Here is a 115,343-nt window from a genome sequence, read left to right as displayed (position 1 = left end):
GTATGCCGCGCGACTCGGACAGAATGGGAATGAGGGCAACGTCCGGGTGGTTCTGCGTCAGATCGGGCAACTCCAGGGGCAGGCCTGCGCCCATCACAATCGCGTGTGCGCCCGATTCGCATGCCTGGCGTACCAGCGCCGCATAGTCATTGACTGCCTTCATCACATTGACTGCGATCATGCCCTGGTCCCCGGCTTCGTATAACGCCTTTTTGATTTCCCGATCCAGCGCGATACGGTTGAGCTGATCGTAGTTGGCTTGTTCCGGGCGGGCTTTGGATTGCGCCAGAAGGTCGGGATGCAAATGCCGCAAATCAATACTGGCGATGGTGCCCATTGCATTTTCACGTGCCACCGCAGAGGATAGACGGCTGGCGGAAATGCCCACGCCCATGCCGCCCTGTACGATGGGCAAGAGCTTGCGGTTTCTGATCTGCAGGGAAGGGAAGGCGTGCATGAAATAATCCAGGGTTGATGTGAGCCTTGCGCATGACGCCAATGACGGCAGTGCAGCGAGTGAATAAGTATGGCGCGAATGCAGGCAGGCAAGACTGGTATTGTGCGGGTTTCAGGAGCAAATGCCGTTGATAAAAATCAAGTGCAGTCGAATTAGCCCCGGCATTGGGCTTCGGAAAGCCCGGGCTTCAGGCCCGAAAACGGGTTTTGTAATGGGGTGAAATTTGACAGGGGCGTTATGGAAACCGGGCGAAATCCCAGTCATATTTGGTAATGGTATTTGGGTTGGGCACCGGGTTAAGATCAAACCGTGCTGTTCAAAACAGACTGCCGGCCGGTGATTACTGAACCGGTCAATATAAAGGAGTACGAAATGATTACCGTCAAAAAACTGCTTGCCGTTGTACTGACTACCCTGTCAATGGGGCTGGCGACATCCGCCGTTGCAAGCGACCATCATCACGAATCGCGGTATGGCGTCCATCCTTACGCAATGCAGATCGATCATCGCCACCACGGCGACCGTCGCTATTATCGTGATCATCATCGTCGCTACAGCCATAAGCATGGCTGGCACAGAAAGCATCATTATTCCGATCGTCATCACAGATACAATCGGTATGATCGCTGGGACCGTCGATATGACGCTCGTCATCGTTATGACCGCTCCCGCTACGTATGGTAATATTTGAACCGTAGTATCTCTTATTAAATTAAATCGTGAATATCAGCAGTGTCCGATTTCAGTTGAATTAAGGATCAGAATACTCAACCGTGATGCAGTGCGGACCTGCTGTTTTATCATTAATAATCAATGACTCAGCAGGAGAAGCCTATGTTACATTACGCCGTTGTCTTTTTTATTATTGCGATTATTGCCGCCGTCCTTGGGTTTGGTGGCATTGCGGCTGGCGCGGCATCCATCGCAAAAATTCTATTCGTCGTCTTTATCGTGCTGGCCATCCTGTCGCTGGTGTTTGGCGGTCGTTTCAAGTAGATCGCCGGCATCCAAGTGGCAGCCGCTTCAGGCTGCCTGTGACCGGGACGTTCTGCGCATTTGCCTGAACAATAATACTGCCGCAAGGAGCATGACAGCCCCGGTCATGACAAATACCGCAGCATAACCGGCCTGGTTGGCAACGAAACCACCCGCCAGCGGTCCCAGTACCAGCCCCGCATATTGCGTTGAGGTGGCATAGCCCAATACACCGCCAGCCGCGCCGGCCGGTACATTGTGCCGGATCATTGCCGTCAGTGCAGGCATAATACCGCAGAGGGTCATGCCCATCAGAAAACGCAGAACAATAAATTGCCAGTCTGCTCGTGCCAGACCCTGCAGGAACAGCAAAATTGCAGTTGAAATAAAACAAATAACCAGAAGTTTTATATGACCATGCTGGTCACCCCAGCGTCCTGCCCTGGATGAAAACAGCATGCTGCCAAAAGCCGTGGCTGACATGGCGATACCGGCAAGCAGCGGTATCTGGTCGGTCAGGGTTTGCAGCGAGCCCAGATAAAGCGTGATGATCGGCTCGACCGACATATTGGCAAACATTAGCAGCGTACCCGACAGCAGCATGAGCAACACCAGGTTGCGCTGTCGGCCCGCCTTCCAGAATGCGTAGGGTGTGGTGTTGTCGGAGGCGGGTGTGCGTGGTCTGTGGGTTTCCCTGATCATGAATGTGGTACAGAAAAAGGCGATCAGAATAATGGCGCCGGCCGCAAAAAACGTCAGCCGGATTCCCAGGAATGCAGGAACAATGCCGCCCACCAGCGGCCCCAGCAGATTGCCGGCCAGCGTGCCCGACGCCAGCATGCCGACCGCCCAGCCGGTGTGTTCACGAGGCGTTTGGGTGGCGACCAGAATGGTGGCACCGGACGCGTAACCGCCCAGCAGTCCCACCAGCAGGCGCAGCCAGAACAATTGCCACACGGTTTGCGCGCATCCGATCAGGGCGATACCAATCGCCATGCCAAGACTGGCGCGGATCAGAATGATTTTTCTGCCGTAGCGGTCAGCAAAGCGGCCCCAGACGGGGGCCATAAGGCCGGCAGCCAGAAAGGTAATGCTGAATACCCAGCCGGACCAGCTGACGATTTCTTCGGGGTCGGTCACGCCCAGGTTGCGGATGTAGACAGGCAGGATCGGCAGGATCAGCGTCATGGCCAGAATGGTGGTGAAGGAACCAAACAGGCACACATACAGATTCTGCTTCCAGGCCGTCTGAAGAGTGTCATTATCACGATCGTGTTGCTGGGCGGTCATAGATCAAGGGGCATCAGGCGCTGCCATCACAAGACAAAAGCGGACTCGGGTGGCCGGGCAGGTCGAAAAAATAGGCGGATCCGACGGCTCGCCTTAAGGGAGTCGTGGCAGAACGCGGGACTCCCACTTTAAACATAATTGCCATCGAGTGGCTTAAAACAGCCTGAAATCCAACAATTACTGCAGACAGAGGTGTTGATTCGAACGCGCAACCGCGTCGATTTGTCTTATTTTTACGACGCGGGGCAGTATTGAAATGCAGCGACACAAACAAGAGGGCGTTTTCTCTTACAATCGATGCTCGCCAGCGTTGCCCGGCTGCACCACGCTATTGCGCGAGGTCGAGATCCGGGCGTCGACTTCTCTCTCATGATCATTTTGTTCATATGCTGACCGTGTTTCCATCGTCTCTGCCTGCCGGGTGGCTGTGCCGGATTGTTCTGGTGGCACTGATCAGTCTGCCGCTTACCATGCCGACCGCAAAGGCGGTTGAAGCAAACGCATCCGGGGCAGCATCGGCAGCCAAGCGCAGCCCGGCAGCCGTGGCGATACCTGCCGTAAAACTCAAGGCAGAGTCGCCGTCAGCCGTTGAGCACGCTCAGACATCGTCGCCGGCGCCCGCAATCAAATTCAGGGCGGCGGTCGCACCGGCGGACAAAAACAAAACACAGACCCAATGCCATGGCAGGCGTGATCAGATCTTTGTCGCACACGAAGACGACGATCTGCTTTTCATGAATCCGGATATTCACGATACCATTCGCGCGGGCGGGTGTGTCCAGGTGGTGTATCTGACCGCGGGAGAGCGGGGTGAGGGCGTGGGGTATATGTCGCAGCGCGAGAATGGGGTGCGCGCGGCTTATGCGCTGATGGCGGGCGCAGCCAATACCTGGGTGCCATCAGCGCTGCTGGTCAACAAGGTGCAAATCGCCCAGTATTCCTTATGGAAAAACCCGCGCGTCTCGCTGGTCTTCATGAGAATCCGGGACCCCTGGCTGGACAAAGGGTGGGGCGACCTGACGCCGCTGTCCCGCCTGGATATTCAGCCGGAACAAAGGGCCCAGTCTTTGGGGGATTATTTTGAAACCTACTCGCGCGATTCGCTGGTCAAGACCTTGTCGGCGCTGATTCTGCGCTTCGAGCCGGGCAAGATCCGGCTGATGGACGATAGCGTGGAAACGCCGTACAGCAAACTGTGCTGGCGCTGCGTGGGGCACGATCATCCGGACCATATTGCCTCCGCACGGCTGGTGCGCGATGCCATGGCGATCACAACGGGAAACTACGAAGCGGTTTCCTACGTCAATTATCCCAACCAGGAGCGCCCTCTGACCCTGACGCTGCGACAGCTCTCCGAAAAATCACGTATTTTCAATTTATATGCGCAGTATGACTATCGCTATTGCAGCGTGCCGCTAAATTGCAAAGAGCCGTTGGGCCCTGCCGCGCTTTGGGCCGAGCGCATGTACTATGCCGGCCAGTCCGATGCGCCGGTAGCCCCTTTTTATACCGGAGCGACAGGATTGAATTTGTTTGCCCGTGGTGAATACAGCGACGCCGTGGTGTACTGGAATGATAGCCAGCAACGCTGGACGGTGCTGGGTGGGCTGGTATTTACGTCGGTGAAACCGTTTGCCGATCCTGCAGGCCGCCCGGCCGTCTTTGCCCGTGACGGGCAGGGGCAACTTTATTTCCGGCATGCAACGTCCCGGGTTCCCAACGGCCCCGCTTCGTGGACGGCCTGGTATCGCCTGCCGCTACTGCTCACCACCCAGCCCCAGGTGCTAGCGGGAAAACGGCAGATCGAGGCGGTGGCATTGGGCGCCGATGGCTACTATTATCATCTGCGCTCTTCCGATATGCTCATCTGGCGCAAAACGCGCTTGCCTGTATTGAAAACAGCAAGCCAGACCTTTGCATACCTTGCCAACGGGACGCAACAGTTTGTGCTGGCGCAAACGCTCAAGGGCGAGTTCGAGCTTAGTGCGCGTGATGAAAAAGGGGGCTGGAGCCCCTGGAGGCCTGTAAACGGGCCAGACGGTCAGGGCGGGCTCACCGCGTTGATCATGGACCACAACACCTTGCTCGCCTATTACCGCAACCGGCCGGACGGACGTTTGTATCTGGCCACCGGCACGCTGGGTGGAACGAGCCAGAAGCCCACCCTGAACTGGACTTCAATTGAGGACGAGGGGCCCGAATTCCAGGGGGCGCCGGCCTTGCTGAAAACCGCAGCGGGCCAGTTGGTGGTGGCGACCATGAGCCGGACGGGCAAATCGATCTGGACGCAAATCGATGCAGCCGAACAGCGGATCAAGGGACCGTTTGCCTCGGTCCCCGCACTGGTCGAAACCGCTGAAGGTGTGATGCTGTACGCGCGAAAGGCCGGCGACAACCGCTGGATCCAGCAATATGCGGCCTTGCGTCTGAATGGCAGCCAGTGGCAGGACGCGGCTACGGTGATTGCGCCACCTTTCTACGGTGGGCACTCCTTCGATGGATCGACCGATATTCCTGAACAGGAACAGGCGCAACAGCAGCTGCAGCAACAGCAACAGCAACAGCAACAGCAACAGCAACAGCAACAGCAACAACAGCCATCTGGCAATTCCCAACCTGCGCAGGAACGGCCTGTCCCGGGGCTGCCGGTTCAATCGGGCAACCTTCTGGAGCGATTGGGGCAATAATTGGTACAATGGGCGCTCTGTGCAACCGCCCCGTCCTGCATGTCAGGTCCATACCATGAACGAGACTGTCCAAAGCTGGGCCGACGCCATCGGCTCCGAAAAAGAGAAACCCTATTTTGGTGCTTTGCGTGCACGTGTTCGGCAGGCCCGGGAAAACGGACAGACCATTTATCCGTCGGAGGCCGACACATTCAGTGCGTTTCGCCTGACGCCGCTGGAACAGGTGAGGGTGGTCATTCTGGGGCAGGATCCCTACCACGGGCCGAATCAGGCGCACGGGCTGGCGTTTTCGGTCAAGCCATCGGTGCGGATTCCGCCTTCCCTGCTGAACATCTACAAAGAACTCAGAACCGATATTCCGGGATTTACGATGCCCGATCATGGCTATCTGGAAAAATGGGCCACACAGGGGGTTCTTCTGTTAAACACGGTTTTGACGGTTCAGGCGGGCCAGGCCCATTCACATGCTGCATGGGGATGGGAAACCTTTACCGATCAGGTCATCCGGGCGCTCAACGATAAACGGGAACATCTTGTGTTCATGTTGTGGGGCAACTACGCCAAAAAGAAAGGGGAATTCATCGACCGGAAACGGCATCTGGTACTGACCGGCGTTCACCCCTCACCCCTGTCCGCAAGCCGCGGATTCTTTGGCTGTGGCCATTTTTCCAAAGCCAATCTCTATCTCGAAAAGCACGGTTTCCCCCCCATTGATTGGCAGGTTTAAGCGACATTTAATCGGAATCATGCAGTCAAATTGATTTGTATCAAGATGTTTTTTTCAGAATGCTTTCACAATAGCGCTAATTCGTCAAATAAGGATTCAGCGTATGGATGGAGGCAGCTTATCTGTTCAGGAGTTTCTGGGGCGTCTGCCTTTTTTTGAAGGCCTGTCATCGACAGGCATGAAAATCATCACCCGATCGGTCACACAACGTTTTTTTCAAAAAGGGGCACTGGTTCAGGACATCATTGAAAAGGGCGCACCCCGTGAAGGTTTCCATGTGGTGGTCAACGGCACAGTCAAATTACTGTGCGTCGCGCAAAATGGGGGCGAAAAAGTCATTCGTGCATTGGGGCCGGGCGACAGCTTCGGCGAAGAAAAGCTGTTTCTGGACAAAATAGATACGCTTGTCACGACACAGGCCACCAGCCACGTCTTTTTATTGCACGTTTCCAGGGATAGTGTGCTTGCGGTTCTGCAGCGGGATCCGGCCTTTGCCATGCGCATGCTCAGTCATATCAGCAGTCGGGTGTATCTTTTGTTGAAGGATATCGAAGCCTACACCCTTAAATCAGCCACGCAACGCGTGGTCGACTATTTTCTCAAGAACGCGGAGCGGGAAGAGGGCAACCAATACCGCTTCACGACCAACAAATCGCTGATTGCATCGCTGCTGAATATTACGCCGGAACATTTTTCGCGCATCATGCGCGAATTAGCCGCGGAACAACTAATCCTGATCGACGGCAGGGCCGTGACCATTCCCGACCCTGAACGGCTCAGGACTTACGATAGTTGACGGTCAGTTCGGCGCGGGCATCCGGCGGCAAGCCGACTTCAAATACGTTCAGCGTCATGGAAATGAGTGTGTAGTATCCGGCAAGTCCGACCAGATCGACCACGTTATCCTGGCCAAGCACGGCGATTGCCGTGTCGTAAAGCGATTGGGGCACATTGCGTGTATTGACCAACGTATTTACAAATTCATAGACGACCCGTTCGTCTTCGCGCTCAAAGGGAATGGACTGGTCACCGGTCATCAGGGCATCGATCACGTGTGCGGACACGCCTGCTTTCAGGGCAATGGGCTTGTGTGCCCACCATTCGAATTCAGCCTGCCAGAACACGGCCATGGTCAGGATCGCCAGTTCAGACAGGCGGGTAGACAGGCTGGAGTCGTAACGGCAATATTGTCCCAGAGCCTGTGCGTGTTCCGCCAGGCCGGGTCGGTTCAGCCAGATGGCCAGCGGTCCGCGTACCTGCCCGCGCGGTCCGGCCGCAATGGCGGTATAGACGCGCTGCTGATGTTCGTTCAGGGTAGCCGGATCCGGCGCTGTGAGGCGTGTCATCGTATTCCTTCATCGATAATGGTAAACATGGTGCGTTTGGTATTGCGAAAGTGCGGGCGCACGCGGCTGCTCCAGTCGGTTGCGCGTACGGCCAGCCATGGGGCAGAGCCGAAGGTCTCCCTGTTTTGCAGCAGATATAGCGCGTGGTACCGGGGCGCGCCATCACGCTTGAACAGGCGCATGGTGCGGATGGTGCCGGGCACGGCGGCCAGCCCAGGCATATGCTCTTGCGTATACCAATGATTGAAGTCGTTCTCGGCTTCGGCATCCACATCGGTTTCAACAACATAATGCCAGGCGGGCGTGTGCCCCTGGGCCTGGCCAGCCAAATCCAGCGTGACATCCATCAGGTCAGCGCAGGCGTCGGGGTAGTGGCGCAAGACGTGCGTGGCGAGCCGGTCTGTCGATTCATTCGCAGAGCCGGCCTGGGGCGTATCCGGGGCTATTGCTTGACCGAGAGAGTCAGACAAATAAATATAGGTCTCTTCTGTCTCGGCGCCGTGACACAGATGAAGACGGTTGTGCCGGGCATCGATGACAGGACGCAGCAGTGTTTCACATTGCTGCCGGTCCAGGTGTTTGTTGGGAATGCGTATGACAATGACGGTGGGCATCGTTTATTTATCCTGAGTGACGCGTGGGCTGGCTATCAAACTGATAGAGCACCTGCGGGTTGTCGACAAGAATCCGCTGACGCAGCGCGGGGTCCGGGCAGACTGCGCCGAAAATATTAAGCAACTGGCCATCGTCCGGCACTGGCCCTGTGACATTGGGATGCGGCCAGTCTGTGCCCCAGAGTGTGCGCTCGGGCATGGCATCGATAATGGCCCGCATGAAGGGTTGCCCTGCGGTGTAGGGCTCGGTGCCGCCGCATAAACGATCCACGCCGGAAACTTTGATCCAGGCTTGCGGGTGATGGCATAACTGCAGCAGCGCAGTGAACGCATCGGATTGGAGTCCCTTGCTGATATCAATTCGTCCCATATGATCGATGACAAAAGGGAGCGTCAGTTTTTGCAGATCCGGCAGTAGACGAAGCAATGAAGTCTCGTCGGCATGGATACAAAGATGCCAGCCCAGCCCCGCAATTTTTTGGGCCATGGTCTGCAGCTCGTCGATGGTGGCGCCGGCAAGGTGCGATACAAAATTGTAGCGAACGCCCCGTATTCCTTCCTCGTGCAATTGTTGCAGCCGGGTGGCGGTTACGTCGGGCGGCAGCAGGGCAACGCCGCGATATTGTCCCTGGCTCCGGGAAATGGCGTTTGTGATTGCCGACATATCGTAGCCGTGGCAATTGGCTTGGACCAGCACGGCACGGTGCAACCCAAGGTTGTTCTGCTTGGCTTTCAGGTCGTCATAGCCGGCATCGGGCGGCGTGTAGGAGCGCTTGGGGTCGAAGGGGAACTGGCTGGCCGGACCAAAAATATGACAATGACTGTCACAGGCATCGGCAGGCACATCGAAGGTGATATTTTCGGTGTGTTTTTTGGCCGGTGCACAATCGAACATGCTTGAATCCTTTTTGCTGCTCATATGACTTTCTGCTTGTGGACAGGTTGCTGACAGGCTGTTTTTTTCATGGTTCATCTTAGCCGCCCGTCGGCGCGGGCGCAATGGCCGTGCCTTGAATTCTGTTATGCGCAAAACGTATAAACCGTCAGGGTCGTGAGCCTTCGCAAGCGCCCGCCCGCGAAATCATCGCAGTCGGAATCTGCCAATTGTGCCGCCCGGCAGGTCGCGGCACACTGTCTTCCTCATCAATCAACCGGAGGAAAACCATGCGGGATCGTTTAAAAAAGCAGCAAGGGCAGGGCATGACCGAGTACATCATCGTTGTTGCCCTGGTGGCTATTTCTGCTATTGCCGTCTTTCAACTCTTCGGCCAGACCCTGCGCTCGCAAACCGCCGCCATCGCCAAAGAACTGGCCGGGGAAGACGGCGCCAGTCAATCGCAGGCTGCGCGTGCGGCGGCGGAACAGGCGGCAGGGCAGAGCGCTGCGAAATCACTTAAAAACTTCACCGGCAATGCCGAAGCGGCCGGATCAGCGGCCGCCGGACAGTGATTGCAATTGTCATGGAAACGCTGACCGTGAATCCCCGGCAATTGCGGGCGCTGCAGTCCCAGCAGGGACAAGCCATGGTACTGGGCTTGCTGCTTGTCGTGTTGCTGGCTGTTGCCATGATCTATCAGTTTGGCGTCGGCCAGGTGGTCGGGCGTCGGGCCCGATTATTGCATGCGGCAGATGCGGCCGCCTATTCCGGCGCGCTGGTGCAGGCCCGGGCGCTGAATATGCAGGCCTACATCAACCTGACCCAGACGGCCCATCAGGTTGCGATGGCGCATCTGGTGACGCTGGGGTCCTGGAGCCTGTTTGCGTCTGCGCAGGGGCGGCAATTTACGACATTCAATCCACCCGCTCATGTGATCGGCATGATGTTCGGCGCGCGGCACCTGTCTGGCTACGCTGCCTCTGCCGGGGGGATGGCACTGAGTGGCATGGCGCGTTCGGGTGGAGAACTGTCCCGTTTGTTTGCGCAACATGATCGTATTGTCCGACAGGTGCTGCTGGCGGCCGCGCGCGCCATCCATGACAATATGGACAGCAGCAGGGACCAGGCGATGACCCGGGTGCTACAGGCAAATTATCCCCGCAGCGCGGTATGGCAGGGCAGTGAGTTGCCGCAGACGGCTGCCGGAAACAGCCAGTCACCTGTTCCGCTGCGCTATCCCGCAGACCAGACCGCGCCCTTGAACTGGGTAGTCGAAAACCATCATGACCGATCATTCACGATGCGGCAGATGCCATCCGCCCACTATCGTCGCTTTCTCGAAGATGTTGTCTCGCTATACGATTTTCTGGATGTGCGGGACCAGACCGTGCGCAATAACTGGGAGGTGCATTATCAATGCCCGACCCTGCGCCATGAACTGCGGCGGCGTGGCCGGACGCGGCTGGACGCCAGCGGCAACTGGCAGTCAAGCGACACGCTGTCCTACCACGCGCTTCGAAGCAATCAGTACATTGGTTGCTATTACCGTGAATACCCCATGGGGTGGGGCTGGATTCCCGGGCGTGCCATCCGGCCCGGTGCCGACATGCCGCACGCGTCAGACGCCCCCGACGATTTTGCCGATGTCGACTTCTGGCGCTGGGTAACTCAGGCGACCGACTGGGATATTTTGACCGGCACCGCCAATCCGCTGGCCAATACCCGGGCGGTGATGGGCAAACGGCAATGGAAAGGGGGCGGTCTGGTTCCCTATTACGACTTGCGGCACGGTTATCGCGATCAATCGCTGGGGTTCACCCTCCATGTCAGTCAAGCGTTTTCCGACCAGCCAGCCCTGTCGGTTGCGGCGTCGGCCGATACTTTCTTTGAACCGGCCAGTGATCATGGGCGTTATATCCATGAGCAACCGGGCACATGGCACCCGTTCTGGCAGGCGCGTCTCATCGCGCCACGCACAACAAAGGGATTTTGATATGAAACAGCAACAGCAACAGCAACAGGGACAGGCGCTGGTGGAAGGTCTGATCGTGCTTCTTGGCATCCTTACCTTGTGGATTGGGGGCACATGGCTGCTCCGATTGCAGGATGTGGCGCTTGCCGGCCAGCATGCCAGCCGGTTCGGCGCCTTTGAACTGGCGCGGGCTGGCAGCCTGTCTGAAGACCGTGTGACACCCCGCTTTTTTGCCGGACCCCACGCGAGCTGGCGCAATCGGCATGCGAGGGCACTTGTGCCGCCAGGGCAGGTGCATATGGCCATAAGCAGATCGATGCAATTGGGCCCGCAAGGCCAGCCCGGTGTCAGTGAGCGGCATGCCAGCCGCCTGCGTCAGGAATGGGGATTGCAAGATACGGGTATTGCGCAAGTTTCCCTCGACATCAGCCCGCAAGCTGGCACGCCCAGGGCAGAGCGGTCGGCCAACGCAGAACGTGCAGACCTTACCCTGGGATTCATCGACACCATCGCTTTGTTATTGCGCAGACACACCGCCATTCTGACTGACGCTGGCCATTCAACAGATACGAACGGGGCGCATGAGCGGGCTGCCGGTTCCGAATCAGGCTGGCGCCAGGCGGCCCAGGCTTCGTATGCCGCTGCCGAGCGCATCGCAGCGGCTGCCATGCCGGTCGATTCGCCCTGGCATCGTGCGCGACCCGTTCTTGACTGGTTTATGCCCTGGGCGGGGAAAAAGCCTTGACAGATCACTTTGTTGAAATGAATAGACGGAAGCTGACATGAAGCATGTATGGATGAAAACGCTCTTTGTATTGACTGCGTGGATGCCTTGCGCTCACGCTGCGGTCAGTGCGGCTGTAGACGGTGAGCTGGTGCAGGTATTGCTCGACGTGACCCGGCAACTGCACCTGAGTCCGCTTGACGCACCAACCCGGTTTAGTCTGTTCGGTATGCCGTCTGCGTTTGTTGTGTTGGAGATCAAGGATCAGATCAAGCCCTTCATGCAGCAGTTGCACAGTCTGCCTGCGCCTTTTTCCCGTTTCACCCGTGTCGGCAATCAGATTTTTTTTAGCGGCGAGCAGTCTGGAGCGCACCTGCAATTGGTCATTGATCTGGTCCATACCCGTCACAGCCAGGTCCTGCTCAGCGCTGTAAAGCTGGCGCCGGGCACTCGATTGGGGACGGATCCAAACGCATGGGTGCCGACCCGGCCTCGTTATTTGCCCCTGCTCCCCGCAGGCGGGCGTCTGCTAATGGACATCTGCTATGTCGATGGACAGCGCAACTGTCATCAGATTTATCTCTACCCACAGCGTGAGAAAAAGCAGCTTGCCAATGTCCTGGAGGCTGAGCTGGTTGCGGCGCACTGGGTCAGACAGCACGCGGGCAGCGGGTTTTCAAGCTGGGCCCGCCATGGTCGTACGCTTCAGTATTTTCTGGACCGCGCGAACGCCGATACGGCCCTCTATCTGACGGCGCCGGATGAGCTGTGGTAAGGCAGGAGATCAAACATGCGTTTATTCAAACTCAGCCGCAACGGGGTGCTTCTGATTGCTGCAATCACGACTGGGCTGGCGGCAGCCTGGTTTGCGCGCCGCTATATCCAGGACCATATCCGGGCCCTGGATGAACAGGCCAAAGTGACTACGGTCAGCCGCATCGTGGCCGATTACGATTTACCCGAAGGGCTGCGACTGGAATCATTGCACCTGGCGGTCACGCAAGTGCCGGTCCGCTGGGCGCCCAGCGGCAGTGTGCCTCCGGAAGAGGCCGGCAGCATCGAAGGCAAAGTGATTACCACGGCGCTTCGCAAAGGCGATATTCTGCTGCGCGCGAACGTGGCATCGGCCAGGCACCAGGCTTTTTCGCAAAAAGTGCGGGCGGGTCGGCGCGCCATTACCATTCCGGTGGATGCCATCAATTCGGTGTCGGGCATGCTGGTGCCCGGCGATCTGATTGATCTGTATGTGTCATTCGAATATCGCAGGAAAAAAATCACCGCACCGTTGCTGCAGGGCGTGCTGGTGCTGGCGACAGGCGGGGAAAGCCAGATGAATAAACCGGCAGAGGATGCTGCCGGCACGGGCTATTCGACCGTCACGCTGGATACCTCGCCTGAAGAAGCAGCAAGGCTGGTGGCCGCGCGGCAGGCCGGCACGCTGACGGCATTGCTGCGCCATCCACAAGACGCACAGGCCAGCAACAAAGGTGTGCAGGGCGATCTGGCTACTTTGCTGGGCATCGCCAGGCCCCTGGCAATGTCGCGGCAGCGTCCTGCTGTGATCTACGGCAATCAGCCGCAACAAATCTTGCCTACACTCGCCGGCGCGACCACAGTGGTGGTGCCGGATCAGTCCAGAGGCCTTTTTGAACTGCCCGACAGCGAAGAGATTGTCAGCGCCTGGATCAAGTCGCTGCCCAACGCCGAAGGTGCCATTCAGTCCACTCGCACGCAGGATACGCCATGAAATCATCTTCTGTTCTTCCCTTTTCTCTGGCTATACTCAGCGGCGTCGTGCTCCCGTCGGGCGCTTACGCTCAGGCAAGTTCTGACATTGTTTTGCAGGCCGGTGACGTCAAAGTCTTGCCATTTACCGATCTGGCGCGGGTGGCGGTCGGGGACGGAAAAATCATCAATGCCGTGACCGATGGGGAAAATGAATTGGTGCTGTTTGCCCGCGAAGCGGGGCAGACCGTGCTCAATATCTGGGACAAACACAATCAGAGTCGTCAATTTCACGTACAGGTGCGGGCAGCGGGCGAGCAGAAACTGCAGGATCAGATCCGGCGCATGCTCAATTCTATCGGCAGAATCCGCAGTACGCAGGTGGGCGACAAAATAATTGTCGAAGGAGACGATCTGAGCGATGCAGATCGCGAACGATTACGGGTACTGGCCCGGCATTTTCCGCAAATCGTCGACATGACCAGCCAGATCGGCTGGGATCAGATGGTATTGCTTGATGTGCAAATTCTGGAGTTGCCGCGCAACGTCCTGCAGGACCTGGGCGTCAAATGGGGCGGCAGCGCCGGCGGTCTTGCCATGGGGGCGGTTTGGGATACAGGATCGTCACGGTTTGCGGCCCGTCCCGGTGACAGCGTACTGGCCATTCCTTTCAAGGCGACCGCACCGGCGGGGTACTTCGGTCTGAACGCATTGCTGTCGGCCTCTTTACAGGCCATGGCCCAGGAAGGGCAGGCGGTCGTGCTGGCGCAGCCCCAGTTGATGGCGCGCAGTGGCGCCACCGCAGAATTTCTGGCCGGGGGCGAAGTGCCTTACGTCACAACGGATAGGAACGGACAGAATCAGACCGTGTTCAAACCGTACGGGGTCAGTCTGCACATCACGCCACGCATCCAGAAAAACGGTAATGTGCGTTCCAAAATCGATGTCGAGGTCAGTTCGGTGGATGCCTCCATGGCCGTTAATGGCGGTCCGGCGCTTAAAACCCGACGCACCTCAACCGAGTTCAACGTGCAGTCCGGCCAGACACTGGTGCTGGCCGGGTTTATATCTCGTGACCAGTTCCGCAATGCCGACAAATTGCCCGGCGTGGGTGATCTGCCTATTCTTGGCGCGCTCTTTCGTTCCAACCGCTTTCAGCGTAACGAAACGGAACTGGCCATCTTTGTTCGACCGGTAGTGGTGTCGGCCGACCATCATGATTTGCAGCAACGCGCGGCACGATCGCGGGCCATAATTGATAAGACCTTCGGGCAGACGCCCGTGCTGAACATGCCAGTAAATGCCGTTACGCCGACGATGTCCAATACTGCTGACGGCTCGTCGCCCCAAGCGTATCCGATACAGGTGCCGCCGGGGCAGTCGTGGCATTTTTCTCGGGAAAGACCGGCCGACATCCATGAGCAGCGTAATCCACACAGGGCCATTGTACCCATCCGCGCACGGCAGTCCCGATGGAAGCCGGTATTGCGTTTGCGCTTGCCTGATTTCGATGACATTGTCAGAGGGAGTGCAAAGTGATTATTCTGGACATGCAATTTGAAGACGGCGCAGGTCAGCGTCAACAGTTCGCATTGCCCGCCATGATCGGCAGGCAAAAGGACTGCGCGATCCATTTGCGCAGCTGGCGTGTGGCCAAGCAGCACGCGCGTCTGCTTCGTCGGCACGTCGGGGTGTTTCTTGAGGACTTGGGATCGTTGGCCGGGACGGTTGTCAATGGCCTGCGTATCACGGAGTACGGGCCGCTGACCCTGGGAGATGAAATACTCATTGGCCCGTGTCGTATGATCGTTCAGGATATAGGATGGGGTGATCGCGCCGACATGCAGTGCAACCCTCCGGACCTGCTGGGTAGCAACAAAAGCGATGAGACTGCTGCCATGCATCCTTCAGGTTTGGATCCTTCAGAACCACGGTTACAGCGATCACGGGAGGGGGCTGTCGCTGAGGCAGCGGCGACATCTGAACTTATAGCGCGGCAAGCCGGCGAAGCTGATACGGGTAGTCTATCTTTATCCAGGGTTCGCGCTGATCAAGCGGCAATCCCGGACACGCAGCTGCCTGCTGTCCGTGCCCGGCATCTTCAGTTGCAACTGCATTCGCGCCTGTTGCAGGCGCTGGATTTGCGTCGCAAGGATGTATCGCAGATGTCCGATGAAGCGTTGCGCCTGGAAGCGGCCGGTATGCTTGATCGCATCCTGGCAGAAGATCTGACACTGTCGCCTGATATCAACCGGGAACGTCTCAAGCAGGATGTGCTGAACGAAGCGATCGGCCTGGGGCCGTTGGAACCCTTGCTGGCCGATCCGGCGGTCACTGAAATCATGGTGAATAGATACGATGAACTGTATATTGAAAAATCGGGCCGGCTGACGCGTCATGCCGGTGCCTTCAGTAGCGAACAATCGGTGCTCAGTGTGATTGAACGTATTGTGGCGCCCCTTGGGCGGCGGATTGATGAAAGCTCGCCGATGGTCGATGCCAGACTCAAAGACGGCTCGCGGGTCAACGCGATTATTCCCCCTATAGCCTTGCGCGGAGCCAGTCTGACTATCCGCAAGTTTCCCGATTTTCGGCCGGGCATGAGCGACCTGTTGCGTCTGGGGTCGCTGGATTCGGCCATGCAGCAGTTTCTTGAACTGTGCGTGGCCAATCGCATGAATCTGATTGTCTCCGGTGGAACGGGCTCAGGTAAAACCACCTTGCTCAATATTCTGTCCAACTGCATACCCGAACACGAGCGCATTATTACGATCGAAGACGCCGCCGAATTGCGACTGAATCATGAACATCTGGTCTCGCTTGAAGCGCGGCCCGCCAATACGGAAGGTAAAGGCCAGATCGTGATTCGGGACCTGGTCAGAAATGCTCTGCGTATGCGCCCCGACAGAATTGTGGTGGGCGAGTGCCGGGGCGCTGAGGCCTTCGACATGCTTTCGGCGATGAACACCGGCCACGAAGGCTCTCTGACAACCCTGCATGCGAACAGCCCCAGAGATGCACTGGCCCGCCTGGAAACCATGATTCTGATGGCGGGCATGGCGTTGCCACTTGCTGCCATTCGCGAGCAAATTACCTCAAGCATTGACTTTATCATCCAGCAAAGCCGGCTGTCTTGCGGTCGGCGAGTCATCACCTCGATTACGGAAGTATGCGGACTGGAAAGCGGCATCATTAAATCGCAGGAAATTTTTAGATTTGATCGCAAGGGAACGGGTGCGTTCGTGGGACAGGGGATGATGCCGGACTGTTTCGATGCCTTGCGCGATCAGGGTGTGAACATCGATATGTCCATGTTCAACCAGCGTACGGCGGTTACGCCGGGCGCCAATACGTTCGTGTCGTCTGCTCACGCGACAATCACCGGTAAAGGGTTTCCAGAGGGTCATGCATCATGATTTGGGTGGCGCTGATCTGTATCATGATTTTTATTGCACTTGTCTTTGTTTTGCTGCAAAGGGTATTTGGCAAAATGCTGAAGGACCGGGAGATGCGCATCAAAACGGAGACCACGCAGCGTCTGCAGGATTTTTTCGTGTTTATCGATCCGTCCGCGTTGTGGTCGGGCCATATCGTGCTGTCGTTTTTGCTGGCGCTCGCTGTTTGGGCAATAAGCGGGCTGTGGTGGCTGGCCGGAATGGTCGGCGTGCTGGTTTTTCTTTTACCCAATCGCCTGGTGCACAGGATGCGCCAGCGGCGCCTTGCACAGTTTGATCGCCAATTGCCGGACATGTTACTGGCACTGGCTGCAGCCCTGCGCGCTGGTGCGGGCGTGCATGCCGCGCTGGCGCGGGTGACTGCAGAAGCGGTGCCGCCGCTGTCCCAGGAGTTCGCGCTCATGCAACGACAGCAAAGGCTGGGCGTGCCGTTCGAGCAAAGTCTGGATCATCTGTTGCTGCGCATGCCCTCGGAGGCGAGCGGCCTGTTTGTGTCGGCGCTGAAGATTGCCAGCCAGAGCGGCGGCAACCTTGCCGAAGCGCTGGAGCGCATCGCCACAACACTGCAGTCCCGCTTGCAGATACAGGACAGAATTCGTTCCCTGACATCGCAGGGCAAGATGCAGGCCTGGGTCATGGCCGGCTTGCCTCTGGTGCTGATGCTGGTCCTGAATGCGCTGGATCCTGCGGCGATGGCAATGATGTGGCACCACCCGGCAGGATGGCTGGTGTTGGGCCTCATTCTTTTCCTGGAAACACTGGGCCTTTGGTTCATTCTGAAAATTGTGAATATTGATGTATAGGAGTAAACGTGATCGTCTGGATAAGTTGCATACTGACCGGTCTGTCATTCTGTCTTTGTCTTTATCTGCTCCTGTCGCCTGCCCGCCGCGTCATCGCGACGCCCCAAGCGTATCAGCAAAGCAGGGCGCTGGTATTGCTGTGGCCCTGGATACACGGACTGGGCCGAACCCTGTTGCCATGGATGCCATGGACCTATCGCACACGTCTGTTGTCGCTCTTGCGTCACGCCGGCCTGGAACGCGACGCGCAGATCGATCATATTGCCGGGATACAGGGTCTGGCTGGCTGCATTGTTTTCGTGTGCGCGGTTGTGTTTCAACGGCATCACGTATTCGGGGATCCGCTGCTCGTCCTGTTTATTTCATGTGTGATGGCGGCAGCGGGATCGGCTCTGCCCCTGTTGTGGCTGCGTGATCGTGCCCAAAAGCGGCAGGATCGGGTATTGCGCGAACTGCCGTTTTTCCTGGATATGACAACCTTGTGCGTAGAAGCCGGTCTGAACCTTCAGGGCGCACTGCATCAAACTGCTGAACTGTGCCCGCCCGGTATTTTGCGAGACGAGTTGCGTTATTGCCTGAGTGAGATGCGTACCGGACGGCCGCGCGTCGAAGCGCTCAGGGCAATGGGCCTGCGCACCGGTGTAGTCGAAGTCAGTCATTGGGTGGCCACGATTGCGCAGGCTGAAAAAATGGGGATGGGTCTCGGTCCGCTATTGCGTTCGCAATCCGAACAACGCAGGCGGGAGCGTTTCAATCGGGCCGAAAAACGGGCACTGGAAGCGCCCGTAAAAATGCTGTTGCCGCTTATTTTCTGTATTTTTCCCTGCACCTTTATCGTGCTGGCCTTTCCTGTCGCCATGAAAATACTGCAATCGGGCCTATAGATGCATACCTGGTCACTTATCACGCTGGATCGTTTTTCCTTGCGCCTGCTGGGGCTGATGGGAAAGCCGGCAATTGATTCTGGCCGTGTTTTTCATTTGGTTCCCTGCAATGCCGTCCACACGTTCGGCATGCGTTTTCCCTTGTCCGTGATTTTCCTGGACGATCAATTGCGCGTGCTCAGGATGATAGAAGCGCTCGTGCCATGCCGGGTTGCATGGCACTGGCGCGCCCGTTCCGTGCTTGAGTTGAAAGCGGGAACCATCCCGGCATCGCAGGCGCAGGACCTTGTTGCATCGCTGTTTACTGGTTCCGCTCCTGACCGTAGTCAATGCTAATGCCCAATCCCAATCCTGAGTCCGGACTACTACGCAGCCTAATCCCAACCTGCCTGGTATTTCCGCAATGCCACAGGACCGTTGTCATCTTTCGAGTTCATAGAACCTGCGGATCGTTTCCAGTGATTGGTCCACAACCGGATCGCGGCGTTGTTTCGCCCATATCACAGATGTAATTGACCGCTGCGAATGCTCGAATTCGATAAAGCGCAGGTCAGGCAGCCCGCACTGTTTCATACAGGCCGGCACCAGCGAGACGCCCATATTCTGAGATACCAGGCTCAGGATACTGAGCCAGTGACGCGTTTCGTCGACGGCCTGGGGAAAGAACCCTGCGCTGATACACAAAGACAGCAGAATTTCATAATAAACGGGCGACACATGACGGGAAAAAAAGATAAACCGCTGGTCGCTGAAATCAGTCAGCGTGGGCGCTGGTTTTTTCAGTATCGGGTTGTCTTTGTGAACGCAAAGCACAAAGGGTTCCGTAAAAATGATCTCGTCCTGCAACTCTGCCGGAACCTGGTTGCTATGGATGAATCCCAGATCGACATGCCCCATGGCGACTTTGTCCACAATGTCGCCCGAGTTGGATTCGGCCAGTTCAATATTGATGTCTTCCCGTCCCGCGCGCAATTGATCCAGCAGCGCAGGCAGGCCGCGATAGACCATTGATCCGACAAACCCGATGCGCAGACGCCCATGGTCGCTTGTGTGTTGCAGCCGATTCTTCAATGACCCGGCATGACTGAGCAGAAACAGCGCTTCCTTATACAGCATGGCGCCTGCCGCCGTGAGACTGACATGCCTGCTGTTGCGCTCGAACAAACGCGTGCCCATTTGGGTTTCGAGCTGACGGATGGCCAGGCTCAGTGGTGGTTGGGACATATTCAGGCGCGCCGCCGCTTTGCTGAAATTGAGCGTTTCGGCGACGGCAACAAAGTATCGAAGCGTGCGAAGATCCAGGTCCATGGCAGTATCTATACATTAAATATATAGATCTAAATAAAAATAGTATTTCCAAATATACATGGTTTTACTTACGCTGTGCACATGAATTTGGATTCAGGAGGGTAGTTACATGGACAACAACAATATTCCCGACAGCCGGGGCAGCAATTTTTTCACACTGGATCCGTTTTCCAGTGCCTTGCTCAAGGCGTATCTGCCCGCGCCGCTGTATGCGCATCTGCTTCCGGTTTTTGACGAACTCGGGGCAGCGGTCGGATCCCGCCTGGATGAATTGGCCGATACGGCGGACAAGAACCCGCCCCAGCTGTCCGTGCGCGATCGCCAGGGGCAGGATGCTCGCGTCATTACAAAGCATCCGGCCTATGTCGAGCTGGAAAAAATAGCCTATGAAAAACTCGGGTTGGCCGCCATGTCGCACCGACCCGGTGTGCTGGGCTGGGATCAGCCCTTTCCGCCCGTGGCCAAATATGCGTTGTCGCATTTGTTCGTACAGGCAGAATTTGGCTTGTGTTGCCCGGTGAGCATGACAGACTCTCTGGCCAGAACACTGAAACGGTTCGGTGACCCGGCCCTGGTCGAGCAGGTCCTGCCGCAAGTGACGGCCACCGATTTTGCCGATTTGCAACAAGGCGCCATGTTTATGACTGAACAGGCTGCCGGGTCAGACGTCAGCGCCACGCAGGTCGTGGCAGAGCCGCATGAAGACGGGCACTGGCGGCTTACCGGCGACAAATGGTTCTGCTCCAACCCAGATGCCGGCTTTGCCATGGTGCTGGCCCGCAGCGAACAGACAGAGGGACTCAAAGGCGTCTCCCTGTTTCTGTTGCCCAAACAACGTCCCGATGGCACGCCAAACCAATACCGGATATTGCGTTTGAAAGACAAGCTGGGGACCCGCTCGATGGCCAGCGGTGAAATCAGGCTCGAAGGCGCATTCGCCTGGCTCATCGGCTCGCGTGGTAAAGGTTTTCAGCAAATGGCCGATATGATCAACAATTCCCGGTTATCCAACGGTATGCGTGCGGCAGGTCTGATGCGCAGGGCGGTGAGCGAGGCGGTGTACTTTTGCAGCAACCGCAAAGCCTTCGGCCGGCGCTTGATAGAGATGCCCCTGATGCAGCGTCAATTAGCCAAGATGATGATGCGCGCCGAGCAGGGCCGTACCGTGATGTTCCAGACGGCTGTTGCGCTGGAAAAGGCCGATGGCGGCGATGAGTTTTCCCGAAACCTGGTGCGTATTCTGACGCCACTGATCAAGTTCCGGGCGTGCCGCGACGCACGGGTGGTGACCGGTGATGCCATGGAAGTGCGCGGCGGTTGCGGTTATATCGAAGAATGGTCGGAGCCGCGTCTCATGCGCGATGCGCACCTGGGGTCGATCTGGGAAGGCACCAGCAATATTGTGGCGCTGGATGTCTTGCGCGCCATTCGCAAGAGTGATGGGCTGGCTGCCCTGCAGACGCATGTTCAGCGTTTGCTGGATACAGGTGTCGCATGCACACAGCCGCTGCAGGCCTTACAGAGGCAGTGCATCGACAGCGCCTTCGCCCTGGCACAAAAGGTGGCAGATGATGATAGTGCTGTCATGGCACGCCAGGTGGCCTCGGCGTTGTATCACGTGATCTCGCTTGCCGGCATGCGCTGGGAAGCGGCTCATGCCGGCCTCGAATCACGGGCTGTCCTGGCCGATCAGGTGCTGCTGCATCGCCTGGCGCCGCGCGATCCGCTCGCGCCAATGCAGCAAGAACAAGACTTGCAGGCACTGATGGCTTACGCCCTGTGATCTGTCCATTTCACTTATTTTAAAAAAAACGCCCGATCCTGATAAGAGGGGCGTGCAACCCGGAGACAAGCAATGAGAAAAATCCTTGCCTATAGTGTGGCGAGCCTGCTGGCCGGTCTGGCAGCCGCCCAGGTGGCAAACGCCGCCGACACCTATCCATCAGAAATCGTCAAACTGGTGGTGCCGTATCCGCCAGGCGGACCGACGGATGCGCTCGCGCGCAGGCTGGCGCAAGGGGCGGGTAAAAAACTGGGGACCACTATCGTAGTGGAAAACAAGGCCGGCGCCAACGGTAATATCGGCGCCGAATACGTTGCCAGGGCCAAACCCGATGGCTACACCATTATGTTTGGTACGTCCGGCCCGCTGGCAATCAACAGCAGCATGTACAAGAAGCTGAGCTACCAGCCGGAGAAAAGTTTTACACCAATTATGAAGATCGGGCATTTGCCCAATATCCTGGTCGTCAATCCCAAAGTGCCGGCAAAAAATGTGCAGGAACTGATCGCTTACGCCAAGGCCAATCCCGACAAGGTGACCTACGCCTCGTCAGGCACCGGCGCGTCTTCGCATCTGGCTGGCGTACTGTTCAATTCCATGGCCGGCACGCAGATATTGCATGTGCCCTACAAAGGAACCGGTCCGGCACTCAATGACTTGCTGGGCGGGCAGGTATCCATGGCCTTTACCGATGTGTTGACTGCGCTTCCGCATATTCACGACCACAAGCTGAACGCGCTGGGCCTGGCCGCCGGCCAGCGCTCCAAGGCGCTGCCCGATTTGCCTACTATCGCAGAGCAGGGGCTGAAGGGGTACGACGTGAGTGTCTTTTTTGGCATCGTCGGTCCTGCCGGCATGCCTGAACCGGTAGTCAAAAAGTTAAATGACGCTTTCCGCAACGCCATGGCCGAGCCCGATATCCAGGCCACGCTCACCAGCCAGGGTATTGTGGAAGCCGATAAAAAAACGCCGCAAGAATTGGCGACCTTTATTCATGCCGAAGTGAACAAATGGCATGACGTCATCAGTAACGCTTCAATCGAGTTGAATTAATTATGACTGCAAGCCCTGTTCCTGCCCAGCCAGCTTCACTGACCGGCACTCGGGTGGTGGATCTGACCCGCGTCCTGGGCGGACCCTACTGCACGCAAATCCTGGCCGATCATGGCGCCGAGGTACTTAAAATCGAACCGCCGACCGGAGACGAAACGCGCGCCTGGGGGCCGCCCTTTATTGAGGATACCGCCGCCTACTTTATGGGAGTGAACCGGAATAAAAAGGGTTTGACGGCGGATCTGACGACAGAGGCCGGGCGGCAGTTTTTGCGGGCGCAACTGGCTAACGCCGATGTACTCATCGAAAATTTCAAACCAGGCACACTGGAGAAATGGGGCCTGGGCAAGGACGAGTTACAGCAAGCCTTTCCGCAGCTCATTCATTGCTGCATCAGCGGCTTCGGCGCAGATGGTCCGCTGGGCGGTCTGCCTGGCTACGACGCCTGCGCTCAGGCGTTATGCGGCTTGATGAGTGTCAACGGAGAAAAAGGCGGCAGTCCGACGCGGGTAGGGCTGCCGGTTGTCGATATGGTGACCGGACTGAATGCGGCGATCGCGGTTTTACTGGCCTTGAACGAACGTCGCTCCAGCGGCAAAGGGCAGTATCTGGATATCTCATTGTTCGATTGCGCTGTCTCTCTGTTGCATCCGCATGCGCCCAATTATTTTGCCAGCGGCAAGGTACCAGGGCTGACCGGCAATGCGCATCCCAATATTGCTCCCTATGAAAGTTTCCCGACAGCCAGCGGCGAGCTGTTTCTGGCCATCGGAAACAACCGGCAGTTTGCGATGCTGTGTGCCGAACTTGGTCGGCCCGATATTGCAGCAGATCCGCGCTTTACCAATAATGCCGACCGTCTGGCACACCGGACACAGTTGCACGATACCCTGTCCTCTGTTCTTGCCGAGCATGACGCAGCGCCGCTTGCCGATCAATTGATGAAGGCCGGCGTGCCGGCCTCACCGGTGAACAATGTGGCTCAGTTGCTTGCGCACCCTCATACGCGCCATCGTCAAATGGTGATCGAGCAGGGTAGCTATCGCGCCATCAACACGCCCATTAAATTATCGCGCACGCCTGGCGGTTTACGCTCGTTGCCACCGGCTTTCGGTGAGCACAACCGGGAGTACGGACTGAAATAATGCTTTCAAACATGGTTTGAAGCGCGCTGTCTAGTGCCGGTATTGCGGATGGTGTAATATGAGTTGAAAAGATCGATGCCCGGCGCATGTGCTATGTCGTTGCTGCATCGCTCGTCCTTATTTTCTTCAACATAATTGCACGAGACAAACATGACATATAAAGCACCTCTTGACGATATTTTCTTCAACCTTAAAGATATGGGCCTGCTTGAACAGGTGCTGACTCTGCCGGGTTACGAAGAAATCAGTGATGACATCGTTGATGCGGTCCTGCATGAGAACGCAAAGTTTGTCCAGGAGGTGGTGGCGCCTACCAATAAAGAAGGAGATCAGCAGGGAGCCAAATGGGATAACGGGCAGGTTACCACACCGGCTTCCTTTGCCCAGGCGTTCAAGGCCTTTGGCGAAGGTGGCTGGCAGGGACTGCAGCATTCTCCCGAGCTGGGCGGACAGGGCTTTCCGAAGCTGATCTCCGCCGCCATTTCCGAAAACCTGAACGCGGCCAATCTGTCGTTCGCCTTGTGTCCGCTGCTGACCGATGGTTTTATCGAGGCGGTCACTCAGGCCGGCAGTGAAACGCTGCAGAAAACCTTTGTACCGCCCATGCTCGAAGGCCGCTGGACAGGCACCATGAATCTGACCGAGCCGCAGGCCGGGTCCGATCTGGCGCTGCTCACCACCAAGGCCATTGCGCAGGACGACGGTACGTATCGCATTTCCGGCCAGAAAATTTTCATTACCTATGGCGAGCACGACCTGGCGGAAAATATTGTTCATCTGGTGCTGGCGCGCACACCGGACGCGCCCAAAGGCGTCAAGGGCATTTCCCTGTTCGTGGTTCCCAAATTCCTGGTCAATGAAGATGGCACGCTCGGCAAACGCAATGACGTCTGGTGCGCCTCCGTTGAAGAAAAACTGGGCATCCACGGCAGCCCGACGGCCGTATTGCTGTACGGCGCAGACAAGGGCGAAGTGGGCGAAGGCGCCATCGGCTATCTGGTCGGGCAGGAAAACTTCGGCCTGCAGTACATGTTCATCATGATGAACGCGGCGCGATATAACGTGGGCATCCAGGGCATCTCCGTATCAGAGCGCGCGCTCCAGCAGGCAACAGCCTATGCGGCCGATAGGGTGCAGGGCAATTTGCTCGAAGGCTCGCCCGGACCCGTGACCATCGACCACCATCCCGATGTCCAGCGCTTGCTCATGACCATGCGCGGGCTGACCGAAGGTGCCCGCGCCATTGCCCTGTACGCGGCCATGTGCAACGATGTGGCCCATCAGCATGCCGATGAAAAAACACGCAAGCAGCATCTTGCGCAGTACGAATATCTCGTTCCCATCGTCAAGGCGTTTTCTACCGAAAATGCGGTCGAAGTGGCATCCCTGGGCGTGCAGGTGCATGGTGGTATGGGTTACATTGAGGAGACCGGCGCGGCACAATACTACCGCGATGCGCGCATTCTGCCGATCTACGAAGGTACCACCGCCATTCAGGCCAATGACTTTATCGGACGCAAAACCTTGCGGGACGGGGGGGAAGTGAGCCGCGGGTTCATCGCCGCCATGTGCGATACGGTCAACGCACTGAACCAGCACCAGGATGACGCCGCGCTCGCCTTTATCGGCGCACAACTGGAAATTGCCGTGCAGGCGTATCAGAACGCGCTGGATGCGACTCTTGAATTTGCCGGCAAGGGCAATCTGCGCAGCGCCTTTGCTGGCAGCGTGCCTTTCCTTATGCTGGCAGGTTATGTACATGCCGGCTGGCATCTGGCCAACGCCGCACTTAAAAGCCGGGCAGGTACGTCCGACATTGGCCGCCAGAAGATCGCCACGGCGGTCTTTTATGCCGCGCATCTGCTGCCAAAATCGCTGGCCCTGTCCTCTGCCGTCAAAGCCGGGGACCAGGTACAGGAAGCGTTTTCAGCGGTATTCTCGTAAATTGCCCAGGAGCTTGCGGGATTTGCTTTAATATTCAAATGGGCTATATCAACATTATCATTTATTCTTTTAGGGAATAAATAATCTTTGACATAATCCGGGTATACCGTCCGATGCGCGGCATCGGACATTCCTCACACTTACCAAGGAGATACCATGAGCACATCACTGCGTTTGGGCGACGATGCCCCCGATTTCGAACAGAATTCGTCCACGGGCCCGATCAAATTTCACGAATATCTGGGCGACAGCTGGGGTGTTCTGTTTTCCCATCCGGCCGATTTCACGCCTGTCTGCACGACAGAGCTGGGCTTTACCGCCAAGCTGAAAGATGAATTTGCCAAGCGTAATGTAAAAGTCCTGGCCGTATCTGTTGACGATGCCGATTCGCATAATAAATGGATCGAAGACATCAACGATACACAAAACACGACTGTCAACTTCCCGATCCTGGCTGACGACGATCGCAAAGTGTCTACGCTGTACGATATGATTCACCCCAACGCCAGCGCAACAGCGACCGTACGGTCGGTTTTCATCATCGATCCGGCGAAAAAAGTGCGTTTGATCATTACGTATCCTGCCAGCACGGGCCGCAATTTCAACGAAATTCTGCGCGTGATCGATTCCCTGCAACTGACCGACTCGCACAGCGTGGCAACACCGGTCAACTGGGAAGATGGCCAGGACGTGATTATCGTGCCTTCTCTGAAAGATCCCGAAGTACTGAAGCAGAAATTCCCCAAAGGCTATACGGAAGTGCGCCCATACCTGCGTACAACGCCTCAGCCAAATAAATAATCCGGCTGATACCGGTGCAGTAAAGCGAACCGCCGCGCTTGCGGGGGTTCGATCAAAACCATGATGCCATTGAATGGTATCTGCCTGAAGCGACGACTCGGTCCGCCCGCAGCCAGATACTGTCCCTGTGTCATGGTTTTTTTATGGGTGATGCGTTCGCGCCGCGGGTAGGAAGCAAATACCACAAAACGGAAAAGTTGAGAAAAAAGCGCTTGCAAAAAATACTGTATAAATGTACAGTATCTCTTATCGCAATGCATAGTCGCGATATAACTAGATTAGGGTCCTAGTTATCCGCCTGCCCTTGTTGAATATCGTTCCAGTCTGGTGTTTTCCAGCATTCAGATTGTCATTTGGCCGGGGCAGGCACCTCTTAACTTCTGGAGATTTTCATCATGACAACCCAAACCCGCAAGCCTGGTGCTCCTGCTTCAACTATATCAGCCTGCCGTCAGTACGACCAGTCCTTTGCCACGCTTTATCGTAAAAAAGACACCAAAATGCATCGTAGCGGTCACTTTCTGGCCGATGTCTGCATGGTCGCCGCCTGGTTTGCGCTGATCCCCGTCATGAATCTCCTGGGTAGCGCTGCCGGACTGGCCTGATGCGAGCCAGGGCCAGGTGTGGTGTGTGCTGCGCATGTCTGTTTGGCGCCGTGCAGGTGCCTTGCGCTTGCTGAGCGACGTCACTGTGCTTGCGTACCGCTAGTGCTTCGTTCGGGCTATTTCGGCCGCTGGTGTTGTTTTTTCATTGAATTCAACAACTTAAATCCCTCGATTCAAGCCAGGCAGCGCCAAAGACTGGCGCTCACGCATCAAATACGTTATACTTGCGAGTTCTATTTATCCTCTGTCGGCAAACGCACCTGAATGGGTCGGTGCAATCACACATAATGTGACGTTATTCTAAACAGCCGTTCATGATGAACCGGAGTCTATTAATGAATCTTATCGAAAAACTCGAGCAGGAAGAAATCCAGCGTCTGACTGGTGGAAATCCCGTAACCGAATTTGCGCCAGGCGACACTGTTGTGGTCAGCGTGAATGTGGTTGAAGGCACCCGCAAGCGTGCGCAGGCGTACGAAGGCGTGGTTATTGCCAAGCGCAACCGTGGTCTGAATTCTTCCTTTATTGTCCGTAAAATTTCTTCAGGCGAAGCCGTTGAGCGGACATTCCAGCTGTATTCTCCACAAATCGCATCTATCGTCGTCAAACGTCGTGGTGATGTACGTCGTGCGAAACTGTACTACCTGCGTAACCGTTCAGGTAAAGCGGCTCGTATCAAAGAAAAATTGGTACGCAAGGCCGATAAACAGGCAACGGCATAAGCAGCCTTGCGCGACTGATTTATTGTGTTCCCCTGATTGTTGCCACCCGGCATTTGCGGGTGTGGCAACAGGGTTGATTAGAGCCGGCACTGCCGGCTCTAATCAATTGCAGCGTTGCCTCGCGCTCTATTTTCCCCACTTCCCATTTCATTTTATTCCGAATACCCCGAAACAATCGTCCGTGCCGTAAAATGGTCGGGTTGATCATGTTATCGATTGCCATAGGACGCTGTTTTGACTGAACCATTAAGAAAGCCCATCACCCCCGGTTTTGACGTACAGGCTCAAAAATGGACAACGGCCAATGAAAATCTGCATGCCATCGCGCCTGCTGCCCTCACGCCGGCATTGATCGAACAGGCTTTCGCGCATTCACTGGTCTGGTCGGCCGATGCGCTTGTGCAGGAATGGAACGAAGCCAAAATTGTGCAATACCAGTCTGAAGCGTATATCGATTCCGCTGTTCTGATGCCGCTGGTTAACGATGGCGGGCAAATTTCAGTTCTGCTCACCAAGCGTTCAGAAAAGCTGTATCACCATCCCGGCCAGATCAGCTTTCCGGGAGGAAGGGTAGAAGAGGGTGATATCAATCCCCAGCACACCGCCTTGCGCGAAACGTTTGAAGAGATTGGGGTGCCTACCCAGTCGGTCACGGTGCTGGGTCAGTTGCCGGAATTTTATACCGGTACCGGTTTTTTATTACGCCCCTATGTCGGGTGGCTCGACGGCACGATTGAAATCAAAACAGACAAGGTGGAAGTGGCCGAAGTGTTCCAGGTGCCGCTGGCGTTTCTGATGGATCCGGCCAATCACCGTTTGCATCATGCCATCCAGCCTGACGGCAAGGAGCGCTATTATTATTCAATGCCCTGGAAGGGGTATTTTATCTGGGGTGCAACCGCAAACGTCATCCGCAATTTTTACCACCGCATGCTGGCGGTGGCGCCTGTCTGATTGCTCTGATAACCGCGTGCGCAATCAATATTTCTGCGGCGCGGTCGATTCGGCCAGAATCCGCATGTAAAGCTCATGACGTTTGTCATTGATCAGTCCCTTTTCCAGCGCCTCCAGTACCCCGCAGCCCGGCTCGTGTCGATGCGTGCAGTTATAGAACCGGCAATGCTGGCTAAAGGGCGCAAACTCCGGAAACCCCTGTTCAACCTCTGTCTGCCCCAGATGCTTCAGGCCGAACGCCTGAAAGCCGGGAGAGTCTATCAGATCGCCCTGACTGTCGGGCAGATGGTACAGGCGGGACGAGGTGGTGGTGTGTTTGCCCGTGCCCAGCGCCAAAGAGTGGGCCTGAGTGTCTGCCCTGGCATCGGGTACCAGAATGTTCAGGATGCTGGATTTGCCCATGCCGCTCTGACCCAGCAACAGGCTGGTTTTGCCGGCCAGCAGGGGTAGCAACGTATCGCGCAGGGCGTCGGGATGCAGGGTGCTGGTCTCAACGACGGGTACCCCCAGTGCTGCCATCTCTGCAAGTCGCGCCCGGGCCAGGGGCAGGCCCTTGCTCAGGTCGCTTTTATTGAGCAGGATCACGGGGCTGATGTCCGCGCTGAAGGCGCCAGCCAGGGCTCTTCCGGTCAGGTCGTCGGAAAAAAGCGGCTCGACCGCCACCACAATCAGTAATTGATCGACATTGGCTGCAAACTGCTTGGCGCGCATCTCGTCTGATCGGTACAGCAGGTTGCGGCGCTCATGAATGCGTTCGATCCGGCCTTCTTCCTGTCCCTGGATTTCGATATCGACATAGTCACCGACACAAATGCCGGATTTTTTGCCGCGCGTGTAACATTGGCGTAATTGGCCATCGTCCAGTTCGACCTGATAATGACGGCCGTGAGCGGCAATAACGCGGCCGCGGATCATCCTTTCATTGCCTGCAATTCATGCAATCGGCGGATACGCAGCGACGCTGGTGGGTGACTGTCGTAAAACGCCGAATGCACAGGGTCGGGTGTGAGCGTTGATGCATTGTCATCGTACAGCTTGACCAGGGCGGAAATCAGCGCATCGGAACTGGCCTGAGTATGGGCATAATGGTCAGCCTGGAACTCATCCTTGCGGGAAAAGAAGCTGAACACCGGCGCAAAGAAAAAGGTGAAAACCGGCATGGCCATGAAAAACAGCAACAGCGCCATGGCGTCATTGGAGCCGTTGATGACGGGCGATACGCCCAGGCCCTGATAGAACCAGATCTGGTTTTTCAGGTACCCCAGGATGGCGAAAAAGACCAATGCCAGCAAAAAGCTGAAAATCATGCGTTTTTGCACGTGCTTGTGGCTGAAGTGTCCCAGCTCATGTGCCAGGACTGCTTCGATCTCTTCCGGATTCAGTTTGCTCAGTAGCGTGTCGAAAAAGACGATACGGCGTGATTTGCCAAAACCGGTGAAATAGGCATTGCCATGCGCCGAGCGTTTGGAGCCGTCCATCACGAACAGCCCCTGCAGCGCGAAGTGGCAACGCTGCGCCAGGTTGTTGATGCGCTCGGCCAGTTCTGGATTGTCCAGTGGTGTAAATTTATTGAACAGCGGGGCGATCCAGGTCGGAAAGACAAACAGGATAAAGGCATTGAAGACCACCCACACCAGCCAGGCCCAGAGCCACCAAAGCGGACCGGCGGCCGCCATCAGCCAGAGCGTGACGGCAGCCAGGGGCAGGCCCAGCACCACACTGACCAGCAGACCCTTGATCGTATCACTGATGAACAGACTCAGGGTCATGCGATTGAAGCCGAATTTTTCTTCCAGCCTGAACTGCTTCCACAGGCTGAAGGGTAGATGCAGCGCGCCGGAGATGAGCAGGACTGAACCCAGCAACAGTAGCTGGCGCCAGAAATCATTGGGGATCACGCCGATCAGAAATTCATTGATGGCCTGCAATCCGCCCAGCAGAGTGAACGCAATCAGCACCATCGCGTCAAATACGCGCTGCGTCACCGACAGTTTCATGCGCTCGACCGTATAGTCGGCGGCGCGCTGATGGCTGCGCAGTCCGATTTTTTCGGCAAATTCGTCCGGCACCTGGCCGCGATAACGGGTGACATGCCGTGCCTGACGGGAAGCCAGCCACAAGTGTGTTACCGTCTCCAGGACAAGGAAAAGGACAAATAAAAGCGTAAACGGGGTTGGGGACATTTCTATTGTGTGCTCTGTGCGAAAATAATGTTTCTGAAAAATAAGGATCGAAAATGGCTGTGAATGATCTGCGACTGGTCTGGCTGGATATGGAAATGAGTGGCCTGGATCCGGAAAAAGAACGAATTCTGGAAGTGGCCGTTGTTGTCACCGAACCTGATCTGACGCTGGTTGCGGAAGGACCGGTATTGGTCATTCATCAATCCGACGAGGTGCTGACGGGCATGGATAAATGGAATACTTCCACGCATGGCCGCAGCGGCCTGACTGATAAAGTACGTACCTCCACCCTGACCGAAGCCCAGGCCGAAGATATTCTTCTGGCGTTTCTGGCACCGCTGGTTCCCAAGGGGGCTTCCCCGCTTTGCGGTAATACGATAAGCCAGGATCGGCGTTTCATGTACAAATACATGCCGCGTTTCGAGAGCCATTTTCATTACCGGAACCTGGATGTCAGCACGCTCAAGGAATTATCCCGCCGCTGGAAACCAGAAGTGTACAAGGGATTCGACAAGAAAAGCCGACACGAGGCGCTGGCCGATATTTACGAATCCATTGACGAACTCAAATACTATCGGGAACATTTTATCAAGCTTTAGCGCTTCACGGTGAATTGCACATGGCGAACGAAGTCACACCTCAGGAAGTCACAGCCCAGGCGGCCATCGCCGGCATCGGTACGGATCTGATTCATATCCATCGTATCCGTCATGCCTATGAGCGCTTTGGTGATCGTTTTGTCACGCGTATTCTCGGACCTCAGGAACGGGAAAAGTTTTTGCGCCGACAGGCCCGTGATCCGGAGCGGGGCATCCGCTTTCTGGCGACCCGGTTTGCCGCCAAGGAGGCGTTCTCCAAGGCTGTCGGTCTGGGTATGCGCCAGCCCATGGCCTGGTCGCGCATGCAAACGCTGAACGCGCCCAGCGGCCAGCCTCAGGTCGTGCTGGCCCCGCCGCTGGAAGACTGGTATGAAGCACGGTTTGGCGCCGCTCATATTTCGCTGACCGATGAAGCAGACCTGGCCATGGCATTTGCCATGGTGGAACGCAAGCCGGTGTAAGTCGGTATGTTCTATTTATTTAACTTGTACTGTCAAATACTTCAGGGCGTGCTCAAATCGGCCGGGCCGCTTCCGTATGCCGTTCAATCCGGTAAAAACGGCCTGACTGCCGATTGGCCCCCGAATACTCCCTTCAATCCGCCCTTCAATACCTCAATGAAAGCATCTGCACATTCGTCAACACAGTCGTCATTTTTGGCGCCGGGTCCCGTCATGCTCGATGTCGCCGGTCACCGCCTTACCCAGGCTGAGCGTGATCGGCTCGCCCATCCGCTAACCGGCGCTGTCATTCTGTTCGCACGCAACTATGAAAATCCGCAGCAACTGGCAGACCTGACTGCCGAGATCCATGCCGCCAGAAATGAGCCTTTGCTGATCGCTGTCGATCACGAAGGCGGGCGGGTTCAGCGTTTTCGGGATAAGGGCTTTACGCATTTGCCATCCATGCAGGAGCTGGGCCGTTATTGGGAACGTCGTCCTCTGGAGGCCATGCGCGCCGCGACCGAAATGGGTTATGTCCTGGCTGCCGAATTGCGCGCCTGCGGTGTGGATTTCAGTTTTGCGCCGGTCCTGGATCTGGACTATGGCGTCAGCTCGGTCGTGGGCAGCCGCTCTTTTCACCGGGATCCGCGTGTCGTCGCCATGCTGGCGCGGGCTCTGATTCAGGGCCTGAGCCTGGCCGGCATGGGCTCCTGTGGTAAACACTTTCCCGGTCATGGCTTTGTCGATGCCGATTCCCATGTCGCTATCCCGGTCGATGAGCGCGAGCTGGAACAGATTCTGTCTGAAGATACTATGCCCTATGGCTGGCTGGGGCACCCCGTACTCTCGGCCGTGATGCCGGCTCATGTGATTTATCCGAAAGTAGATGCCTCACCCGCCGGCTTTTCTCAAATTTGGGTACAGCAGATCCTGCGGCAGCGCCTGCATTATGATGGGGTGGTGTTCTCGGATGATCTGACCATGGAAGGGGCCTCGGTTGCAGGCGATATTACGGCCCGCGCCCAGGCAGCACTGCATGCCGGATGTGATATGGTATTGGTATGCAACCGCCCCGACCTGGCCGATGACCTGCTGGCGTCGCTGGCGGTTGAACAGTCGCCTGAATCGGTCGCCCGCATTCGCGCCCTGAAGCCGACCCGGCCATTCATGGACTGGCGTACCCTGCAATCAGACTCACGGTATCAGTATGCCCGAGACTTTCGATCTCAAATCCTTTCTGAGTGATCTGCCGCATCTGCCCGGTGTATATCGCCATCTGGATGCGGAAGACACCGTTTTATATGTGGGCAAAGCCCGGGATCTGAAAAAGCGCGTTTCATCCTATTTTCAGAAGACCCCGGACAGCCCCCGCATCGCCCTGATGGTAGCCAAGGTCTGGCGGGTGGAAGTGACCGTGACACGCTCGGAAGCCGAAGCGCTGATTCTGGAAAACAACCTGATCAAGAGCCTGCGGCCGCGCTACAACATTCTGTTTCGCGACGATAAGTCCTATCCGTATCTGATGATCAGTGCGCATGACTATCCGCGCATTGCATACTATCGTGGCACCACCAGTCGCCGTGGCCGTTTTTTCGGACCGTATCCGAACTCCTGGGCGGTGCGCGAAACCATCCAGATTCTGCAGAAAGTATTTCGCCTGCGCACCTGTGAAGATACGGTGTTTTCTAACCGTTCGCGTCCTTGCCTGCAGTATCAGATCGGCCGCTGTACCGCACCTTGTGTCAATTTCATCAGCGAAGACGATTATCAGCGCGATGTGGACCAGGCAGTGCGTTTTCTGGATGGCGAGGCCGATGATGTGGTCAGCGATCTGCAAAACCGCATGCAGCAGGCCTCGGACGAACTGCGTTTTGAACAGGCCGCGGCTTTGCGTGATCAGATGCAGGCGCTGGCAACCGTTCTGCACCAGCAATCCATGGAGGAAGTGGATAAAACCGATGTCGATATCATCGCCGTAGCGCAGGCTGCGGGCAAGGTCTGTGTCAATCTGGCCATGGTGCGTGGTGGCCGGCACCTGGGCGATCGTTCTTTTTTCCCTACGCAGGCCGATGGCGAGAGCCGTTCCGATGTGATGACGGCCTTTATCGCCCAGCATTATCTGGAAAACCCGTTGCCGCCTGTCCTGGTCTGTTCCGAAACCCTGGCCGACGAGAACCTGCTGGCCTTGCTGAATGAACAGCAACCCACGCGCATCAAGACCCGCCTGCAAACCCGCCCGCAAGGGGTGCGCCGCACCTGGCTGGACCAGGCCATGCGCAACGCCGAATTTTCGCTGGCACGCACCCTGTCCGAATCGGCCTCGCGCGCCGCGCGCACACGGGCGCTGGCTGAACTGCTGGCGCTGGATACCGATGATGAATCGCTGGACGCGCTGCGGATCGAGTGCTTTGATATCAGCCATACGGCGGGCGAAGCCACCCAGGCATCCTGTGTGGTTTATCACCATCATGATATGCAGCCCTCCTTATATCGCCGCTATAACATTGCCGGTATTACCGAAGGGGATGATTATGCCGCCATGCGCCAGGTGCTGATCCGCCGCTTTTCCAAAGTGGCTGATGGTGAAGCGCCGCTACCCGAAGTTGTACTGATCGATGGCGGCAAGGGTCAGGTAGAAATTGCCCGTCAGGTGTTTGTCGAGTTCGGCCTGGATACGCGTGTGATTGTTGGCGTGGCAAAGGGAGAAGGGCGCAAGGTCGGGCTGGAGACATTGGTCTTTACCGATGAGCGGGCCCCGGTGGCCCTGGGCCTGGGTTCAGCAGCCCTGATGCTGGTCGCCCAGGTGCGCGATGAGGCCCATCGCTTCGCGATTACCGGCATGCGTGCCCGTCGTGCCAAGGCGCGGAATGTTTCGCGGCTCGAGGAAATCGAGGGCGTAGGCGCCAAGCGTCGGCAGAAGTTGCTGGCGCGCTTCGGCGGATTTTCGGGTGTGGCCTCGGCCAGCATCGATGACTTGCGTTCAGTCGAAGGTATTTCCCGGGAACTGGCGGAACGTATCTATGAGTCTTTACGTTAGTGGTAGGATTACGCATTATGCCTTGCTGATTTTTTTGCGTATTAAAGCCCCTATGCCACTGAACATACCCATTATTCTGACCTGGATGCGGATTGCCATGATTCCGCTGATCATCGCGCTTTATTATTTGCCGGTGAACTGGATTGATGTTCCTGTGCGCGATACCATCGGCGCGCTGGCGTTTATTTTTGCGGCGCTCACTGATTGGTTCGATGGCTGGCTGGCTCGTCGGTGGAACCAGACTTCTTCTTTCGGGGCCTTTCTGGATCCGGTCGCGGACAAACTCATGGTCTGTGCAGCCTTGTTGATCCTGCTGGATCTGAGCCGACTCGATTCCTTTATTGCGCTGATCATTATCGGGCGGGAAATCACGATCTCAGCATTACGCGAGTGGATGGCCACCATCGGCGCGCGCGATAGCGTGGCAGTGCACTGGCTTGGCAAATTCAAGACAGCTGCGCAAATGACGGCGATACCGTGTCTGCTGTTTCACCAGGAGTGGCGCTCCATCCCGTTCACCATCATCGGCCAGGTGCTGGTTTATATTGCCGCCGTGCTCACCATTTGGTCCATGTTTTACTATATGAAGAAAGCCTGGCCGATCATCAAGCGACAGCAGCAGTAATGAGTGACCGCTGATGAACAACCACTCATGAACAACCACAGTAGCGAACCACGGCAGCAATAACGTTTTCTTTCTACGAAAAAATTCCGTAATGACAGGTACCCTATGACCGCCCAAACCATGACCACGCCTCTCAGGGGACCTGAGACCGGCGGCAACGCCAGAGACTGGAAGGTCATTGCGTTGATCGGGCTGCTGCATGGCGGTTCGCATTTCTATCAGTTGGTACTGCCGTCCCTGTATCTTTCCCTGAACCGGGACTTTGGCTACAGCTTTGCCGAACTGGGCTTTCTTGCCACCGTGTTCTTCGTGGTCTCGGGTTTTGGGCAGGCCTCATCGGGATTCGTAGTCGATCAACTGGGCGCGCGCCCCGTGCTGCGCTTCGGGCTGGCCTGCATGGTTGTATCTGCTTTGCTTATTTCTGTTGCCAATGCGTATTGGGTGTTTGTTCTGGCGGCGTTGATCGGTGGTGCGGGCAATTCGGTTTTTCACCCGGTCGACTTTTCCATTATCAATCAGAATGTGAGCCAGCGACGTCTGGGGCACGCCTTCAGTATTCATGGCGTGTCGGGCAATCTGGGATGGGCGCTCACGCCGGTTTTTATCACGTTCTTTATCGTGCAGACCGGTTCCTGGCGCTTCGCAGCTGCGGCTGCCGCAGTGGTGTTGTTCTGCCTCTTTCTGTCCACCTTTATCGGCGCCTCCCTGTTAGCCACACCGGTCGCGCAGAACGATGTGCAAGCGCAGGAACGCAGTCGGGCAGCGCGGCCAGGCCTGGGCGCCAAGTTGCGCATGCTTCTGAAAAATCCTGCGCTATGGGGGGCATTCCTGTTTTTTGCCTTCACCTCGGGTGCGATGTCATCGGTACAGAACTTCACTATTCCGATCCTGGGTTCGCTGTATGATGTCGGCAAGGAATGGGCCAGCTCGGCGCTTTCTCTGTATATGCTGTCTGCCGGCGCGGGTCTGCTGCTGGGCGGTTTTCTTGCGGGCAGCACCGACAGGACGGAACGCATTGTGGCCGGCTCGCTGGCCACTTCCGGACTGGTGTTCATTGCACTGGCCATGGGCGTGTTGCCGCCTGGCCTGGCGATCGCCGGGCTGTGCGTGGCTGGTTTTCTGAGTGGCATGGCGGGTCCATCGCGCGATATGCTGGTGCGCCGCGTGACGCCCAAGGGTGCGCTGGGTTCCGTCTACGGACTGGTATACTCCGGCATGGATGTGGGCTCGGCACTGGGGCCGGTGTTATACGGTTTTATGCTGGATCATCAAACTGTGCGCGGCCCCTGGCTGGTATCGGGTGTGGCTCTGTTTGGCGCGGTGCTGGCAGCGTTCTGGGTGGCCTGGTGCGCACAGCGTCAGGAAAACCAGCGAGTCGTCGCCGAGCCAGGATCAGCCTGACGCCATAGCAAACCAGGGTCGATTCGTTGATTCCGGTCGTCGGCCGAGATTGCCTCTCCGGTTACTCTTGTCGCTGGCAGCGGCGTATACTTAAGGCATAAATTTAAAACGGGAAACCGCTGCCAGCCGGCGAACCCGGACTAAACCGCAACGCGGTAGATCGCATGCCTTTTCGGAAAGGAGAGCTACAAATGACAAACGTCAAACGCCTTGTTGGATACGGTCTGGCCGTGGTCGTACTGCTGTTTGTATTTTCCCTGTACATCAACCCGGACTTGTATATTTCGGTCTCCAATTTATTCTGGTCCTGCTTCGGGGCGTTTTGAACGGTGCGGCGCATACGCTGCCTGAGATTCATGAATGAGGTAAATTTCACATTATGGGATTGCCATTTCATAACGTGAATTTTGCATGTTGCACCTGCAAATTGTTCATTTCATCATCGCAAATTCTATTTCATATTATAAAATAAAATCACTAACTAATTGATTTATATGAAATTAATAATTAGTCTTATATAAGACATAAGTGTATATTGCACTGCGATCTTCCGATAGAATTTTCTCCATGGAATCTTACTTTTCTTTTTAGGAGTGAATCATGTCTAAACGCGAAACCGCTATCCGTAATCTTCAGAATGAATGGGCAGAAAATCCCCGCTGGCAGGGAATCAAACGGGGTTATGGTGCCGAGGAGGTCATCAAACTGCGTGGGTCACGTCAGAACGAATACACACTGGCCCGTACCGGTTCCGAAAAACTCTGGAACCTGCTCAATAACGAGCCTTTCGTCAATACGCTGGGCGCGTTGACCGGCAACCAGGCCATGCAACAGATCAAGGCCGGCCTCAAGGCAATCTATCTGTCGGGCTGGCAGGTTGCGGGCGACGCCAACATCGCTGGTGAAATGTACCCCGATCAGTCCCTGTATCCCGCCAACTCCGTTCCACAGGTCGTGCGTCGCATCAACAACTCGCTGACGCGCTGTGACCAGATTCAGTGGATGGAAGGCAAGGAAGAGGGCGATGAAGGCTATGTGGACTATTTCGCCCCGATCATTGCCGATGCAGAAGCCGGCTTCGGTGGTGTACTGAACGCCTTTGAACTGATGAAGGCCATGATCGACGCAGGCGCCTCAGGTGTTCACTTTGAAGATCAACTGGCATCCGTGAAAAAATGTGGCCACATGGGCGGCAAAGTATTGGTGCCGACACGCGAAGCCGTTGCCAAACTGGTGTCTGCCCGACTGGCAGCCGATGTCATGGGGGTACCGACAGTGCTGCTGGCCCGGACTGACGCCGACGCGGCCGATCTGATCACCAGCGACGTGGACGAGAACGATCAGGCATTCCTGACCGGCGAGCGCACGGCCGAAGGCTTTTTCCGTACGAAAGCCGGCCTGGATCAGGCGATTTCCCGCGGACTGGCCTATGCTCCTTATGCCGACCTGCTCTGGTGCGAAACCTCGACGCCGAATCTGGAAGACGCGAAGAAATTTGCCGAAGCCATTCATAAGCAGTTCCCGGGCAAACTGCTGGCGTACAACTGCTCGCCATCGTTCAACTGGAAGAAGAATCTGGATGACGTCACCATTGCCAAATTCCAGCGTGAACTGGGCGCCATGGGTTACAAATTCCAGTTCATCACGCTTGCCGGCTTCCATGCACTGAACTATGGCATGTTCGAACTGGCCCATGGTTACGCTCGCAACCAGATGAGTGCGTTTGTCGAATTGCAGCAGAAAGAATTCGCGGCTGCGGACAAGGGCTTTACGGCTGTCAAACACCAGCGCGAAGTAGGTACGGGTTACTTTGATGCCGTGACCCAGACAATCGAAGGCGGTCGTTCTTCAACGACAGCCCTGACCGGTTCAACCGAAGAGGCTCAGTTCTCTCACGGTTAAGGCAAAGGGCGGTTGGCGAGGCGACAGCCTTGCCTGCCGTGTAGTAACGAAATCGGCCATGTCGGGCAAGTGTGATGAATTGTTCACGCATGCCCGGCATGGCCGTTATTCTTTTGCCGGAATTTCGTTGTTGTTGTTGTTGTTGTTGTTGTTGTTGTTGTTGTTGTTGTTGTTGTTGTTGTTGTTGTTGTTGTTGTTGTTGTTGTTGTTGTTGTTGTTGTTGTTGTTGTTGTTGTTGTTGTTGTTGTTGTTGTTGTTGTTGTTGTTGTTGTTGTTGTTGTTGTTGTTGTTGTTGTTGTTGTTGTTGTTGTTGTTGTTGTTGTTGTTGTTGTTGTTGTTGTTGTTGTTGTTGTTGTTGTTGTTGTTGTTGTTGTTGTTGTTGTTGTTGTTGTTGTTGTTGTTGTTGTTGTTGTTGTTGTTGTTGTTGTTGTTGTTGTTGTTGTTGTTGTTGTTGTTGTTGTTGTTGTTGTTGTTGTTGTTGTTGTTGTTGTGCTTTCGATGTGCGCTTTTTTACTGGCGCACACCCGAAACATCAATAAGGCATAGTCACCTGATGACCGCTGCTGCGCTGGCGTTCAGCCAGGCCGTGAGCCAGATCGGCGACCGACGCGGCATAGAAATAGCTGCGGTTGTATTTCGTAATCGCGAAAAAATTGCGTGTGGCGGTGCGATACTCATTGCTGCCGCGGATTTCGTCACGCAAATCAATCACGCCCAATTCCTTGCCGGTTTGCCAGTTGCCGCCTTGTGCGCCCGGGCGTAATGTGGCTCCCCGACTTTGCAACTGGCTCCAGGTGAAGGTCGGTTCAAGGCCCCCATCCACTAAAGCAGCGGCGCCAGCCGGCAGCGTCACAGGAGCAAAAACTGGGGTATCGGCGCGCCAGCCGTGTTTGGCAAGATAGTTGGCTACAGACAGAATGGCATCCTGGGTGCTGTAGCGCAAATCGATGTGGCCGTCATTGTCGCCGTCAACCGCGTAGTGCTCAATGCTGACAGGCATGAACTGGGGCAGGCCGATGGCGCCGGCAAAGGAACCGGTGGCTGCGTTGGCATCCACTTTATCGCGATAGTCCAGATCCAGCAGGGCGGCTAGCTGATTGCGGAACATCTGGCTCTTCTCGGGCCGGTTAGGTTCAGGATGATGAAAGCCCAATGTGTACAGGGCATCCATGACACGGAACGATCCGGTTTGTTCGCCATATACGGTTTCCACGCCAATAATCGCGGTAATGACCGCCGCCGGGACGCCATAGGTTTTTTCTGCCCGGTTCAGCACCTGGCGGTTGGCGTCCCAGAAAGCCGTGCCCTTGCGCAGACGAATGGGTTCGACAAACCGGTTGCGGTAGCTCTGCCAGGCGCGCGTGACCCGGCCGCCACTGCCCTTGGGCGTCATCAGGCGAATCACGCGATCATCGACCGTGGCCGTCGCCATCAGTTTTTCTATATGGGCTTTGGGAATGGCATGGCGCTCGGCTACCTGGGTAATAAAGGTGTTCCGGTCTGCGCTCAGCTTGCGGTTCTCGGCCGCCCAGCCTGCGGGTCCGTTACTGCCCGCGGAAACGGCATCCTGGCGGCCAGTGGAAGAGACGGACTGGCCAGTTGAAGAACAGGCAGACAGTGACAGCAGCAGGACTGGGAGAAGCAGTGCAAATGATCGTTTCAAAAGGAACCCCGTGAAGATGACAGAATGGGCGCGGCAAACGCGGATATGACCAGGAACTGAGCAGGACATGAACAGCATCATGCCACAAGTGATCGGGCAACAGGACGATCGACTGAGTCCCCGGCAAATGCGGGGCGGCTTGTCCCATGGCAAAATATGGTAGATTGTAGGCAGATAAAATAAGATCAATCAAGCGTAATTCAGTTATTTAAAAGCAGGACGAATATTGTGGAGACACTATTCATTACGCATTCTTCGTGCCACCGGCACGAAATGCACGCCTGGCACCCCGAGTCGCCGGCCCGACTCGATGCCATCAATGACCGGCTGGTTGCCAGCGGTCTGGCCGATTTTCTGCAGCACATTCCGGCTCGGGAAGCGCAGGAATCCGATCTGTTGCGTGTCCATACCGAAGCGCATGTGCATTATCTGCGTGACAATGCGCCGCAGGAAGGGTATTTCAATGTCGATACCGAAGAAACCTGCATGAATCCCCATACCTGGCAGGCCGCGTTGCATGCGGCAGGGGCAGGGCTGGAGGCGGTTGACCGGATCTTGGCCGGTCACGCCAAAAACGCGTTCTGCGCCGTGCGGCCGCCCGGCCATCACGCCGAGCCATCGCGTGCCAGTGGTTTTTGCTTTTTCAACAACCTGGCGATTGCGGTACGCTATGCGCAGCAACGTTATGGCATCAAACGGATTGCGATTGTCGATTTCGATGTGCATCACGGCAACGGAACGGAAGCGGTCTTTGCCAATGATAATTCGATCATGATGTGCAGTTTCTTTCAGTATCCGCTGTTTCCCAACAGCGGAGTGGATCACCCGGCTGCCAATATGCATAACAGTCCGGTCCCCGCCTATACCAAGGCAGAGAAAATCCGGGAGCTGGTCGAGCGCGAATGGCTGCCGGCGCTTGACGCGTTCAAGCCCGAGCTGGTGTTTATCTCTGCCGGGTTCGACGCGCACCGTGAAGACGATATGGGTCAGCTTGATCTGGTCGAAAAGGATTATGTGTGGCTCACCGAAAAGGTCAAGGAAATCGCTGCCAGCTACAGCGATGGGCGGATTATCAGCATGCTCGAAGGTGGTTACGCACTCTCAGCATTGGGGCGTAGCGCCGAAGCACATATCCGCGCACTGGCCGGTTTATAACATCATTTGCATCCATCTGTTTGTCCTGCCTGCAGGATCGGGGTACGGCGTGCGCCACCGGTTTTGCACGTCCTCTTAAAATCGAGTCTGTTTTGCCTCGCGGAACGCTCCTGGCGCAAAATTCAGGGGATTGAATGAATTAGTCAAATCGCCTGAAGCAAGCATGTAAAATAAATAGGATTCAGTCATAAATCAGGGCGTCTGCCCCCGTAAATCAAGGAGATTGTTGGATGAAGGTTTTAGTGCCTGTAAAGCGCGTTGTTGACTACAACGTCAAAGTGCGCGTCAAGTCAGATCAGTCTGGCGTCGATATTGCAAATGTGAAGATGTCGATGAATCCGTTCGACGAAATCGCAGTTGAAGAGGCTACACGGCTCAAAGAAGCGGGTACGGTCACCGAAGTGATCGCTGTTTCTTGCGGCGTGGCGCAATGCCAGGAAACCCTGCGCACAGCCATGGCCATCGGCGCTGACCGCGCGGCATTGGTGCAGACTGATGCAGAACTGCAGCCTCTGGCTGTGGCCAAGCTGCTCAAGGCGGTTGCCGAGAAAGAGCAGGTCAATCTGGTCATCCTGGGGAAACAGGCCATTGACGATGATGCCAATCAGACCGGCCAAATGCTGGCCGCACTGCTGGGCTGGCCTCAGGCGACATTCGCCAGTAAAGTGGTCATCGAAGGCGAGACCGCCAAGGTCACGCGTGAAGTGGACGGCGGCCTGGAAACCATTTCCGTGAAACTGCCTGCCATCGTGACAACCGACCTGCGTCTGAACGAGCCACGCTATGTCACGCTGCCTAATATCATGAAAGCGAAGAAAAAACAGCTCGATACCCTCACTCCCGAAGAGCTGGGCGTTGACGTTACCCCTCGCATCAAGACCCTGAAAGTCAGCGAGCCGCCTTCACGCAAGGCTGGTATCAAAGTGGCTGACGTGGCAGCGCTGGTAGATAAACTCAAGAATGAAGCGAAGGTGATTTAAGATGACGACCCTTGTTATTGCAGAACATGATAACCAGCAGTTGAAACCCGCGACATTGAACGCGGTGGCTGCTGCCCAGAAAATCGGCGGCGATATTCATATTCTGGTTGCCGGCGGTGGCGCACAGGACGTGGCTGCCCAGGCTGCCAAGGTCGCCGGTGTGTCCAGCGTCCTGCTGGCCGATGCCGATCATTTGAAAGATTTCCTGGCTGAAAACGTGGCCGAACAGGTCCTGGCCGTAGCCGGCGATTACAGCCATATCCTTTTCCCCGCGACAGCGTCCGGTAAAAACGTTGCGCCCCGCGTCGCTGCGAAACTGGACGTGGCACAAATTTCCGATATTACGGCCGTCGATTCCGCTGATACGTTCGAGCGTCCCATCTATGCCGGTAATGCGATCGCCATTGTGCAGTCTTCAGACGAGAAAAAAGTCATCACCGTTCGTACCACCGCGTTTGACGCCGTTGCTGCAGAAGGTGGCAGTGCCGAAGTCAAAACACTGGATGCCGTGAGCGATTCCGGCCTGTCGTCTTTCATCGGCCGCGAAGTGGCCAAGAATGACCGGCCTGAACTGACTGCCGCTTCGGTGGTTGTTTCTGGTGGTCGTGGCATGGGCAGCGCAGAAAACTTCAAACTGCTCGAACCGCTGGCTGACAAACTGGGCGCCGCCCTGGGTGCCTCACGCGCTGCGGTTGACGCCGGTTTTGCGCCCAACGACTGGCAGGTCGGTCAGACCGGCAAAATCGTTGCGCCGCAACTGTATGTTGCTATCGGTATTTCCGGCGCCATCCAGCATCTGGCCGGTATGAAAGACTCCAAGGTCATTGTTGCCGTCAACAAAGATCCGGAAGCACCGATTTTCGGTGTGGCCGATTACGGCCTGGTTGCGGATCTGTTCACTGCAGTGCCTGAGCTGGAAAAAGCCATTTAAAATTGGGCAAATGTGAATGGGTGCATGCGTTGCACTCATTTGCACGCAGTCTGAACGACAAACAGAAAAAATTTCACCCGTCATTGCGGCATATGCTTTCGCCGCAATGACGGGTGAGTTGTATTCGAGCGCTGTATTTGACTGCTGCACTTGAACGTCGTATTCGAGCGTCGTATCTGAACCCGCGCAAGACCAATTACATGGCTTCGATGCGATCCGCCCGGCTGCCTGAATCGGGATGGCTGGAGAAAACCCCTGACCCACCGCCCGATAGGGATTCCAGTTTACGCAGGGCCGAGACGGCTGCCGATTTATCGTGCCCCTGTTCCTTGAGCACTTTCAGGCCAAAGGCGTCCGCGGCATATTCATGCGACTGGGAATATTGGGCGTTGACCAGGCCATTGGCCAGGGCTCCCAGCTGGCTGCCCGACAGGGTAGACAGAATAGGAACGCCGCTGGCGGCACCCGCCTGTTGAGCGGCCAGCGTCAGCAGACTCGAACGCGCCTGCGCTTTGGAGTGTCCTTCGATCACATGCCCGACTTCATGGCCCAGGACAAACAACAGCTCGTTATCAGTCATTTTATCCATCAGGCCGGAATAGACCCGAATGCTGCCATTGGGCAGGGCAAAGGCATTGACTTCAGGGTTGATGTACGCTTTGAACTGCAGGGGAACGCCCTGGTAACTTCTCAGATTACGCGTTACCCGGGCCAGTCGCGTTGTGTATTTGCTGTTGGCCGAGGCAATATTATTTTGCGAATCCAGCTCCTGCTGGGAGGTGACCGCCAGTGCCTGGATCTGCTCGTCGGAGACCGTGGCGGCCTGAAACAGGGAAGAGGCCGCACCCACCATGCCGGCCACATTCATGTTTTGGCAGGCAGTCAGGGTGCTGGCGGCAAGGGTGACAAGGGCTAATTGTCTTAACATGCTTATTCCTCAGGTAAAGCCCTGTGCTGGGTGCCGAAGATTGCAGCATAACTGGAATAAAAGCCACAATAAATCGTTGCGACCATAATCATCAGTATGACCTGCATGAGAAATGCGATAAACAACGCGGGCAGTCCCACTCCGATCAGCAAGGGCACAATCACAAATTGCAGGAAAATGAAGAAAACAAACCAGATCAGAAAATACATCAAAAATGCAGTCTTGTTGCGCCAGGAAGCAACAAAGGAATAGAAAATTGCCTTGCCGACGGTCTGATTTTCCCAGCCGATCAGCTGGGGCACGTGCCAGAACATCAGTGTTACAATAAACAGCAGTATGGCCCAGCCCAGCAGCAGAACGAGTGTGCTGCCGTCGGGCAGCGCATCGGCCGTTGTCGTGGCGCCACCCTGTGCACCATACAGCACACTGCTGATTTGCGCGATAGTCTGTTCATCCAGCAGCGGATAGAGCAGCACCACGCTCAGCAGCAGAATCAGGGCTGCGTATACAAAACCGGAAAAGGCAAGCCGGGAAATCACCTTGGGTTTTTGCAGACTGGCGACCCAGGTTTTCGGATCAAGCTGGTTGAATCCTGCCGGTTTGCCCTGGATATCGCGACAGGCGCTGACCACGATCAGACTGGCGATGGGCATGGTGATAATGAACAAACCCGCGCCCAGCACGGGGATCTGTAGCAGGATCTGACTCATCATATTGATGACGAACAACAGGGCGAGCAGGGCAAAAGGTTGCTTGCGGAAGATCAGAAAAGCATCTTTGAGCCATTGCCAGCCCGACGAGGCGGGAAGAGTCGCAGCAATCATGTTTTTAAGGAAGTGGTGGAACCGGTTGTTGTACGCGCAGCGTCAGGATGCGCTCAAAATGGGTCGGGTCGTGCGGTTTGAGCGTTTGCGCAGGGCGGGGGCGAAAATAATCGTTCAGCCTTGAGGTCCAGAAGCGCAGGGCGGCAGCACGCAGGGCGATCGGCCATAATTTCTTTTCCGTTTCGGTAAAAGGGCGCTCCTGTGCATAGGCCTGCAGCCACGCCTGAACCAGCCAGGGCTGCAGCGCGCCGGTTGACCGTTCGATACACCAGTCATTCACGGCGACCGCGACATCGAACAGCCACGCATCGTGGCCGGCAAAGTAAAAATCAATAATGCCTCCCATGCGCGGTTCATCGTAGGTGCCGTCAAACAGCACATTGTCGCGAAACAGATCGCAATGACAGGCCCCGGCCGGCATGCTTTTCCAGTCGTCACCGGTCTGAATCTGGCGCTGTTCCTCAAGGCTGGCGGTAAACAACCGGTCCTGGCTGTCGGTCAGGAACGGGCGGATGCCCGGATAGGTCTCTTCCCACCAAGGCAGCCCGCGCAGATTCGGCTGGTAAAGCGCAAAGTCGCGCGCGGCCAGATGCGCCTGCGCCTGGGTACGTCCGGCGATGATGCAATGCTGAATGCCGGGATCGGACTCGTATCCGCCGGCCAGGCGATCAACGATCGCTGCCGGTTTGCCGTTCAGCGTTCCGATCCGGGTACCATCGCGCCGGGTTTGCGGCATGGGCACTTTGACCTCGCGGCTGGCCAGCGTGTGCATTAATTCGATATAGAAGTTCAATTGCTCGTGGTTGAGCACCTCGAACAGCGTCAGTACATATTCTCCCTGACTGGTGTTCAGAAAAAAATTGGTATTTTCAATACCGGCGGTAATACCGCGCAGGGAAACGAAATCGCCAAGTGCATACTGAGCCAGATAGTCAGTGGCTTGCTGATTAGTGACAGGAGTAAAGACGGCCATGGATAAATGCGACACACAGAATCATTGAATGCCGATCATTTTAGTTCAGGTTGGCGTCATATAAGCGTGGGGAATGGGTCATGCGCAAAAGAATCACAAGTGAGTTTTGCTACAATGAGGCACTTTTGCGGGTTTGCAGCCAATCTGCCACCCGCGTCCTCTTTTGGCCGCTCCTTCCTTTGAGTCCCTGAGACCGCCTATGGCTCTATTTTCTCCCTTTGAGGCACGCAATAAACTCACGCAGTTTGCCTGGCTGACAAACCGCCCGGCATTCTTCGTCTGGGCGATTGTGGTGGGTGTGGCGGCAGCGGGTCTGACCATTTTGTTTCATATGGCAATTCACTGGGGGCAACTGCTGACAGGGTCGGTGCCGGGAGAAATCGAGACGGTAGCCAGTCGCTGGACGGACACCGAGCGCGTGCTGTTTCCCACTGTAGGCGGGCTGATTGCCGGCACCTTGCTGTGGCTGTCGTCAAAAGTGCGCAAGGACATGAATGCCGACTATATGGAAGCGGTCGCGCTCTCGGACGGGCGCCTGTCTTTGCGCCAGGGCGCACTCAGGGTGTTCTCTTCGTTGTCGACTGTGGTCACCGGCGGCTCGATTGGTCGCGAGGGCGCCATGGTGCATCTGGGGGCGATGGCGGCATCGGCAATCGGGCGGTTTCTCGCATTCAATTCAAATGACATACGGCTGCTCGTTGCTTGCGGCGCAGCCGCCGGTGTTTCGGCGGCCTATAACGCGCCGCTGGCTGCCGCGCTGTTTGTCGCCGAAATCGTGCTGGGCACCCTGTCTGTGACCACTCTGGGGCCGCTGATTATTTCAGCCGGCGTCGCCAATGTCACCATGCAATTGACCGGCTACTATCGGATCACGTATGACGTCAAACCCATCTCGCTGTCCATTGATGGCACTTTGCTGCTGTTAATGGTGCTGGCCATATTTGCCGGTCTGCTGGCTCCGTTGTTTCTGCGTTTTCTGGATGCGGTGCGCCAGTTGTTTCGCAAAACCAAGCTGCCGTTGCCCCTGAGTCTGGCCCTGGGGGGCGCGTTGCTGGGTGGCATTCTTATTTTGCAGCCCAATGCCGCGGGCAATGGTTATGGGCCGATAGAGGATATGCTGACGCAGTCCTGGACCATACCCGCCGTGTTGTTGATACTCGCGTACAAGGTGCTTGCCACCGGGGCTACCGTGGGCTCGGGCGCCACGGGCGGGGTATTTACGCCCATGTTGATGGTAGGCGCCAGCGTTGGCATGCTGTTTTTCCAGATCATTTCACTTGTGATTCCTGAGTTTGCCGGCCAGCCGTCCCTGTATATTCTGATCGGAATGGGCGCTTTCCTGGCTGCCGGTACGCATGCACCCCTGATGGCCATACTGATGATATTTGAAATGACGCATCGCATTGATCTGGTATTGCCGCTCATGTTTGCCTGCGTGATTGCAAATGTGGTTGGCAGCCTGTACAGTACGCCGGCCATGTATGGCGTGACATTGTCACGCGAGCAGACAGCAAGGCTCAAACGCCAGGCGGAGAGCGCCACGGTCAAGGGCCTGATTCTGGATGCGCAGACCGTATTGCGCCAGGATCAGACGCTGGAGCAGGCCGTGGCCATGTTTCAGGCGTATCCTGTACGTTATATTTATGTTGTGGACGAAAACGAGCATTACCAGGGCGTGCTGTCGAATCAGGAAGTCACCCGCTGGCTGCTGTCGCAATCGCCCATGACAACGCCCATATCCGAGCTTATGGTACAACCGCATTTTATCCCGGTGCTGTATCCGGACATGACACTGGGTCAGGGGCTGGAGCTGTTCCTGACATTTATGGGTGAACGTTTGCCGGTGCTGTTGTCCAAAGATGAGCCCAGGCTGCTGGGTGTGGTGCGCAAATCCGCCATTCTCCAGCAACTTGAAGCACAACGCGAACTGCAGGACCGACACCAGCCGCCGCATATCGATTTTCGCATATCCCGCGATAAGTAATCATGACCTATTCTGCTATTTCGTCCCATACGGCTGTTGCACAGGCCGATCCTCTTTTGAAAGCGCCTGACGGCATAGGCGCCGCTCAGCCTGGCCCGGCTGCGGCTGCCGCATTGGATTACACTCAAACCAGCGGCAGCCGGCCCTGGCAATTGAGTGTGGCCCCCATGATCGATGTCACCGACAGGCACTGCCGTTATTTTCATCGTCTGCTGGCGCCTGACGCCTTGCTCTATACTGAAATGATTACCACAGGCGCCCTGATTTTCGGCGATGTGCCCAGGCATTTGCGCTTCAGTGCGCAGGAGCATCCGGTGGCCCTGCAACTGGGCGGCAGCGAACCCGATGCCCTGGCTCGCTGTGCCCGACTGGGCCAGGACTGGGGGTACGATGAAATCAATCTCAATTGCGGCTGCCCCTCAGAGCGGGTGCAAAAAGGCGCATTCGGCGCCTGCCTGATGGCCGAGCCTGCACTGGTGGCTGATTGTATCAAGGCTATGCAGGACGCGGTTAGTGTGCCGGTCACAGTGAAGCACCGGCTGGGCCTGGACTATGATGAATCCTACGATTTTGTTCGGGATTTTGTGGGGCAACTTTACGATACCGGCTGCAGGGTATTCATTGCTCATGCACGCAATGCCGTCCTCAAGGGGCTTTCACCGAAGGATAATCGTGAAATACCACCCTTGCGGTATGGTGTCGTCTCGCGGCTGAAAAGCGACTTTCCCGATGCACTTTTTGTCCTCAATGGCGGGTTGAGCGATGCTGAACAGATCATTGAGGCCGCAACCACATTCGATGGCGCCATGGTGGGGCGGATCGCCTGGCATGAGCCTTACATGCTGCGCCAGATCAGTCAACGATTGTGGCCGGACACCGCGGTACCCGACGATGCGCAGATTGTGCAGGAGATGGTCCGGTACGCAACGTCTGAGCGGTCACATGGCGCACCGCTACGGTCCATTATCAAGCCGATGCTGGGCCTGTTCAATGGTCGTAAAGGAGCACGGCAATGGCGTCGGCATCTGTCTGACCCGGCCCCGCTGGCGACGCAGGACCCGGCCATCTTGCATGAAGCCTTTGCCTTTATTGAAGGCGCAGCGCCTGAATCGGTGGCGTGAGGCAATGTCTTGAGTGGCTGCCCTGAATCGGGCATCCTGATTCAAGTGTCGTGATTCAAGTGTAGTAGGGCAGCCGTCGATCAAAACCCGGCGGCGCGGGCAACCCGGTGGGACCCGCATCGTGTAAAATCCACACCGTTACATTTTTTTTAAATCGAAAAAATAATTATATTAATCAATGCGTTGCGTCTTTTTTCAAGGTTTTGCACGAACCTGAAAGCGCTTGAAATATCCATTTAGATACTATATATTGTGCCAAATACAAAATAAAACACTATATATAGTTTCCATTTGGTCCCGCCCAACGGGTCCGTCAACCACCATTGATACGGATACGCAATGAACAGCACACTCTTGGTCACCAAACGTGACGGCCGAAAAGAACCCATCGATCTGGATAAAATTCACCGTGTAATTACATGGGCAGCAGAAGGGCTAGATCATGTGTCGGTGTCGCAGGTCGAGCTCAAGTCGCACATTCAGTTCTATGACGGTATCAAGACCGAAGACATCCACGAGACCATCATCAAGGCTGCGGCCGATCTGATTTCCACGGCCACGCCGGATTATCAGTATCTGGCGGCGCGCCTGGCCATCTTCCACCTGCGCAAGAAAGCCTTCCAGCATTTCGATCCGCCAACGCTGTTCGATCACGTCACCCGGCTGACCGAAATGGGCAAATACGACGAACATATTCTGCAGGACTACACGCGGGAAGAGTTCGACGAAATGAACAGCTATATTGATCACAGCCGTGATATGAGTTTTTCCTACGGCGCCGTCAAGCAGCTTGAGGGCAAGTACCTGGTGCAGAACCGGGTAAACCACGAAATCTACGAGAGCCCGCAGTTCCTGTACATTCTGGTCGCGGCATGCCTGTTTTCCAAGTACCCGAAAGAAACTCGTCTGTCCTACATCAAGGGTTTCTACGACGCAACATCGCAATTTAAGATTTCCCTGCCCACGCCGATCATGTCGGGCGTGCGTACTCCCACACGTCAGTTCAGCTCCTGCGTGCTGATCGAGTGCGGCGATAGCCTGGATTCCATCAACGCCACCACCAGCGCCATTGTGCGCTATGTGTCGCAGCGTGCGGGTATCGGCATCAATGCCGGTCGCATTCGCGCAGTGGGCAGTCCGATTCGCGGCGGCGAAGCCCAGCATACCGGTTGCATCCCGTTCTACAAGCATTTTCAGACCGCGGTCAAATGCTGCTCGCAGGGCGGTGTGCGCGGCGGGGCGGCCACCTTGTTCTACCCGATGTGGCATCTTGAAATCGAATCGCTGCTGGTGCTTAAAAACAACCGCGGCGTGGAAGAAAACCGCGTTCGACATATGGACTATGGCGTACAAATCAACCGCCTGCTTTATCAGCGTCTGATCAAAAACGGCGATATCACGCTGTTTTCGCCTTCCGACGTTCCTGGGCTGTACGATGCATTCTTCGAAGACCAGAACCGTTTTGAGGAACTGTATGCGAAATATGAACAGGATCCGACCATTCGCAAGCGTGCGGTCAGAGCGACGGAACTGTTTTCCCTGATGATGCAGGAGCGTGCAGGAACAGGCCGCATCTATATCCAGAACGTGGACCACTGCAATACGCACAGCCCGTTCGATCCGGCCGTGGCCCCTGTACGCCAGAGCAATCTGTGTCTGGAAATTGCCTTGCCGACCAAACCCCTGGAAGACATCAACGACGAGAACGGCGAAATCGCCCTGTGTACCTTGTCTGCATTCAACCTGGGCGCGATCGAATCACTTGATGAGCTCGAAGGCCTGTCCGATCTGGCGGTCCGTGCCCTGGATGCCCTGCTGGACTATCAGGATTATCCGATAAAAGCTGCGTATATCGGCTCAATGAAACGCCGCACGCTGGGTATCGGTGTCATCAACTTCGCCTATTATCTGGCCAAGAACGGCGCCAAATACTCAGACGGCAGCGGCAATGGGCTGACCCACCGGACCTTTGAGGCAATTCAGTATTATCTGCTCAAAGCCTCTGTCGGTCTGGCCAAAGAATTCGGCCCCTGCACGGCGTTCAATGAAACAACGTATGCCAAGGGTATTTTGCCCATTGATACATACAAAAAAGATCTGGATGGCATTTGCAATGAGCCGCTGCATCTGGATTGGGAAGCATTGCGCAAGGAAATCACCACGCATGGCCTGCGCAATTCAACGCTGACTGCGCTGATGCCGTCCGAGACCTCGTCGCAGATTTCCAATGCCACCAACGGCATTGAACCGCCACGCGGGCTGGTCACGGTCAAGGCTTCCAAGGACGGTATCCTGAAACAGGTCGTTCCGGAGTATGATCGTCTTAAGGATAAATACGAGCTGTTGTGGAGCATGCCCGGCAATAAAGGCTATCTGCAGATCGTGGGCATTATGCAAAAATTCGTGGATCAATCCATTTCGGCCAACACGAATTATGATCCTGCTCGTTTCGAAGGCGGCCGTGTGCCCATGAACCAGATGATCAAGGACCTGTTGATGGCCTACAAACTGGGCGTCAAGACCCTGTATTACCAGAACACCCGTGACGGTGCAGAAGACAAACAGGAAGATCAGGCACAGGACGATTGCGAAAGCGGCGCGTGCAAGATCTGATCAGGCAGCAATCAAGTAAGAGAAAATAATGGCATACAGTACATTTTGTCAGGTACCGAACGATCAGATGAAAGAACCCATGTTCTTTGGTCAGTCGGTCAATGTGGCGCGCTACGATCAGCAAAAATATGAGATTTTTGAAAAACTGATCGAAAAGCAGTTGTCTTTTTTCTGGCGTCCCGAAGAAGTGGACGTTTCCCAGGACAGGATCGACTATCAGACGCTGCCCGAGCATGAAAAGCATATTTTTATCAGCAATCTGAAATACCAGACATTGCTCGATTCGATCCAGGGGCGCAGTCCCAACGTGGCGCTGCTGCCGCTGGTATCCATTCCGGAACTGGAAACGTGGATTGAAACCTGGTCGTTTTCCGAAACTATTCATTCGCGCTCGTACACGCATATTATCCGCAATATCGTCAACAATCCCTCTTTGGTGTTTGACGATATCGTAGCCAATGAATACATTCTGAAGCGCGCGCGCGATATTGCTTTCTATTACGACGACGTGATTTCATATACCCAGCTGTACCACCAGTTCGGCGAAGGTACGCACCAGTTGGCCGGCAAAGAAGTGGTGGTCTCGCTGCGTGAACTCAAGAAGAAATTGTATCTGTGCCTGATGGTCGTCAATGTCCTGGAGGCCATCCGCTTCTACGTGAGTTTTGCCTGCTCTTTCGCTTTTGCCGAGCGCGAACTGATGGAAGGCAATGCCAAGATCATCAAGCTGATCGCCCGCGACGAGGCTCTGCATCTGACCGGCACGCAGCATATGCTCAATATCCTGCGCAGTGGGGAAGACGATCCGGAAATGGCCGAAATCGCCGTTGAAACACGCGATCAGTGTTTCGATCTGTTCAAACAGGCTGCGCTGCAGGAAAAAGAGTGGGCCGAATATTTGTTCAAGGGTGGCTCCATGATTGGCCTGAACAAGGACATTCTGTGTCAGTACGTGGAATACATCACCAATCTGCGCATGCAGGCTGTCGGCTTGCAACCGGCCTTTGCAGGTGTGCGTCAGAATCCGATCCCCTGGATCAATGCCTGGCTGTCATCGGACAATGTCCAGGTGGCGCCGCAAGAGGTTGAAATCAGCTCTTATCTGATCGGACAGATTGATTCACAAATGAATACTGACGATCTGCAGCATTTTGAGCTATGACCTCAGTCGTCACGACCGACAGCAGGTTTGAATTGCTGGAGGGAGAAACGCTGCTTGAAGGACTGGAACGCACCAATCATGAAGTGGAGTTCCAGTGCCGGGCGGGTTATTGCGGATCGTGCCGCACCCATCTGGTCTCGGGCAAGGTGCGGTATCTGACCGATCCGCTGGCCTACATTGCCAGGGATGAAATTCTGCCTTGCTGCTGCGTCCCGCAGGGACCGGTGCAACTTGAGGCCCGGCTGGCGCATACACCCGAACAGCCCGTGCTGGGTGAAGAGTTCAATATTCAGTCGTCGCTGGATTTCGGGCCGAACGAGCCGTCTGAGTGAGGTTCTTGCCCTGTTTTTTGTGAGAAGGCAGGAACGCGACCTTCAATGCAAAGATGGTGGCAACGGACCATAACAAGAGCCAGATCACATGCATGGTCATCACAAACATATCGCGTCCGCTCAGGGCCGCAGTTTGCGCCATCAGGTCATTGAGCACTGATATGGACAATCCGATCATCATGCTGGAAAACAGCAGGACGGTAAGTACGAAGGACCATTTCGGATCGGGTTTCATGAATTCTTCCTGTTATGCAGCCTAGTGCAATCTGTTCTGCTCGAACCGGGCGCACAGTGCCAGTGTAAAATTCAGTTTAAATGGATGTAGCCTGCGAGTGAAATATCAAATACTTATGTCTATATTGCTCAGGTTCAGATAGCAAATTGACCGGCAGGGCCACTGCCTTGCGCGACCGTCGCAAGCACTCATATACAATAACCTTTTCAGTACACTCTCGCTGATCGTCCTATCAGCGATGCCATTCATTGACCCAGGAGCCGCCTGACCATGAAGTGTTATTGCATCTGCGATTTTAAAGCCCCCTTGCAAATGATGGAAAAAGAGGACTTTGTCCCGCAGGGAACACAGGTTGTGCTGGACGTCAAAGCGGCCGGTGTCTGTCATAGTGATTTGCATCTATGGGAAGGCGGATACGATCTGGGGCACGGCAAACGGCTTGAACTCAAAGACCGCGGGGTGGCGTTGCCGCTCACGCCTGGTCATGAAACCGTCGGTGTAGTCCGGGCCATGGGCCCGGACGCCCCTGCGCTGGACACCTCAAAGCACTATCTGATTTATCCCTGGATCGGGTGCGGCCAATGCGCCGTTTGCCAGCGAGGTGATGAGAATCTGTGTGCGGCGCCGGCCTGCCTGGGCATTCATCGTCATGGCGGGTATGCCACGCAGATCGTGGTGCCGCATCCCAGGTATCTGGTGGACATCGGTGATATGGACCCGGTGCTGGCCGCGCCCTATGCCTGTTCGGGCCTGACCACCTTTTCGGCACTCAAAAAGTTTGATCCGGCTGTCCTGCAAAATGAACCAGTCGTTATTTTCGGCGCGGGCGGGCTGGGCCTGATGTGCCTGCAGTGGTTGCATGCCATGGGCGGCAAGGGCGCGATCGTCGTCGATCTGGATCCGGCCAAGCGCGAGGCAGCCCTGCAGGCCGGAGCACTGGCGGCTATCGATGGCAACAGCGACACCCTGGTTGCCGATATCCAGGCGGCTGCGGGTACACGCAATATCTGGTCTGTCATCGATTACGTCGGTGCGCCCGCCACCGCGACCCAGGCCTTCAATTTACTCGTCAAGGGCGGCAAACTGGTCATCGTTGGTCTGTTCGGCGGCCAGAGTGAATGGTCTCTGGCGTTGTTTCCATTGAAGGCCGCCACCGTGCAGGGCTCCTATGTGGGCAATCTCGCCGAGTTGCGGGAATTAATGGCCTTTGTCAAAGAGGGTAAGGTTCGGCCGATTCCCGTGAGCCGACATCCTCTTGACCAGGCCGATGACACCTTGATGGCGCTGCACGACGGCAAGGTCATCGGCCGGGCAGTGTTGACGCCATCAGTGGAATGAATATGACCTCATCTGAGCTAACGACGCAGACAGCCGACGGCGTCGGCAAGAACGAGGGCGCTGACCCAAATGCGCAGGGCCAGGCGCCAGCGGGTCACGAGCCTGCACGCACTTTTGTGTTTTTTACCAACTCCAGCTCAGGTAATCAGGACACCGAACAATTTCTGGAGAAAATAGCGGTGGTCATGCAAGGGCATCCGTATCATATCGTGTGTGTCTATCCCGAAGACAGTCACGAGCAAAGACAGAAGGAAGCGGTCAGCCTGGTCAAAAAACACAACGCGATTCTGGTCGTGGCCGGCGGGGATGGAACCATCAGCGCCATGGCCAATCACGCCATCCGTGAACAGTTTCCCATGGCGATCGTGCCGTTTGGCACCTTCAATATGTTTGCCCGCGATCACGGCCTGTCGCTTGATACCGATACGGCCTTGCGTGACTTGCTGACCGGTCAGATCCGGCCGGTTCAGACCGGAGAAATCGGTGGTGTCCATTTCATCGTTAATGCCACGCTGGGTCTGTATTCCCAGTTGCTGGCCGATCGGGAGGAATGGAAAAATCAGTTTGGCCGGCGTCGGGGCGTGGCGATTTTCGCAGCATTTTCCACGATCATGAAATACGGCCGTTCCTATTTTCTGCAGTTTAACCGTGGGGATGGCAAGCAACTGGTGAAAACGGTGAGCTTTATGGCTTGCAACAATAATTTGCAGGCAGAGCAGGCTGGCGTTGAATATGACGAAAAAATGGGGCAAGGCTATCTGTACGGTATTGTGCTCAAGCCGTCCAGCCGCAAGCGCATGATGTTGCTTGCGCTAAAGCTCATATTCAAGCGCCTGAATCAGGATCGGCAGATCATCAGCTTTCCGTTTGAATCGCTGGATATCGATAAAAAGCGGGGAAGTCGCACAATCGAGGTCGCCATGGATGGGGAGGTTCACACGCTGGATGCGCCCTTTACCGTAAAAGCCAATAAAGATCTGCTCAAGGTGCTGATGCCAATGTCTGAGCCGGCACAGCAACCGCCGCAATAGGGCCGCGCATGCATCGGATTATCCAGCTTTCGGATCTTCATTTCGGCACTGTGAATGCGCATGTGCTGAATGCGCTGGTGCATACGCTTCGCCAGTTGTCGCCATCGCTGTGCATTGTCTCGGGCGACATCACTCAACGAGCCCGGCGCAGTGAGTTTCTGGCTGCCAACGCCTGGCTCAAAACGCTGCCTGCTCCGGTGCTGTGCATTCCGGGCAACCATGACATCCCGCTGTTTGCCCTGTGGACCCGGTTTCTGCATCCTTATGGCCGCTACCGCCGCTATCTGCACAAAGAAGTGGAACCGCTACTTGAGACCGACAGGGCGATTGTGATCGGGGTGAATACCACCACACCATTTCGCCATAAACGCGGCATTGTGAGCGACGCGCAAATCCGGCGGGTGGAACAACTGGCGCTTGATAATGCGGCGGGCAAGGGTGTTATTGTGGTGGCTCATCATCCATTCCATGTGCTGGACGAGGCCGATGAGGATCAGCTGGTTGAAAATCACGAGGCGGCGATTCGCGCCTGGTCCGCGGCGGGCGTAGATCTGATCCTAGGCGGGCATATCCATGTACCCTATGTCTACCCGCTGACCCGGCGTTATCCGGATCTGCCCAATCCGACACTGGTCGTGCAGGGTGGCACCACGACGTCGTACCGGGTGCGGCGCCATATTCCCAATTCACTGAACGTGCTGGATCTGTACCCGGAAAAGAAAATCCACATCACGACCTGGACGTATCAGTCCAAAGACAGCGGGCATGCCGATCGTTTTACGTGTGCGGAAAAGGATATGTGGAAGACAGTGTAAAGGGGGTGCAGGGATTGCTTGGATCCGGAGTGGTCTGGCGTGGTTTGGCCTGATCAGGAGTGGTCTTGCAGTGACGGTTTTATGGCACCGGTCTTGAGGGCCGGTTTTTGTGCCCGGCCCCGTTGAGCTATTCTTTGTCTTCTTCAGCTTCACCTGGCCAGTCGCGGATGTACGCCTTGAGCATTTTGTTTTCGAATTTGGAGGCTTCGAGCATGGCACGCGCCATGTCGTAAAAGGAGATCACCCCCATCAGGACCGGGCCGTCCATGACCGGCACGTAGCGGGCATGATGTTCCAGCATCAGCCGGCGCACTTCTTCGGCCTCGGTATTGGGAGACACGCTGACCGGTGCATCATCCATGATTTTGCGGATGGTGGTGTTTTCTGTTGAGCCGGGTGCTTCGTGCAGGTGACGGATAATTTCGCGGAAGGTGAGCATGCCGGTCAGTTCGCCCTGTTCCATGATGACAAGCGATCCGATATCGCGCTCACTCATGGTTGCAATGGCTTCGGCGACCGACTGGTCCGGGGTGGCGGTGTAAAGGATATTGCCCTTGACCCGCAAGACTTCACTGATTTTCAACATGGCAATCCTCCTGTCGCTTTATTCTGCCGTCCGATACCGTTACCGGACAATGATCTGGTTATATGGAAATGTACCTGAAATCACCTGCCATGCAAAGCGATTCACGTGCTAACTGTGTCTCTGTTGTCCTGCCCGGTTGAATCCGGCCCCGTTACTGACTCATCCTGATACAGAATGTCGCGTAATTTCACGGTATTGTCTTCGGTCAGCAGTCGCGCGATCACCTGGCGCAGTGCAGGGTCGTGACCGATTTCGATCACCTTGCTGTCGAACAGGAAGCAATCGGCCAGCGGATCCAGGCTGGCATTCAGGCTGCTGGCCAGTACCCATCGTTCGGAGCGCTTGCCGGCCGTATTGACGATATAGCCCATGGACACCAGCGGCTCTAGAATATCCAGCGTCTCGCTATAATTCATTTTGATCTGCCGGGCGATATAGGGGGTGCCGTAGCCTGGCGGGTTGTGGTCGCGTGCGCCGTGCAGCAGGCGCAGGACAAACAGTGCGGTCACAAAGTGCACGCCCGGCGAGACTTTATCACGCATCTGTCCGCTGCGGATCTGGGGTGCCAGCGCCGCTACCGTTGCGCCGAAAAGCACCACCAGCCAGGACAGGTAAATCCACAGCAGGAAGATCGGGATGGTCGCAAAAGCGCCGTAAATAAGTGTGTAGGAAGGAAACTGGGTAATGTAATAGGCGAACCCGGCCTTCATGATCTCCAGTAAAATCGCGGTCGTATAGCCGCCTATCATGGCATCTTTCCAGGCCACCTTGCGATTGGGCACCAGATAATAAAGCAGGGCAAAGACCAGCCCGGATACGATGACAGGCACCAGCGTGAACAGCAGGCTTTTGATGATCGAAAACTGCGTCACCAATCCCAGCTTTTCCTGCGCAATATAAGAAGAGGTCCACAGGCTGGCGCCCAGGAAAATCGGGCCCAGCGAGAGAATGGCCCAATACACCAGCACCCGCTGCCCCAGCGGGCGGCGACGCGTCACATTCCAGATATCATTGAGCACTTCGTCTATGGTCATCATCAGCATGATGGAGGTGACAATCAGAAAGCCCACACCAATGGCCGTCAGTTTCGAGGCCTGCTGCGCGAACATGTTCAGGTAACTCATAATGGTTTCGGACACGGTCTCGGGCATCAGGTTGTGCGTCAGAAACTGTTCAAGCGACACCTTGAAGTCTGTAAAGAGCGGGAACGCGGTAAACAGCGACAGAATGACGGCCAGCATGGGGACAGTGGCCAGCACCGTAGTAAACGTCAGGCTGGAGGCAACCTGCGTGAGCTTGTCGCGCAGCAGCCGTTGGATGCCGAACATGACGGCTTTTTTGTAAAACTGAAAGCCCAGTTCCGAATCGCCCATATTCAATCGCAATTCTTCCTGTGCTTCGATCGCTTCCTGGGTTTCCTGTTTTTTTTGCTGGGCGAGTTCGAAATCGTGATGTTTTGTCATGGTCAGCTTGCTGGTTTGCCGCGTGGCGCAGATCAATCAATGATAATCGGTTCAGGTTAAGGGCAGTATAACAAACCGCCCGTCCAGGCCGTCATCCTGCTGTTGCCGTTGGGTTGCAAATTGTAATCCGACGGTGCCTTTGTGTTTTACCGGAACGGGCGAGGGCACAACGAATATAATGTTCAGTCTGACAAGATTGATTGGAATACGACGTTGACAAAGCCTTCTCCTACTCCCTCTGCAACCGATTTGACAGCGGCCTCGGTCCATCGTCCGACCCAGATTGCATTGAACCCCCGCTATCGGGTCCTGGCGTTTATTTCCCTTCTGCTGCTGTTTTTGCTGTGTATTGCCTGGGAGCTGTTTCTTGACCCGCTGGTGCCTGGCGGCAGTCTCTATGTCCTGAAGGCCTTGCCCCTGCTGTTTCCCTTGTATGGCGTCTACAAGGGCAATCTGTATACCCTGCAATGGTCCTCCATGCTGGTGCTGCTGTATTTTACCGAAGGTGTGGTACGCTGGTATTCCGATATCAGCGTGACCTCGTCCATGCTGGGCGGCATCGAGACGATTCTGGCGCTCGTCTTTTTTCTTGCTGCCATTTTGTATGTGCGGCCCGCCAAACAGGCTGCCAAACGCGCCAAAAAACTGGGTAAATAAATATGCGATCTGATCTGATCGTCAGTAACGACTTTGCATCCTTGTCACCGGCGTTTTTCACGCGGCTCAAAATGCAGGGCCTGACCGACCCCACACTGTTGCATGTCAATCCCGACGTGCTGGCGTTGCTGGGGTTGTCGATGGACGATGCGCACTCGCAGGAATTTTTGTCGATCATGTCCGGCAATGCCGATTTGCCGGGCGGGGTCACACTTTCGGCCGTCTATAGCGGACATCAATTCGGCATCTGGGCAGGGCAACTGGGCGATGGCCGCGCCCATTTGCTGGGGGCCATTCGGGGCACCAACGAACAAGACCAGCCCGCAGACTGGGAACTTCAGCTCAAGGGTGCGGGCCGAACGCCGTATTCACGCATGGGTGACGGGCGCGCGGTGTTGCGCTCGTCGGTGCGTGAGTATCTGGCCAGTGCCGCCATGACCGGCCTGGGTATCCCGACGACGCAGGCCTTGTGCCTGGTCGGGTCCGACGATCCGGTCTATCGTGAAACCGTGGAAACGGCCGCCATTGTGGCGCGCGTGGCACCGTCTTTTGTGCGTTTCGGTTCGTTTGAGCACTGGTATGCGGCAAAAAATACCGAAAGATTGCGGGAGTTGCTGGACTATGTTGTTTCGCATTTCTTTGCCGACGAAGTGCCGCAGCAGGACAGCACGCATAGCCTGACAGATGTGATCGAGCGCTTTGTCGATGTCGTGGTCGCGCGCACCGCGACGCTCATGGCCGGCTGGCAGTCGGTGGGGTTCAATCACGGCGTCATGAATACCGACAATATGTCGGTATTGGGCCTGACGCTGGATTATGGTCCCTATGGCTTTATGGATGATTTTCGCATCAATCACGTCTGCAATCATACCGACACACAGGGCCGTTACGCCTGGAATGCGCAGCCGTCGGTCGCCTTGTGGAATTTGTATCGCTTTGCCAACTGCTTTGTGGCGCTGGGCGCTGATCCGGAGCGCCTCAAGGCGCGACTGGAGCGGTACGAAGGCATCTTTATCGATGCCTATCGGGCGCGCCTGGCGGCCAAGCTGGGGCTGGACGTCTGGAAAGAGGGCGATGATGAACTCATCGACGGCTGGTGGCGCACGCTGCACGAGCAGTCGGCCGATTTTACGCTGAGTTTTCGTCATTTGGCGCTGATCGACGAGGATGAAGATCCGCTGCGCAGCCTGTTTGCCGATACAACGAGACTGGATGAGTGGCTGGCCGGATATCGGGAACGCCTGCAGGACAATGCTGATGCGGATGCCAAAGCGCGCGCCCGCCGGATGAATCGCGTCAACCCCCTGTATGTGCTGCGCAATTATCTGGCAGAAGAGGCGATCCAGGCGGCGGCCAAGGGCGATATGAGCGTCATCGATGCCTTGCTGCCTCTGTTGCGCGATCCATATACCGAGCAGTCCGGCATGGCCCATTATGCTGAACCGCCACCTGAGTGGGGACGCGAACTCGAAGTCAGTTGTTCATCCTGACCGGCAGTTTCTGGTATTCTTTCGTACTTCTTCCGTTCTGTAACGGGCTTGCATCTCATTTTTCCTGGATAAGCGATGTCGGGTAACACATTAGGCAAACTTTTTTCGGTCACCAATTTCGGTGAGTCCCACGGACCGGCCATCGGTTGTGTCATTGACGGCTGTCCGGCCGGTATGTCGCTGTCTGAACAGGATATCCAGATTGAACTGGATCGGCGGCGCCCCGGTACCTCGCGTCATGTTACGCAGCGACAGGAACCCGACACGGTCGAGATCCTGTCCGGCGTGTATGAGGGCAAAACGACCGGCACCGCCATTGGTCTGCTGATCCGCAATCAGGACCAGCGCAGCAAGGACTATTCGGCCATTGCCGACACCTTTCGTCCCGGGCATGCTGATCGTACCTACTGGGAAAAATATGGCATCCGTGATCCGCGTGGCGGCGGCCGTTCGTCGGCACGCCTGACAGCCCCTACGGTAGCGGCCGGAGCCATTGCAAAAAAATGGCTGAGTGAAAAATTCGGCACGGTCATTCGTGGATATATGAGCCAGCTCGGGCCGATTGAGATTCCATTCCAGTCCTGGGATGAAGTCGGACATAATCCGTTTTACGCCGCCGATGCATCGGTTGTCCCGCAACTTGAAGCCTTTATGGATCAGTTGCGCAAGGACGGCGACTCCATCGGTGCACGGATTGAAGTGGTCGCACAGGGTCTGCCAGCCGGCTGGGGCGAACCTCTGTATGACAGGCTGGACGCCGATATTGCATTCGCCATGATGGGCCTGAATGCTGTTAAAGGCGTGTCGATTGGCGCCGGGTTCGGGTGCGTTACGCAACGGGGTTCCGAGCACGGCGATGAACTTACGCCCGAAGGCTATCTGAGCAATCACGCCGGGGGCATACTGGGCGGCATTTCAACAGGGCAGGACATCACGGTATCGCTGGCCATCAAACCGACTTCCAGCATCCGCATTGAGCGCAAGTCGGTCAACCGCGCAGGCGAGCCGGTCATGGTGCAAACACTGGGTCGTCACGATCCCTGCGTCGGCATCCGCGCCACGCCCATCGCCGAGGCATTGCTGGCACTGGTGCTGATTGACCACGCCTTGCGCCAGCAAGCCTATCGTTGAGCATTGATAAGAGCCGTTACGCTTAAGCCGTTTTGAAATTGGCCTTGAGCACCGAACCAGAGACGCTGCCAAACGAAATATCGGGGTAGCCTTCTTTTTTGCAGACGGCCTTCATAATGATTTCATCTCCGTCTTCAAGAAAACTGCGGCTTTCACCCCAGGGGAGGGTGATTGGCTTTTTGCCTGCGTCTGTCAGTTCCAGCAGGGAACCCGCCTGAGCGGCATCCGGGCCGGAAAGCGTGCCGGAGCCCAGCAGATCGCCCGGTTGCAGATTGCAGCCGTTGACCGTGTGATGCGTAATCAGTTGCGCAGCGGTCCAGTAAGCTTCCTTGAAATTGCTGTCGGCCAGCGTAAACGCGGGCTGACCGCTGTCGCGCGACTGTTGCGTGGTCAGTTGCACCTGCAATTGAATATCGTAGGCACCGCCTTCGGCATTGGCCTGTGAGCTCAGATAGGGCAAGGGCTGGGGATCGTCGGCCGGGTGGGCAAACGCGCAGCGGAACGGCTCCAGTGCCTCCTGGGTCACGATCCAGGGGGAAATGGTGGACGCAAAATTCTTGGCCAGGAACGGGCCTAATGGCACATATTCCCATGCTTGCAGATCACGGGCCGACCAGTCGTTCAAAATGCAGAAGCCGAAAATATGCTTGTCGGCCTGTTCGATTTCAATGCGCTGACCCTGTTCGTTGCCTTCGCCCACGAAGATGCCCAGTTCCAGTTCGTAGTCCAGCCGCTTGCACGGACCGAAATCGGGCGCATCGCCTTCGTTCTTGGGTTTGGTCTGACCGACCGGACGCGGGAACGCCTGGCCGGATACGGCGATGCTGGAAGCCCGGCCGTGATAACCGATAGGCACCCATTTGTAGTTGGGCAGCAGCGGGTTGTCCGGGCGGAACTGTTTGCCGACGGCAGTGGCGTGATGCACGGAAATGTAGAAGTCGGTGTAATCGCCGATGCGTGAAGGGGTGATAAATTCGGCTTCATCCTGGGCAACCAGCAGGGGACGAATGGCCTCTTCGTGCGCGGAACCGACGCGCAACGCCTGCGACAGCGCCAGGCGCAAGGCCGACCAGTATGGCTGTCCCAATGCCATCAGGCCATTGAGCTGAATGCCCTGGCAGGCTTCAAGCGCCTGTTGCGCCTTGTCGGTGAACAGGTTCAGGTCATAAAGGCGGGACAGATCAACGATCTGATTGCCGATGCCGACACCGGGGCGGAACGCTTCGCCCGATCCGCGTCGGCGAAACGAGGCAAAGGGCAGGTTCTGGATCGGAAAACCATTGCCGGTGACGTTAGCGCTGTCTACCCAACTGGTAAGGTCCGCCTGATGTGTATCGTTAAGAGTGATCATGTTTCAATTAAAAGTATAAAAATGCTGGTTGATGAGTGTAACGTGAATCGCAGCGGCAGCCCATTCGCAGAATCCCGCAGTGACGGGATGTTGTCAAACGATGCGTGCCGCGCACGTTATGCCGTTTCACTGATGGCTTTGCCGAGCACATCAAAAATGGTACCGATTTGTTCCTGGCTGATAATCAGCGGCGGTGAAATCGCAATGGTGTCGCCGGTGTAGCGCAACAGAACGCCTGCGTCGTAACAGCGCTGGAACACCTCGGCCGCACGTGCGCCCGGTGCATCTTTGCGCGGCGCCAGTTCGACGCCTGCCACAATTCCCAGATTGCGCACGTCTATGACATTGGGCAGGCCGTTCATGCCATGGGCTGCCGCTTCGAACGCAGGAGAGAGCGTGCGTGCGTTATCGAAAATATGCTCTGATTGATATAACTCGAGTGCCGCAGTAATAGCCGCCATGGCCAGGGGGTGCCCGGAGTAGGTATAGCCGTGAAACAGCTCAATGCCATTGTCGCCTGCGTTGATGACGGTATCGTATAAAGTGTTGTTGACTGCAACCGCACCAGCGGGCACCGCTGCGTTGCTGATCCCCTTGGCCATGGTCAGTATGTCTGGCGTCACACCAAAATAATCACTGGCCGTATTGGCGCCCAAGCGACCGAAACCGGTGATGACTTCGTCGAAAATCAGCAGAATGCCGTGCTTGTGGGTGATTTCACGCAGGCGTTGAAGATAGCCCTCGGGTGGAATCAGCACGCCTGTCGAGCCGGCCATGGGTTCGACAATCACGGCGGCAATGGTGGATGCATCATGCAGGGCAACGATGCGTTCCAGCTCGTCAGCCAAATGGGCGCCCCAGGCAGGCTGCCCCTTGCTAAAGGCGTTATGCTCCAGGTTATGGGTGTGGGGCAGATGATCGACGTTTGGCAGCAGGGAGTTGGAAAAGGCCTTGCGATTCGGGCTGATTCCCCCGACCGAAATGCCACCGAAACCAACGCCGTGATAGCCGCGTTCGCGCCCGATCAGCCGGGTACGCTGGGGCTGGCCATTGGCCCGATGGTACGCCAGGGCGATTTTCAGTGCGGTATCGACCGATTCAGACCCGGAGTTGGTAAAGAAAATGCGTTGCATGCCGGTCGGCATGAGCGCAGCGACGGCGGTGGCTGCCTTGAATGCCAGTGGATGGCCCATTTGGAAACTGGGTGCGTAATCCAGCGTGGACACTTGCGTGGCGATTGCCTGGGCGATGGGCTCGCGGCAATGCCCGGCGTTGACACACCACAGGCCGGCGCAACCGTCCAGAATCTGGCGGCCGTCTGTGCTGGTGTAATACATTCCTTTTGCCGAAGCCAGCAATCGCGGCGCTTCCTTGAAACGTCGGTTGGCCGTAAAAGGCATCCACAAATGGGTCAGGTCGGGGGTCTCGGTCGTCATAGGTTTCTCCATATGGATAGCCTATTCTACTCACAATATGGATATTTTTCTGCTTTGTAAGGAATCGTGCGGGTAAGCCCCTGTGACAGATTGATCCGGACGTTTCCTGGCACGTTGCACCGGATAATACGGCTAATATAGTAGTATTGATACCAGTATAATATATGGGCTTGTTAACGCAACGGATTTGTCCATAATACAGGTATGGCAATTGACGCTGTCTCCTGGCCATACCGGGGGGCAACAGCAACGCCCAGCCAGCGGCAACGACCGGTAATCGACATCAACCACCAGTCATCACGTTAGCATGCAAAGGCGGGCGAATGCGCTTATTCGTTTTCAGGAGAACATTTTGGCTCAGACCCTTTACGATAAACTCTGGGATGCCCATGTGGTGCACCAGGAAGAGGACGGCACCTGTCTGTTGTACATTGACCGTCATTTACTGCATGAAGTGACCAGCCCCCAGGCCTTCGAAGGTCTGACGCTGGCCGAGCGCAAACCCTGGCGGCTCTCTGCCAATCTGGCGGTCGCCGATCATAACGTGCCGACGCTGGGTCGCGCACAGGGTATCAGTGATCCCGTATCTAAACTGCAGGTCGATACCTTGGATAAGAACTGCGAAACCTATGGCGTGACCGAGTTTCGCATGAATGATTTGCGCCAGGGCATCGTGCATGTGATCGGGCCCGAGCAGGGTGCAACCTTGCCTGGCATGACCGTGGTTTGCGGCGATTCGCATACCAGCACCCATGGCGCGATGGGCGCGCTGGCCTTCGGTATCGGTACCTCTGAAGTCGAACACGTTCTGGCTACTCAGACACTGTTGATGAAGAAAAACAAGAACATGCTGATCCGCGTTAATGGGGATCTGCCTTTTGGCTGTACCGCCAAAGACCTGGTTCTGTATATCATCGGCGTGATCGGTACGGCGGGCGGAACGGGCCATGCTATTGAGTTTGCCGGCAAGGCCGTGAGTGATCTGTCTATGGAAGGGCGCATGACGGTCTGCAATATGGCGATTGAAGCCGGCGCCCGTTCGGGCATGGTTGCCGTAGATGATAAAACCATCCAATACTTCAAGAACCGTCCGTACTCGCCCTCAGGCGTGTTGTGGGATCAGGCCGTGGCGTACTGGAAGACGTTGCATTCGGATCCGGGCGCGAAATTTGACAAAATCATTGAGATCGATGCGCGTCAGGTACGCCCGCAGGTCACCTGGGGCACATCGCCCGAGATGGTGCTGTCCATTGAAGACCGCGTTCCCGACCCTGACCGTGAAAAAGATGACGTCAGGCGCAACGGCATGGAACGGGCGCTGGAATATATGGGCCTTAAACCCAACACGCCCATTTCCGATGTGCGCGTGGATCGTGTATTTATCGGTTCCTGTACCAATTCGCGTATAGAAGACCTGCGTGCTGCGGCCAAGGTGGCACGCGGACGCCGCGTTGCGTCCAATGTGATCCAGGCCATGGTGGTGCCCGGTTCGGGGCTGGTCAAGCAACAGGCAGAAAAGGAAGGCCTGGACAAAATTTTTGTCGACGCCGGTTTCGAGTGGCGCGAGCCCGGGTGCTCCATGTGTCTGGCCATGAACGCCGATCGCCTGGAGCCGGGTGAACGTTGCGCTTCGACCTCCAACCGCAACTTCGAAGGCCGTCAGGGGCAGGGGGGGCGCACCCACCTGGTCAGCCCCGCCATGGCTGCGGCTGCCGCCATTGCCGGTCATTTTGTCGACGTCAGAAAATTAGGATAACATCATGGAAGCATTTACCATTCATGAAGGGTTGGTCGCACCGCTGGATCGCGAGAATGTGGACACCGACCTGATCATTCCAAAGCAGTTCCTCAAGTCCATCAAGCGCTCCGGCTTTGGTCCCAATCTGTTTGACGAATTGCGCTATCTGGATCATGGCGAGCCGGGCATGGATAACAGCAAGCGCCCGGTCAACCCCGAGTTCGTGCTGAACCAGCCGCGCTACCAGGGTGCCAGCGTGTTGCTAGCCCGCAAAAATTTCGGTTGTGGTTCAAGCCGCGAGCACGCACCATGGGCCCTGACTCAATACGGATTCAAGGCCATTATTGCGCCTTCGTATGCCGACATTTTCTTTAACAACAGCTTCAAAAACGGGTTGTTGCCCATTGTGCTGTCGGAACTGGAGGTGGCGCGACTGTTTGATGAGGTGCGTGCGTTCAACGGCTACAAATTACGCATCGATCTGGAACGCCAGGTCGTGATTACGCCCGAAGGACGGGAGCTGGGCTTTGATGTGGATGCGTTTCGCAAATACTGCCTGCTTAACGGGTTTGACGATATCGGCCTGACCTTGCGCCGCTCCGACCAGATCCGGGCCTTCGAGGCCGAGCGACTGGCCCGCCATCCCTGGCTCGAAGGCAGCACTGGCCTGTCCCGTTAAATCCCAATCAACAGAGACATTCGCGTTATGACACACACAATTGCAGTTCTTCCCGGTGATGGCATCGGTCACGAAATCGTCGAACAGGCGCAGCGCGTCCTGGGGGCGCTGAATCTGGATCTGACCATGGAGCAGGCCCCGGTCGGCGGCACCGCCTATGATCAGCACGGTCATCCTTTGCCTGAAGCTACACTGGCGCTGGCCAAGCGAAGCAACGCCATTCTGTTTGGTGCCGTCGGAGACTGGAAATACGACTCGCTGCCCCGCGAACACCGCCCCGAGCAGGCGATTCTCGGACTGCGCAAAAATCTGGGCCTGTTCGCCAATCTGCGTCCGGCCATTCTGTATCCGCAACTGGCCAATGCCTCATCACTCAAGCCCGAAATCGTCTCGGGCCTGGATATCCTGATCATTCGCGAACTTACCGGTGACATCTATTTCGGCAAGCCACGCGGCGTGCGTGAAGTACAGGAAGGTGAGTTCAAGGGAGAACGGGAAGGTTTCGACACCATGCGTTACGCTGAATCCGAGGTGCGTCGCATTGCGCGCGTCGGGTTTGAGTCAGCACAAAAGCGCAACAAAAAGCTGTGCAGCGTGGACAAGGCCAATGTACTGGAAACCTCGCAGTTCTGGCGTGACATCATGATTGATGTGGCCAAAGATTATCCGGATGTGGAACTGTCCCATATGTATATCGATAATGCCGCCATGCAGCTAGTGCGCGCGCCCAAGGAATTTGACGTTATTGTCACCGGCAATATTTTCGGCGATATCCTGTCCGATGAAGCTGCCATGCTGACGGGTTCGATCGGCATGCTGCCTTCAGCCTCACTCAATGCTTCGAATCAGGGTCTGTATGAACCCAGCCACGGCTCAGCCCCGGACATCGCCGGCAAAAATATTGCCAATCCATTGGCGACGATCCTGTCTGCGGCCATGCTGCTCCGTTACTCCCTGAACGAGGCAGCAGCGGCCGACCGCGTAGAAAATGCAGTCAAAGCAGTGCTGGAACAAGGGTTGCGCACAGCCGACATTTTCGAAGCGGGCACCACAAAAGTTTCCACTTCTCAAATGGGTGATGCCGTATTAAAGGCTTTAAACTGATATAGTTATAAGATTCAGTCACTTATATGGCCGTCATAATGGCGGATCGCGCGATCAGTCGTGCGATCCGCTATGGCAGTTTGCATTTTCAGGAAATGCGGTTTTTTGATTTTCAGGAAATCGTTTTATTTCGACTTTGTTTTTCAGCTTTATATATCAACCTATATCAACCTCATTTATATATACCAGCTTGATATAACCAGTTTATAGAATCAGTTCACAGAATCAGGTAAGGAAATCATGTCACAGTCAGTGGGTTTTGTCGGGTGGCGCGGAATGGTGGGTTCCGTGCTTATGCAGCGCATGCGCGATGAGGGCGACTTCGCCTTTATCAATCCGGTCTTTTTTTCCACGAGCAATGCCGGCGGCAAGGCACCCGCCTGGGCCGACGGTGCCGGTCCGCTGCAGGACGCCAACGATATTGACTCACTGAAGAAGCTGCCAATTATTGTGACCGCCCAGGGGGGCGACTATACGACACAGGTGCACGGCAAACTGCGCAGTGCAGGCTGGGACGGCGTCTGGATCGACGCGGCCAGCACCCTGCGCATGAAAGACAATGCCGTTATTGTGCTGGATCCGGTCAACCGCAGTGTTATCGATACTGCCGTCGCCAAAGGCGTCAAGGATTTCGTAGGCGGCAACTGCACGGTCAGCTGCATGCTTATGGGGCTGGCAGGTCTGTTCAAGCACGATCTGATCGACTGGATGACCAGCATGACCTACCAGGCGGCCTCTGGCGGTGGCGCCCAGCATATGCGCGAACTGCTCACACAGTTCGGCCTGCTTAACGAAGCCGTCCGGCCATTGCTGGATGATCCTGCATCTGCGATTCTGGAAATTGACCGTCAGGTACTGGCAAAACAGCAGGACGCAAATCTGCCCCGTGACATGTTCGGTGTCCCGCTGGGCGGCAGTCTGATTCCCTGGATTGACAAAGACCTGGGCAACGGGCAGTCCCGCGAAGAATGGAAAGCCGAAGCTGAAACCAACAAAATTCTGGGGCGCGGCGAAGGGTTTGGCAGTGCGCCTATTCCAATCGACGGCCTGTGTGTTCGGATTGGCGCCATGCGTTGCCACAGCCAGGCGCTGACTATCAAATTGAAAAAAGATGTGTCGATCGATGAGATCACCGACATGCTCAAGGAAGGCACCGAATGGGTCAAAGTGGTTCCCAATACTCGTGATGAAACCATGCAGGACCTGACCCCGGTTGCCACCACCGGTACATTGGATATCCCGGTAGGCCGTCTGCGCAAAATGTCGATGGGGCCCGAGTATCTGAGCGCCTTTACCGTCGGTGACCAGTTGCTGTGGGGTGCCGCCGAACCACTGCGCCGCATGCTGCGTATCAGTGTTGGAGAACTGTAAATCATGGAACTGCCCGCCTGGATCGCGAACTATATTTCGTTATGGCTGCTGGCTGTACTGGCGGTCATCGTCGTGGGTCTGTTGATCATGCAGCGGTGCGACCAGCGCCGCCGTGCACGGCTTCCTTCCGGCCCGGGCTATGACGCTTTCCAGCAAAAATTAAAATCAATCAATCTGGATCTTGATGCACCCGACTCCGACGCATCAACCCGTTCCTGAACACACGGCAGTAACGGATGGCGAGCCGCCGACCCGGCGCATCGCGCTGGGCGTTGCCTATAATGGCAAGCCTTATCTTGGCTGGCAGACGCAGCCGGGGGGACGCACGGTGCAGGATACGCTGGAAAAGGCATTGGCCGCCTTCACCTGCGAACCCACCCCGACAATATGCGCGGGACGCACGGATACAGGCGTCCATGCCCGTGCCCAGGTCGTGCACGTCAATACCCTGGTCGATCGGCGTATGGAATCCTGGGTGCGTGGTGTGAACGCGCACCTTCCACCCGAGATTACCGTGCGCTGGGCCAGACAGATGCCTGAGGATTTTCATGCCCGTTTCTCTGCCCAATCCAGAACTTATGTGTATCTGCTCAGGAATGAACGCATTTTGTCTCCACACTGGCATGGGCGTGCGGGCTGGGATTTTCATCCGCTGGATCTGAACGCCATGCAGCAGGCTGCAAAATACCTGGTTGGGCAGCACGATTTCAGCAGCTTTCGCTCATCGCAATGCCAGGCGGCCAATCCCATCAGGACGGTCGAGCATCTGGACATTGTGCAGGAAGGCGCCTTTTTTGTGTTTACATTGCGTGCCAATGCTTTCTTGCATCATATGGTACGCAATATTCTGGGATGCCTGCTGTTTGTGGGTAAGGGACGTCATGAGCCCGACTGGATCGCGCAGGTGCTTGCGCAATGCGATCGCAAGATGGCGGCGCCGACGTTTATGGCCGACGGGCTGTATTTTGCCCAGGCCAGCTATCCTGGCCACTTCGGCCTTGACTCACTGGACTATTTTGACGTGAACAGGCCGTTGCAGGCGCTCCTGTTTGACGTGTAGTCTCTGCCGATTGCGCACAACAAGACGACAGAAAGCGATCGGTTGCCTGATGTCAATTCACAACAGTTCAATTCAACAGACTCAAGTAATTACACTTGTAATGTCACTCCAAATATATTTGTGGTTACAGCGTGACTGCGGCAATAGTGGTCGTGCCTGCCGCAAGGATAAGGGTAATTCTTAAGGGTAATGTCGCCTCAAATCCTGTAGGATTTGGACGGTAACCAAAAGTTTCGATTCTTTCCCTACTCACAATACCCATTGGAGACACCAACGATGAAACGTCGTTCCTTCCTTAAGCAGGCCACTGCAGGTGTGGCTGCAACGGGTGGTGCTGTTCTGGCATCACCCGTTTTTGCGCAGGATGCGCCCAGCATAAGCTGGCGTCTGGCTTCCAGCTTCCCCACCAGTGCTGATGCAATCTATAACGGCAGTGTCAATTTTGCCAAGCACATGGCGGAAGCGACCGACGGCAAATTCAAGGTCAGTGTCCACCACGCCGGCGAAGTCGTACCGGCGCTTCAGGTGCTTGATGCAGTCCAGAACAATACAGTACAGTGCGGCCACAGTGCAGCCTATTACTACTATGGCAAAGACCCGGCCCTGAGTTTTGATGCGGCCGTCCCTTTCGGTCTGAATACCCGCCAATATAACGCCTGGATGCGCTCAGGCAATGGCCTGGCGCTCACGCGCGAGGTGTACAAAAAGTTCAACATCGTGAACTTTCCCTGCGGACATACCGGCACGCAAATGGGCGGGTGGTTCCGCAAGGAAATCAATGGCGTTGAAGACCTGAAAGGTCTGAAAATGCGTTGCAGCGCCTTTGCCGGCGCGGTTCTCTCGCGTCTTGGCGTCATTCCTCAACAAGTGGCCGGCGGCGACATTTACCCGTCGCTCGAAAAAGGTACGATCGACGCGGCCGAATGGATTGGCCCCTATGATGATGAAAAGCTGGGCTTCAATAAAGTAGCCAAATACTATTATTATCCGGGCTGGTGGGAAGGCGGATTCCAGGTATCGCTGTACGTGAACGACGGTGAGTACGAAAAACTGCCAAAACGTTACCAGTCCGCCATTATGCAGGCAAGCGCGCTGGCGACCGAAGAAATGATCGGTACGTACGATGCAAAAAATCCAGGCGCCCTGCGCAGGCTGATTGCCGGCGGTGGTGTGCTCAAGCGGTTTCCAAAGTCAGTACTGGATGCCTCGTTTGCCGAAGCTACCAAAGTTTATGAAGAGTTGTCGGCAAAAGACCCGCTGTTCAAGAAAATCCATGACGACTATATGGCGTTCCGCAATGACGTTTATCCATGGTTCGGCGTGGCCGAGTTCAGCTACGATGCGTTCATGCTGGACGCGCTGAGAAATAAAAAATAAAACACCATGTAAAATCGCTGCTTTACCGGCAAAAAGCGCTTCTGTGCAAGCACCTTTGCCGGTAAAGTGGGCGTGTATTTCTTTTCCTTAAACTTTGGTGTGAAAGCTAATGAAGTTTCTCTTCACTCTTTCCCGGGCGATTGACGCGCTCATGTTGACAATCGGCCGGATCGTTATCTGGCTGACACTGGTGGTGGTGCTGATCAGTGCGGCAAATGCCGTGGTCCGTAAATTATTTCATTACAGTTCAAACGGCTGGCTGGAAATCCAGTGGTATTTGTTTGGCGCGATTTTTCTGCTTGCTGCGGGCTACACGTTCCTGAAAAATGAACACGTTCGCGTGGATATTATTTCGCAGCGACTGTCCAAGCGAACCCAAATCATTATCGAAACCATCGGCGTGCTGTTTTTCATGCTGCCGGCCTGCCTGTTGCTGATTTACCTGTCGTGGCCCTTTTTTATGCTGGCGTTCGAAACCAATGAACAGTCATCCAATGCGGGAGGGCTGGTGCGCTGGCCTGTCAAGTTGCTGATTCCTATCGGTTTCACCTTACTGGTATTGGCCGGCATATCCCACCTTATTAAATGCGTTGCCTATCTGACTGGCAAAGGTCCGGACCCGCTGGCCCCTATGGGCGGCAAGACAGCCGAAGAACTGCTCGCCGAAGAAATCGCGGCCGAAGCCGAACTGAAACGACAACAATCACTGCAGACAGGTAACTGAGCATGGAGTTTTTAATAAATAATATGCCGCCGATCATGTTCGCGACATTGATCTGCTTTTTGCTGCTGGGCTTTCCGGTGGCTTTTTCGCTGGCGGCCAACGGTATTCTTTATGCCTTGCTGGGCATCGCGTTCGGCGAATTCACCTTCCCGTTTTTGCAGGCGCTGCCTGACCGGGTATTTGGTATTGTTCAGAATGATTCACTGCTGGCGGTGCCGTTTTTCACCTTGATGGGGCTGATTCTCGAACGATCGGGGATGGCCGAGGATCTGCTTGAAACCATTGGCCAGCTGTTCGGCCCCATTCGCGGGGGGCTGGCAATCGCCGTCGTGTTCGTGGGCGCCATGCTTGCCGCCACCACGGGTGTAGTATCGGCTTCGGTGATTTCCATGGGTCTGATTTCCCTGCCCATCATGTTGCGCTACGGCTATGATCGCAAACTGGCGACCGGCGTCATCGCGGCTTCGGGTACGTTGTCGCAAATCATTCCGCCGTCACTGGTCCTGATTATTCTGGCAGACCAGTTGGGACGCTCTATCGGCGATATGTACCGTGGCGCCATGATACCCGGTTTCATTCTGGCCGGCGCCTATATTCTGTACGTCGTGATCGCTTCGCTGATCAAGCCCTCCTATGCACCGGCTCTGCCGCCCGAGGCGCGCGTTTATCGTGAACCTAATGGCAGCAATGGCCTGGCGTCGCTCGCCGTGCTGGTCGTTGTTGCCAGCGTAGGCGCGTGGTTGCTGGGCAAAGTGTTCCTGTCCGAAAAAAGTGCAGCGGACGAGACCATCGTTCTGAATCTGCTGCTTTGGGGCGTCATTGCATTCGTCATCGCAGGCCTGAATCGTCTGCTGCGCCTGAAAATGCTTTCGCAAATTGCCGAACGGGTCGTCTTCGTGATGGTGCCGCCGCTGTTCCTGATCTTCCTGGTATTGGGTACCATCTTTATCGGTGTTGCCACACCAACCGAGGGCGGGGCAATGGGTGCGGTGGGGGCGATCATCATGGCCCTGATTCGTGGCCGCCTGACAATGTCACTGCTCAAGCAGGCGATGGACACAACAACCAAGCTCACCAGTTTTGTGGTTTTCATTCTGGTAGGGTCGACCATTTTTACACTGACCTTCACGGGTTTTGGCGGACAGCACTGGGTTGAAGGACTGTTCGCGTCCCTGCCGGGCGGAGAAGTGGGCTTTTTGATCGTTGTCAGCGTTGCGACATTCTTTCTGGCGTTTTTCCTGGACTTTTTCGAGCTGGCCTTCATTATCGTGCCTTTGCTGGGCCCGGTGGCCGACAAAATGGGCATCGACCTGATCTGGTTCGGTGTCCTGCTGGCGGTCAATATGCAGACCTCTTTCATGCATCCGCCATTTGGCTTTGCGCTGTTCTATTTGCGCTCGGTCGCGCCCAAGCAAGACTACATTGATCGCGTCACTGGCAAGAAAGTCAAACGGGTCACAACCGGCGAGATCTACAAGGGTTCTATTCCGTTTATCGTGATCCAGCTGTGCATGGTTGCTGCGGTCATGGCTTTCCCGGGTCTGGTCATGCACTACAAGGGAACAGGTACGGGCATCGACCCGAGCCAGGTAACCTTTGATACGGGCACAAGCTATGGCACCGACCCGTATGGTTCGGACAGCAGTGGCGACAAAGGAGACAAGAGCGAGCAGGGCTCGGGCGATGCTTATGACGACCCGGCCAATGCCTTCAAATAGCATACGCTGATCAGGCGGGCGTGCCGTTCCCGCGCGCCTGATCGGTCGCTATCGGATATTTCAGGACACGGACCTGGGAATTTCGGTACACTCAAAACCCTGGCAGTGGTCTTTTGCCAGGGTTTTTTCTATGGGATACGGTAATGAGAACCCGCGTTAAATTTTGTGGGCTGTCGTCGGAAAAAGATATCCACGACGCAGTCCAGACCGGTGCCGATGCCATCGGACTGGTGTTGTATGCAAAGAGCAAGCGCTATGTGCCGCTGGCACGGGCAGCCGTTTTGCGGCGCGAGGTCCCGGCTTTTGTCAGCGCGGTTACGCTGACCGTGAATGAAAGCGCACAGAACATTGAACAGATCATGCGTGATATTGCACCGGATTTCATCCAGTTCCATGGTGATGAATCCGGCGAGTTCTGCGAACAGTTTTCCTATCCGTATATTCGTGCCTTGCGGGTCGGCGCGCCTGGATTGACGACCGCTCAGGAAATTGCAACTGCAATAGAAGCGTACCCGAACGCGAGGGCCTTCCTGTTTGATGCCTATTCGCCTGCCTATGGCGGCGCGGGGATTTCATTTGACATGACATTGCTGGCTCAGGCTCGCAGCAGACTGGATTCGCACAGAATTATGATCGCAGGCGGGCTGAACGCGAGCAATATCGCCTCGCTGGTGAGCGAGTATCACCCGTATGCAGTTGATTTGAGTAGCGGAATTGAAATCGCTCCGGGTGAAAAAAGCGCAGGCAAAATGCGCTCGTTCATGCTGGCGCTGACCGATGCTGACCGGCAGCACAGACCCGTTGAGCTTTAACTGGTCTGCTTGCCGTAAGTAAAATGGCGATACAGCGCCTGTGCCAGATAATCCAGAACAAAGCCAAGCAGACCAATAAACAGAATGCCTGCCATCAGTTCTGAGTAGGCCAGCCGGTCCCGGGTATCAAGAATGAAATAGCCCAGGCCCGAGGAGACACCCAGCATTTCGCAGGGCACCAGCAAAATCCAGGAGATGCCGATAGACAGTCGCAAGCCTGTCAGGATATGCGATAGCACGCCTGGCAGGACAATCGTCCTGAGCGTTTCAAATCGGGTTGCCGACATGCTGCGACTCAGTTGCAGCCATTGTGGATTCAGGTTCCTGACGCCTGCGGCCGTATTCAGGATGATGGGCCAGACAGCGGCAAAGGTCAGCAGAAAATAGATGGGCGCATCGCCAATGCCGAAAATCATCACGGCAATAGGCATCCACGAAAGCGGCGAAATCATGCGCAGAAACTGAAACGCCGGTTGCGTGCTGTTGTCGAACCAGCGCGAGCTGCCTACCGCGAGTCCGATCGGAATACCGATCACCAGCGCCAGGGCCAGTCCGACAAAAACACGCCGCAGGCTGGTCAGCGCGTGTGCGGGTAGCTCGCTTTGTCCCAGCAACCGGGCCAGTGCCGCAAAACTGTTTTGTGGTGATAGCTGCTCTGCCAACGGCATGGAACCGCTCAGGCTGTGTGCACCAATCCCCCACAGCAATACGAGCACCACGAGGCCCGCAATACCAGCCAGCACTGACGGCGATCGAAAGGTACGACGGGGTTTGGTCGACGAAGCGGACGAGGGGGCGATGCTAGCCGTTGTCATAAGCGTTCCTAGGCGGCGACCTGTTCGGTGCGTGTAAACGTGTCATCCAGCCCGAATGTCTTCAAACCGCCCACTGCGGCAAGCGCGTTTTTGACAAAGCGGTCATCGACCAGATCGCCTGCAACGAACGCGGGATCCAGGTCTTTCAGGAAGGCGTTATTGCCTTCAATATGCGTATTTTTCAATTGACGGATCAGCTCTTCGGTATAAGAGGCGAACGGGTACGGTTGAAAATCGATGCGCGCGGTTTTCCAGTCGGCATGACGAATGGCACCGGTGGATTCATATTGGGTCTCGAAATTCGCCTCGGGCACCAACACGCGCGACAGCGTGGGTTTGCTGTGCGGGGTGTACTTGTTAGTGCCGTCCTTGCTCAGCAAATCGGCCGTTTCCTGACGGTGATCCCGAATCCAGGCCTGCGCCTTGACGATGGCGTTCACGGTTTTCTGGGTCCAATCCTGCCTTTCGGTCAGGTCGCGCTCATGCATCAGGACCACGCAACAGGCATGGTCCTTCCAGACATCGCCCGTAAACCGCAGTACTTTACCGACTTTCAGATCCTCGGCCAGGGCATTGAACGGTTCCGCCACAATGTAGCCGGCAATGGTTTTATTGGCCAGGGCCGGGACCATGTCGGAGGGCGCCATGACAACCAGCTTGACCTCATTGGCGGCCGGTTTGTCGTGCGAGACGGGTGTCAGATTGTTTTTGCTCAGCAATTGCTGCAGGACCACGTTATGTATGGAATACCAGAACGGAATGGCTACCGTTTTGCCACCCAAGTCCTTCACGTCATTGATATTGGGCGCGACGGTCAGCCCTGAGCCCGACATATGGTTCCAGGCCACCACTTTGGCCTTGGCCTGGCTGCCGTAGCGTGTCCAGACCGTCATGGGCGATAGCAAATGAATCACATTGACCTGACCGCTCAGAAACGCTTCGGCAAGCTGTGCCCAGCTGCGAAACAGCCGCGGCTTATCCACCTGCAGACCTTCTGCTTCGAACAGTTTATTGGCATGGGCCACCAGCAGCGGCGTGGCGTCGGTGATCGGCAGATAGCCGATACGCACAGGCGCGTCAGGCTCGGCGGCAAACGCGCGCTGCTGGGCATTGAGCAGGGGCAGGGCGCCCGCAGCCGTGAGCATGGATGACAGACGAAGAAATTCACGGCGGGAGCGGATATTCATGAACAATGACTCGATTGAAAGAATAGGGATGGAAAAAACACGGTAGGAAAAGTCAGGCGAGGGCGCCAAAAGCATTGCGCAGCGTATGGATGATGTCGGCGCGAAGCTGCAGAAATTCGGTACTGGCCACGTCGCGAGGATGGGCCTGATTCAGTTGCCACTGCCTGTGACCGGTCGCGTTGTTATCCAGCAGAATGATGCGATCCGCCAGGGTCAGCGCTTCATCAATATCATGGGTGACCATCACGGCTGAAGCGCGATAATGCGCGATCGTATCCAGCAGCAACTGTTGCATCTGGGTACGGGTAATTTCATCCAGGGCGCTTAAGGGTTCATCCAGCATCAGGATGCGTGGCCGACGTGCCAGACTGCGGGCCAGGGCAACACGCTGCGCCATCCCGCCCGACAGATCAGCCGGATAGTGGCTGCCAAAGCCACGCAGTTTGACTGTCTCAATGGCTTCGCTGACGGCCGCATCAATTTCAGGCCGGCTGCGATTTTTATGACGTTTGAAATTCATGCCATATGCAATATTCTGTGACGCATTCAGCCAGGGCAACAGATTCGGATCCTGAAAGACGAAACTGATATCAGGGTGGGGCTGAGTAACAGGCTGGTTTTTCAGGAGAATCTGCCCCGCCTGCGGCGCCTGCAGACCGGACAAAATACGCAGCAGGGAAGATTTGCCTACACCACTGGGCCCGATAATGACCACAAATTCCTGCTCGTGCAGCGACAGCGAAAAATCATCCAAAATGGTGCGCTCAGTACCATCACGCTGGTAGCTGATACGAATGTGCTCGGCATGCAACAGCGTGTGCCGACCATCTGCGCTGGCCTGCGGTTGTGCGACGCTCGACAGCGTACCGCTATTCTGGTAAACGGGCGAGTCGTCCGGCAGAAATGATTTCATGGTGTCAGTCCGGAATCAGGACAAAGTCCATTTTGCTCAGTCCGCAGTCGGGGCAAACCCAGCTATCCGGAATGTCTTCAAAACGGGTGCCGGCGGGAATGCCTTCTCCGGGCAGGCCCGCCGCCTCGTCATAGATAAAACCACAGGGCGCGCACATCCACTGTTTCATTATGCCGCCTGTTTCTCGTTCTGCAGCGCATGGATTTCCTTGCGCAAATGTTTGAGCGCGGGCGTCACGATGGCTACAAACAGGGCTTCGCGCAACAGGCGCTGGGCAGCGTGGCGCATCAGGTAACCCTTTGCGCCGGCATGCAGCGCAGCCGATTGCGTGGCTTTCAGGCTCAGCTCCGACGCTGCAGCGCGCGCTTGCAGCACAGGCAGCAGTTCGGACTGATCCGTATCGGCCAATGCAGACATATTGCCTGTCGCAGAAGCATAAGCATCCAGTTCCGACTTCAACTCGTCAAACTGGTCATCCAGAAAGACGTTGACATGTTCGTGCGTCAGGTTACTGTCGCGAATAATCTTCAGGCTCGCATCAATGACACCCAGGCCAATGCCGATCTGCCCGAGAATGAAACCGGGCTTGATGCGTCGAATGAATTCTTTGAATTGGGCGGGCTGGGCCAGCACATGATCGGCTAGAACCTGCACATCGGCAAAGCGCACATTGAACGTGCGTGTGCCTTCGTAGCCGGAAAATTCAGGGCAAGGCTTGAGTGTCAGCCCCGGCTGGTCGCAATCGACGGCAAACATGGCATAGCCTTCGTCTTCGACACGCGCTGCGACAATGACGATATGGCCTTGGCCCAGGTTGGATACCCAGGGCAGACTACCGTTGACAATCAGGTTGTCGCCGTTGCGTGTTGCCGTCAGATGGATGCGCTCAATGTCGGCCAGGTGCTTGACAGTATTGGACATGCCGGTGCCAGACAGCAACTGCCCGCTGGCGACTGCGGGCAGGAATTTCTCCCGTGCCGCTGCATTGGGGGCATGCTGCAGATACCATGCTGATGTGGATTGGCACCAGGTGATAAACGCAGTGGATGCGCAGTAGCCCGCAATACGGCGGGTAATTTCGATCTGTTCGGCCAGTCCGGTCTCGCGCCCACCGAAAGGACGAGTCACGGCTGCGTCATACGCACCCAGCTGACCCAGCTCGCGGATCACTGCTTCGGGATACAGTCCTTCCTGGTCAATTTGCTGGACCAGCGGTTTGAGTTTGGCGGCCAGCAGCGCGTCAATCGCTTCGAATCGTTGAGCGGTCTCACTGCTTGCGGAGGGGGAAATTTCGGTGGCAGACATACTTATCCTATACTTAATGCATGCATGCCGGTCAGTATAGAAAGTATTTACTTATGACTGAAATACATTAAAAGAATGTCGATATTGCCATATATCATATAAAGCGCTGAAGGCGGTGCAAATTGCTATAAGGCACCGTCAGCCGCAAGCAACGCAGTTTAGTCAATGTCGGCCGATGCTGACAGGGCGTCAATGGATTCGTGAAGTTGCAGCCATTCTTCTTCCAGTGTCTGCATTTTGGCGCTCAGCTCGCCATGCTCGGCCAGTACGGCAACCCGCTCGTCGCGGCGTGCGTCAGCATAAAAATCTTCATCCGCGATCAGCGCATCCATCTCGCCCAGCCTGGCTTGTGCGATTTCGATCGCTTTTTCAACCAGGCCAAGACGCTTGTCCAGCGGTTTGCGTAACTGCGCGATACGCTGGCGCTCTTCTGCCTGCTGCCGACGCACCGCCTTGCGGTCCGGTGCGATTACGGTGCCATCGATTGCGGCCGAGGCATCACGTGCTTCCTGTCGTTGCGCAAGCGCACGCTGGTTCAGCCAGTCGCGATAGTCGTCCAGATCGCCATCAAAGGTTTGCACATGGCCGTCTGCCACAATCCAGAAGCTGTCGACTGTGGTGCGCAGCAAATGGCGGTCATGCGAGACCATCAGCATGCTGCCTTCGAATTCGGCCAGCGCCGTAGCCAGGGCTTCCCGGGTGTCGACATCCAGGTGATTGCTGGGTTCGTCCAGCAATAATAAATTGGGTTTTTGCCACACAATGAGCGAGAGCGCCAGCCGGGCTTTTTCTCCCCCGGAAAACGGCGCCACCTTGTCATTGACCTTGTCGCCGCCAAAGCCGAAGCCGCCAAGGTAATTGCGCAGTTCCTGTTCCCGGGCAAGTGGCGCAATGCGTTGCAAATGCTGAAGCGGACTGGCGTCAATGTCCAGCATATACAGCTGATGCTGGGCAAAATAACCGATTTCCAGGCCCTTCGACGGCTTATAGTGACCGGCCAGCGGGGCCAGTTCGCGGGCGATGGTTTTGATCAGGGTACTTTTACCCGCACCGTTGACCCCCAGCACGCCGATGCGGGCGCCACCGCGGATCATCAGTTCGATATCCGTCAGAATGGTTGTCTGCTTGCCTTGTGCGTCCACATATCCGGTGGCTACCTTGTCCAGCCGCAGCAGCGGGTCGGGCATGGATGGGGGGGAGGGGATATGTATGTAGATTCCCGACTCGGCCTGAAGGGGCGCCAGTTTTTCCATGCGCGCCAGAGCCTTGACGCGGCTTTGTGCTTGCTTGGCCTTGGTGGCTTTGGCCTTGAAGCGATCGATAAAGGATTGCAGCCGGGCCGTTTCACGACTCTGACGATCAATGGCAGTCTGCAATTGCCGCAGCCGTTCGGCGCGCTGGGTCAGGAAATCATCATAGCCGCCTTTGTAGCGCACCAGTTTTTGCTGATCCACATGCAGAATGGTCCGTGCCACTGCATTGAGAAATTCGGTATCGTGGGAAATCAGGATCACGGTGCCGTCGTATGCCGACAGCCATTTTTCCAGCCACAACATGGCATCCAGATCCAGGTGATTGGTCGGTTCGTCCAGCAACAGCAATTCGGATGGCGCCATCAGGGCGCGGGCCAGTGCCAGACGCATTTGCCAGCCGCCCGAAAAGCTGTTGACCGGTTGCGTCCATTGTTCCGGGGTAAAGCCCAGGCCCGCCAGCAACTGTTCAGCCCGTGACGGTGCGCTCCAGGCATCGGCTTCGACCAGCGCAGCTTCCAGTTCGGCAATGCGGGTGCCTTCGCTATCGGGCGTGGCCGCACGTGCCTGCTGCAGTTCGCGCAGATGATGATCGCCATCGATCACAAACTCCCTGGCCGGCTGCGTCGTAGCATGAATTTCCTGTTCGACGGTCGCAATACGCCAGGACTCGGGAATGAACAGATCGCCGGCATCGGCGTCGATTTTGCCTTGCAGCACGGCGAACAGCGTCGTTTTACCTGACCCGTTTTTGCCAACCACGCCGACGCGTTCCTTGGGATGAACGACAAAATCGGCGTTTTCAAGCAGCACCTTGGTGCCGCGGCGTAAAGTAAGACCAGTAGAGCGGATCACAGCAAATAACCTGATAAAAAGGAAAGGCCCGTTTGATTAACGGGCGTGCAACTTTAAAGAGTCTGCAATTTTAGACGGTCTGCAACTGTTCGCGGGTAAGCAGCAGCAGTGAATCGTCGGAATGCTCTGTTTCAAGAAAGACCGGATTTAGCGTCGGGAAGGCATTCATGAAATGTTCGTATTCATTGCCGATTTCAAGAATGATAAAACCGTCCTGTGCCAGATGGGATGCAGCCTGTCCCAGAATATCGCGAATGGTATCCATGCCGTCTTCTCCGCCGGCCAGCGCCAGAGCAGGCTCATGCTGATACTCGCTGGGCAGCGTGGCCATAGCGTGACTGTTGACGTAGGGTGGGTTGCAGACAATCACGTCATATTGCCTGTCAGCTACGGGAGTATACAAATCGCCCTGCAGCACCGAGACCCGATCGGTCAGTTTGTACAGTTCCACATTGCGTTGGGCCAGACGAATCGCGTGTTCGGACAGATCGACCGCGTCGATACGGGCATTAGGAAAGGCGAGCGCCGCCAGAATCGCCAGGCAACCGGAACCGGTGCACAGATCCAGTACCTCCTGGACGGCGTCGGGCTCGTCGACCCAGGGCTCAAGCTGGTCGGCCAGCAACTCGGAAATAGGGGAGCGCGGAACAATGACCCGCTTGTCCGTCAGAAATCGGTGGCCCTGCAACCAGGCTTCACCGGTCAGATAGGCCAGGGGGACCCGCTTTTTGATACGTAACTCGATCAGGCTGATACATTTCTTTTTCTCGTCCTCCAGCAGCCGGGCATCCAGGAACGGGTCCAGCGTGTCCAGCGGCAGGTGCAGCGTCGAGAGCACCAGGTAAACGGCTTCGTCCCAGGCATTGTCACTGCCGTGGCCGAAAGCCAGTTGCGCGTCATTGAATCGGGAAACGGCGTAACGGATCACGTCGCGTACCGTTTTCAGTTCATTGTGGATTTTCGAAGCCATGATATATCCGATATTAAATGAATGATATGCCGCTACCTGCGCAGTTTAAAGCAAAAGGTTTTCAAGCGTTTTACGATAAATGGCGGCCAGCGGTTCCAGGCTGTCTACCTCGATATGCTCATTGATCTGGTGGATAGTGGCGTTGATCGGTCCGAACTCGATCACCTGCGGGCAGATTTTCGCAATAAACCGCCCGTCGGACGTGCCACCGGTTGTGGACAGTGCTGTTTCGACGCCGGTCACATCGCGAATAGCGGATGACAGCGCCTCGGAGAGATCGCCACGGGGCGTCAGGAAGGGCTCCCCGCCCAATGTCCATTCAATGCTGGTTTCCAGTTGATGGGCATCCAGAATCGCCTGCACACGCGATTTGAGCGAGTCAACCGTGCTGGCCGTCGAAAAGCGGATATTGAACAGAAATTCGGCACTGCCGGGCACTACATTGGTGGCGCCGGTACCCGAATGGAAATTGGAAATCTGGAACGTGGTAGGAGGGAAGTATTCATTGCCCTGGTCCCATTCGGTGCTGGCTAGTTCGTGCAGCGCGGGCGCACACAAATGGATGGGGTTGCGCGCCAGATGCGGATAGGCAACATGCCCCTGCAGACCCTTGACGACCACTTTGGCCGAGAGCGAGCCGCGCCGCCCGTTTTTGATGACATCTCCCAATTGAGCTGTGGATGTGGGTTCGCCCACAATGCAGTAATCAGGCTGTATGCCTTTCTGCTTGAGATAGTCACACACCTTGACCGTACCGTTAATGGACGGGCCTTCTTCATCGGAGGTAATCAGCATGGCAATCGAGCCGCGATGCGCCGGGTGCGCCGCTACAAATTGCCGGGCGGCAACAGTAAAGGCAGCAATCGAGCTTTTCATATCAGCCGCGCCACGGCCATACAGTTTGCCGTCACGGATCGTCGGCTCAAAAGGATCGCTCTCCCATTGCTCCAGCGGCCCCGTAGGTACCACGTCGGTATGTCCGGCAAAAACCAGCAGCGGCGCTGCAGTGTTACGACGCAGCCACAGGTTTTGTACATCGTCAAACGGCAAGTGTTCTGCAACAAAACCTGATTCGGCCAGTTCGCTTGCCAGCATCTGCTGGCAGTCGCAGTCTTGCGGTGTGACCGAGGGGCGGGTCATTAATGCCTGCGTGAGCGCCAGGACCGGTGAAGAAATTCCGTCCGCCATCATCAGGCCCGCAGCAGATCGTTGATACTGGTTTTTGCGCGGGTTTTGGCGTCTACACGCTTGACGATAATGGCGCAGGCCAGGCTATGCGAGCCATCGGCGGCAGGCAGTGAGCCGGGCACGACAACAGAGCCGGAAGGCACGCGACCATAGGTCACTTCGCCCGTTTCACGGTTGAAGATTTTGGTGCTTTGGGAAATAAAGACACCCATGGCCAGCACGGAGTTTTCTTCGATAATCACGCCCTCGACGACTTCGGAACGGGCGCCGATAAAGCAGTTGTCTTCGATAATGGTGGGGTTTGCCTGCAGGGGTTCGAGTACGCCACCGATGCCGACGCCACCAGAGAGGTGTACGTTTTTACCGATTTGTGCGCAAGAGCCGACAGTAGCCCAGGTATCGACCATGGTGTTTTCGTCAACATATGCGCCGATGTTTACATAAGACGGCATCAGCACGACGTTCTTGCCGATGAAGGCGCCACGGCGGGCCACGGCGTTTGGTACTACGCGATAGCCGCCTTTTTTGAAGTCATCTTCACTGAAGTCCTGGAACTTGAGTGGCACCTTGTCAAAAAACTGCATGGGTGCGTTATTCATGACGACATTGTCATTCAGGCGGAAAGACAGCAGCACTGCCTTTTTCAGCCATTGATTCACGATCCAGTCGTCGTCCTGCTTCTGGGCGACGCGCAGCGTACCGGCATCCAGACCGGCCAGGGCGGTGTCAACGGCTTCACGCACCTCGGCTGAAACGGCAGAGGAAGACAGGTCGGCGCGGTCGTCCCACGCTTTTTCAAGAACGGCTTGAAGATCAGTAGTCATAGTCATTGGATAATTTCAAAAATAATAAAAACAGGGTTCAAGGGAAAAGGGTGTCTTCACGGACAGGCCATGGCCGGCTGGTAACCGGACGATACGCATTTTCTTCAGGATACCGAAGCTTAACAAAATCCCCGGCGTTGCTGTGAAACAAAGGGCGGTGGCCGCCCTTTACTTATGCCTGGGTTGCAAGGTCACTGGGCTGCGCCCTTGCATATTGGTCAAGATCAATAGCGCTCACGTACAAACCGCGCAATGCGTTCGGCCCCTTCCACGCATTGCGCCAACGGCGCCACCAGGGCCAGCCGGATGCGATCGGCGCCCGGGTTGACACCATGTGCTTCACGCCCCAGGTAGCTGCCAGGCAGCGTCGTGACGTGTTGCGAGCCGAACAGATCCCGCACGAAGTCCGGGTCTGCCACAGGCGTGCCCGCCCACAAATAGAACGAGGCATCGGGCATTTTTACGTCCAGCACGTCAGCGAGGATCGGATAGACCGCGTCGAATTTGGCCTTGTAGAGTGCCCGGTTTTGCTTGACGTGCGCCTCATCGTTCCAGGCGGCGATGCTGGCCGCGCTGAAGACCGGGCTCATGGCGCTGCCATGATAAGTGCGATAAAGCAGGAAGGATTCAAGCAAAGCGGCGTCGCCCGCAACGAAGCCCGAGCGCATGCCCGGTACGTTCGAGCGTTTTGACAGGCTGGAAAAGGCAATGCAGTTCCTGAAGTCGTGCCGGCCAAGGCGGTGCGCCGCCTGCAGAATGCCGACCGGTGGTCGTTGTTCGTCGAAATAGATTTCGGAATAGCATTCATCGGACGCAATTACAAACCCATAGCGATCCGACAGCTCGAACAGCAGTTGCCATTCAGACTCCGGCATGACATTGCCGGCGGGGTTGCCGGGGGAGCAGACGAATAGCAATTGTGTTTTTTCCCACACCTCGGCAGGAATGGCCGACCAGTCGGGGCTGAAGTTGCGTTCGGGCACTGCATTCACGTAATAAGGCTTCGCCCCGCCCAGCAGCGTAGCCCCTTCGTAAATCTGGTAGAACGGGTTGGGACAGATGACCAGACTGTCACTGGCGTCGTCCAGCACGGTTTGCGCAAAGGCAAAGAGTGCCTCGCGCGAACCCAGGCACGGTAAAACCTGTGTGTCTGCGTTTGGAGTCGGGATGTTATAGCGGCGACCAATCCAGTTCGCGATGGCGTTGCGCAGCGCTGCATCGCCTTTGGTAGGCGGATAGGTCGACAGGCCCGACAGATTGTCGGCGATGGCCTGCTTCACGCATTCGGGCGCGTCATGTTTGGGTTCGCCAATGGACAGGTTGATGTGAGCGTATTCGGCTGGCAGCGTAGGCGCAGCGGCGAGCAGCGCCCGCAATTTTTCGAACGGATAGGGTTGCAGCAGACGTAATTTGGGATTCATGACAGACCTTGCGTAGATGTGCAAGTTTACCATTTATAGGGGAGTCAACGGCACAACAGCGCCGGATTGTGCTTGCTGTCCGGGTTCACGAACCCGGCAGGTTTTCGCCCGGCGACGTGGAGTTGACCAGTTGGTATAGAATAGGGGTCAACCATCTGACACAGGAGCAGGAATGACGCGCACGATTTTCTATAAAGTAACACTCTCACTGGCGCTGGCAACCCTGCTGGCCGGATGCGGCGGAGGCGGGCGATCTTCTGGGCTGGGAGGCGAGTGCGCTTGGTATCGCAGCAGTTGCCAGTATGAAGGCTCGTATGAGGAAGGAGAGCGGGATTATGCCGAACGTGAGGCAGCGCGGTTGAATCGCCGCCAGTCTTCCAGACTGGGTGGGGGCGGGTGGTTCTGGTAGCGGCTGGATTTGGGTCCCAGGTCTTGTTGCAGGCACGACGATGCTAGCGACGCTTTTCCTGCGGCTCGGTTTGATGCTGGTCGCGCAGATGTAGTCTGTTGATTGTGTCGGATAGTTTTGCGATTTCCTCGGCCAGGTTTCTTGTTTGCGCAGAGACTTCCGTTCTTACCCGATCTGCGGACACCAATCCCTTTTCAAAAGACCCAATGACGTTTGACACGATGGCGCTGTTGAACGCCGCGACCCCCAAAATAATGGTCGCGACCATCGCCAGAGAGAACAGGACTGCCTGGAATTTCAGATTTGACATATCCTTTCTGAGCCCCTGAACCTCTGCATGTATTAGCTTCTTGAATTCATTTGTGTCCTTTTTAAACTCATTCAGCGCCTGAATATTGGCTTGTACCATTGTTTCGATGTGAGCAACCCGGGCTTCTGTGCGGGCCTCGGCGGCTTGCAGTTTGGAGTCGACTTGATGGAGGATGATTCTGGTCATATGTTCAGGCTGTAGAAGAAAACGGGAACATACAAAAATTTTAGCAAACAGGCGGAGTGTCTTCTACTATCAGCGTGAGTAGGGATGTGACACCAGGGGTCTTTTTCTCACTTTGAATATACAGCAACATGTTGATTTTTATAATTACTGGTTTTTATAACCAACAGGCATTTCAATACTGTGGTGCGAGCGAAGAGACTCGAACTCTTACACCTTTCGGCGCTGGAACCTAAATCCAGTGCGTCTACCAATTCCGCCACGCTCGCATCAAAGAACGTGGATTATAGTAGGGTTTACTGCTGTACGTAAAGAAAATATGTCAAGTGCGCGTTTTTTACGCGGAAAATACCCTTAAAATCTGCCAGAAAACCACAAATTGCACTGACTAGGGCAATATATCACCATCGTTATACCTGGTGGAAATAACAATTCAATCAGAAAGTCGTTCATTTCACGGGCGCCGGTCAATACACTGGGTCCTTTTTTTGGAGAATGATGTTGAATCGTATCTCGACGCTTGCTATAACCTTTTCTCTGGTGGCCGCGGGTACTTCCGCACTGGCCGCCTATCCTGAACGTCCGATTACCTGGGTGATTCCCAGCCCGCCCGGCGATGGTTCTGATTCGATTGGCCGTCTGATGGCCGATAAGGTCGGCAACGCTCTGGGCCAGACAATCGTGATCCAGAACAAACCAGGCGCGGGCGGCGTGATCGGCTCGGAGGCCGTGGCCAATGCCCGGCCTGACGGCTATACGATGATTGTCGGCAACGCGGGCTCACATGGCATCAATGCCGCTATTTACAGCAAGCTGCGCTACGACGTAGTTAAAAGTTTTCAGCCTGTCGGATTGTTTTGTACAACGGCAAACGTGCTCGCCGTCAACAGCGATCTGCCTGTTAACAATGTCAAGGAATTTGTGGCGTATGTGAAAAACAGCAAAACGTCGCTGAATTATTCTTCGGGCGGTATTGGCAGCTCCGCCCATTTGTCCGCGGAGCTGTTCAAAAGCCTGGCCGATGTTCCGCTGGTGCATATTCCCTATCGTGGCGCCACGCCGGCTGTTCAGGCCGTGCTATCCAACGAAGTGGTCACGATGATCGGCAATCTGCCGCCGTGGTTAAGTCAGATCCGCTCCGGCAAAGCCAAGGCGCTGGCAGTCACGACAAAGGAACGTGTGCCGGAATTGCCTGATGTGCCGACCCTGGCTGAAACGTATCCCGGCTTTGAAACCGTCGCGTGGTTCGGTGTCCTGGCGCCGGCAGGTACGCCGCCGGACATTGTTGCCCGGGTCAATAGCGAAATCAATAAGGCGCTGGCATCTCCCGAGATCCAGGAACGTCTGAAGGCCGTCAGTTGTGCGCCTGCCGCTGGCAGTCCCGAAGCGTTCGCCGAACGCGTGCGAGGCGATGTAAGCCGGTGGAAAAAACTGGCGCAGGAAAAAAATATCAAGGCCGATTGATCGACAGGGCGAGGACGCGCGCCAGACGATTAACGGTATGAATGATCAATTTGCCAGCAGGGTTTCAATGCCAAATGGCACCGGCTTGAACGGATGGGCAGCCAGCGTTTTTTTGTCCAGATCGACGCCCAGGCCGGTGGTGTTGGGAACCTGATATTTTCCGTTACGCAGCACCGGGTGTTGATGTCCGATCAGGGCATCGTATAGCGGGCTTTCGTCAAACTGCAATTCCAGCATGTGCGCGCCGCGCGCCACGCAGGCAACATGCAGCGAGGCAACAGTGCAGATCGGGCCGGTGGGGTTGTGAGGGGCAAACATCACGCCGTGCGAAGCGGCCATTTCAGCGATGCCCAGCATCTGGGCCGGGCCGCCGCAATATTTGATATCCGGCATGACCACATCCAGCAGCTTTTCCCGGATTTGCATTTCAAAGGCGGCGACACCCACCTGCGTTTCGGCGGCGGCAACCAGTACATTCTGCTGGTTGGCCTGGTCCTTGATTCGACGCAGACTATCCCAGTTGTCATAGGTTTCGGCCATGGGGCATTCAAACCAGTGCAGCCCGATGCTTTCCAGCCGCCGTAACGTACTCAGCGCGCTTTTTTCGTCGAAGCGCCAGTGGCAATCAACCATCAACTTCGCTTGCGGCCCGACCGCTTCGCGGATCGCATAAAGACAGTCAATGCCATGCTGTATGTGTTGCTCAGCATCGCCGGTTGCACATTGTGCCGGCGTGACGCCATCAAACGGTGCGGCTTTGAAGCCCTCAAAACCGGCTTGCGCAGCACGCTTGGCGGTAGCGGCAAACCCGGCGGGTGTGCGGTCGGTGGTGGCGCGATTGATGTTCGCATAGACCGGTACCGCTTTTCTTTGCAGCGGTGCCAGCGCGGTATGCAAAGGCATGTCTTCTTCCTGGGCACGAATGGTCCACAAGGCCTGTGCCAGTGCGCTGATAACTGCATTGGATACCAGTCCACCCGGCAGTGCTGGTGAGGGGCGCAGTTGGGCAATGGCCGATTCTGCCGACAGACCGATCAGCGGCTGGGCGTGCAACGGGGTTGCTGTCTGCAGGGCTGCCTCCCATCCGTTCAGAGAGGCTTCGCCCCAGGCATGCCTGCCGTCGCTCATTTGAACCGAGATAAAAAACCAGTTTGTTTTGGCAGAAACATTGAAGGGGATCGGTGTAATGGATTGAATCGTGCTCATAATGAATCGGGCGGTCAACAGGTTGGATAGGAAGAACGGGATGGGATGTTATTACGTCTGTAATGAAGCGGGGAACTACTGCGCGCTATGATTGCAGATGCGATAGCCGGTATGATGCATGCCTTGTATCATAATGCAGTTCTGCAGGAAGCCAGCGATAAAATAAGTATGACAGTGCGAAACATCCGGGTTGGCAATTTCCGGTATGCTTAAGTTCTCAACTTGCAAAGGGAGTCTTCAAATGAAAAAAATGACGTTTGTCTTTGCTTCATTGTGTGCCGCAGCATCATTGCAGGCATACGCTGCCGAACCGGTCAAACCGGCTTTTCAGCATGCCTCCATGGTCTGCAAACAGGTCCAGGCCAAGGCAGAGGAAACACTGGCGGCGCGCAAATCCGGCCATAACGACAGGGAAGGGGATAAAGCCAAACTGGGCAAGCAAGCCGGCGAACCCATGTTTGTTTATGCGATCGATGTCGCCTACGAAAGTGATGTGAATAAGACAGGAATCGGCCAGGAAGCATACGACTACTGCATGCTGCATAAGGCCAGTAGCTAACGCTCCATAAGAATTTAACGCCGGGCAAGCAGTCACGCAGGTAGGGACTTTTTGAAGCAGCAACGGTGACTTGCAAGCCAGCGACCCAGTGTGTTACGGACATGCATCATTCGGGAGCAGGAAAAGCACCACTCCGGCTCATATCGCCTTTAACCGGAAATAACAAAGAACAGGCCTGCGTGCCTGTTTTTTGATTGGTTGCGGCCCGGGCGGCTCGAACGCATCCATGCAGGGTACTCGGTATGGGGCACATATATCACAATCGCTATAGCGTGCCGGGCCTGATTCAGCTTGCAGACAGCCGATGCGTCATCAGGGGATTAGACGGACCGACATTTATTCTGCGGCATACTCTTTCCGGCACGGTACTTGCTTTCATTACGAATGATATATCCGGCATCCATCGATCGATGAGTCCCGCGTATATCGGGTGCAGCTGTTCCAACTACAAATCAATTTTGCCGGCATGGCCGCAACAGCCTATCGGTCTTTGGAGAAATCAATATGAATAAAAGTCTGTTCCCGTTGGCGCTGCTGACTGCATTTGCAGGTCTGGCGCATGCAGAAACATCGGTACAGCTGTATGGACTGGTCGATGCGGGTGTGGGATATTCGCAAACAAAAGTCAGCTACGGCGATAGCTGGGTCAAAACACGCGATATCGGACTGGTCGACGGTCTGGGCGGAACCAACAACTGGGGCCTGAAAGGGACTGAAGATCTAGGCAACGGCACCAGCGCAGTTTTCCAGCTGGAAAGCGGGTTCAGCCTGGGGACGGGTCATTCCCTGTCCGAAGGCACGCTGTTTGATCGGCGTGCACTGGTGGGATTAAGCGGCGCTGATTGGGGAACATTGACGCTGGGGCGCCAGTTCAATATCGCGGATGATTTGCTGTCGCCGCTGGATCCTTTCGGCACCAATTTCGGTCAGGCAGGCGTGACCGGCGGCGCTTTTGGTGATTCTGTATCAGCCAATATGTCCGATGCTGTTAAATACATGAGTCCTTCATGGAGCGGCTTTCAATTCGGCCTGGGCTTTGCGGGTCGCAATGAGAAGACCGAGTACAGCAACGCCACGGGCCGGTCAGTTGACAGAAATACCTCTAACTGGATCACGACGGGCCTGGCCTACACAAATGGGCCGCTTGTGATTGCGGCAACTTATGACCGTTTCCGCACCGACATCACTCTTGGAGACAATAGTGAAAAATCGACCACGCATATGTGGAACGTGGGTGCGACATATGACTTCAGCGTTGTCAAAGCCCATCTGATGTATGGCCAGACACGCGGTGCACTGCCTGCCACCGGCCTATCTCCCGGCCTGGTGCGTTCTATCGACAATGCATTGGCCGATGACGGCTTTGCCTCTGTTCTGAGTGGCACTAGCGGTTATCGTCAGCAGGCCTGGCTGGGTGGCCTGACCATTCCTGTGGGCGAGGCAGGGCACCTGATGATGTCGTATCAGGGCAACCGGGTGAAAAACGCCGATACCGTGTTCGACAATGCCAAAGGAACACTGCATATTGGAAGCCTGGGTTACAGCCAGGATTTGTCGAAACGCACCACGCTGTATGCGGTAGCCTCTTATGGCAGTGGAAGTATCCGCTTTGACGGACTGGAAGATAAAGTGAAACTCAAGTCCACGCTGATTGCTGCAGGAATGCAACACCGCTTCTAAACACCCGCTCAAAATGTTGTAAAAAAGCCTGATTGGTGCAAAAAAGCGACACCTTTCAGGCATTTCTTTTGCCCGGTTTTTTTGCAGTTTCATTGTCCACTCCTTTGAGCGTTTTCCCCGGAAAATCAGGGTGGAGCGGCATTCTGCGGTCACCCGGCCGGCCTTTTCCATATACACCTTTTCATTCCTCTTGTCCTTAACCTGGGTCAAGGCGGCACTTTACCCCTCAAAAATACAATACTCCTCAAGCTGCTTCCGTAAACCTTTGATTTGAAAAGATAAGCGGATGCTCATGCAGGTGGTGAAGTAATCCGGTACGCCGGAATGAAATTTGTAATATGAATGGAGTATTCAATATGAAAAAGGCACTGCAATCTATCGTGCTGCTCGGTGCTGCTACCGGGGCGGCTCATGCTGCAACTTCCGTTACGCTGTACGGTCTGGTTGATGCAGGTATCGGTTACACCCAAACCAAAGTGACACAGGATGCAACCGCTGATCAAGCCGGAAGCTGGACTAAGACACGCAATGTCGGCATGGTCAACGGCATTCTGAATGGTAACCGCTGGGGTCTGAAAGGCTCTGAAGATCTGGGCAATGGCACAAGTGCGATTTTCCAGGTAGAAAGTGGTTTTAATCTGGGTAACGGTAAATCAGCCCAAGGTGGCCGTCTGTTTGGTCGCAAAGCGATCATCGGTCTGACTGGCGACAGCTGGGGTACGCTGACTCTGGGTCGCCAATACAACGTCGCTGACGACGTGGTTTCCGGAATTGATCCATTTGGTACAAGCGTTCTTTTCGCAGGTGCTACCGATGGCGCATTCGGCGATTCTCTTTCTTCTCGCATGGACAATTCCTTCAAATACATGTCCCCTGAATTTGGTGGTTTCAAATTCGGTCTGGCCTATTCTGGCGTTAACAGTAAAGTGACTTCTGATGATGGCGACACCGAGTCCGAGAAACGTGATACTTCCAACTGGATTTCTACCGGTCTGGGCTATGCGAATGGTCCGATTGAAGTTGGTGTGTCATATGACCGCTATCGCACGGATGTTCGCAATGTAACGAGCACCAACGGTAATGACACAGAAACTCAAAGTGCTGGCACTACGCATATGTGGAACCTGTTCGGTGCCTACGACTTTGAAGTCGTTAAACTGCATCTGGGTTATGGCCAGACTCGTGGTGCCGTGGCAGGTGAAGTCGGTGGTGTGGGTCTGAATGGTAGCCTGGCAAATGTCTATACTCACAAAGAGAGGGGCGCATTTGGGACTGTTGCCAGAGAGTATAACTACACCCAAACCGACGGTTTCCGCCAACAAGCATGGCTGGTTGGTCTGAGCGCTCCTGTGGGTGACAGTGGAACATTATTGTTCTCTTACCAGGGTAATAAGTCCAAAAATACAAGCTTCGCGTTCAAGGATATCAAAGGCAAGCTGAGCATCTTCAGTGTTGGCTACGTACAAGGTCTGTCTAAACGTACTCGTGTATACGCTGCTGCTTCATACGGTGTGGGTAAAATGAAGTTTGGTGAACAATACCATATGGGTAACTACAAACTGAAAGCCACTCTGATTGGTGTTGGTCTGCAACACCGCTTCTAATGCGATGCATCGCTTTGGCGATGCATACACGCAAGCAAAAGCGATCTGACCTTTTTAAAAGCCTGATTGATGTTGATACGACATTTTTCAGGCTTTTTTCTATTCGAATTTCCGGTTTTATTTGTGTCTGGAAAAAGCTATTTTTATTTATAAAACAAGGCTTAAGGCGCATTTTTTGCGCTCCGGAGTTCCTTCTTCATTCTCCATATACACAGTCCTCACATTTGTCCTTTACATAGATCAAGGCGTCATTGCGATTCTGAAAATATGATACGCCTCACGCCGCTTCGGCGCCCGTTTTGACTGCATTGGCAAGCGAGCGCCGGAGCAGCGACGTGACGGCATACGCGATTGACATCACGCTATTGACGTGAATCTGGTCGCGTTGTCGGCACGGGTCGGTAAATACCGGCCATTGCCAGCGGGTATCCATCCGCTGGCTGAAAGGAGACAACGAATCCGACACGCCGGATTCAATGAGTATGATTAAAGGAGTTTGTATATGAAAAAGGCACTGCAATGCCTAGTGCTGCTTGGCACTGCCACCGGGGTGGCGCACGCGACGACCTCAGTTACGCTGTACGGATTGGTTGAAGCGGGCATCCGCTACACTGATATCAAAGTGTCACACGGAGACGAATGGAGCCGTGAACGGCAGGTTCACCTGGCCGATTTCAATCAGAGCAGTAATCGTTGGGGGTTGCGTGGATCAGAAGACCTGAGCAACGGGACCAGCGTGATCTTCTCACTGGAAAATGGATTCAGCCTGGGCACCGGCCACGCGCGGCAGGGAGGTCGTCTGTTCGGCCGCGAAGCGATCATGGGGCTGACAGGCGAGAGCTGGGGTACGGTGACCGTGGGTCGCCAGTCGAACGTCGCCGACGATTTCACCGGGAGTTTTGACCCGTTCAGCACCGGGTTTCGCCAGGCTGGAATGAATACCACTTTCGGTGATTTTGGCGCCTACATGGAACAATCCATCAAATACCAGTCACCCGAAATGAGTGGCTTCAAGTTTGGCCTGTCGTATACCGGGTCGCATAAACGTTCTGCAGAATCCTCTGAAAATGGCGCCGTAACCAAGGAGGATCGGGACATGTCTCGCTGGGTCTCAACGGGGGCTGGTTATGAACGTGGCCCGGTGTCAGTGGGTGCCTCATATGACCGTTTCCGCAGCGATGCGCGCGTCAGTGGTGTCGATCAGGCCGGGAAGGCTTTCGATAACAAAAACAGCGGCACCACAGTGATATGGAACCTCTTTGGTGCCTATGACCTGGGGGTCGTTAAGTTGTACGCGGGATATGGCCGAATTCACGGTTCGCTGGCGCACAAAGTCGTGAGTGAAGCCGATGTGGGGCCCGGCCTGAATGGCGAGCTCGCGCACTACGCAACGGACCCGGTCAGTTCGCGCAATTACTTCCAGACTGCCGGATTTCGCCAACACGCCTGGCTGTTGGGCGCGACGGCGCCTGTGGGAGATGCGGGAAAAATCATGTTCTCTTACCAGGGAAACAGGTCCAGGAATACGGATGACGAATACCAGGGTATCAAAGGACGTCTGAATGTGTTCAGCCTGGGCTATACCCATCAGTTGTCCAAACGGACCAATCTCAATGCAGTCGTGTCTTATGGGGCTGGCAAATTGGCGTTTGCCGACCCGGAAAAACGCGATGCGAAATTGCGATCCACCCAGTTAGGCGTTGGTCTGCGGCATCGCTTCTGATGCCCATGCCCGTCACATATAACGCTTTTAATTACTGCGTTTTTAAATAAACAACGAGAAAGCCCTCCTTGGAGTGGCTTTCTCGCTGGTCGGAGCGTATCGCTTGTGGCAGGTACGTCACGCGGTCACTGCAATTACCCCTTGGGTTTTTGGGCCGACTCCGCCGCGGGTTTGTTTGCCTTGTCTTCGGCTGGCCCTGCATTGGGTTCTTTGTCTGCTGAATCCTTCAGTTTGACGAAAACCTCATCCAGCTTGCGATCAGCCTGTGCCAATTTATCGCGGGTCGATTTCATCCAGGCCTTGTCCTCATCCAGCCGTTTTTTACTTTCATCCAGCATACGCTTGACTTCGGCCGGCTGCGGTCCGCCTGTACCAACACGGGTTTTGACCATGAATTCGGGCGACAGCACTTCGCGGAAATGCGTTTCGTTAATCGGAAATTTTTCTTCGGGCAGTTTGTATTTCTGTAGTGCTTTTGTGTAAAGCTCGGCTGCCTTCTCGTACGGAAAATCCTTGGGCTTGAACCCATTGGCGCGCGCTTCGGTCACAATCGACGAGGCAAAGCTATGGCCGACGCGGAACGGGATTTTATGTTCCTTTTGCAAGGCTTCAGCCAGTTCCATGGACGTGGTCCAGTCGTCTTCGAGTTCTTCCAGAGAGCGTTTCGGATTGACGGTCAGCGCCTTCATTACGACATTGACTTTATCGATCATTGAAATGGCCTGCGGGAAGATCCCGATATCGTCCCATGCGGATTTGTAATCGGTCATGCCGGTCGTCACGTTATGATTCCTGAAGACAACCGTCTGGGCCAGTCCGACGACATTGGAGGCAGCCTCGCGTGCACGCATAATCACACCCGGATTGCGTTTTTGTGGCATGGCGCTGCTGGTGTAGGTACTGCCTTCATCCAGCAACAGCCAGGGACGGGTCTGGTGGTATTGTGTATGAATGTCCTGTAGCAGAACGCCCAGTCGGATAGCCGACGAAGAGGGGATGCCCGTGGCTTCCAGCGACACGTCAGAAGGCGCGACCTGGCTCGAATCCAGGGAGTTTTCTATGATGCCGTCAAAGCCCAGCAGTTCGGCCATGCGTTCGCGATTAAGCGGCCAGCTGGAGTTGGCCAGAACCGCCGTGCCCATGGCAGACAAATTCATACGCTTGTACAGTTCGTGAATACGTTGTGAATCTCTGGCAAATGAGGCTTCATAGGCTAGCAGATAATGTGCATAGCTGATCGGCATGGCCTGGACGCCATTGGTGTAAGCGGGCACGATCGTGTCGACGTTCTTGGCGGCCACTGCAAGCAATTGGCTTCGCAGCGCATCCAGTGCATCAGAATAGTCCAGCACCTGGTTGCGCAACTTTGCCATGCGATAGGTTGCGTACATATCCTGGCGGCTGCGCCCGGTATGAATCAATGATGCATCGGGACCAATGTCGTCGGTGATAATTTTTTCAATCTGCAATACATCTTTGGGGCGCTTGCCCCCGGGTTTTTCCGACTGGTCCAGCGAGTAAGCGACACCGGTGGCGAGTTTGGCGCCCATTTCCGGCGACACAATTTTCTCTTCAGTCAACATCACGGCCGAGGCCTTGTTGATTTTGCCCAGCCAGTAAAACTGATCCTCTTTCTCATCGTTTTTACTGGTGGCCTTGCTTGATACGGGTTTGGCTACAGCGCCGGCCTTGATGGCCTGCTGTTCACATTCGGCTGTTGTTTTGCAGGGCAGCTCGCCAGTATTGGCCGCATGGGCCAGACTGGCGGCCATGCTTAGCGTAAAGACGGCCAGGACCTGCGGTTTTAAACGGAAGAATGGCTTCATTTGTTGTCTCCTTGTTTTGATACCGATTTTGCTTCAGAACCACTTATGACGGGGCGCTGCATGGTGGTGGGGTCCGGCAACAGGCCCGTTCCTCCTGGTGTCGGACGATTGAAATATGAGCCGGACAACAGGGCAGTTGTGCCTGTTCGTAGCGAATTGCTTATTCAGGCAGAAAGTCCTTGACGGACAGGTACCGCTCACCGGTATCGTAATTGATACCCAGTACTTTGGCGTTGGCAGGCAGCTCCGGAAGTTTTTTCGCTATCGCAGCCAGCGTCGCGCCGCTGCTGATGCCTACCAGCAGGCCTTCTTTTGTCGCCGCCTGGCGAGCATAGTCCAGCGACTCCGGAACTTCTACCGAAATAGTGCCGTCGAGCATGGCCACGTCCAGATTGGTGGGAATGAATCCGGCGCCGATCCCCTGAAGCGCATGAGGGCCTGGCTCGCCGCCCGCGATCACCGCCGAGGCACTTGGTTCGACGGCCAGCACCTTGATATTCGGCCACGTTTTTTTCAGGCTGCGGGCAATGCCGGTAATATGGCCGCCAGTGCCGACTGCGGTAATCAGATAATCCAGTCCTTCGGGAAAATCGTCGATGATTTCCTGGGCAGTGCGCTCGGCATGCACTTGTGGGTTGGCCGGATTGTCAAATTGCTGGGGAATCCAGGCCCCGGGGGTTTGCTCTGCAAGCTCAATGGCCCGCGCGATGGCGCCTTTCATTCCCTTTTCTTTGGGCGTAAGGTCGAACGAGGCGCCGTAGGCTGTCATCAGACGGCGACGTTCGATACTCATGCTCTCCGGCATAACCAGAATAAGCTTATAACCCTTGACTGCAGCGACCATGGCCAGACCCACGCCGGTATTGCCGGAGGTGGGTTCAATAATGGTCGCACCAGGCTTGAGTGCGCCCGATTGTTCGGCTGCTTCAATCATGGCCAGCGCAGCGCGATCCTTCAGAGAACCGCCCGGATTGGCGCGTTCTGCCTTGATCCAGACTTCTTGCGTGCCGGGGAACAAGCGGGAAAAACGAATATGTGGGGTATGGCCGATGGTATCGAGTACGGATTCTGCTTTCATAAATTGAGATGCGGAAGTTGATCGGAAAGAGCAAAATATAGCATACGTCTTGCGAACACAGACCCTGACTATTTTCACGCTGGGGTTTGTCCGGCTTTAGCGTGGGTTTTACCCTGTATTGCATTCAGGTTCTGGTCATCTGGATGATGGCATTGGCGGGGGGGGCAGGGCGTGAAATGGTGCTGCGGCAGGTCCCTGCTATACTGCAATTGAAATATAACAAAACCCGCGTTGCCAATATGATCAGCATGGTTGCCGACAAAGTCGATATTACGTCTGTGATAGACGACGAAGCCGATTGCCACACTGGTTGTTTGTACAACGAAAAACGAGGAAACCGACAATGGCGTCAGAAATGGAACTGGTGGGAAGGCTGGTCATGTCAGCGGCGTTGGGAAGCCTGATCGGCTTTGAGCGGGAGCGACTGTCCTGGGCGGCAGGTTTGCGCACGCATATGCTGGTGTGTGTGGGTTCGAGCCTCATGATGATCGTCTCCATCTATGGGTTTACCGACACCTTGGGCGACCATGTGACCCTGGACCCATCCCGGGTGGCCGCCCAGGTTGTTTCAGGGATCGGTTTTCTGGGTGCAGGCGCCATTCTGGCGCGCGGGCAGGTTATCCGCGGCCTGACCACCGCTGCCAGCGTGTGGTCTGTGGCTGGTATCGGTCTGGCGGTGGGAGGCGGACTGTATACGCCATCTATTGCCGCCACCTTGATCATTCTGCTTATTCTGGCGGGCGTCAAACCATTGGAAAAACGTTTCATTGCCTATCACCGTCGGCGTCATGTCACGATCAAGGTCAAGCGGGGGAAATTGACCCTGGGGTCGTTCAACCAAGCGCTGGGCGTGAGCGCCAACCGGGTCAAGCAATTCATCGTGCAGCCGGGCGAAGACGAAGAATATGACGAGGTATACGTGGTTTTTTCACGGATGTCATTGCAGGAATATGTTCTGATTCGAAAAAAATTCAATGACCTTCCCGGCATTGAATCCTATTCAGAAATGGATTCCGATGAGGAAATTGATCCCTATTCGTGGTGAATGAAGTACGTGGCGTACGACAGCACTAGGCAGCGACGGGCACTGGCCGGGCACGCAGCTCGTACAGGGTGATGCCGATACCGCTGGCGCAAATAATGCCGATGCCCAGCCACGTAATTGCGTCGGGAAACTGATTCCAGATCAGCCATCCCAGAACCGTGGCGCTGATGATCTGCAGATAAACGAAGGGCGACAGCAGCGAAGCAGGTGCGTGGCGGTAGGCCTGAATCTGCAGCAAGTGGCCCATGCCGCCCGTGATACCGGTAGACAGAAGCAGCAGCCATTGTTTGAGATCCAGCGTTGCCATGACTGACACGACTTCGTCCAGGGTAAACAGTGTGTAGCCCGTCAGGACAGCAGTGCCGAAAAAGCCGCTCCAGATCACGGTAGTCAGCGGGTTGTCGCCGGCCAGGCGCCTGTTGGCGATAAACTGCAAGGAAAAAATCACGGCATTGGACAGGCCGAACATGACGCCGATCGGGTCAAGGCCACCCGATGGACGGATAACAACCAGAATGCCAAGAAATCCCACAATCGCGGCAATCCACCGCGACAACATGGCTTTTTCCTTCAGAATCCAGGGCGCGACGGCCAGAAGAATAAGCGGGGCGATAAAGTTGATTGCGGTCGCTTGCGCTTGCGGCAAATAACGCAAGGTGGTGAAAAAGACCATGGTCGAGGTCAGCATGAACACACCGCGCAGCAATTGTTCTACGGGTTTTTTCGTTTTCAGGATCTGCCAGCCTTTGGCTGGTATGACAAGCGACGTGATCAATATGAGGTGTACCGAGTACCGGACCCAGCACAGCAAGAGCAACGGAACGCCCACGGACATCAGCCATTTGCCGGTGGCGTCCAGCATGGACAGAACCGACATCGCAACAAGCAGTGAAATAATTCCAGGCAGGGGGCTGGAGACGGATGCGGTCGGCTGATTCATGTGTTTCCGGAAAAACGGCGGCCGGGCTGGGGCGCAGCGTTCCGGCAAATGATACTGGGGAAAGCCCTGATTCCTATGGTAGAGGATTTACTCTGTTAATGCCAGCGCATGGCGCCGCCGCTGCCGTGTTCCGCTTCAAAGTGTTGCCAATATCACAAATGACACTGTCGTTTCCGGCGCGTGCGGGCCTGGGGCAATACGCGCTCGTCAAGCACCTTCCTGGCGAGCGCCGGTTCCGACATTCAGCTGTTGCCCTGAACAGCCAGACGCGACTGGTTGCGTGTGCGGAAATAATAGCCTGTTGCAGCAACCAGCAGAATCGCGATCAGCACCATTTCGAGCTGCAGGCTGGCGCCCAGCGCGTGTTGATAATCATGTCCGTGAAGCAGTGCCTGCGAGAATACGGCACCCAAAAGGGTCGGGCCGAATCCCATGGAGGCTTGCTGTATAGTCGACAGCATGGCGCTGCCGGCGCCTGCCTGTTCAGCAGGAATTTGCGACATACCGATCCGGTAGAATGCACCGACAATAAAGGCCTGTCCGATACCGATCAGAAAGGAAGGAATGGTCAGCGATAGCAGGTCCGGAGCGGGCCAGACCACCCGCAAGATCCAAAGCAGACACAGCAGACCCGGTATAACCATGGCGCAGCCCAGGATCAGCGTTGGAAGCAACCCGATTCGTGCAACCGTGCGCGTGCTCAGCAGCGAACCAACAAAAAACGCGACGCCCAGCGCAATAAAAGAATTACCCGATTGTAACGGGGTGAGGCCCGCGCCTGCCTGCAGTGTCAGCGCCAGAACGAACATGAAACCGCTCCAGCAAGAAAAAAACAGGATGGCCATGAAAAAACCGAAACGCACCGTTGGCAGCCGCGTCAGGGATGGGGGCAGCAGGGGAAGCGTACCTCGTTTTGCCTGATTGACTTCTGTTTTCCAAAGTGCCACTGCAAGCGGCAGCGCTGCGGCCATCGCAAGCAGCCAGGGCCACGACCATCCGACAGAAGGGCCCACGGCAACGGGCACCAGAATGCTGATAATCAGCAAAGCCAGCAAAATTGTTCCAGGCCAGTCGATTCCGGCCGGGTTCGAGCGCCGCGTTTCGGGAATGAAACGGGGTGACAGCAACAGCACAGCCGCGCAGACAGGAAGATTGATCAAAAAGATGCTGCGCCACTGCGATCCGGCAATATTTGCATGAACGAGAAACCCTCCCAGCACCTGGCCAATAATAAAAGACAGGCCGCCAATCGAACTATACAGACCAATAGCGCGCGAATGCGCGTGCCCTTTCAGGCAGACGTGAATGGTTGCCAGAATCTGTGGAACCATGAGTGCGGCGGCGATGCCCTGCAGGGTGCGGGCCAGCAGCAAAAAGTATATGGCAGGCGCTATACCGCAAAGCAACGAGGCGATGCCAAAGAGCAGCACGCCGATATTGAACAGACGCCTGCGTCCGTATATATCGCCCAGCCTGCCGCCCATGGCCAGCACGACGGCGAAGGCGACACCATACAAGGCCACCATCAGTTCAAGTTCATATTCGCTTGCGTGCAGCGAACGGGCAACGGAATCCAGCGCCACATTGATAATGGAAAAATCAATCTGCGGGAGAAACATACCGGCAAGCAGGACTGCTAGTCCGGCGCGACTCATTTGAGCGTTGTCATGGGTTGTATCAGCCATGGAAAAACCCTGGAGAAAAGTGATCAATGCGGTATTATGAAGATTCTTTTAAACGGGTACCAGAGCCTGTTTAGACTGGTATAAAAAGTGTCAGGCTGGTGTAGAAAAGGTTCATGATCAGGATGAAAAAATGAAAATGACAGAGGGCATATCCGCATTTATAACGCCTCGCGCAGGCGAACCCCCGAAAGAACCTGTTGACGACAGGGAAGACAGGGCGCAGGAACTGGGTGCATTTTTGCGTAATCGCCGCGAATGCCTGGACCCGGTTCGCTTGGGATTGCCTCGCTATGGTCGAATACGAACGCCGGGGTTGCGCCGGGAAGAAGTGGCACAACTGGCTGACATCGGCATCACCTGGTATACCAAGCTGGAGCAGGGAAGACCCATTCGGGTGTCGTCCAGAGTACTGCAGGCTGTTGCGTCGGCACTACAGTGCTCCGATACGGAAACCCGTTATTTGTTCACATTGGCCGGTCTGGCCAGTCCGGCATCGGAAGTGACAGGGAAAATTTGCCGTATGATGCCGGATGCGGTACAGACTATCCTGGACCATTTGCATCCGCTGCCGGCTGTCCTGCAAAGTGAGCGTTTCGATATCACTGCGTTTAATCACGCCTTTTGCTGCATGATTGATCGCGACCTGAACCAGGTCGCGATCCAGGATCGCAATTGTATTTATCTGACGCTGACCGACGACCGGGTCAGGGCGGTGTTGCATGACCAGGAGCAGATCATTGCACATATGGCGGCACGACTGCGAGCTCAAATGGCGGCGCACCTGGGGAATCCGGCATGGGAACGCACGCTTGAGCGCCTGCTTGGATGTTCCGCACAATTTGCTGATCTCTGGAATCGCAATCAAGTGTGTGCGACGGTCGATCATATTGTTCGCTATAAATATGCCGGCCTGGGGACGCTTGAAGTATTGCAGACCAACTGGTGGAGCATGCCGGTGGCTGGCGATCGGCTGCTGGTCTACGTTCCGGCCGATGAGCATAGTCGAAAGCTGCTCGATAAAAAAGTGGCCCTTGGACTGGATTGTGTCTCATGATTTCTGAACCGGTTAATCTGTCGCGTTTCGACCCCCAGACCCTCCGCCTTTTTCTGTTGGCAGCGCGTGCGCTGAATCTGACCCGTGCGGCCGATCATGCTCATATGACGCTGTCGGCGTTGAGCAAGCGTATTTCCGAACTGGAAAAGCAGATCGGGTGTGAGCTGTTCATCCGACGCGCACGCGGGCTGGAACTGACGCCTGCGGGCCACGCGCTGGTGGAACATGCACAATTGGTCATTGCTGCTGTTTCACGCCTGACATCGGATATGAATGCCTATTCTGCCGGGCTGCGCGGCCAGGTGCGAATTTGGGCAAATACGTCATCTGTGATTCAGTTTCTGCCAGGCGATCTGGCGGCGTTTTCCCGTGCGCATCCGGCGATCAGATTGAGCCTTGACGAAAAGCTGAGCCACGAGATTATTACGGCGCTCACGCAGGAACGGATCGATATTGGTATCTTTGCCGACAATATCCCAAGCGGCCTGGTTGAAAAATATTTCTATCGTCATGACCAACTGGTGGTGCTGGTACCGCGCGGTCATCCTCTGGGCAAGCGCAGGCGCATTCGATTTGCCCAGGTGCTGGACAATGACTTTGTGGGTTTGTCCGATGGCAGCTCGTTGCAAGTGAGGATGCAGGACGCCGCGCTGGCTGCCGGAAAAACGCTGCGACTGCGTGTTCAGGTCAGCAGCTTTGACGCGATCTGCAGGATGATTGAAGCGGGCTTGGGGGTGGGGCTATTGCCCCTGGAAGCGGTGCGCTCTGAAATTATCGGTAAAGGCCTGCACGCCTTGCCATTGGAAGACGAATGGGGGCAGCGCACGCTTTATGTGGGTGTTCGCAACGCCGCCGGGCTCAAGCCGGACGCACAGCGATTGCTCGATTTTCTGAAACAGGCTCACGCTCAGGTCAAATAAGGGTTTGGTCCTCCGCCGAACGATAAGCGGCGAACATATGCAGTGCCGGTCTGCGACCCGAATATGTGTTCGAATATCTGTCAGCCTTGAAAATCAGGAAAGGGTTGTCAGAAAATTAGCAATTTTCAAATAATCAAATTACGGTCATGATGGTGGCACTGAAATACATATACAGGTCACGCCATGTCAAAACCGCTGGATGGAATCAAGGTCCTGGAACTCGGGCAACTGATTGCCGGCCCCTTTGCCACCAAAATGTTGGGCGAGTTCGGCGCGGAGGTCATCAAGATCGAGCCGCCCGGCACGGGCGATCCCCTGCGCAAGTGGCGCATGCTGCACGAAGGCACCTCGGTATGGTGGGCCTCGCAATCGCGCAATAAAAAGTCGGTCACACTCAATTTGCATGAGCGGGAAGGGCAGGACGTCATCCGCCAACTGGTGGCTGATGTGGATGTCATTGTCGAAAACTTTCGCCCCGGTACGCTGGAAAAATGGAATTTGGGGTTCGAGGATCTTCGCAAAATCAATCCGCGCTTGATCATGCTGCGAGTGTCGGGCTATGGACAGACCGGTCCTTATAAGGATTTGCCGGGTTTTGGCGTCGTGGGTGAGGCTATGGGGGGGCTGCGCCATTTGAGCGGGGAGCCCGACAGGCCACCAGTGCGTGTCGGCATCTCAATTGGCGACTCGCTGTCTGCATTGCATGGCGTGATCGGCGTATTGCTGGCCTTGCGTCATCGGGATCAATTCAACGGCAAGGGCCAGGTGATCGACGTGGCCTTGTACGAATCTGTCTTCAATATGATGGAAAGTACTCTTGCCGAATACTCCGTTTTTGGACACGTACGTCAGCCTGCGGGAAGCAGTCTGCCCGGTATTACTCCCAGCAACGCGTACCGGTGCGCTGACGGCAAATATGCGCTGGTTGCCGGCAATGGCGACAGCATATTCAAGCGTCTGATGGCATTGATCGGCCGTGACGATATCGGCAATGATCCCGCTTTGGCACACAACGATGGTCGCGCCGCTCAGGCCGATTATATCGACGGCGTGATCGGACAATGGACGGCGCAGCATACGCTGGACGAGGTGCTTAGCCAATTGCACGAACACCGTATTCCCGGCGGCCGGATTTATGATGCCGCCGATATTGCCCAGGATCCGCATTACCAGGCTCGTCAGATGCTGATAGATGGAGAGCTTGAAGACGGCACGCCGGTGACGCTGCCGGGTGTGCTGCCCAAACTGAGCGCGACGCCGGGCGATGTGCGACGCCGCGCACCGCTGCTTGGCCAGGATACACAGGACATCCTGGACCGGCTCGGCATTGATGCAGCCACGCGTGAGCAATGGCGTGCGCGCGGCATCATCTGACGTACAGACTATACGGATCGACGCAAGGGCGTCAGGAGAACGACATGAAGAAACTGTTTATTCAGGAAGTAGCGCCCAGGGATGGTTTTCAGAATGAAGCGCGTTTTATCGATACGGAAGACAAAATTGCATTTGTCGATCAGTTGAGCCTGTGCGGCTACGCGAAAATCGAAGTCACTTCCTTCACGTCTCCGCGGGCCATCCCGGCATTGAAGGATGCAGAAGCGGTGATGCATCGTCTTCACAGAAACCCGGATGTGGTCTACACGGTGCTGGTGCCCAATATGCGAGGAGCAGAACGGGCCATGTCCTGCGGTGTGGATGAAATCAATCTGGTCATGTCAGTCAGCGAAACGCATAATCTTTCGAATCTTCGCATGAGCCGCGAGCGCTCCTTTGAACAGCTGGCCGCTGTGATTGAGGAAGTCAGGAACACAGATACGGCCATTAACGTGTCCTTATCAACCGTGTTCGGCTGTCCGATGCAGGGGGACATAGAACAATCTGACGTGCTGGGCTGGATCGACCGGTTTGCGCAATTGGGCGTCAACGGCGTCACGCTATGCGATACCACCGGTATGGCCTATCCGACACAAGTGGGCAGTCTGTTTTCAACTGTGATCGAGCGCTTTTCCGGCTTGCAGATCACCGCTCATTTTCACAACACACGCGGCATGGCGCTGGCCAATACCGTGACAGCGCTGCAGGCTGGTGTAGAGCGGTTCGACAGCTCGCTGGGCGGATTGGGCGGATGCCCCTATGCGCCCGGCGCCTCGGGCAACGTGACGACCGAAGACCTGGTGCATATGCTCGAATTGATGGGCTATGACACAGGGGTGGATTTGGCCGCCATTCTGGCAATCAGTCGTACGCTGGCGCCGCTGATCGGTCATGACGTCAACAGTCAGACGCTGGCAGCGGGGACCCGCATGTCGCTGCACCCGGTGCCTGAATATGTGCAGCAATTGCAGCATTCGCAGTGATCGAGCAAATTACAGACAACAACGGAGACTTTTATGAAACGTAGCTATATCCAATTACCGCTGCTAACGCTGGCCATCGCTGCGGCAACTGCCACGCAGGCAATGGCCCAGGAGTCGGCATATCCGCAACGACCCATTTCTTTGATCGTGTCGGCTGCGCCCGGTGGAACCACTGATCTTGCCGCCCGCATGATTGCGGATCCTCTCAGCAAGGAGCTGGGTCAGCCGGTGGTGGTGGAAAACAAGCCCGGCGCCTCGGGTGGCATTGCCGCCCAACAGGTTCTGCGCTCGAAACCCGACGGATACAACCTGTTGCTGCAGTATTCAGGCTATCAGGTAATTACGCCGAGCATTGAAAAAGTCAGCTGGGATCCGGTCAAGGACTTTACGCCAATCGCAAATGTATTGTCCGCACCGCAGGTACTGGTCGTCAAAAAGGATTTGCCGGTCAACAGCCTGAAAGAATTGGTGCAATATGCCAAGGATAATCCGGGCAAGCTCAACTACGCCTCCTCAGGCACGGGCGCGCTGCAGCATGTCGCAACGGAACAATTGAACCAGATGGCCGGCATCAAGACCACGCATGTTCCGTATAAGGGAACGGGACCTGCGCTGACCGATTTGCTGGCGGGTGTCGTGGATATGACTATCACCACACCGCCACCGTTGCTGCCGCATATTAAGTCGGGCGCGCTCAAGGCATTGGTTGTCACCAGCAAGGACCCGTTGCCTTCGCTGCCTGAAGTGCCGACCGCCAGTGCTGCGGGCTACCCCGATTTGCTGGTGTCGTCCTGGTTTGCCATGTATGGACCCAAAGGATTGCCAGAAGACGTTGTGAACCGGCTCAATACTGCAATCGCAAAGATTATGGCTACGCCGGAATATAAAAAGAAGGCTGAGACGCTTGGTGCCACCGCCGAATATATGAACGCGCAACAATTGGGAACCTATACGGGTGAGGAACTGGTTCGCTGGAAAAAAGTGATCGATGCGGCGGGCATCAAGGGCGGTAATTAAGTACTTTGATTTGTCCCAAGCGTGCCTCTGCATACTTTTGCAGAGGCACGCTGTGCACCACAGTTGACATAAAATCTTTCGTTGCAACGGTACACATTCTATATCCCGGCCTGCAATGCATATATGATATCGGCATATTTTTTTACCGACCGGGAGACAAAATTGAAATACAGCCTATTGGCCATCATGATGGCCATGACATCGGGTAGCGTGCTGGCGGCATATCCGGAAAAGCCCATTACCATGATCATCCCTTTTCCACCGGGACAGGCGACCGATACGTTTGCGCGTGCGCTGGCCGATGAGTTGGGCAAGGCGGTCGGGCAGCCTGTGATTACAGAAAACAAAGCAGGGGCGGGCAGCAATATCGGCATGCAACAGGCGGTACGAGCCAAACCGGATGGCTACACGATTGTCGTTGGTGGCAGTGCGGCAGCAGTTAACCAGACTCTTTATAAAAACCCGGGCTACGGTCTGGAGAAAGACCTGAAAGCCGTATCGGGCGTGTTTGCCGTGCCTCTGATATTCCTTGCCAATCCCAAGACGCAAATACGATCCCTGCAAGATGTCGTAGATAAATCGAAAGCAGAACCTGAATCACTGGCCTACGCCAGCGCGGGGATTGGCGGAACCCAGCATTTGTCCGCGGAAATGTTCCAGGCTGGCACGGGTATCAAGCTGCGGCATATCCCTTACAAAGGCAGCGGCCCGGCCCAAACGGATTTTATCGGAAACCAGGTTCCATTGATGGTCGATTCGGTCACAGCGGCCCTGCCTTACATCAAAGATAAAAAGGCTGTTCCTCTGGGGGTGACAACCAGCAAACGCCTGGAGGCCTTGCCCGATGTGCCGACCGTTGGCGAAACGGTTCCTGGGTTCGAGGCCATTGGCTGGGCGGCCGTATTCGTACCGAAAAACACGCCAGCCGATATCGTTGAAAAACTGAACACTGAAATTGTCAAGGCACTGAAAGGTCCGAAACTGTCTGCCTTTATTTCAGACCGTGGCGCGGTGCCCATGCCGCAAACCACGGAGCAGGCCGATGCGTTCATTAAAGCGGAAGTGAAAAAGTGGGGCAAGGCGGTTACCGATTCAGGTGCGACGGTAGACTGACGCACCTGATTATCCGGGGCAGTGATGCTGCCGTGGGGTTTTGAATGCGTTAACTGTTTTAGCGCGTTTTGCGAAAGGTCAGGTTGATGCGATTCGAGCCGAGCAGGGGGTGGGGGTTGTCTTTGAGCGGCAGTACGCCGTGGTAGCGCAGACGGTCTGGGCCGCCCCAGACAACCACATCGCCATGAAAGAGCGGAATTTTCTCGGGACGGTCGCTGCGTTTGTGTCCGCCAAACTGAAACAGAGCGGGCATGCCAAGCGAAACTGACACGATGGGCGCAGAAAAATCGGTTTCATCTTTGTCCTGGTGCAGGCTGAGCCGGGCACCAGGCACATATCGATTGATCAGACAGGAGTCGGGTTCGAAACCGTCGTAACCACATCGGCGGGCGGCAGCCTGAGCGAGTGCCAGAAAAACATCTGGCATGGGTGGCCATGGCTGGCCGGTTTCAGGGTCAATGTCCGCATACCGATAGCCCTTGCGATCGGCGGTCCATCCGACCAGGCCGCAGCAGGTCAGGCCGACCGACATCGTGTAGCCGCCGGGCGTAATCATGTGTCGAAATGGAGAGTGCCGGCGAATTTGGCCAAGCGCTTCAAGTATCGGATCGACATGAGCACTTGCATATTCCCGCAATACCCACGCGCCTTCCCCCAATTGCTGATCAGCGGCAGACAGGGCTGGATTGGGCAAAGCGTCAGGTGCGAAGAGAGAATGATTGCTCATGTCAGTAACAGTTCGAAAACAAATCTAAATGATATCGCGGGGCATATGGGGCATCGCAGCAATACAGCGGATGAAGCACAAGGGTGCGACAGCCTATGCTGGCTGTGGTTTAATATTCACACTGCCCGGGGAATGCCCCCGCTTGGTAAATTATACTGTATAAATATATAGTATTTAATATGTGATTCCCCATGTCTGACAAAACGCCACAGCCTTCCTATCTTTCAACTCCGATCCTCCTATTGATGGCGATTGCTTGCGGGCTTTGCGCAGGTGGAAACTATTTTAATCAGCCGCTGCTTCATTCGATATCAGTCGGCCTGGGCATCTCAGAAACACAGGCGGCAATGACGGTCACGGTGGCGCAGGTCAGCTATGCGCTGGGACTACTGTTCATTGTGCCGCTGGGCGACAAATTTGAACGCAGAAAGCTGGCGGTAGGGTTAATGACATTGGCCGCCATCGGACAATTTATCAGTGGTTTTGCCGTCAACAGCGCGATGCTGTTTACCGGCGTAGGCATGGCGGGCCTGTTTTCAGTTGCGGCGCAGGTGCTGGTGCCGATGGCGGCGATTCTGTCTGCGCCGTCCCGCAGTGGGCGGGCGGTTGGCATGGTCATGAGTGGATTGCTTACCGGTATTTTACTGGCTCGTAGCGTGGCAGGGTTATTGTCGGGCATTGGCGGATGGTCGACCGTTTATCTGGTCTCAGGCGTCATCATGCTTGCCATTGCACTATTGTTGTGGCGCAAGTTGCCGGCCTCAAAGAATCCGCACACGGCGGGGTATGCGTATATTCTTGCTTCACTTTTCACGTTGTTGCGTGAGCAGCCGCGCCTGCGCACGCGGGCGTTGATGGGCGGGCTGGGGTTTGCTTCGGTCAGTGCGCTGTTTTCAACCATGGCGCTGTTGTTGGCCGGGCCCGCACATGGGCTTAGCGATGTCGCCATTGGCCTGGTCGGCCTTGCCGGTGTCATGGGTGCATTGATGGCGTCTTTGGGCGGCCGACTGGCCGACCGCGGACTGGGCGACACCGTAACTTCGGTCAGCGTCATACTGCTGCTGGTCAGCTGGGTGTTGCTATGGTTGGGGCACGATAATCTATGGTGGTTTATCGCTGGCATGCTGGTCATCGATATGGCGCTACAGGGTATTCATATCAATAATCAGACCGTGATATTTGCACTGTCGCCGCAGGCAAGATCACGACTGAATGCCGTTTATATGACCAGTTATTTTATCGGCGGAGCGTCGGGCTCAACGCTGGGAACCGTCGCATGGACGTATGGAGGGTGGGCGGGTACCTGTGTGCTGGGCGGTATTCTGGCCATCCTGGCAGGCGCGGCCACAGTGACTGACCGCTATGTCAAATCACGTATGTTGAACGATAAATTGCCTGCTGCGGCGACCGGGCAGTGACGATTATCATGCTTCAATGACAGTTGCCGTATCTTTTACCTAAGTTTTTTAATCAACAAGGAGACAAATCAATGAAAATATTCTACTCAGCGGCCTCGCCCTTCGTGCGCAAAACCATGATCGTTGCCGAAGAACTGGGAATCGTAGATCGCATTGAGCGCCTGCCGGCAGCGGCCAGTCCCGTATCCCGTGACAGGACAATTATTCCATTCAATCCGCTGGGTCAGGTACCTACATTCATGACCGATGACGAACAGGTTTTGTTCGATAGCAAGGTCATTTGTGAATATCTGAATGACAAGTTCGGTGGCAAATTGTTTGGAGATGAACATACACGCTGGTCTGTGCTGACAGATCACGCCGCGGCTGACGGAGTGATCGCAGCCTCATTGCTGGTGCGCTACGAGTTGCTGGCCCGCCCCGAGGCCTTGCAATGGAACGAGTGGATAGACGGACAAACCGACAAAATCACCACTGGACTGCAGTACTTTGAAGATAAGGCCGCGACACTGGAAGACAGAATAGATATTGTCACGATTACGCTGGCTTGCGCCTTTGACTATCTGGACTTCCGTCTGCCTGACTTTAACTGGCAGAAGCGCTTTCCGGCGCTCAAGGCCTGGTATGACAAATTTTCGGTGCGCCCAAGTATCGCGACCACGCGTCCCAAATAAAGCAGGCGAACCGGTCCAGTGCTGGCCAGGCGGCATTTACAGACGATTTGAGGCAGGCAACGCGGGGAGATGACATGACAGGCAGAAGGAAATTTCTTCAGTTCATGGCCATGGCCGGATACAGTGCCCTTGCACCGACCGCGCTACGCGCCCAGCAGGGCATGGAGCAGTTCTATGACTTGCCGGCGTTTGGTAATGTCAGTATTCTGCATATCAGCGACCTGCAGGCGCAATGGAAGTCGCTTTATTATCGGGAACCCGATTTGCAGTTGGGCGGCGGCAAGGGCAGGGATCGCCCTCCGTATGTGACCGGCGACGCTTTGCTGCAATATTACAACCTGATGATCGGTTCGGCTCAGGCCTATGCTTTCAGCAATGTCGATTATGAAGCATCCGCAAGCGATTATGGCAAGCTGGGTGGCGCAGCGTATCTGATGTCGCTGATCGGGATTGTTCGACAGTCCCGCAAGGATGCCTGGCTCCTGGATGGTGGCAATGGCCGACTCCATTCGTCGGCACCATGGGCCAGTGCAGATGTCTCGGATCCGATCATCGCTGCCTTGGGCATCAACGCTGCACTGCCAACGGGCATACCTGTGAAAGAGGTTGAGCCTGTGCACGACGTTGAGTATATCGCCCATAATTTAGTCGACAAGGATGCCGGCAAGGCCCCGTTTGCACCTTATACGCTGACGCAGATGAATGGTGTTTCTGTTGCTGTGATTGGCCAGGTTGCGCATAATGAATTATCGAATCAAGTGCAAGAGCACAGCGTGGTTGCACTGGAGTCTGCATCGGAGTTGAAATCTGAGTCCGATTCGGGCTCCAAGCCTGACCCAGTCTCGGATCCTGTATCGACACCCGGGTCTGACTTTGTTGCCAAACTGGATGCTGCCGGTTTGCAACAGATCGTCAACGAGGTTCGACAAAAGGGAGCGCGCGCCGTCTTGCTATTGTCGCGCGCGGGTGTCGAGGCTGATTTGAAACTGGCTTCACGCATTACCGGTATCGACGTGATTCTTGGCGGCCGCTCTGTCACGCCGCTTCCGGAACCCATTTCAGTTTCGAACAAAGCAGGCAAAACACTGGTCACCAATGCCGGTGCGCAGGGCCGTTTTCTGGCGGTGTTGGATATGAAGGTCGGAAAAAAGGGAATGACAGATTTCCGCTATAACTTGCTGCCAGTGGTGGAAAGCTTTGTAAAGCCGGACCGACGTGTTGCCGCACTGATTGACCAGGCCTATTTGGCTTCGAAGGATAAGCTGGCGGAAAAATTAGCGGTTTCTGAAAATTTGCTGTATCGACGAGGCATGTTTAACGGCACTTGGGACGAGGTGTTGCTGCAGGCCATGTTGCAGGAAACCGGCTCGCAGGTGGCGCTGTTCCCAGGATACCGCTGGGGCGCCACCGTACCGGCCGGCACAACCTTGACCCGGGAGGATGTCATTAACCAGACTGCGCTGGGCGAAGAGAATATTACATACGGACTGCTGCGTGGCGACGATATTTTGAAATTGCTCGAAGAGGCGGCTGATGACTGTTTCAACGTTGACGCCTACAAGCGCACCGAAAGAGATATGCTGAGAACCGGGGGGGTGACATATGGAATTGATCCGCGGCAAGCGAAAGGTCGGCGTATTACGAATGTAATGATTGAGGATAAACCCCTGGAGTCGGATGGTTTTTATAAGGTGGTCACATGGGGCGTATCGGTGAAATTTGAGTCGCAAACACAGCGGTCGCTTGAAAGCGAGATGGACCTGGCGGCCAATGATCGGGTAGAGGAAAGGAAAGAAAAGTCGGAGGCCGCGAAAGAACCGTTAGATTCTTCGGGTGGTAATGGCAATAACACTGGCGCGAATGCCGGCCAGTCCCAGTCCCTACAAGATTTGGTTGTGAAATACCTGAAACAGAAAAAGAACATTGCCACTGTGAAAGCGTACCATCCGGATGTCGTTCATTCCATCCGGTAAGGTTTACTGTTATTGCAGAAAAAACTCGATGTGTCGCATGACAGTGTGCCCCTTTGTACTGCCAGATTCACTTCGGCGTGTCACCTGATTCAGCATGCAGTTCCGCGAAAACTTCCCGGGCTGCGATGAGAGCTTCGCGAACGAGCGGCGCGCCGAGATAGCCAAGCAGATGCAAAAGCACTTCCACCAATTCATCTTCTGTCCAGCCGTGATTACGTGCAAACCGTATGTGCACTTTCAACTCGGGAAATCTCCCGGTGGCAGTATCGGACACGACGCATACAAGAGTACGGGTTTTCAAATCAATGCCCGGTCGAGACCATAGCGTGCCAAAGAGCATTTCCTGTGTCAGTTCACCAAATTTTTCCATGACAGGATCATCGTAAACTTCTTTGTCCAGTCTGTCCGCATAGGCTTTCCCAACAAGTTTACGACGCATTTCACGTCCTTTTACGCGTAATGGGCTGTCGGTCATGTAATCTTCTCCTGGTTAGAATGTTCAGATTTACGCTCGCGCATTTGCAGACCCGTAGTAGAACGCCGTCTGCAAATGGATTCGTATTAATCTGCCGATATCTTGTATTTGTTAACGATGGGACGCCATTTATCTACCTCTGCCTTCACCAGTGCTTCAAATTCCTCAGGCGTTGATGGGGCGGCAGTCATGCCAAGCGCAGCTAATTTCTCTATTACCGCTTTATTTGACAAAATTTCCCTGAGCGTCTGGTTCATGTCTTTCACGATATTTTCCGGAAGCGCTTTAGGACCTTCTATTCCGGTCCATGGCTGAGAAGAGAAAGCATATCCCTCCTCGATGGCTGTGGGTATGTCGGGCAATTTTTGGTCTCGATGTTCACTGAACACCACCAGAACTTTCAGTTTTCCTGATTTGATTTGAGGCATGTAATTGCCTACCAATCCCATCCCGGCATCAAGCCGTTCACCCAAAAGATCCTGGAGTACTTGCGGCGGGCCCCGGTAAGGAACAATATTGAACTCGACTTTTGCCATGTCCTGTAACGCCAGTTGGGTCATATGCGAATATGATCCGGTGCCCGGACTGCCCATTTGTACCTTTCCCGGGTTGGCTTTTGCATACTGAATAAACTCTTTGAGATTGTTTACCGGCAAATTGTTGCGCACTACCAGAACAGACGGATCTTTATTGGTGACAGATATAAAAGTAAAGTCGGTCAGTGGGTCGTATGGGAGCGACTTAAACGTCAGTATGTTGTTAGCGGCGGGTCCAGGTGTAGTAACGATGAATGTGTATCCATCAGGTTTGGAGCGAGCTACATGGCTTTGCGCAATATTGCCTGACGCGCCGCTACGGTTTTCTACAACCACGGTATTGCCATATTTTTTATGAATGCCATTTGCGATAATTCGTGCAACCACATCAAAGCTTGAACCGGGAGGCCATCCCACTATCAGCGTCATGGGTTTATCCATTGGCCATTTGGCCTGAACTGACGATGTTCCTGCCAATACGGTTAGCGTCGCCAAAATCATAGTGCTCAGGCAGCGGCACCAAAAATCTGTATTGATCAATCTGGACATGTATAGTCTCCTTTAATTCTTTTAGTAAATTTAGTCACATACTTTTCGAATATTTCAATTACAGGACACGGTTACGCAAGATACTTTTAGTTTGTTGATTTTTCACAGTGGTGGCTTGAGAGGTGGACTCGAGATAAAGTGGACGGCTCAGTGGGAAACAACGAACTGATTCTAAAAACCTAAAGCGTTGCCGTCCATGCGCCTTTTGTGCTCTCCGTGTCCCGATAATCCGTACAATCGTTTTCTCGCGAGAACGGTCATTTTTTT

Annotated in this window: 110 protein-coding genes and 1 tRNA gene (1 of these 111 running past the window's edge); 72 read left to right on the top strand and 39 right to left on the bottom strand. The window is 55.5% G+C overall.

Features of this window, described 5'->3' with window-relative positions:
• Positions 1–457 carry the 5' end (the start) of an NAD(P)H-dependent flavin oxidoreductase gene (locus tag W822_RS39505; RefSeq protein ID WP_024006254.1) on the bottom strand. The gene continues 719 nt to the left of window position 1, outside the view, so only the first 457 of its 1,176 coding nucleotides appear in the window; the start codon lies at positions 455–457; the stop codon falls past the left edge of the window.
• Positions 458–829: 372 nt separating this feature from the next.
• Between W822_RS39505 and W822_RS39500 the strand changes: the two genes are divergently transcribed.
• Both W822_RS39500 and W822_RS46175 read left to right on the top strand, forming a co-directional pair.
• The gene (locus W822_RS39500; RefSeq protein WP_155848168.1) at positions 830–1,141 is read left to right on the top strand and encodes a hypothetical protein; all 312 of its coding nucleotides are present in this window, start codon (positions 830–832) and stop codon (positions 1,139–1,141) included.
• Positions 1,142–1,291: 150 nt separating this feature from the next.
• Positions 1,292–1,453 carry a DUF1328 domain-containing protein gene (locus W822_RS46175; RefSeq protein WP_024006252.1) on the top strand — a complete coding sequence of 54 codons (162 nt, stop codon included), beginning with the start codon at positions 1,292–1,294 and terminating at the stop codon, positions 1,451–1,453.
• Positions 1,454–1,480: 27 nt separating this feature from the next.
• Here the strand turns inward: W822_RS46175 and W822_RS39490 are convergent, their stop codons facing one another.
• Positions 1,481–2,722, bottom strand: a complete 1,242-nt coding sequence (locus W822_RS39490; protein WP_024006251.1) for an MFS transporter — start codon at positions 2,720–2,722, stop codon at positions 1,481–1,483.
• A gap of 386 nt (positions 2,723–3,108) precedes the next feature.
• Here W822_RS39490 and W822_RS0123865 point away from each other — a divergent pair, with 386 nt between their 5' ends.
• The 3 genes from W822_RS0123865 to W822_RS39480 all read left to right on the top strand — a co-directional run bounded on the left by W822_RS0123865 (position 3,109) and on the right by W822_RS39480 (position 6,932).
• A complete protein-coding gene (locus W822_RS0123865) occupies positions 3,109–5,409 on the top strand; it encodes a PIG-L family deacetylase (protein ID WP_024006250.1) in 2,301 nt (766 codons plus the stop codon).
• 55 nt (positions 5,410–5,464) lie between these two features.
• Positions 5,465–6,136 carry a uracil-DNA glycosylase gene (gene ung, locus W822_RS39485; protein WP_024006249.1) on the top strand — a complete coding sequence of 224 codons (672 nt, stop codon included), beginning with the start codon at positions 5,465–5,467 and terminating at the stop codon, positions 6,134–6,136.
• A gap of 103 nt (positions 6,137–6,239) precedes the next feature.
• Positions 6,240–6,932 (top strand): Crp/Fnr family transcriptional regulator, encoded by a 693-nt coding sequence (locus W822_RS39480; protein WP_024006248.1) that lies wholly within the window; start codon positions 6,240–6,242, stop codon positions 6,930–6,932.
• On the opposite strand, the gene W822_RS39475 is transcribed toward W822_RS39480, so the two are convergent.
• The 3 genes from W822_RS39475 to W822_RS39465 are packed head-to-tail and all read right to left on the bottom strand — an operon-like array spanning position 6,913 to position 9,015.
• Entirely contained in the window at positions 6,913–7,482 is a 570-nt protein-coding gene (locus tag W822_RS39475; protein WP_024006247.1) for a carboxymuconolactone decarboxylase family protein, read from the bottom strand. The genes W822_RS39480 and W822_RS39475 overlap by 20 nt on opposite strands.
• Positions 7,479–8,096, bottom strand: coding sequence for a DUF4286 family protein (locus W822_RS39470; RefSeq protein WP_024006246.1), 618 nt, complete (start codon positions 8,094–8,096; stop codon positions 7,479–7,481). Before W822_RS39470 ends, W822_RS39475 begins: the two co-directional genes overlap by 4 nt.
• Before the next feature lie 7 nt (positions 8,097–8,103).
• Positions 8,104–9,015, bottom strand: a complete 912-nt coding sequence (locus W822_RS39465) for an amidohydrolase family protein (protein WP_253272311.1) — start codon at positions 9,013–9,015, stop codon at positions 8,104–8,106.
• A 245-nt stretch (positions 9,016–9,260) separates the two neighbouring features.
• On the opposite strand from W822_RS39465, the gene W822_RS39460 reads away from it, so the two are divergent.
• The 10 genes from W822_RS39460 to W822_RS39415 are packed head-to-tail and all read left to right on the top strand — an operon-like array spanning position 9,261 to position 18,872.
• The gene (locus W822_RS39460) at positions 9,261–9,545 is read left to right on the top strand and encodes a Flp family type IVb pilin (RefSeq protein ID WP_024006244.1); all 285 of its coding nucleotides are present in this window, start codon (positions 9,261–9,263) and stop codon (positions 9,543–9,545) included.
• Between the two features lie 11 nt (positions 9,546–9,556).
• Positions 9,557–10,966 carry a hypothetical protein gene (locus W822_RS39455; protein WP_155848167.1) on the top strand — a complete coding sequence of 470 codons (1,410 nt, stop codon included), beginning with the start codon at positions 9,557–9,559 and terminating at the stop codon, positions 10,964–10,966.
• Position 10,967: 1 nt separating this feature from the next.
• Positions 10,968–11,690 (top strand): hypothetical protein, encoded by a 723-nt coding sequence (locus W822_RS39450; protein ID WP_024006242.1) that lies wholly within the window; start codon positions 10,968–10,970, stop codon positions 11,688–11,690.
• 37 nt (positions 11,691–11,727) lie between these two features.
• Complete coding sequence (locus W822_RS39445; protein ID WP_024006241.1) at positions 11,728–12,444, top strand: hypothetical protein; 717 nt, start codon at positions 11,728–11,730, stop codon at positions 12,442–12,444.
• A gap of 15 nt (positions 12,445–12,459) precedes the next feature.
• Positions 12,460–13,416, top strand: coding sequence for a Flp pilus assembly protein CpaB (gene cpaB / locus W822_RS39440; RefSeq protein WP_024006240.1), 957 nt, complete (start codon positions 12,460–12,462; stop codon positions 13,414–13,416).
• Positions 13,413–14,933, top strand: coding sequence for a type II and III secretion system protein family protein (locus W822_RS39435; protein ID WP_024006239.1), 1,521 nt, complete (start codon positions 13,413–13,415; stop codon positions 14,931–14,933). The genes cpaB and W822_RS39435 overlap by 4 nt, the downstream gene beginning before the upstream one ends.
• Positions 14,930–16,810, top strand: a complete 1,881-nt coding sequence (locus tag W822_RS39430) for a TadA family conjugal transfer-associated ATPase (RefSeq protein WP_024006238.1) — start codon at positions 14,930–14,932, stop codon at positions 16,808–16,810. Before W822_RS39435 ends, W822_RS39430 begins: the two co-directional genes overlap by 4 nt.
• 23 nt (positions 16,811–16,833) lie before the next feature.
• Positions 16,834–17,652, top strand: a complete 819-nt coding sequence (locus tag W822_RS39425) for a type II secretion system F family protein (RefSeq protein WP_253272310.1) — start codon at positions 16,834–16,836, stop codon at positions 17,650–17,652.
• 8 nt (positions 17,653–17,660) lie between these two features.
• On the top strand, positions 17,661–18,536 hold the full coding sequence (locus W822_RS39420; protein WP_024006236.1) for a type II secretion system F family protein: 876 nt from the start codon (positions 17,661–17,663) through the stop codon (positions 18,534–18,536).
• The gene (locus tag W822_RS39415; protein WP_024006235.1) at positions 18,537–18,872 is read left to right on the top strand and encodes a DUF192 domain-containing protein; all 336 of its coding nucleotides are present in this window, start codon (positions 18,537–18,539) and stop codon (positions 18,870–18,872) included. It abuts the gene before it with no gap.
• An 84-nt stretch (positions 18,873–18,956) separates the two neighbouring features.
• Here the strand turns inward: W822_RS39415 and W822_RS39410 are convergent, their stop codons facing one another.
• The gene (locus W822_RS39410; protein WP_024006234.1) at positions 18,957–19,844 is read right to left on the bottom strand and encodes a LysR family transcriptional regulator; all 888 of its coding nucleotides are present in this window, start codon (positions 19,842–19,844) and stop codon (positions 18,957–18,959) included.
• 109 nt (positions 19,845–19,953) lie between these two features.
• Here W822_RS39410 and W822_RS39405 point away from each other — a divergent pair, with 109 nt between their 5' ends.
• The 8 genes from W822_RS39405 (at position 19,954) to W822_RS39365 (ending at position 28,851) form a co-directional block, all read left to right on the top strand.
• The gene (locus W822_RS39405) at positions 19,954–21,627 is read left to right on the top strand and encodes an acyl-CoA dehydrogenase family protein (protein ID WP_031243130.1); all 1,674 of its coding nucleotides are present in this window, start codon (positions 19,954–19,956) and stop codon (positions 21,625–21,627) included.
• A 72-nt stretch (positions 21,628–21,699) separates the two neighbouring features.
• Entirely contained in the window at positions 21,700–22,680 is a 981-nt protein-coding gene (locus W822_RS39400; RefSeq protein WP_024006232.1) for a Bug family tripartite tricarboxylate transporter substrate binding protein, read from the top strand.
• Positions 22,681–22,682: 2 nt separating this feature from the next.
• A complete protein-coding gene (locus W822_RS39395; RefSeq protein WP_024006231.1) occupies positions 22,683–23,825 on the top strand; it encodes a CaiB/BaiF CoA transferase family protein in 1,143 nt (380 codons plus the stop codon).
• 150 nt (positions 23,826–23,975) lie between these two features.
• A complete protein-coding gene (locus W822_RS39390; RefSeq protein WP_024006230.1) occupies positions 23,976–25,769 on the top strand; it encodes an acyl-CoA dehydrogenase in 1,794 nt (597 codons plus the stop codon).
• 156 nt (positions 25,770–25,925) lie between these two features.
• Positions 25,926–26,570: a peroxiredoxin gene (locus W822_RS39385; protein ID WP_024006229.1), complete on the top strand. Its 645-nt coding sequence runs from the start codon at positions 25,926–25,928 to the stop codon at positions 26,568–26,570.
• A 395-nt stretch (positions 26,571–26,965) separates the two neighbouring features.
• Positions 26,966–27,175, top strand: coding sequence for a hypothetical protein (locus tag W822_RS39375; RefSeq protein ID WP_024006227.1), 210 nt, complete (start codon positions 26,966–26,968; stop codon positions 27,173–27,175).
• Between the two features lie 335 nt (positions 27,176–27,510).
• Positions 27,511–27,897: a 50S ribosomal protein L19 gene (rplS, locus tag W822_RS39370; RefSeq protein WP_024006226.1), complete on the top strand. Its 387-nt coding sequence runs from the start codon at positions 27,511–27,513 to the stop codon at positions 27,895–27,897.
• Positions 27,898–28,131: 234 nt separating this feature from the next.
• The gene (locus tag W822_RS39365; protein WP_024006225.1) at positions 28,132–28,851 is read left to right on the top strand and encodes an NUDIX hydrolase; all 720 of its coding nucleotides are present in this window, start codon (positions 28,132–28,134) and stop codon (positions 28,849–28,851) included.
• A gap of 24 nt (positions 28,852–28,875) precedes the next feature.
• Here W822_RS39365 and rsgA read toward each other — a convergent pair whose 3' ends face one another.
• A complete protein-coding gene (gene rsgA, locus W822_RS39360; RefSeq protein WP_031243129.1) occupies positions 28,876–29,766 on the bottom strand; it encodes a ribosome small subunit-dependent GTPase A in 891 nt (296 codons plus the stop codon).
• Entirely contained in the window at positions 29,763–31,034 is a 1,272-nt protein-coding gene (locus W822_RS39355; protein ID WP_031243128.1) for a M48 family metallopeptidase, read from the bottom strand. Before W822_RS39355 ends, rsgA begins: the two co-directional genes overlap by 4 nt.
• A gap of 53 nt (positions 31,035–31,087) precedes the next feature.
• On the opposite strand from W822_RS39355, the gene orn reads away from it, so the two are divergent.
• From orn to aceA, 8 genes are all read left to right on the top strand, one after another.
• Positions 31,088–31,633 (top strand): oligoribonuclease, encoded by a 546-nt coding sequence (gene orn, locus W822_RS39350; RefSeq protein WP_024006222.1) that lies wholly within the window; start codon positions 31,088–31,090, stop codon positions 31,631–31,633.
• A gap of 20 nt (positions 31,634–31,653) precedes the next feature.
• Positions 31,654–32,094, top strand: coding sequence for a holo-ACP synthase (gene acpS / locus W822_RS39345; RefSeq protein WP_024006221.1), 441 nt, complete (start codon positions 31,654–31,656; stop codon positions 32,092–32,094).
• A 156-nt stretch (positions 32,095–32,250) separates the two neighbouring features.
• Positions 32,251–33,321 carry a beta-N-acetylhexosaminidase gene (gene nagZ, locus W822_RS39340; RefSeq protein WP_031243127.1) on the top strand — a complete coding sequence of 357 codons (1,071 nt, stop codon included), beginning with the start codon at positions 32,251–32,253 and terminating at the stop codon, positions 33,319–33,321.
• Positions 33,284–35,113 carry an excinuclease ABC subunit UvrC gene (uvrC, locus tag W822_RS39335; protein ID WP_024006219.1) on the top strand — a complete coding sequence of 610 codons (1,830 nt, stop codon included), beginning with the start codon at positions 33,284–33,286 and terminating at the stop codon, positions 35,111–35,113. The genes nagZ and uvrC overlap by 38 nt, the downstream gene beginning before the upstream one ends.
• A gap of 52 nt (positions 35,114–35,165) precedes the next feature.
• Positions 35,166–35,738 carry a CDP-diacylglycerol--glycerol-3-phosphate 3-phosphatidyltransferase gene (gene pgsA / locus W822_RS39330; RefSeq protein WP_024006218.1) on the top strand — a complete coding sequence of 191 codons (573 nt, stop codon included), beginning with the start codon at positions 35,166–35,168 and terminating at the stop codon, positions 35,736–35,738.
• Positions 35,739–35,843: 105 nt separating this feature from the next.
• Positions 35,844–37,139 carry an MFS transporter gene (locus W822_RS39325; RefSeq protein WP_024006217.1) on the top strand — a complete coding sequence of 432 codons (1,296 nt, stop codon included), beginning with the start codon at positions 35,844–35,846 and terminating at the stop codon, positions 37,137–37,139.
• 191 nt (positions 37,140–37,330) lie between these two features.
• A complete protein-coding gene (locus W822_RS46745; protein WP_024006216.1) occupies positions 37,331–37,465 on the top strand; it encodes a hypothetical protein in 135 nt (44 codons plus the stop codon).
• A gap of 274 nt (positions 37,466–37,739) precedes the next feature.
• Positions 37,740–39,041 (top strand): isocitrate lyase, encoded by a 1,302-nt coding sequence (aceA, locus tag W822_RS0123860; RefSeq protein ID WP_031243124.1) that lies wholly within the window; start codon positions 37,740–37,742, stop codon positions 39,039–39,041.
• Positions 39,042–39,124: 83 nt separating this feature from the next.
• On the opposite strand, the gene W822_RS46540 is transcribed toward aceA, so the two are convergent.
• Together W822_RS46540 and mltB are read right to left on the bottom strand one after the other, a co-directional pair.
• Positions 39,125–39,574, bottom strand: a complete 450-nt coding sequence (locus W822_RS46540; RefSeq protein ID WP_172642804.1) for a hypothetical protein — start codon at positions 39,572–39,574, stop codon at positions 39,125–39,127.
• The gene (gene mltB, locus W822_RS0123855; protein ID WP_051401800.1) at positions 39,574–40,704 is read right to left on the bottom strand and encodes a lytic murein transglycosylase B; all 1,131 of its coding nucleotides are present in this window, start codon (positions 40,702–40,704) and stop codon (positions 39,574–39,576) included. The genes W822_RS46540 and mltB overlap by 1 nt, the downstream gene beginning before the upstream one ends.
• Positions 40,705–40,932: 228 nt before the next feature.
• Here mltB and W822_RS39320 point away from each other — a divergent pair, with 228 nt between their 5' ends.
• The 3 genes from W822_RS39320 to W822_RS39310 all read left to right on the top strand — a co-directional run bounded on the left by W822_RS39320 (position 40,933) and on the right by W822_RS39310 (position 43,770).
• Entirely contained in the window at positions 40,933–41,859 is a 927-nt protein-coding gene (locus W822_RS39320) for a histone deacetylase family protein (RefSeq protein ID WP_024006214.1), read from the top strand.
• Positions 41,860–42,089: 230 nt separating this feature from the next.
• Complete coding sequence (locus tag W822_RS39315; RefSeq protein ID WP_024006213.1) at positions 42,090–42,839, top strand: electron transfer flavoprotein subunit beta/FixA family protein; 750 nt, start codon at positions 42,090–42,092, stop codon at positions 42,837–42,839.
• Between the two features lies 1 nt (position 42,840).
• On the top strand, positions 42,841–43,770 hold the full coding sequence (locus W822_RS39310) for an electron transfer flavoprotein subunit alpha/FixB family protein (protein ID WP_024006212.1): 930 nt from the start codon (positions 42,841–42,843) through the stop codon (positions 43,768–43,770).
• A gap of 196 nt (positions 43,771–43,966) precedes the next feature.
• On the opposite strand, the gene W822_RS39305 is transcribed toward W822_RS39310, so the two are convergent.
• The 3 genes from W822_RS39305 to W822_RS39295 are packed head-to-tail and all read right to left on the bottom strand — an operon-like array spanning position 43,967 to position 46,495.
• Positions 43,967–44,698, bottom strand: coding sequence for a M48 family metalloprotease (locus W822_RS39305; RefSeq protein WP_024006211.1), 732 nt, complete (start codon positions 44,696–44,698; stop codon positions 43,967–43,969).
• Positions 44,699–44,700: 2 nt separating this feature from the next.
• Entirely contained in the window at positions 44,701–45,522 is an 822-nt protein-coding gene (locus W822_RS39300) for a BPSS1780 family membrane protein (RefSeq protein WP_024006210.1), read from the bottom strand.
• 4 nt (positions 45,523–45,526) lie between these two features.
• Complete coding sequence (locus tag W822_RS39295) at positions 45,527–46,495, bottom strand: homoserine kinase (protein WP_024006209.1); 969 nt, start codon at positions 46,493–46,495, stop codon at positions 45,527–45,529.
• A gap of 199 nt (positions 46,496–46,694) precedes the next feature.
• On the opposite strand from W822_RS39295, the gene W822_RS39290 reads away from it, so the two are divergent.
• The 5 genes from W822_RS39290 to yfaE all read left to right on the top strand — a co-directional run bounded on the left by W822_RS39290 (position 46,695) and on the right by yfaE (position 53,707).
• Positions 46,695–48,479, top strand: coding sequence for a ClcB-like voltage-gated chloride channel protein (locus W822_RS39290; protein ID WP_024006208.1), 1,785 nt, complete (start codon positions 46,695–46,697; stop codon positions 48,477–48,479).
• Positions 48,480–48,481: 2 nt separating this feature from the next.
• A complete protein-coding gene (gene dusA / locus W822_RS39285; protein WP_081724415.1) occupies positions 48,482–49,600 on the top strand; it encodes a tRNA dihydrouridine(20/20a) synthase DusA in 1,119 nt (372 codons plus the stop codon).
• 339 nt (positions 49,601–49,939) lie between these two features.
• Positions 49,940–52,213: a class 1a ribonucleoside-diphosphate reductase subunit alpha gene (gene nrdA, locus W822_RS39280; RefSeq protein WP_024006206.1), complete on the top strand. Its 2,274-nt coding sequence runs from the start codon at positions 49,940–49,942 to the stop codon at positions 52,211–52,213.
• Positions 52,214–52,241: 28 nt separating this feature from the next.
• Positions 52,242–53,375, top strand: coding sequence for a class Ia ribonucleoside-diphosphate reductase subunit beta (gene nrdB, locus W822_RS39275; protein WP_024006205.1), 1,134 nt, complete (start codon positions 52,242–52,244; stop codon positions 53,373–53,375).
• Positions 53,372–53,707, top strand: a complete 336-nt coding sequence (yfaE, locus tag W822_RS39270) for a class I ribonucleotide reductase maintenance protein YfaE (RefSeq protein WP_024006204.1) — start codon at positions 53,372–53,374, stop codon at positions 53,705–53,707. The genes nrdB and yfaE overlap by 4 nt, the downstream gene beginning before the upstream one ends.
• Here yfaE and W822_RS39265 read toward each other — a convergent pair.
• Positions 53,658–53,942 carry a hypothetical protein gene (locus tag W822_RS39265; RefSeq protein WP_024006203.1) on the bottom strand — a complete coding sequence of 95 codons (285 nt, stop codon included), beginning with the start codon at positions 53,940–53,942 and terminating at the stop codon, positions 53,658–53,660. The genes yfaE and W822_RS39265 overlap by 50 nt on opposite strands.
• Positions 53,943–54,212: 270 nt before the next feature.
• Here W822_RS39265 and W822_RS39260 point away from each other — a divergent pair, with 270 nt between their 5' ends.
• The 3 genes from W822_RS39260 to W822_RS39250 are packed head-to-tail and all read left to right on the top strand — an operon-like array spanning position 54,213 to position 57,126.
• Positions 54,213–55,280 carry an alcohol dehydrogenase gene (locus W822_RS39260; RefSeq protein WP_024006202.1) on the top strand — a complete coding sequence of 356 codons (1,068 nt, stop codon included), beginning with the start codon at positions 54,213–54,215 and terminating at the stop codon, positions 55,278–55,280.
• Positions 55,281–55,282: 2 nt separating this feature from the next.
• Positions 55,283–56,311: a diacylglycerol/lipid kinase family protein gene (locus tag W822_RS39255; RefSeq protein ID WP_024006201.1), complete on the top strand. Its 1,029-nt coding sequence runs from the start codon at positions 55,283–55,285 to the stop codon at positions 56,309–56,311.
• An 8-nt stretch (positions 56,312–56,319) separates the two neighbouring features.
• Entirely contained in the window at positions 56,320–57,126 is an 807-nt protein-coding gene (locus tag W822_RS39250) for a metallophosphoesterase family protein (RefSeq protein WP_024006200.1), read from the top strand.
• Positions 57,127–57,253: 127 nt separating this feature from the next.
• Here W822_RS39250 and W822_RS39245 read toward each other — a convergent pair whose 3' ends face one another.
• Both W822_RS39245 and W822_RS39240 read right to left on the bottom strand, forming a co-directional pair.
• Positions 57,254–57,712, bottom strand: a complete 459-nt coding sequence (locus W822_RS39245; protein ID WP_024006199.1) for a CBS domain-containing protein — start codon at positions 57,710–57,712, stop codon at positions 57,254–57,256.
• Positions 57,713–57,813: 101 nt separating this feature from the next.
• A complete protein-coding gene (locus tag W822_RS39240; RefSeq protein WP_155848166.1) occupies positions 57,814–59,175 on the bottom strand; it encodes a YihY family inner membrane protein in 1,362 nt (453 codons plus the stop codon).
• A 282-nt stretch (positions 59,176–59,457) separates the two neighbouring features.
• Between W822_RS39240 and W822_RS39235 the strand changes: the two genes are divergently transcribed.
• From W822_RS39235 to aroC, 3 genes are all read left to right on the top strand, one after another.
• A complete protein-coding gene (locus W822_RS39235) occupies positions 59,458–59,832 on the top strand; it encodes a DUF2069 domain-containing protein (RefSeq protein ID WP_031243114.1) in 375 nt (124 codons plus the stop codon).
• A 2-nt stretch (positions 59,833–59,834) separates the two neighbouring features.
• Positions 59,835–61,322, top strand: coding sequence for a protein adenylyltransferase SelO (locus tag W822_RS39230; RefSeq protein WP_024006196.1), 1,488 nt, complete (start codon positions 59,835–59,837; stop codon positions 61,320–61,322).
• 75 nt (positions 61,323–61,397) lie between these two features.
• Positions 61,398–62,453: a chorismate synthase gene (aroC, locus tag W822_RS39225; RefSeq protein WP_024006195.1), complete on the top strand. Its 1,056-nt coding sequence runs from the start codon at positions 61,398–61,400 to the stop codon at positions 62,451–62,453.
• A 22-nt stretch (positions 62,454–62,475) separates the two neighbouring features.
• Here the strand turns inward: aroC and fahA are convergent, their stop codons facing one another.
• Positions 62,476–63,804 carry a fumarylacetoacetase gene (gene fahA, locus W822_RS39220; protein ID WP_024006194.1) on the bottom strand — a complete coding sequence of 443 codons (1,329 nt, stop codon included), beginning with the start codon at positions 63,802–63,804 and terminating at the stop codon, positions 62,476–62,478.
• Between the two features lie 116 nt (positions 63,805–63,920).
• A complete protein-coding gene (locus W822_RS39215; protein WP_253272309.1) occupies positions 63,921–65,240 on the bottom strand; it encodes an omega-aminotransferase AptA in 1,320 nt (439 codons plus the stop codon).
• Positions 65,241–65,592: 352 nt separating this feature from the next.
• On the opposite strand from W822_RS39215, the gene leuC reads away from it, so the two are divergent.
• From leuC to W822_RS39165, 10 genes are all read left to right on the top strand, one after another.
• The gene (gene leuC, locus W822_RS39210; RefSeq protein ID WP_024006192.1) at positions 65,593–66,996 is read left to right on the top strand and encodes a 3-isopropylmalate dehydratase large subunit; all 1,404 of its coding nucleotides are present in this window, start codon (positions 65,593–65,595) and stop codon (positions 66,994–66,996) included.
• A 4-nt stretch (positions 66,997–67,000) separates the two neighbouring features.
• A complete protein-coding gene (gene leuD, locus W822_RS39205; RefSeq protein WP_024006191.1) occupies positions 67,001–67,657 on the top strand; it encodes a 3-isopropylmalate dehydratase small subunit in 657 nt (218 codons plus the stop codon).
• Positions 67,658–67,684: 27 nt separating this feature from the next.
• Positions 67,685–68,761 carry a 3-isopropylmalate dehydrogenase gene (leuB, locus tag W822_RS39200; RefSeq protein ID WP_024006190.1) on the top strand — a complete coding sequence of 359 codons (1,077 nt, stop codon included), beginning with the start codon at positions 67,685–67,687 and terminating at the stop codon, positions 68,759–68,761.
• 240 nt (positions 68,762–69,001) lie between these two features.
• Positions 69,002–70,132 carry an aspartate-semialdehyde dehydrogenase gene (gene asd, locus W822_RS39195; RefSeq protein ID WP_024006189.1) on the top strand — a complete coding sequence of 377 codons (1,131 nt, stop codon included), beginning with the start codon at positions 69,002–69,004 and terminating at the stop codon, positions 70,130–70,132.
• A gap of 3 nt (positions 70,133–70,135) precedes the next feature.
• Positions 70,136–70,351: a hypothetical protein gene (locus tag W822_RS39190; RefSeq protein WP_024006188.1), complete on the top strand. Its 216-nt coding sequence runs from the start codon at positions 70,136–70,138 to the stop codon at positions 70,349–70,351.
• Entirely contained in the window at positions 70,317–71,192 is an 876-nt protein-coding gene (gene truA / locus W822_RS39185; RefSeq protein ID WP_081724413.1) for a tRNA pseudouridine(38-40) synthase TruA, read from the top strand. Before W822_RS39190 ends, truA begins: the two co-directional genes overlap by 35 nt.
• A gap of 276 nt (positions 71,193–71,468) precedes the next feature.
• Positions 71,469–72,569 (top strand): TRAP transporter substrate-binding protein, encoded by a 1,101-nt coding sequence (locus tag W822_RS39180; RefSeq protein ID WP_024006186.1) that lies wholly within the window; start codon positions 71,469–71,471, stop codon positions 72,567–72,569.
• A 109-nt stretch (positions 72,570–72,678) separates the two neighbouring features.
• Positions 72,679–73,293, top strand: a complete 615-nt coding sequence (locus tag W822_RS39175) for a TRAP transporter small permease subunit (RefSeq protein ID WP_024006185.1) — start codon at positions 72,679–72,681, stop codon at positions 73,291–73,293.
• A gap of 2 nt (positions 73,294–73,295) precedes the next feature.
• Positions 73,296–75,011: a TRAP transporter large permease gene (locus W822_RS39170; protein ID WP_024006184.1), complete on the top strand. Its 1,716-nt coding sequence runs from the start codon at positions 73,296–73,298 to the stop codon at positions 75,009–75,011.
• Positions 75,012–75,154: 143 nt separating this feature from the next.
• Positions 75,155–75,823: a phosphoribosylanthranilate isomerase gene (locus W822_RS39165; RefSeq protein ID WP_024006183.1), complete on the top strand. Its 669-nt coding sequence runs from the start codon at positions 75,155–75,157 to the stop codon at positions 75,821–75,823.
• On the opposite strand, the gene W822_RS39160 is transcribed toward W822_RS39165, so the two are convergent.
• The 10 genes from W822_RS39160 to dapC all read right to left on the bottom strand — a co-directional run bounded on the left by W822_RS39160 (position 75,820) and on the right by dapC (position 86,551).
• On the bottom strand, positions 75,820–76,638 hold the full coding sequence (locus W822_RS39160) for an ABC transporter permease (RefSeq protein ID WP_024006182.1): 819 nt from the start codon (positions 76,636–76,638) through the stop codon (positions 75,820–75,822). The two genes, W822_RS39165 and W822_RS39160, sit on opposite strands and share 4 nt — an antisense overlap.
• Positions 76,639–76,646: 8 nt before the next feature.
• A complete protein-coding gene (locus W822_RS39155; protein WP_024006181.1) occupies positions 76,647–77,825 on the bottom strand; it encodes an ABC transporter substrate-binding protein in 1,179 nt (392 codons plus the stop codon).
• Positions 77,826–77,877: 52 nt separating this feature from the next.
• Positions 77,878–78,738 carry an ABC transporter ATP-binding protein gene (locus tag W822_RS39150; protein ID WP_081724412.1) on the bottom strand — a complete coding sequence of 287 codons (861 nt, stop codon included), beginning with the start codon at positions 78,736–78,738 and terminating at the stop codon, positions 77,878–77,880.
• A gap of 4 nt (positions 78,739–78,742) precedes the next feature.
• Positions 78,743–78,907, bottom strand: coding sequence for a rubredoxin (locus W822_RS39145; protein WP_024006179.1), 165 nt, complete (start codon positions 78,905–78,907; stop codon positions 78,743–78,745).
• On the bottom strand, positions 78,907–80,043 hold the full coding sequence (locus W822_RS39140; RefSeq protein ID WP_081724411.1) for an acyl-CoA dehydrogenase family protein: 1,137 nt from the start codon (positions 80,041–80,043) through the stop codon (positions 78,907–78,909). Before W822_RS39140 ends, W822_RS39145 begins: the two co-directional genes overlap by 1 nt.
• A gap of 158 nt (positions 80,044–80,201) precedes the next feature.
• Complete coding sequence (locus W822_RS39135; protein ID WP_024006177.1) at positions 80,202–82,148, bottom strand: ABC-F family ATP-binding cassette domain-containing protein; 1,947 nt, start codon at positions 82,146–82,148, stop codon at positions 80,202–80,204.
• 70 nt (positions 82,149–82,218) lie between these two features.
• Entirely contained in the window at positions 82,219–83,118 is a 900-nt protein-coding gene (gene prmB / locus W822_RS39130; RefSeq protein ID WP_024006176.1) for a 50S ribosomal protein L3 N(5)-glutamine methyltransferase, read from the bottom strand.
• 45 nt (positions 83,119–83,163) lie between these two features.
• Positions 83,164–84,306: a succinyl-diaminopimelate desuccinylase gene (gene dapE, locus W822_RS39125; RefSeq protein WP_024006175.1), complete on the bottom strand. Its 1,143-nt coding sequence runs from the start codon at positions 84,304–84,306 to the stop codon at positions 83,164–83,166.
• A gap of 2 nt (positions 84,307–84,308) precedes the next feature.
• Positions 84,309–85,130, bottom strand: coding sequence for a 2,3,4,5-tetrahydropyridine-2,6-dicarboxylate N-succinyltransferase (gene dapD / locus W822_RS39120; protein ID WP_024006174.1), 822 nt, complete (start codon positions 85,128–85,130; stop codon positions 84,309–84,311).
• 224 nt (positions 85,131–85,354) lie between these two features.
• Positions 85,355–86,551: a succinyldiaminopimelate transaminase gene (gene dapC, locus W822_RS39115; RefSeq protein WP_024006173.1), complete on the bottom strand. Its 1,197-nt coding sequence runs from the start codon at positions 86,549–86,551 to the stop codon at positions 85,355–85,357.
• Positions 86,552–86,723: 172 nt separating this feature from the next.
• Here dapC and W822_RS39110 point away from each other — a divergent pair, with 172 nt between their 5' ends.
• Positions 86,724–86,960 carry a hypothetical protein gene (locus tag W822_RS39110; RefSeq protein ID WP_024006172.1) on the top strand — a complete coding sequence of 79 codons (237 nt, stop codon included), beginning with the start codon at positions 86,724–86,726 and terminating at the stop codon, positions 86,958–86,960.
• A 43-nt stretch (positions 86,961–87,003) separates the two neighbouring features.
• Here the strand turns inward: W822_RS39110 and W822_RS46625 are convergent, their stop codons facing one another.
• The gene (locus W822_RS46625) at positions 87,004–87,456 is read right to left on the bottom strand and encodes a hypothetical protein (RefSeq protein ID WP_024006171.1); all 453 of its coding nucleotides are present in this window, start codon (positions 87,454–87,456) and stop codon (positions 87,004–87,006) included.
• Positions 87,457–87,637: 181 nt separating this feature from the next.
• Positions 87,638–87,722 (bottom strand) — tRNA-Leu (locus W822_RS39100).
• A gap of 229 nt (positions 87,723–87,951) precedes the next feature.
• Here W822_RS39100 and W822_RS39095 point away from each other — a divergent pair.
• Positions 87,952–88,917 carry a Bug family tripartite tricarboxylate transporter substrate binding protein gene (locus W822_RS39095; protein ID WP_253272308.1) on the top strand — a complete coding sequence of 322 codons (966 nt, stop codon included), beginning with the start codon at positions 87,952–87,954 and terminating at the stop codon, positions 88,915–88,917.
• A 45-nt stretch (positions 88,918–88,962) separates the two neighbouring features.
• On the opposite strand, the gene W822_RS39090 is transcribed toward W822_RS39095, so the two are convergent.
• On the bottom strand, positions 88,963–90,123 hold the full coding sequence (locus W822_RS39090) for a mandelate racemase/muconate lactonizing enzyme family protein (protein ID WP_024006169.1): 1,161 nt from the start codon (positions 90,121–90,123) through the stop codon (positions 88,963–88,965).
• A gap of 241 nt (positions 90,124–90,364) precedes the next feature.
• Between W822_RS39090 and W822_RS39085 the strand changes: the two genes are divergently transcribed.
• The 3 genes from W822_RS39085 to W822_RS39075 all read left to right on the top strand — a co-directional run bounded on the left by W822_RS39085 (position 90,365) and on the right by W822_RS39075 (position 93,966).
• Positions 90,365–90,682 (top strand): hypothetical protein, encoded by a 318-nt coding sequence (locus W822_RS39085; RefSeq protein WP_024006167.1) that lies wholly within the window; start codon positions 90,365–90,367, stop codon positions 90,680–90,682.
• Positions 90,683–91,186: 504 nt separating this feature from the next.
• On the top strand, positions 91,187–92,362 hold the full coding sequence (locus W822_RS39080) for a porin (protein ID WP_024006166.1): 1,176 nt from the start codon (positions 91,187–91,189) through the stop codon (positions 92,360–92,362).
• A gap of 356 nt (positions 92,363–92,718) precedes the next feature.
• Positions 92,719–93,966 (top strand): porin, encoded by a 1,248-nt coding sequence (locus W822_RS39075; RefSeq protein WP_024006165.1) that lies wholly within the window; start codon positions 92,719–92,721, stop codon positions 93,964–93,966.
• Between the two features lie 277 nt (positions 93,967–94,243).
• On the opposite strand, the gene W822_RS46385 is transcribed toward W822_RS39075, so the two are convergent.
• On the bottom strand, positions 94,244–94,432 hold the full coding sequence (locus W822_RS46385; protein ID WP_155848164.1) for a hypothetical protein: 189 nt from the start codon (positions 94,430–94,432) through the stop codon (positions 94,244–94,246).
• 36 nt (positions 94,433–94,468) lie between these two features.
• Between W822_RS46385 and W822_RS39070 the strand changes: the two genes are divergently transcribed.
• Positions 94,469–95,689, top strand: coding sequence for a porin (locus W822_RS39070; protein WP_024006163.1), 1,221 nt, complete (start codon positions 94,469–94,471; stop codon positions 95,687–95,689).
• Positions 95,690–95,823: 134 nt separating this feature from the next.
• Here W822_RS39070 and W822_RS39065 read toward each other — a convergent pair whose 3' ends face one another.
• Together W822_RS39065 and cysK are read right to left on the bottom strand one after the other, a co-directional pair.
• A complete protein-coding gene (locus tag W822_RS39065; protein WP_024006162.1) occupies positions 95,824–97,515 on the bottom strand; it encodes an argininosuccinate lyase in 1,692 nt (563 codons plus the stop codon).
• Positions 97,516–97,675: 160 nt separating this feature from the next.
• A complete protein-coding gene (gene cysK / locus W822_RS39060; RefSeq protein WP_024006161.1) occupies positions 97,676–98,593 on the bottom strand; it encodes a cysteine synthase A in 918 nt (305 codons plus the stop codon).
• A 101-nt stretch (positions 98,594–98,694) separates the two neighbouring features.
• Between cysK and W822_RS46530 the strand changes: the two genes are divergently transcribed.
• Both W822_RS46530 and W822_RS39055 read left to right on the top strand, forming a co-directional pair.
• Positions 98,695–98,997 carry a hypothetical protein gene (locus W822_RS46530; RefSeq protein WP_172642802.1) on the top strand — a complete coding sequence of 101 codons (303 nt, stop codon included), beginning with the start codon at positions 98,695–98,697 and terminating at the stop codon, positions 98,995–98,997.
• Positions 98,937–99,638, top strand: a complete 702-nt coding sequence (locus W822_RS39055) for an MgtC/SapB family protein (RefSeq protein WP_024006160.1) — start codon at positions 98,937–98,939, stop codon at positions 99,636–99,638. The genes W822_RS46530 and W822_RS39055 overlap by 61 nt, the downstream gene beginning before the upstream one ends.
• A 25-nt stretch (positions 99,639–99,663) precedes the next feature.
• Here W822_RS39055 and W822_RS39050 read toward each other — a convergent pair whose 3' ends face one another.
• Together W822_RS39050 and W822_RS0123840 are read right to left on the bottom strand one after the other, a co-directional pair.
• Entirely contained in the window at positions 99,664–100,578 is a 915-nt protein-coding gene (locus W822_RS39050) for a DMT family transporter (protein WP_024006159.1), read from the bottom strand.
• 242 nt (positions 100,579–100,820) lie between these two features.
• On the bottom strand, positions 100,821–102,263 hold the full coding sequence (locus W822_RS0123840) for an MFS transporter (RefSeq protein WP_031243108.1): 1,443 nt from the start codon (positions 102,261–102,263) through the stop codon (positions 100,821–100,823).
• Positions 102,264–102,393: 130 nt separating this feature from the next.
• Between W822_RS0123840 and W822_RS39045 the strand changes: the two genes are divergently transcribed.
• The 6 genes from W822_RS39045 (at position 102,394) to W822_RS39020 (ending at position 108,724) form a co-directional block, all read left to right on the top strand.
• Positions 102,394–103,317, top strand: coding sequence for a helix-turn-helix transcriptional regulator (locus W822_RS39045; RefSeq protein WP_024006158.1), 924 nt, complete (start codon positions 102,394–102,396; stop codon positions 103,315–103,317).
• A complete protein-coding gene (locus W822_RS39040) occupies positions 103,314–104,237 on the top strand; it encodes a LysR family transcriptional regulator (protein WP_024006157.1) in 924 nt (307 codons plus the stop codon). Before W822_RS39045 ends, W822_RS39040 begins: the two co-directional genes overlap by 4 nt.
• Before the next feature lie 183 nt (positions 104,238–104,420).
• Entirely contained in the window at positions 104,421–105,611 is a 1,191-nt protein-coding gene (locus tag W822_RS39035) for a CaiB/BaiF CoA transferase family protein (protein ID WP_024006156.1), read from the top strand.
• A 44-nt stretch (positions 105,612–105,655) separates the two neighbouring features.
• A complete protein-coding gene (locus W822_RS39030; protein ID WP_024006155.1) occupies positions 105,656–106,594 on the top strand; it encodes a hydroxymethylglutaryl-CoA lyase in 939 nt (312 codons plus the stop codon).
• A gap of 33 nt (positions 106,595–106,627) precedes the next feature.
• Positions 106,628–107,611 (top strand): Bug family tripartite tricarboxylate transporter substrate binding protein, encoded by a 984-nt coding sequence (locus tag W822_RS39025; RefSeq protein WP_024006154.1) that lies wholly within the window; start codon positions 106,628–106,630, stop codon positions 107,609–107,611.
• 123 nt (positions 107,612–107,734) lie between these two features.
• Entirely contained in the window at positions 107,735–108,724 is a 990-nt protein-coding gene (locus W822_RS39020) for a Bug family tripartite tricarboxylate transporter substrate binding protein (protein WP_024006153.1), read from the top strand.
• A gap of 58 nt (positions 108,725–108,782) precedes the next feature.
• Here W822_RS39020 and alkB read toward each other — a convergent pair whose 3' ends face one another.
• A complete protein-coding gene (alkB, locus tag W822_RS39015; RefSeq protein ID WP_024006152.1) occupies positions 108,783–109,451 on the bottom strand; it encodes a DNA oxidative demethylase AlkB in 669 nt (222 codons plus the stop codon).
• Positions 109,452–109,642: 191 nt separating this feature from the next.
• On the opposite strand from alkB, the gene W822_RS39010 reads away from it, so the two are divergent.
• The 3 genes from W822_RS39010 (at position 109,643) to W822_RS39000 (ending at position 113,516) form a co-directional block, all read left to right on the top strand.
• Positions 109,643–110,869 (top strand): MFS transporter, encoded by a 1,227-nt coding sequence (locus W822_RS39010; RefSeq protein ID WP_024006151.1) that lies wholly within the window; start codon positions 109,643–109,645, stop codon positions 110,867–110,869.
• A 71-nt stretch (positions 110,870–110,940) separates the two neighbouring features.
• Positions 110,941–111,543, top strand: a complete 603-nt coding sequence (locus W822_RS39005) for a glutathione S-transferase (RefSeq protein ID WP_024006150.1) — start codon at positions 110,941–110,943, stop codon at positions 111,541–111,543.
• Positions 111,544–111,617: 74 nt separating this feature from the next.
• Positions 111,618–113,516 carry a bifunctional metallophosphatase/5'-nucleotidase gene (locus W822_RS39000; protein ID WP_024006149.1) on the top strand — a complete coding sequence of 633 codons (1,899 nt, stop codon included), beginning with the start codon at positions 111,618–111,620 and terminating at the stop codon, positions 113,514–113,516.
• Between the two features lie 67 nt (positions 113,517–113,583).
• Here W822_RS39000 and W822_RS38995 read toward each other — a convergent pair whose 3' ends face one another.
• Entirely contained in the window at positions 113,584–113,991 is a 408-nt protein-coding gene (locus W822_RS38995) for a carboxymuconolactone decarboxylase family protein (protein ID WP_024006148.1), read from the bottom strand.
• Between the two features lie 86 nt (positions 113,992–114,077).
• Positions 114,078–115,076, bottom strand: coding sequence for a Bug family tripartite tricarboxylate transporter substrate binding protein (locus tag W822_RS38990; protein ID WP_024006147.1), 999 nt, complete (start codon positions 115,074–115,076; stop codon positions 114,078–114,080).
• Between the last annotated feature and the right edge of the window lie 267 nt (positions 115,077–115,343).

The sequence above is a fragment of the Advenella kashmirensis W13003 genome (genome assembly GCF_000506985.1).
Taxonomy (GTDB): domain Bacteria; phylum Pseudomonadota; class Gammaproteobacteria; order Burkholderiales; family Burkholderiaceae_B; genus Advenella; species Advenella kashmirensis_A.
Note: the sequence above shows the minus strand (reverse complement) of the source record. Positions and strands in the feature narration are given on the sequence as shown.

Bases quoted from the DNA above. Each gene is read 5' to 3' on its own strand.
- W822_RS39500 (WP_155848168.1), top strand. From the start codon at position 830: ATGATTACCGTCAAAAAACTGCTTGCCGTTGTACTGACTACCCTGTCA.
- W822_RS46175 (WP_024006252.1), top strand. From the start codon at position 1,292: ATGTTACATTACGCCGTTGTCTTTTTTATTATTGCGATTATTGCCGCC.
- W822_RS39490 (WP_024006251.1), bottom strand. From the start codon at position 2,722: ATGACCGCCCAGCAACACGATCGTGATAATGACACTCTTCAGACGGCC.
- W822_RS0123865 (WP_024006250.1), top strand. From the start codon at position 3,109: ATGCTGACCGTGTTTCCATCGTCTCTGCCTGCCGGGTGGCTGTGCCGG.
- ung (WP_024006249.1), top strand. From the start codon at position 5,465: ATGAACGAGACTGTCCAAAGCTGGGCCGACGCCATCGGCTCCGAAAAA.
- W822_RS39480 (WP_024006248.1), top strand. From the start codon at position 6,240: ATGGATGGAGGCAGCTTATCTGTTCAGGAGTTTCTGGGGCGTCTGCCT.
- W822_RS39475 (WP_024006247.1), bottom strand. From the start codon at position 7,482: ATGACACGCCTCACAGCGCCGGATCCGGCTACCCTGAACGAACATCAG.
- W822_RS39470 (WP_024006246.1), bottom strand. From the start codon at position 8,096: ATGCCCACCGTCATTGTCATACGCATTCCCAACAAACACCTGGACCGG.
- W822_RS39465 (WP_253272311.1), bottom strand. From the start codon at position 9,015: ATGAGCAGCAAAAAGGATTCAAGCATGTTCGATTGTGCACCGGCCAAA.
- W822_RS39460 (WP_024006244.1), top strand. From the start codon at position 9,261: ATGCGGGATCGTTTAAAAAAGCAGCAAGGGCAGGGCATGACCGAGTAC.
- W822_RS39455 (WP_155848167.1), top strand. From the start codon at position 9,557: ATGGAAACGCTGACCGTGAATCCCCGGCAATTGCGGGCGCTGCAGTCC.
- W822_RS39450 (WP_024006242.1), top strand. From the start codon at position 10,968: ATGAAACAGCAACAGCAACAGCAACAGGGACAGGCGCTGGTGGAAGGT.
- W822_RS39445 (WP_024006241.1), top strand. From the start codon at position 11,728: ATGAAGCATGTATGGATGAAAACGCTCTTTGTATTGACTGCGTGGATG.
- cpaB (WP_024006240.1), top strand. From the start codon at position 12,460: ATGCGTTTATTCAAACTCAGCCGCAACGGGGTGCTTCTGATTGCTGCA.
- W822_RS39435 (WP_024006239.1), top strand. From the start codon at position 13,413: ATGAAATCATCTTCTGTTCTTCCCTTTTCTCTGGCTATACTCAGCGGC.
- W822_RS39425 (WP_253272310.1), top strand. From the start codon at position 16,834: ATGATTTTTATTGCACTTGTCTTTGTTTTGCTGCAAAGGGTATTTGGC.
- W822_RS39415 (WP_024006235.1), top strand. From the start codon at position 18,537: ATGCATACCTGGTCACTTATCACGCTGGATCGTTTTTCCTTGCGCCTG.
- W822_RS39410 (WP_024006234.1), bottom strand. From the start codon at position 19,844: ATGGACCTGGATCTTCGCACGCTTCGATACTTTGTTGCCGTCGCCGAA.
- W822_RS39405 (WP_031243130.1), top strand. From the start codon at position 19,954: ATGGACAACAACAATATTCCCGACAGCCGGGGCAGCAATTTTTTCACA.
- W822_RS39400 (WP_024006232.1), top strand. From the start codon at position 21,700: ATGAGAAAAATCCTTGCCTATAGTGTGGCGAGCCTGCTGGCCGGTCTG.
- W822_RS39395 (WP_024006231.1), top strand. From the start codon at position 22,683: ATGACTGCAAGCCCTGTTCCTGCCCAGCCAGCTTCACTGACCGGCACT.
- W822_RS39390 (WP_024006230.1), top strand. From the start codon at position 23,976: ATGACATATAAAGCACCTCTTGACGATATTTTCTTCAACCTTAAAGAT.
- W822_RS39385 (WP_024006229.1), top strand. From the start codon at position 25,926: ATGAGCACATCACTGCGTTTGGGCGACGATGCCCCCGATTTCGAACAG.
- W822_RS39375 (WP_024006227.1), top strand. From the start codon at position 26,966: ATGACAACCCAAACCCGCAAGCCTGGTGCTCCTGCTTCAACTATATCA.
- rplS (WP_024006226.1), top strand. From the start codon at position 27,511: ATGAATCTTATCGAAAAACTCGAGCAGGAAGAAATCCAGCGTCTGACT.
- rsgA (WP_031243129.1), bottom strand. From the start codon at position 29,766: ATGATCCGCGGCCGCGTTATTGCCGCTCACGGCCGTCATTATCAGGTC.
- W822_RS39355 (WP_031243128.1), bottom strand. From the start codon at position 31,034: ATGTCCCCAACCCCGTTTACGCTTTTATTTGTCCTTTTCCTTGTCCTG.
- orn (WP_024006222.1), top strand. From the start codon at position 31,088: ATGGCTGTGAATGATCTGCGACTGGTCTGGCTGGATATGGAAATGAGT.
- acpS (WP_024006221.1), top strand. From the start codon at position 31,654: ATGGCGAACGAAGTCACACCTCAGGAAGTCACAGCCCAGGCGGCCATC.
- nagZ (WP_031243127.1), top strand. From the start codon at position 32,251: ATGAAAGCATCTGCACATTCGTCAACACAGTCGTCATTTTTGGCGCCG.
- uvrC (WP_024006219.1), top strand. From the start codon at position 33,284: ATGCCCGAGACTTTCGATCTCAAATCCTTTCTGAGTGATCTGCCGCAT.
- pgsA (WP_024006218.1), top strand. From the start codon at position 35,166: ATGCCACTGAACATACCCATTATTCTGACCTGGATGCGGATTGCCATG.
- W822_RS39325 (WP_024006217.1), top strand. From the start codon at position 35,844: ATGACCGCCCAAACCATGACCACGCCTCTCAGGGGACCTGAGACCGGC.
- W822_RS46745 (WP_024006216.1), top strand. From the start codon at position 37,331: ATGACAAACGTCAAACGCCTTGTTGGATACGGTCTGGCCGTGGTCGTA.
- aceA (WP_031243124.1), top strand. From the start codon at position 37,740: ATGTCTAAACGCGAAACCGCTATCCGTAATCTTCAGAATGAATGGGCA.
- W822_RS46540 (WP_172642804.1), bottom strand. From the start codon at position 39,574: ATGTTTCGGGTGTGCGCCAGTAAAAAAGCGCACATCGAAAGCACAACA.
- W822_RS39315 (WP_024006213.1), top strand. From the start codon at position 42,090: ATGAAGGTTTTAGTGCCTGTAAAGCGCGTTGTTGACTACAACGTCAAA.
- W822_RS39310 (WP_024006212.1), top strand. From the start codon at position 42,841: ATGACGACCCTTGTTATTGCAGAACATGATAACCAGCAGTTGAAACCC.
- W822_RS39305 (WP_024006211.1), bottom strand. From the start codon at position 44,698: ATGTTAAGACAATTAGCCCTTGTCACCCTTGCCGCCAGCACCCTGACT.
- W822_RS39300 (WP_024006210.1), bottom strand. From the start codon at position 45,522: ATGATTGCTGCGACTCTTCCCGCCTCGTCGGGCTGGCAATGGCTCAAA.
- W822_RS39295 (WP_024006209.1), bottom strand. From the start codon at position 46,495: ATGGCCGTCTTTACTCCTGTCACTAATCAGCAAGCCACTGACTATCTG.
- W822_RS39290 (WP_024006208.1), top strand. From the start codon at position 46,695: ATGGCTCTATTTTCTCCCTTTGAGGCACGCAATAAACTCACGCAGTTT.
- dusA (WP_081724415.1), top strand. From the start codon at position 48,482: ATGACCTATTCTGCTATTTCGTCCCATACGGCTGTTGCACAGGCCGAT.
- nrdA (WP_024006206.1), top strand. From the start codon at position 49,940: ATGAACAGCACACTCTTGGTCACCAAACGTGACGGCCGAAAAGAACCC.
- nrdB (WP_024006205.1), top strand. From the start codon at position 52,242: ATGGCATACAGTACATTTTGTCAGGTACCGAACGATCAGATGAAAGAA.
- yfaE (WP_024006204.1), top strand. From the start codon at position 53,372: ATGACCTCAGTCGTCACGACCGACAGCAGGTTTGAATTGCTGGAGGGA.
- W822_RS39265 (WP_024006203.1), bottom strand. From the start codon at position 53,942: ATGAAACCCGATCCGAAATGGTCCTTCGTACTTACCGTCCTGCTGTTT.
- W822_RS39260 (WP_024006202.1), top strand. From the start codon at position 54,213: ATGAAGTGTTATTGCATCTGCGATTTTAAAGCCCCCTTGCAAATGATG.
- W822_RS39255 (WP_024006201.1), top strand. From the start codon at position 55,283: ATGACCTCATCTGAGCTAACGACGCAGACAGCCGACGGCGTCGGCAAG.
- W822_RS39250 (WP_024006200.1), top strand. From the start codon at position 56,320: ATGCATCGGATTATCCAGCTTTCGGATCTTCATTTCGGCACTGTGAAT.
- W822_RS39245 (WP_024006199.1), bottom strand. From the start codon at position 57,712: ATGTTGAAAATCAGTGAAGTCTTGCGGGTCAAGGGCAATATCCTTTAC.
- W822_RS39240 (WP_155848166.1), bottom strand. From the start codon at position 59,175: ATGACAAAACATCACGATTTCGAACTCGCCCAGCAAAAAAAACAGGAA.
- W822_RS39230 (WP_024006196.1), top strand. From the start codon at position 59,835: ATGCGATCTGATCTGATCGTCAGTAACGACTTTGCATCCTTGTCACCG.
- aroC (WP_024006195.1), top strand. From the start codon at position 61,398: ATGTCGGGTAACACATTAGGCAAACTTTTTTCGGTCACCAATTTCGGT.
- fahA (WP_024006194.1), bottom strand. From the start codon at position 63,804: ATGATCACTCTTAACGATACACATCAGGCGGACCTTACCAGTTGGGTA.
- W822_RS39215 (WP_253272309.1), bottom strand. From the start codon at position 65,240: ATGACGACCGAGACCCCCGACCTGACCCATTTGTGGATGCCTTTTACG.
- leuD (WP_024006191.1), top strand. From the start codon at position 67,001: ATGGAAGCATTTACCATTCATGAAGGGTTGGTCGCACCGCTGGATCGC.
- leuB (WP_024006190.1), top strand. From the start codon at position 67,685: ATGACACACACAATTGCAGTTCTTCCCGGTGATGGCATCGGTCACGAA.
- asd (WP_024006189.1), top strand. From the start codon at position 69,002: ATGTCACAGTCAGTGGGTTTTGTCGGGTGGCGCGGAATGGTGGGTTCC.
- W822_RS39190 (WP_024006188.1), top strand. From the start codon at position 70,136: ATGGAACTGCCCGCCTGGATCGCGAACTATATTTCGTTATGGCTGCTG.
- truA (WP_081724413.1), top strand. From the start codon at position 70,317: ATGCACCCGACTCCGACGCATCAACCCGTTCCTGAACACACGGCAGTA.
- W822_RS39180 (WP_024006186.1), top strand. From the start codon at position 71,469: ATGAAACGTCGTTCCTTCCTTAAGCAGGCCACTGCAGGTGTGGCTGCA.
- W822_RS39175 (WP_024006185.1), top strand. From the start codon at position 72,679: ATGAAGTTTCTCTTCACTCTTTCCCGGGCGATTGACGCGCTCATGTTG.
- W822_RS39170 (WP_024006184.1), top strand. From the start codon at position 73,296: ATGGAGTTTTTAATAAATAATATGCCGCCGATCATGTTCGCGACATTG.
- W822_RS39165 (WP_024006183.1), top strand. From the start codon at position 75,155: ATGAGAACCCGCGTTAAATTTTGTGGGCTGTCGTCGGAAAAAGATATC.
- W822_RS39160 (WP_024006182.1), bottom strand. From the start codon at position 76,638: ATGACAACGGCTAGCATCGCCCCCTCGTCCGCTTCGTCGACCAAACCC.
- W822_RS39155 (WP_024006181.1), bottom strand. From the start codon at position 77,825: ATGAATATCCGCTCCCGCCGTGAATTTCTTCGTCTGTCATCCATGCTC.
- W822_RS39150 (WP_081724412.1), bottom strand. From the start codon at position 78,738: ATGAAATCATTTCTGCCGGACGACTCGCCCGTTTACCAGAATAGCGGT.
- W822_RS39145 (WP_024006179.1), bottom strand. From the start codon at position 78,907: ATGAAACAGTGGATGTGCGCGCCCTGTGGTTTTATCTATGACGAGGCG.
- W822_RS39140 (WP_081724411.1), bottom strand. From the start codon at position 80,043: ATGTCTGCCACCGAAATTTCCCCCTCCGCAAGCAGTGAGACCGCTCAA.
- prmB (WP_024006176.1), bottom strand. From the start codon at position 83,118: ATGGCTTCGAAAATCCACAATGAACTGAAAACGGTACGCGACGTGATC.
- dapE (WP_024006175.1), bottom strand. From the start codon at position 84,306: ATGGCGGACGGAATTTCTTCACCGGTCCTGGCGCTCACGCAGGCATTA.
- dapD (WP_024006174.1), bottom strand. From the start codon at position 85,130: ATGACTACTGATCTTCAAGCCGTTCTTGAAAAAGCGTGGGACGACCGC.
- dapC (WP_024006173.1), bottom strand. From the start codon at position 86,551: ATGAATCCCAAATTACGTCTGCTGCAACCCTATCCGTTCGAAAAATTG.
- W822_RS39110 (WP_024006172.1), top strand. From the start codon at position 86,724: ATGACGCGCACGATTTTCTATAAAGTAACACTCTCACTGGCGCTGGCA.
- W822_RS46625 (WP_024006171.1), bottom strand. From the start codon at position 87,456: ATGACCAGAATCATCCTCCATCAAGTCGACTCCAAACTGCAAGCCGCC.
- W822_RS39095 (WP_253272308.1), top strand. From the start codon at position 87,952: ATGTTGAATCGTATCTCGACGCTTGCTATAACCTTTTCTCTGGTGGCC.
- W822_RS39090 (WP_024006169.1), bottom strand. From the start codon at position 90,123: ATGAGCACGATTCAATCCATTACACCGATCCCCTTCAATGTTTCTGCC.
- W822_RS39085 (WP_024006167.1), top strand. From the start codon at position 90,365: ATGAAAAAAATGACGTTTGTCTTTGCTTCATTGTGTGCCGCAGCATCA.
- W822_RS39080 (WP_024006166.1), top strand. From the start codon at position 91,187: ATGAATAAAAGTCTGTTCCCGTTGGCGCTGCTGACTGCATTTGCAGGT.
- W822_RS39075 (WP_024006165.1), top strand. From the start codon at position 92,719: ATGAAAAAGGCACTGCAATCTATCGTGCTGCTCGGTGCTGCTACCGGG.
- W822_RS39070 (WP_024006163.1), top strand. From the start codon at position 94,469: ATGAAAAAGGCACTGCAATGCCTAGTGCTGCTTGGCACTGCCACCGGG.
- W822_RS39065 (WP_024006162.1), bottom strand. From the start codon at position 97,515: ATGAAGCCATTCTTCCGTTTAAAACCGCAGGTCCTGGCCGTCTTTACG.
- cysK (WP_024006161.1), bottom strand. From the start codon at position 98,593: ATGAAAGCAGAATCCGTACTCGATACCATCGGCCATACCCCACATATT.
- W822_RS39055 (WP_024006160.1), top strand. From the start codon at position 98,937: ATGGCGTCAGAAATGGAACTGGTGGGAAGGCTGGTCATGTCAGCGGCG.
- W822_RS39050 (WP_024006159.1), bottom strand. From the start codon at position 100,578: ATGAATCAGCCGACCGCATCCGTCTCCAGCCCCCTGCCTGGAATTATT.
- W822_RS0123840 (WP_031243108.1), bottom strand. From the start codon at position 102,263: ATGGCTGATACAACCCATGACAACGCTCAAATGAGTCGCGCCGGACTA.
- W822_RS39045 (WP_024006158.1), top strand. From the start codon at position 102,394: ATGAAAATGACAGAGGGCATATCCGCATTTATAACGCCTCGCGCAGGC.
- W822_RS39040 (WP_024006157.1), top strand. From the start codon at position 103,314: ATGATTTCTGAACCGGTTAATCTGTCGCGTTTCGACCCCCAGACCCTC.
- W822_RS39035 (WP_024006156.1), top strand. From the start codon at position 104,421: ATGTCAAAACCGCTGGATGGAATCAAGGTCCTGGAACTCGGGCAACTG.
- W822_RS39030 (WP_024006155.1), top strand. From the start codon at position 105,656: ATGAAGAAACTGTTTATTCAGGAAGTAGCGCCCAGGGATGGTTTTCAG.
- W822_RS39025 (WP_024006154.1), top strand. From the start codon at position 106,628: ATGAAACGTAGCTATATCCAATTACCGCTGCTAACGCTGGCCATCGCT.
- W822_RS39020 (WP_024006153.1), top strand. From the start codon at position 107,735: ATGATATCGGCATATTTTTTTACCGACCGGGAGACAAAATTGAAATAC.
- alkB (WP_024006152.1), bottom strand. From the start codon at position 109,451: ATGAGCAATCATTCTCTCTTCGCACCTGACGCTTTGCCCAATCCAGCC.
- W822_RS39010 (WP_024006151.1), top strand. From the start codon at position 109,643: ATGTCTGACAAAACGCCACAGCCTTCCTATCTTTCAACTCCGATCCTC.
- W822_RS39005 (WP_024006150.1), top strand. From the start codon at position 110,941: ATGAAAATATTCTACTCAGCGGCCTCGCCCTTCGTGCGCAAAACCATG.
- W822_RS39000 (WP_024006149.1), top strand. From the start codon at position 111,618: ATGACAGGCAGAAGGAAATTTCTTCAGTTCATGGCCATGGCCGGATAC.
- W822_RS38995 (WP_024006148.1), bottom strand. From the start codon at position 113,991: ATGACCGACAGCCCATTACGCGTAAAAGGACGTGAAATGCGTCGTAAA.
- W822_RS38990 (WP_024006147.1), bottom strand. From the start codon at position 115,076: ATGTCCAGATTGATCAATACAGATTTTTGGTGCCGCTGCCTGAGCACT.